Below are 93,273 nucleotides of genomic sequence, written 5' to 3'. Positions count from 1 at the left end.
CTACACCCTGGTCTGGTCACGCTGACCGGCCGCTGCCGCGACGGCTCGCCCGCCGAGCCGTCGCGGCTCTTCCCTCGGGATTATCACACCGAGCACAGTAGCGTAGCGCAGGTAGCTGCTTGGACGTTATCTTCTCGATCGGCTATTCGATCGCATAGCCGAGCGCTCTGTATCCGGTCCGCCGCTTTGCAGCCATGCGAGCCAGAACCGGCACAGCGCTATCGACGTAGTCGACAACGAGAACGTCTGTTTTCCCGTCATGTTGACGATGAAGCCGGCCAACGTACTGGGCCAATGTTCCTTTCCAGGAGATAGGCATGGTCAGGAACAGCGTATCGAGCCTGCCGTCATCGAACCCTTCCCCAATATACCGGCCTGTGGCTAGTATCAGGCGCTCCTGATCGTCAGATACACGCAAAGCCGCTTTGGCGATTTTGCGCTCGGCAGCCGACATGCCGCCACGCAGAACGACGAGATTCTTTACAAACGGTGAGAACCGATTCCGAAGGTATTCGAGGTGATCCTTCCGCTCGGTCAGAACAACCGGCGAACGCTTTGCCTCCAGCGATTTCAGGACATCATCGAAGATGAGATCGTTTCTCCGGCTGTCCTGAGCCAAAGCGGCGTAAATCGCTGGCATAGACGGCCGTTCCGCCGACGCCAGCAATGCCGGCAATTCAAATTTCGTCGAGCGATCCCGCGCGCGGTGATGAATGCCACGTTCGAAAGCCTGCTGCCTGGCATCAACTCGATGACGGACAGGGCCGCATTGCATGAAGATGATCGGATGATGCCCATCCTTGCGCGCGACAGTCGCAGAAAGACCCAGAACAAATCGTGCTTTTGATCGACGCGCCACCAGTTCGAAGCTCGCGGCAGACAGATGGTGACATTCATCAACAACGAGGTGACCGTAATCGGCTACGATATCCGAGACTTCACGGTTTCGGACAAGGCTCTGGATCAGCGCGACATCGATGACCCCTGTCGGCTTCCGCCGCCCGCCGCCGATAATTCCAATCTGTTTCAGATCAATGTTTAGGAAGGATCGCAGCCGTTCGACCCACTGATCGAGCAATTCGCGCCGGTGAACGAGGACAAGCGTATTTCGGGCGCGTCGAGCGATGAGCGCCGCAGCTACAACGGTTTTTCCAAATGCGGTCGTGGCAGCCAGCACGCCATGATCATGAGGAACGAGTGCGTCGAAGGCTTTCAACTGTGGCCGTCGCAATTCTCCCTGGAAGGACAGTTCCATAGGCAGCGGCTTGCCTATTTCACGATGATCTTCCAAAATACCGGCGGCGCGGTGGATTTTGAGGAGCTCGATTGCTTCATCGAGGCAACCCCGAGGCAGCGCCACGTGCCGCGGATGAAGCTCCGCACATGAGATGATCCGCGGCTTGCCGAAGGTCGGCAAGCGCATGGCCTGGGCACGATAAAATTCGGGATTCTGGAACGCTGCCAGGCGAATGAACTGTGCAGTCAGGGCCGGCGGAAGCCCGGCTCTGTCAATGTACACCTGATCCGCGACCACGACTTTGATACTCTCCGGTATCGCAGCTTCTATCCGGCGGGGTTCGCTACGACGGGACGGCGTCATTCGCCAGGGCTCGTCAGCATGCTCGTCCTCCACGGGCATCCGGACCCCGAGAAGCCGACCCGACCGTTCCGCCTCGCCGGCGATCCTGAACGCCGCATCAGCCGAGAGCCTGGGCAAGGATGACAGAAATGCCCACTGGTCGTCATACGGCAGTAAATTCCCGTCGACGAAGACGCTATTGCCAGTTTCCCGCGCCCTCCTTTGCAGGGGAAGAGCAATCAGATTGCCGAAGCCGCCGATCGGCATCGTATCCTGATTGGGAAACAAACGATCATAAGAGGTGAAGCCGATCTCCGGACGATTTTCCATCGTTTCCGTGATCAGGGCGGCGCCGAGTTGACGTGCGGTCTTTGCCGGAACGGGTTCGGAGAAGAATATCCAAACGTGGCCCCCGTTGCCTGATCTCGATCGTTCCAGAGCGGCAGGAATTCCCTTTGCAAGACAGGTATCAAGCATCGCCCTGGCATCTTCCGTCCAGCTTTCCTTGTCGAAATCGGCCGCCAGAAACCAGCATGTTTCATCCTGCAGCAAGGGATATACCCCAGCGACGAAGTCGCCCTCGCGCAGATTGCCGCCACCGCGAAGGTGTTTTTCGATAATGTCATCCGAAGTCGGAATGAACGCCTGATGAGGACATTCCCCGCATTTTACCTTCGGCTTGCCGCATATTCCCTTCGCCCATTCGTTGGCGCAAGCAGGAGAATATCCTGCGCGGCCCGCCTTTCTGTTTTCCCATCGAACCGGGAAAACATTGGGGCGCCCGGCGAACAGATTGCGGAACAACGCGACCTTGTCCGCCGACGGCGAATTATTGGTGATCGGCGCATCCACAAAAAGCGACGGTTCATCGGAAAGCCTGACAGACGCCAGCTTTTGTTCAAGCGCGGCAAGCGCACTTTCAAGCTCAGCCCGCTCAGCATCCAGGGCTGTCAGGCGCTGACGAATACGAGCGATTTCTTGTTCAGCTTCTTTCTCGTCTACCAAAATCGAAGTCCATGCCGGCGGCGAACGCGTCACCGGTCAGCATAGCCCAAAGAACCTTCAAGCTTAAAGTGGCGAGCACGGAACGTGGGCCGTTCCGTAGGTCAACAGGTTGGGATTATGCAGAGCAATGAGGCACAAAACACCCGGAATCCAACGCTGATTTAGCCAGAACTCCGCATAATACCTCACTCCGCATAATCGGCCTTATGCGGTGCACCGCATAACACCGAGATCGGTGCTGCCTGGCCCAAGCGCTCCGCGGAACAGCGCGACTACCTCTCGGTCAAGCTCGACGATCCGAGCTTCAACGCTCCGATCTACGCGAACCTCTTCGACGACGAAGAGGGCGGTAGCTACACCCTGATCTGGTCGCGCCCGCAGAAGGCTCGCACGACTTCCGCCGATTGATCGATAAGCTCTCAGATGCCCCGCCGCGAGGCGGGGCATCTCGCGCGCTCAAGCCGCCGCCGATCGGCCGCGCGCGAAGCACGCGCGGGGGAGGGCGTCCATCTGCAAAATAGAATTGCTACGCGGCTGCCCGCGCTGACGGATCGCGCCGCGTGTCGACGTGGGTCCGAAAGGCATGATCGCAAGCGTCACAGCGCCAGTGCAGGATGACGCGATCCGCGCAGAAGAATGCGGCACGCTCGGCCGCGAACAGGGTCTCCCCGCAGGCCGGGCAACCCCGAAACCCCATGAAGCGCGCAAATATCCGCACGCGAGAATCTGTCGTCATCGGCACCGGCTCCTCGCTGCACCGCATAAGCGCCCGGTGTGAAGACGACATGACTTCTACGGTGAAGATTCAAGGTCTCTTTGCGGCACAAGTCCGGGCGAACGATGTCGTCGCAGCCACAGCAAATCGCAGGATGTAATCTCCGCCCGCGATGTGATCTCGAGACCAGGGCTGATGCGACGTCGCCGGATCAGGACTTGCCGCGCGACGGCTTCGACGCGCGCCGTAGCAACGCGTCGGGCTCGACACCGAGCACCTCGGCCAATTTTCCCACCATGTCGATGGTCGCCGCGTAAACGCCGCGTTCGAGCGAACTGATATAGGTGCGGTCGACGTCCGCTTCATGCGCCAACGCCTCCTGCGACAGCCCCTTGGCATGCCGGGTCCGGCGCAGGTTGCGGGCGAACACCTCTCGAATCTCCATTCGAAAAGTGTTCGTCTTGTAGGGTATTTCACTACGGAGTATACTCGACAATCCGGTCCTGCTTACCTCTTGGAATCCGACGGAATTCGGAGGCAGCCGGGACGCGGACCTCTTGACTATTTGCGGTAAAAGCCGGGCGACCTGTTAATGGCCCAAAAACTGTCATCGGTCCGAAGCAAGAGTGCCGTATTTTGCGGTACGAATGTCGACAGATGACTGGCGCGAGTTTTCGCCATGACGAAAGTTACCTTTGACGACCATCCCCCCGACCTGCCCCATGTCACGCCTTACGACGAGCGGCACCTCAAGACCTACCTTCGGCTGCTTGATGCCGATGAGGAGGGGGCCGACTGGCGTGAGGTCGTGCAGGTGATTTTCGGTCTCGACGCGGAACGCGAGCCGGATCGCGCGCGTAGCGTGCATGACAGTCATCTTGCTCGCGCACGATGGATGACCAAGGCCGGATATCGTGACCTGCTCAAACCGCCATTTCAATGAGTTGAGTAGGCGACGTTTTTCAAAGCACCGCGCCTATTCCATCACCTTTCACTGAACACGGTGTTGCAACACGCGTTGCAGCGGCGGCGACTTCTGCACATTGACGATGCTTCCGGATACTCGGCGACGGGGAGGGGCATGCCTTGCTTGAGGCAGAGTAACGCTGGAGTGGTCGCATGCCGGATGATGAAAGTTGGCGGTCGCACGACGCGTCCGCCTATCTCGATCGTGTGCAACGCGCCGGTTTCGCCTGGGAGTTCCTGCGGCGCAACCCCGACTACCGCGAAGATTACGAAGACATGAGCCGTGACGCGGCAAGCGGGACCACCATCGCGTTGGAGGCGGCGCTGGCGCTGGCCCAGCGCTGGGGGTTGAGTTTTCCCGTGCGACCCGAAGCAACGCAGCGACCGGTCGCTGGTCTTGTGGGAATTCAATGCACTTCCGGCGGCGGTGATGCTGACGACGGCACCGCCCGGGACCTCATCCACAATCACGCTCGACCGAATTCCATCGGCGCCCGCCATGGAACGCGGAGACGGCCGTCACATCCTGTGGCGGCAGGCGAGCGACGAACAGCGGATTTGGATTCTTCCCGATACGAACCCGTCGGCTCCTATCGCCGCCGTTATCCCATTCGATATGCACGTGGCGCAGCGCGTCGAAGCCGTCCTTCATCTTTGGCATCGCCTGACGGATGCCGCGGTGCGCCCAGTTGCCTCGCCCCTGACCAAACAGCAGCGCCGCCGCATGACCTTGATGCTGAGGGCACTTGACGGTCATCAGCAACAGGCGACCTACCGCGATCTCGCCGCCACCTTGCTTGATCCTGATGTGCGGACCCAAAGCCGGCGCGACTGGCTGACCTCATCCTATCGTTCGCAGATCATCCGGCTGGTCAAAGACGCAGTCGGTCGGATGGAGGGCGGCTACCGCGACTTGCTGATCGGCCAATAACCGACACGTAAGCTATCCGACTTGCAACGCCGGGCGTCAGCGCCCGGCAAACGCAGCGCTGTGTTTGCGCGTCCATCGTAACGACGAGGGGGATGGACACAAACGACAGTCGCAACTTCGGCATCCTTGTCCACGCCTCAAATTCGCAATCGTGCGCCCGACGCGCCGTCGATCCCCGATGGCAGCCGAACCCACACCGGGCGCATCATGGCCGACAACTCCGCCAATTCGCAGCAACGCTATTTGCGCACCACCGAGGCGGCCCGGTTCCTCGGCCTGTCGGGTCGCACGCTGGAAAAGCACCGCACCTACGGCACCGGGCCGAGCTATCGCAAGCTCGGTGGCCGTGTCGTCTATGCCCTCGAAGACCTGCAGGCCTGGGCCGACATCGGTCTGCGCCAGTCCACGTCCGATCAAGGCAAGGGCGTTGTCCATGCGGCCAAGCCGGTGAGCGGCTTGGGTCCGCTCGTCGGCGGCCGATCCCCGGTGAGGCGATCATAGCCATGATGGCCCGCCGACGAGACCCCGCAGAAACTGCGCGTAGTGAGTCCCCGGGTTTACTAAACGGCAGGCCCGCGCCGTGCGATCCGAGGACCACGCATCTCGCAATCGACCCGCTGACGCATGTCGAATTGACCTGGCAAGCAAAACGCATCGAGCACCGCATCCGGTTCGGCCATCCCGTCGCCTCCGTGCGGCTTGATCGTCACCGCCGCCGCGTGTCGTTCGCGGCAGGTAGCATCTTCGCCGTCATGCGCTGGGCCGCCAACGACTTCGGCACTGTGCTGTCGCGCATCGACATCCTCCGTGCGGTCCAGGCGGACGAATCCTTCACCACGGTGCCGCTGGTGCAACCGGGCGGTTTGATCCTGCTGTCGATCTCCGGCTGGCCGAAGGTCGAGCGGGTGTTGCAGGCCATCGACGGTGTCGAGGCGCTCGGCATCGATCCCGCCGATGCCGCCCCCGAACATTGGCATCACATCCATAACCGCCTCAGCGTCGGCGATACGCCGCGCGCTTACACGATGACGCGCCATAAGGCATGGCTCAAACGGCGGCGAGTTGCGCCATGACCCCTCGCACTGGCTGCACCTTCGCTGCGTCACTCGCTGTCATAAGCCTGCTCGCGACCGTCGGCGCGCAACCGCGGCCACATTATATCTGGAACCTCACGCCGAGCGTTCCGCTCGGTCTTTACGCTGTACAGCCGCCAGACCGCCTGTACGTGACCATGCTGGTCGTGGTGACGCCACCGGAACCGCTGGCAACGACATTGTCGGATGGCGGCTATCTGCCGCGCGGCGTGCCGCTGCTCAAACGCATTCTCGCCCTTTCCGGGCAGACCGTCTGTCGTCTTGGCGGGCAGATCATCGTCGACGGCATCGCGGCCGCGGCTGCACGCGAGCGCGATCTGCGCGGCCGTCCGCTGCCGGTCTGGCAGGGCTGTCGCGTCATCGCCGATGACGAAGTCTTCCTCATGAATTGGGACACGGACGACAGCCTTGATGGGCGTTACTTCGGCCCGTTGCCGCGCAGCGCCGTCGTCGCGCGCGCGGTACCGATCTGGACCGACGAAGACGGCGAGGGCCACTTCGTCTGGCGCGCGCCGACGCATTGAGATCAGCACTCACCAACCCCAGCAACGGAGGCCACCATGGCACAGATCGGCACCTTCACCCGCACCGTCGATGGATACACCGGCACCATCCGGACCTTTACGTTCAAACGCGATGTCATCATCATCGTGCCGGCCATCGCGACCGACACGGAGAATGCGCCAAACTACCGCGTCCTTGCCGACGACGTGGAGATCGGAGCAGGGTGGAAGCGCACCGGAGACAAGGCTGGCGATTATCTCTCGCTGCTGATCGACGATCCATCATTCGGCCAACCGATCCGCGCCAACCTATTTCAGGTGGTGAGCGGCGGTGACACGTTCCATCTGATCTGGACCCGTCCATCGCGCCGCGCGCCGCGCGAGTGAATCCGTGGCGCTGCTCGCTACACCATTCCGGCTTGCCGTGGTCGTGACCGCCTCGCTTGCGGTCGTCATTCCCTTCACGGCCCGCTGCGAGACCGCGTCGGCGCGTGTCGCCGACGCGGTCGAACCGTGGTCGCAATTCGTCAGCGAAGCGGCCGAGCGTTTCGCGATCCCAGCAGCATGGATCCGCGCCGTGATGCGGATTGAGAGCCACGGTAATGTCAAAGCTGTTTCGGCAAAAAGCGCGGTCGGGTTGATGCAGATCATGCCCGCCACGTATGCCGAGCTGCGCGAGCGCTACGCGCTCGGCGTCGATCCTTATGATCCGCACGACAACATCGTCGCCGGTACTGCGTATCTTCGTGAAATGCACGACCGCTTCGGAGCATCGGGATTCCTTGCCGCTTATAATGTCGGCCCCGCGCGCTACGAAGACCACCTTGCGACAGGCCGTCCGTTGCCCCACGAGACCCGGAACTACGTCGCGTCGCTGGCGCCGCTGCTGTCCGACGCGCAAACTGGCGACAGCGCGATCGCAACCGGCGAGCCGAACACCTGGCGCGGGGCGTCGTTATTCGTCGCGCGGTCTCAGTGCAAATCCTCGGATACGCGGATGTCGTTCACGCCGCAGTCATCCGCCGTTGGACATGACCGCGGTGCTGTCGATCTATCGGCGCTCACGCCGCTTCCCGGCGGCTTGTTCGTTAAACAAGCGCCCGCACCCAGCAAGCCATAATTCCATCCCGTCATTTTCGAGCTTTCTCGCGCAATTGCGTGAATCAGGCTGGAGTCTCTGAGACGCCAGCAAACGAGCGGAGGACGGCAAGATTAAAGCAAACGGTGCCCTTCGGTGCCCGTTTGCAAAAAAGCGTTGTCTGCACATTGGTTAGCTCGAATTCAGAAAGGTATCCGAGATCGCAGCGATGTGCGTTTGCTACGTTTGATGTGGGATTTCAATGGTCGGGGCGGCACCGGTCGTATTTGCCATCGCAGCCAGTCGATCGTGAGGCAGTCGCAGCGATAGGCGCGGTGATCGCCGTGCCGCCGATCTCCTGTATTTGCGCGCGCCGTTACGACGGTCGTTTGAGCTGTCTTGCGTCGTGCTGCTGTGTCCGCATTCTTATCGACATGAGTGACGAGGCTTCCGACTTTCGTGTCCGCACCGGCCGCATCGGTAATCGCGGCACCCGCGCCGGCGGACGCCCGCGCTCTTTCATCGACCAGGTGCTGAAGGCATCCGCCAAGGCGAATGGCGCCGCGCTGACGCCGGCGCAATTCTCAAACCGCCGGCGCCGCGGTCCCGGCGCGGCGCGGCCCCGGAAGGGGAAGTGCTCGCGCATCGGCCGCGGGCAGGCCGCGGCCGATCGGCTGAAGCGCGCTGCCGAGGGGCGGGGGCCGGGCCAGCGTCTGCGTCGCGTGATCGTCAAGGCTCGCATCGTCAAGCTCAAGGCGGGAAGCAAACGCGCGGACGCGCATCTGCGCTATCTCCAGCGCGACGGCACCACCCGCGACGGAGCGCGCGGAACGCTGTACGGGCCGGACACTGACACGGCCGACGGACGGGATTTCCTCGAGCGCGGCCGCGAGGACCGCCACCAGTTCCGGTTCATCGTTGCCCCCGAGGATGGCGACCGCCTGCAGGATCTGCGCGGTTTCACCCGCGACGTGATGCGCCAGATGGAGGAAGACCTCGGCACGAAGCTCGACTGGGTCGCGATCGACCATTTCAACACCGGCCATCCGCACAGCCATGTGGTGATCCGCGGCAAGGACGATCTCGGCAAGGATCTGATCATCGCCCAGGACTACATCACCGACGGCCTGCGCATCCGTGCCCAGGAGCGGGTCACCCTGGAGCTCGGCCCCGAGACCGATCTGGAATTGCGCCGCAAGCTGGAGGCCGAGATGACGGCTGAACGTTTCACCCGGCTCGACCGTATCCTGGTCGAGGAGGTGCCGTCACGACGGCTCGATCTGCGGCCGGACGCTGGCCAGTTCCGCGCCGACCTCGACGAGACGCTGTTCATCGGGCGGCTGAAGAATCTGGAGCGGTACGGACTGGCGACGCTGACCGAACCAGGGGGTTGGTCGTTCTCGGAGCGACTGGAGCCGACGCTGCGCGAATTGGGTGAGCGCGGCGACATCATCAAGGCGATCAATCGCTCGCTTGCGGATAGGGGCGAGGAGCGCGCACTCGGCAGCTATGTCCTGCATGGCGCGGTCATGCCGGAGCCGGTCATCGGCCAGGTGATCGGCAAGCGGCTCGACGATGAACTCGGCGAGCGCATCGGGCTTGTCGTCGATGGTGTCGATGGCCGCGTCCATCATGTCGCGCTACCGGATGCCGCGGACAGTGAGCCTCCAGCCGTGGGAAGCATTGTCCAGATCGGCGCGACATCGGCCAGCCCGCGCGCCTCCGATCGCAACATCGCGGAGATAGCCGGCGATAGCGGCGTGTACCAGCCAAGCGAGCATCGCGCACTCGTCGAAAGCGGTGCGGTTCGCATTCCCGGTGGTGATGCCGATAGCTATGTCCGCAGTCATGTCCGGCGGATGGAGGCGCTGCGCCGCGCCGGCATCGTCGAGCGCATCGACGCTGACCATTGGCGTATTCCCGAAGACTTCGTGTCGCGCGCCGCCGATTATGATGCACGCCGTGGCGCGCAGGCATCAGTCCGCATCCTCGCAACCCTCGATCTGGAACAACAAATTGCCAGCGACGGCGCGACCTGGCTCGATCGCGAACTGGCCTCACGCCAGCGCACGCCGCTGACCGACGCGGGATTCGGCCAGCACGTCCGGCAGGCGCTGGAACGACGCAAGGACACGCTGCTCGAACAGGGGCATGCCTGGCACACGCCGGACGGCGGCATCCGCGCGCCGCACGATCTCGTCACCCGCCTAGAGCGACAGGAAATCGCTCGCGTCGGACCGCAAATGGCGGCCGCGCGTGGGCGGACCTATCAATCGACCGGGACCGGCGAGCACGTCAGCGGCACACTGATCGGTAAGGCCGATCTCGCCAGTGGTCGCTTCGCCATGATCGCGACCTCCAACGGTGACAACGGCCTCGGCTTCAGCCTCGTGCCGTGGCAGCCTGTTCTCGACCGGCGCATCGGCCAGCACATCACTGGCGTGGTGCGCGACGGCGGTGGCATCGATTGGAGCTTTGGGAGGCAGCGCGGATTGGGCCTGTGACGAACGGTCGGTCAGCCAGCCCAGCCCGGCCTACCTTACCATCATACCGTTGCTAGGGTTTCGTGGCCCCCTCCGCGATGCTAACGTCATGAAAGGAAGATGACGGAGCAGCGGGATATGACGGTAGCCTCGCGCCGAGCCTATCCATCGCACGATCGCCGGATGGACGACGTCAAGCGCGAGCTCTCACACGCGATGGAGCGGGAGTTGAGCTTCCGCGCAGCCGAGCGCGATGAACGTCGACGATGGCTGGACCTTGGCACCGCGCACGAACTTATATCGAAAGGCGCGCAGCGCTCGCCGTAACGGCAGCAACCACCGTCGCGGCGGCGCTGCTGTGGCATTGCGACCGTCCCATCAGAAATTGTTCGCCAGTTTTTGCACGCCAAATCCGCCGATCCTACGATCGGCGTTTCGCGCATCTTGCCTTGTGATGCGCCGACGGTTTCCTTGACGGCCGACCGTTCCGTCAGGAGCAAGCCGTTGCCCGCAACGAAAATCCTTTGGGGCCAGATTCTGATCGTGACACTGATCGTGCTCACGACAACCTGGAGCGCGACGCAGTGGACGGCGTGGCGTCTCGCCTATCAGCCGCAACTCGGTGCGCCGTGGGGCCAAATCGGCGGTTTGCCGCTTTACCCGCCGCCGGCTTTCTTCTGGTGGTGGTTCTCCTATGACGCCTATGCGCCTGGGATCTTTGTCGAAGGCGCGCTGATTGCCGCTTCCGGTGGCTTCATCTCGGTCGCGGTCGCCATCGCAATGTCGGTGTGGCGCGCCCGTGAAGCGAAAGAGGCGCAGACCTACGGTTCGGCGCGTTGGGCGACCATCAAGGAGATCGGCGCAGCCGGTATGTTGAGCCCCGATGGTGTCGTGCTCGGCAAGATCGATCACCAGTATCTGCGTCACGCCGGACCGGAGCACGTGCTCTGTTTCGCCCCGACGCGCAGCGGCAAGGGTGTCGGTCTCGTCGTCCCGACGCTGCTGACGTGGCCAGGCAGTTGCATCGTCCACGACATCAAGGGTGAGAACTGGCAATTGACCGCGGGCTGGCGCGCCTCATTCGGCAGGGTATTGCTGTTCGATCCCACCAATCCCGATTCCTCCGCTTACAATCCGCTGCTCGAGGTACGCCGCGGCGACAGCGAAGTCCGCGATGTGCAGAACATCGCCGACATCCTGGTCGATCCGGAAGGGGCGCTGGAGCGTCGCAACCATTGGGAAAAGACCAGCCACGCCTTGCTGGTCGGCGCCATCCTCCATGTGCTCTACGCGGAGCCGGAGAAAACGCTCGCCGGCGTCGCAAATTTCCTGTCCGATCCCAAGCGAACCATCGATGCGACGCTGCGCGCCATGATGGGGACACGGCATTGCGGCGATCATCCGCATCCAGTGGTCGCCTCCGCGGCCCGCGAGCTCTTGAACAAAAGCGAGAACGAGCGTTCGGGCGTGCTCTCGACCGCGATGTCGTTTCTCGGCCTCTACCGCGATCCCGTGGTGGCGAAGGTGACCGCGCGATGCGACTGGCGGATCGTCGATCTCGTCGATGGCGCGACGCCGGCGACACTTTATCTGGTGGTGCCGCCATCGGACATCTCGCGGACCAAGCCGCTCATCCGCCTCGTACTCAACCAGATCGGCAGGCGCCTCACCGAAGATCTCAAAGCCAAGGAGACGCGCCGCCGATTGTTGTTGATGCTCGATGAGTTTCCGGCGCTCGGTCGGCTGGACTTCTTCGAGTCGGCCTTGGCCTTCATGGCCGGCTATGGCCTCAAGAGCTTTCTGATCGCGCAGTCGCTCAATCAGATCGAGAAGGCCTATGGCCAGAACAATTCCATCCTCGACAACTGCCATGTGCGCGTCGCGTTCGCGACCAATGACGAGCGGACCGCCAAACGGGTCTCTGATGCGTTGGGCGTGGCGACTGAGTTGCGCGCCATGAAGAATTATGCCGGCCATCGGCTTTCGCCGTGGCTCGGCCACTTGATGGTGTCGCGTCAGGAAACCGCCCGCCCATTGCTCACCGCCGGCGAGGTCATGCAGTTGCCGCCTGCGGACGAACTGGTTCTTGTTTCCGGCACGCCGCCGATCCGCGCCAGGAAAGCCCGTTACTTCGAGGATCACCGTCTCAACGACCGTGTCCGGCCGCCCCCGAACACAGCGGAGATTAGAGCAGGCGTGCCAGAACAAAGCGTTGGCGATGTCTGGACGGCGTTGCCGATCCCGGCGTCTGCCTCTCAGGAGGATCGGTTGCACCAGGTCGATGATGACGGCGCCAACGGCGGCATCCGCCGCGAGCCCGAATTACCAGCGCACGAGGCCATTGTGCCGGAAGGGCCGGAGCCGGTTCCGCCTGTCGCCATTATCGACGGTCAATCGGACGAGGTCCGGATTCGGGCCGCCGCGATCCGTCACAGGATGCGCGGTGTCGCGCGGCAGGCGGCGATGGACCCCGATGACGGCATCGCATTGTGAGGAAGCGCAAATGAGATTGCGAACGAATGTCTATTTTCCGCCCGAGGTCTTGCGGCAACTGATCGACCTCGCAGACCGCCGCAAGATCTCGCGGTCGTCAATCGTTGAGGCCGCGGTCACCAGCTTCCTGTCACCGGACGCGGCCGATCGCGCTGAAGCGGCGCTTTCACGCCGTCTCGACCGCCTGTCGCGGCAGATACAGCGCCTGGAGCGTGACACGGCGATCGGAACCGAGACGCTGGGGTTGTTCATCCGCCTCTGGATGACCGCGACGCCATCGTTGCCCAAGGAGATGAATGGCGGCGCCGACGCGAAGGCGCGCGAGCGCTTCCAGACGTTCGTCGAGACACTTGCGGACCGGCTCAACAAGGGCGCGAGCTTTTTGCAAGACATCCCGGTCGATGTGGTGGGGGGCGTTAGGTCTGGCTCGGGCACCGGCGAGATCGGTGGGCAAGGGCCGGGCGAGCACCGGCTGGGACGGTCGACCCCAAATAACGTCGATAAACGCGCCGAATAAGCTCCGGAACACGGCGATGGAAAAGTTTTGCAGGTTAGGTGCCGGTCAGTTGTCTTTTTAACTGAGAGTTAGTGATTGCGGTTTCCGCAGCGCTGACGTTTGGGGGTTTTTTCGGAGGCGGCGGGCGTTCGTGCAAGATCGTAGTCGGTACAAGGATCGCGGGCCTACGTCCGCGTGTCGGGCTTTGCTTTGCCTGAAAACGGCAATTGTGATGCTGGCAGCGAGTGCTGCAGTGTCATCGCCGGCATTCGCGGCAAAGCAGACACGCGCGGATCGCTCGTCCGCAGCAAATGCGGCCGCCTCGACCGGCGCGGCGCAGCCCGCAGCCGCCCCGACTGCGCCGGGCGCTCCTGGAACGCCGCCGCAAAATCCCGCACCGGCGCAACGCTTCGACATCGATGATTTCGCGGTCCGCGGCGCCGACAAATTGCCGGAAATCGATCTCGATGAGGCGATCTATCCGTTCCTTGGACCGAATAAAAGCGCTGATGACGTCGAGAAGGCGCGGGCAGCACTTGAGAAGGCCTACCACGACAAGGGCTTTCAGACCGTCAGCGTCTCCGTGCCGCAGCAGAACGCGCAGAGCAAGGTCATCGCGCTCCAGGTAACGGAACTAAAGGTCGGCCGGCTCCGCGTAAAGAACGCGCGTTACTTCGATCTCGACAAGATCAAGGACAAGGCGACTTCGCTGAAGGAAGGCGCGGTCCCGAACTTCAACGACGTGACCAAAGACATCGTTGCGCTCAATCAATGGCCCGATCGCCGCGTCACCCCCGCGCTGCGGGCAGGCGTGACGCCCGGCACTGTCGATGTTGATCTCAACGTCGAGGATACGGCGCCGATTCATGGCAACCTCGAATACAATAACCGGCAATCGCCGAACACGACCGCGACGCGACTGAACGCGACCGTGCACTACGACAACCTGTGGCAACTCGGCCATTCGCTCAGCTTCACCTATCAGGTGGCGCCGGAGCGCCCCAGTGATGCCACGGTGTTTTCTGGTTCTTACCTGGCGCGTGTGCCGAATGTCGATTGGCTGAATGTTCTCGTCTACGCCGTGAAGTCGAGCAGCAATGTCGCCAGTGTCGGCGGCACCAACATCGTCGGTCCGGGCGAGATCTTCGGCAGCCGCGCGGTGATGACATTGCCGGCGCGAGAGAACTTCTTCCACACACTGTCGGTCGGGCTCGACTACAAACACTTCGATCAGACCGTGAGCATTGGCAGCGACGGCTTCTCCTCGCCGGTGACCTATTACCCGATCGTCGCCAGTTACGGCGCGACGCTCCAGAACGAGAAGTTCACCACTCAATTCAATGCGGCGGTCACTTACAACCTGCGCACCCCAAGCAGCGATTGGATCGAGTTTGACAATAAGCGCGCCTTTGCGTCGGCGAGCTTTACCCATCTCAACCTCGACCTCTCGCATACGCAGGAGCTCGGCCAAGGCTTCCAGCTCTACGGCAAGGTGCAGGGGCAGGTCGCCGACGGGCCATTGGTGTCGAGCGAGCAGTTCAGCATCGGCGGCCTCGATACCGTGCGCGGCTATCTTGAATCCGAAACGCTCGGCGACAACGGTATCGTCGGCAATCTCGAGCTGCGCAGCCCTGACGTCGGCTCCATGCTGCAAAAGCAGATGAAGGATGAGACCACGCAGGGCGCGCCGCGTTTCACGACCTTCAATGAGTGGCGCTTCTTTGCCTTCACGGACGCGGGCAGGGCGACCGTGCTGCATCCGCTGCCCGAACAGCAATCGCAATTCGATCTGTGGAGCTACGGCGTCGGCACGCGCTTCAAGATGTTCAATTACCTGAACGGCATGCTCGCTTATTCGGTGCCGATGATGAGTCAAACCTACACGCAGGCGCGCGACCCGCGCGTGAATTTCCGCATTTGGGGTGAGTTCTGATGACAACGGGGTTGGGTGAAATGCGCGCGCGCAAATCGGCTTTTCGGCGGGCGACCGCAAATGTTGTGACGGCAGCGCTGTTCGGGCTTGTCGGCGCACTGACGCTGTTGCCGTCGCCCGCAAAGGCCTGGTGGAACGATGATTGGTCGCTCCGCAAGAAGATCACCATCGACGCCAGCGCGTCGGGCGCCAATATCACCGATCCGATCGGCACCACGCCGGTTCTGATCCGGTTGCATGTCGGCAATTTCCGCTTTGCGTCGGCCAAGGATGACGGCAGCGACCTGCGCTTCGTCGCCGGCGACGACAAGACGCCGCTCAAGCATCACATCGAGAAATACGACTCCCTGCTCGGCGAAGCCCTGGTGTGGGTCGCGGTGCCGAATGTCCAGGCAGGCGCCAAGAGCGATATCTGGCTCTATTCCGGCAACAAGAAAGCGGTCGCGACTGGCGATGCGAAGGGGACTTATGACCCCGAAACGCTCCTAGTCTATCACTTCAATGAGCGTGGCACGCCGTCACTGGATTCCTCGGTCTGGGCCAACAACGCGCAAAGCGTCGCGCAGCCGGCGGAAGGCGCGATCATCGGCACTGGATTGCGTCTCGATGGCAACACGGCGCTGACATTGCCGGCATCGCCGTCGCTCGCATTGCCGGCCAATAGCGCCCTCACGTGGGCGGCCTGGATCAAGCCGGCAGCGTTGCAGCCCAACGCGGCGCTCTACAGCCGCCGTGATGCCGCGGCCGCCAATGGTCTGATCATCGGTCTCGACAATGGTGCGCCATTCGTCGAGGTGACCACCGCAGGCACTGTACAGCGCAGCGGCGCGGGCGCCCCGATCGCGCCGGGTAGCTGGCACCAGCTCGCAGTGGTCGCGAATAACGGCCAGATCGCGCTGTATCTCGATGGTAACCCCTACGCGTCGGTTGCTGCAGCGCTACCGGCCTTGAACACGACTGCGCTGGTGGGTGGAGACACTCCGACCGCCGTCGCGGCTCCTGCGGCGCCGCCGTCCGCTCCCCAACCCGACGCCCCCGCGGCGCCGGGTGCGGACGGCGGTGCAGCAGACGCAGCTCCGGCTGCGCCCGTTGCAGTGGCCGCCATGGCGGGCTTCGTCGGCGACATCGACGAACTGCAGATCGCCAAGATCGCGCGCCCCGCAGGCTTCATCCGGTTTGCTGCCGTCGGACAAGGACCGGATCAGGCCAAGCTGGTGTCGTTCAGCGTCGATGAGCAGACCGCGAGCTGGCTGTCGGGTTACTTCGCCGTGATCCTGAAATCGGTCACCCTTGATGGCTGGGTCGTCATCGGCATTCTGGTGATCATGGCAGCGTTGAGCTGGGTCGTGATGGTCGACCGCGTCCGGTATCTGAGCAAGCAGTCCAAAGCCAACGACTACTTCATGAAGCGCTTTCGCGAAGTCGCCACCGATCTCACTGTGCTCGACCGCGGCGAGGAAGGTGAGGCGGCTCCGCTGGGAGCAGGTTTCACCGAGGCCGATACGATGGCGATGCGCGGGTCTTCACTCTACCGCATCTACCACATCGGCGCTGGTGAGATTCGCCATCGCTTCGCAAAGAACGGCGCGCGTGCGCCAGTGCTGTCCGCCACGTCGATCGCCGCCATCCGAGCCGCTCTCGACAGCGGCGTTGTCAAGGAAATGCAGAAGCTCAATCGATTGATGGTCGTGCTGACGATCGCGATCTCCGGCGGTCCGTTTCTGGGTCTGCTCGGCACCGTCGTCGGCGTCATGATCACCTTCGCCGCTATCGCCGCCTCTGGCGACGTCAACGTCAACGCCATCGCACCGGGTATCGCGGCCGCGCTGGTCGCGACCGTTGCCGGCCTCGGCGTCGCGATCCCGGCGCTGTTTGGCTACAATTACCTGATCTCCCGCATCAAGGAGCTGACCAACGACATCCAGGTGTTCGTGGATGAGTTCGTCACCAAAATGGCGGAGTTCTATGACGCCGACCGCGACCGCCCCGATCCGGTCGGTCATCGCACGGCCGCGGAATAACGGCGATGCAAATCCAGAGCGACGCCAAACCATACGACGACATCAACATCACCCCGATGCTCGATCTCGCTTACGTCCTGCTGGTGATCTTCATCATCATGACGACGGCGACCGTGCAGGGCCAGAAGGTCAATCTACCAAAGGCTTCCGCTGCGCCGAGCCTCGCCACCCAGACCACTAAGGCGATCACCGTCGCCAATGATGGCAAGATCTTCCTCGACACCATTCCGGTGACGTTGCCGGAACTCGAGCAACGGTTGGTGCAGCAGAAGGCGCTCACGCCGGAATTTCCGGTTGTCCTGCGCGGCGACTCGCAGGCGCAATACCAAAACGTCATGGACGTCCTCGATCTACTCGGCCGCATCGGCCTGACGCAGGTCGGCCTCGCCACCAAGCCGTTGGTGAAGTGATGGACACTTCCGTCAACATCACTGCGCGGGAAGGGAACTAGCCGATGACGCTCGCGACCTTGCTCGGTTCCGTTGAATATCCATTCGTCGCGGGAAGTTTCCTGACGCGGATGCGTGCCTGGTTAGCGACGGCACCCATACTGCGCAAGGAAGCCGAAGGCGACGAGCGCATCGTCAATGTGACCGCTGCGTGCAAAGCCAAGACACAGAGTGCCGTCCTGCTTCCATTCCCCATTCGCGGGGAAGCCCTCCTGGTCAAACTTGCGGACTTGTTACGAGCGCGCGTTGCCGCCGTCGCGCCGCGGCCCAATCCGTTCTTGCTGACGATGTCTCGCGCTCCGCGTTTACGGCTCCTGATCGACCACGCCAGCTACATCGAGTTCCACGCCGATCGGGCGACGTTCCACGTCGTGCTGGAGGCGACTCCCGACACCACTATCAGGCTCGATACCACGGACTTCGATACGCTCGTTCAGTTCGTCGCCGAATACGTGAACGGCAGGTTCTCGGAGTTCAAGGACATGGAGGCCGCATCGTGAGCCTCCACCCATCAGAGCCAAACGTACCTCAAGCGTCCATCACCTCGGAATCGAACCCGCCGGCGACGCGCAATGAGCGTAACCCTTTCATTCGATATGGCGCGGCGCTCGGTGTCATCGCCATCGTCATGGGTGGCGCAGTCTATTTCCTCGTCGGCCATGACGACATGCCGCCGCCGCGGCAGGTGCGCGAACTGACGATCGTCAACATCGTGCCGCCGCCACCTCCGCCTCCGCCGCAGAAAATGCCCGAGCCGAAGATGATCGAGCAGCCCAAGATGGCCGAGCCGGAGATCAAGGAAGACAAGCCGCTCGAGAAGCCGAAAGACGAACCAGTCAAGGACGCCAAGAACCAGGAACCGCCGGGCCCATTGTCGCTCGACGCTAAAGCCGTCGGTCCCGGCGACCTGTTCAATCTCGGCAGCAAAGTCGGTGGCAATCCGTATGGCGGTGGGGGCGGGGGGAGTCGTTGGGGTTGGTACGCCTCGATGGTGCAGTCTCAGATCGAAGCTGCGTTGCGCGCCAATAATCGCACCCGCAACACCGTCATGCAATTGCAGGTTCGACTGTGGGCCGACGGCTCCGGGCGCGTGAGCCGGGTTCAACTGGTGTCATCGACAGGCGACGCCGAGCTTGACGCCATCATCCGCAACGACGTGCTCGGCAGCCTGATGCTGCGCGAGCCGCCACCCAAAGACATGCCGATGCCGATGGTCACGCGCGTCACCGCGCGACGATCAAGCTGACGCATCCGTGATGATCCGAACCAACACCAAGTGACGAGTAGAGGACTGGGGAACCAATGTTTGAAATGAAACCAGATGTATGTTGGCGCGCGATGCCACTGGCCGTGTCGCTCTGTGCGCTGCTCTGCGCTGCGCCGGCACTCGCCCAGACCGCCACGGATCCGGGCCAGGCACCGGCCAAGAAACAAGGCTCGAAAGGTCCGGCCGTTTCACCGTCGAAGCCGACGTCGCCGAACATGTCGATCAACCTCGTCAATTTGCTGGTCAAGCGCGGCACGTTGAAGGAGGAAGAGGCCCAGGCCCTGATCAAGCAGGCCGAGGACGAGTCCTACATCTCGCGGCAAGCCGCCAAGGATGCAACCGCCAAGGCCGACGAGGCGGCGAAGGCCGCTACCGCCGCGACTGCGGCCGCAAATCCTCCTGGAACCCGCCACGTCACTTACGTGCCCGAGATCGTCAAACGGCAGTTACGTGAGGAGATTAAAAACGAGGTGATGGCCAAGGCGCAGAAGGAAAATTGGGCTTCACCCGGCATGTATCCGGAATGGGCGCAGCGCATCCACTTCTACGGCGACATGCGTGCCCGCTATCAGGGCAATTTCTTTCCGAAGGGCAACGATCCGATCGGCGCCGTCAACTTCAACGGCATCAATACCGGCGCGCCTTACGACACCCTGCTGGCGACCAATCCGAACTTCGCACCCACCTATGACACGAACCAGGATCGCAACCAGTTCCGGTTGCGCGCCCGCCTCGGCATGGACGCGGATTTACTCAACGGCTTCTCCGCTGGCTTGCGTATCGCGACTGGTGAAAACAGCTCGCCGGTCTCGACCAACCAATCCTTGGGTGCGAGCGGCGGCAATTTCTCCAAATATTCGCTGTGGCTCGACCGTGGTTTCCTGAAGTGGGAATCGCGCGATCTCACGGTCTCGTTGGGCCGCTTCGACAACCCATTCTGGTCGCCAACCGACCTCGTCTGGTACAAAGAGCTTGGGTTCGATGGGTTGGCATTCCAGGCCAAGCACGAAATCGCCGAAGGCATCACGCCCTTCATCGTCGGCGGCGCGTTTCCGACTTATAATTCCGACTTCAACGCCGGAACGAACTTCGATCCGACGACCGGTGCTCCATCAAAATTCGCCAGCCATGATAAGTGGCTCTTCGGAGCCCAGGCCGGCGTGTCCGCCAAACTGCGATCTGACACCGACTTCCGGTTTGCTGTTGCGTATTACGATTTCACCAATGTGCAGGGCCAAGTGTCAGACCCCTGCGATGCTTCATCCGCGTCCAATACCTGCAATACCGACCTGACGCGGCCGTCCTTCGCGCAGAAGGGCAACACCTACATGCCGATCCGGAACATCATTCCTCTCTTCGACCCCGGCAGCGGCGCTCTGCTTCCGCAATTCCAATACTTCGGCTTGGCAAGCCAGTTCCGACCGGTCGTCGCCAGCGCGCAACTCGATCTTGGCCAGTTTCATCCGGCTCACATCGTTTTCGACGGCGAATATGTGATCAACACCGCGTTTGACAAAAACGCGCTCAATGTCAGCGCCGTCAACAACCGCGCCGGCACGCCGGACGGATCGATCGGTCCCTTCAATGGCGGCAACCAGGGCTGGCTCGGCCGTGTCACCGTTGGCGACAAGCAGATCAAACAGCTTTGGGACTGGAACGTGCACGCCGGATACAAGTATCTGGAATCGGACGCGACGATCGACGCCTTCGTCGACTCTGACTTCGGTCTCGGCGGCACCAACCTCAAAGGGTATTTCATCGGCGGCAATCTGGGTTTGAGCGAAAACGTCTGGGCCTCACTGCGCTGGATGAGCGCCACTAACATCGCCGGCTCGCCATACGCCGTCGATATCGTCCAGTTCGACGTCAACGCAAAGTTCTGATCATGAACCATCGCATCGTCCGAATGGCTTTGGTCCTCGCTGCGACGCTGCTGTCGAGTGTCGGTGCCCAGGCGCAGAGCCAGTCCGAGACCGATCGTTTGCGCGAGGCGTTACGCAGCGCTACCGCCCAGACCCGGCAATTGGAAGACCAGCGAACGGCCTTGCAGGCCAAGGTCGCAGACGCCGAGCGCGAGAAGGCATTGTCGAAAGCGCAGGTCGATGCCGCGAAGGCCGAAGTGCGCCAGATCGAGAAGCAGCAGCGCGAGGCCATCGAGGAATTCAACAAGCGCCTCGCCGAGCGGGACGACACCCTTGAGAAATGGAAGACCGCATACGAAGAGGCGGCCACCGTGGCCCGCACCAAGGATGCCGAGCGCGCGAAATTCGAGGGTGAGGCGACCGCCTACAAAGCCAGCACCAAGAGCTGTGTGGCCAAGAACACGCTGCTCGTCAAAGCCGGCCGCGAACTTCTGCAGAGATACAAGAGCGTCACCATTGGCGACGCGTTGGTCGCCCAAGAACCCGTGACCGGGCTGCGCCGCGTGGAAGTGCAGAACGAGTTGCAGACCATCAACGACAAGTTCCTCGATCAGAAGGCGACACCATGAGTAACGTGATTTTCCCGCGCAAGCGGATGGGGCTGACGTCGACCTGCATTGTGGCCATTCTTTCGCTGCCGGCTCTTGCAGCCGCCCAAACCACCCAATTGCCGCCGCGGCCGGCCCAGGCGCCCGCCAGACCCAGACCCGCGCAGCAGCAACCGCAAACGGCGATCACACCGCCGGCTTCAACGTCGGCGCCCGTCGCTCCGAAAGCGTCCGGCGAAGTCGTGGCGCGGGTCGGCGCGACGGAAATTAGCACCGATGACGTTCGTGCCTATGTCACAGCGCTCGGCGTCCGCGAGCAGGCGGCCCTTGCACAAGATCCGGCGTTGCTCAGTCAGGCCGTGCGGCTGCTGCTCGCCAACCGTCTGGTCTCTCAAGAGGTCCTGGCCAAGAAGTGGGACCAGCAGCCAGCCGTAGCAGCGCAGCTAGACCGCGTGCGGGAAAGCGCCGTGGTCGAACTCTATCTGCAATCGGTCTCGACGCCACCGGCGAACTATCCCAGTGATGACGATCTGCAGAAGGCCTACGACGCCAATCGCAGTGCATTGTTGATGCCGCGCCAGTTCCAGCTCGCGCAAATCTTCTTCGCGTCACCCAAGGACGCCGACAAGGCGACCGAAGACAAAGCTAAGAAGGCGCTTGACGAGGTCCAGCGCAAGCTGAGAGCGCCGGGCGCAGACTTCGCCGCCATCGCGACCGCGGAGAACGATTCCAAGAATGGTGGTGATCTCGGCTGGGTCGCGGAAAATCAGATCCGACCCGAGATCAAGGCTCAAGTGATGGGCCTAGCGAAAAATGCGGTCTCCGAACCGGTCCGGCTCGATGACGGCTGGCACATCCTCAAGCTGATCGACACCAAGGCATCCTACACGCGCACCTTGCCGGAAGTCCGCGACCAGTTCGTCCAGCAGATGCGGGCCGAACGTGCGGCGGCCCTGCGTCGTACCTATCTCGCCGAACTGCTCAAGCAGAACCCGTCGGCGATCAACGAGATCGCCCTGTCCAAGGTGTTCGGCGAACCAAACCAGGCGGCAAGGTGATCGTACGATGAAATCTTGCTGGCCGCTTCTCACCGACGACCAAATCCGCGCCGTGCTTGCCGCGGGCGGTTACCGCTCGGCTGCCACGTCGGTTCGTGGCATCCGGTCGTTTCCGGCGGGGTGCGCGGTGGCGCTGCAGTTCGGCGACAAGGTAACGGTGGATCAAAGCGGTCGCCCGACCCAGACCATTCAATGCAGCCTGCGGATCAATGGCGAGGACGATCACACCGACAACGTCACGCGATGGCGGATCGAGAAATGGTGTCCCCGGTCTGCGGGTTCGGACGCATTCAACCTCGCGATCGAAGCCGACCTCGTCCTCGGCAGCAATATCTCGCTTGTCGATATCGCGGCTCACGGTGGCGATGCCTACCGCCACCTGCGGATGTTGATTGCCGACGCGCGCGACACCCTGATCGAACTCGCCGTGGACCGGCAGCAGTTAGAGGTCACGGGCCCGGCTGTTCGCATAGAGGCGCGGCAACTGCGCGATCTGATCGCCGGCCGCAGTGGATTCGTCGCGCCTCACCGCGCGCACGTGTCGTCGCAGTATTTACGCGTGACGCTCGTGGCCTGTGATTGGCTTGCCGACGAGGTGCTGCCCGATCTCGCGCGCGCCGTTCGCGCGGTGATTGTGCAGGCGAACCTTCCGCGTCCATCCGATCTGCAAGGGGAAGCGGCGAGCAGACGGCGTTTCGACGACATCCGCGTGGTCGACAATGTCTCGCTCATGCCCGTCCACGAGCCAGTCCAATGACCAATACCGATCGCCTCAACCCATCTGTCACGGAGACCGAAATGTCTGACGCCATCATCAGCAAGCTCACCCTCGATCACCTGCGCGATGCCTTCCAGCAAGCCGGCTATCGCGTCGAGATGATGACCGATCCGGTCGCCAATACTCCGTATCTGCGTTCAGCAACCAGCGGGCTTGCCTTCGATATCCGGCCCGGCAACCGCATGATCGACGACGCCGCGAGCTTCGCCGACGTCGCATTTACCGCCGTACTTCGGGTGCAGGGCGAATTGCCGCTCGAAATCGTGAATCGCTGGAACGCGGAGCGACGGTTCGCCCGGTTGCAGCTCAGCGCCCCGTTCCTGGTGTTTTGCATGGACGTCTCCGTGGTGGGCGGCGTGGCGCCCGGTCATTTCCGCAGCCAGATCGAGATCTGGGACCGGCTGTTGCAGGACTTTGTCGCTTATCTGCGCGAGGAGCTGCGCAAGCTCGTTCCGGTCAACGGCGCGAACGCGCCGGCTGCTGTGAGCGAGCCACAGCCGGCGAAAATCGCTTCACCTTCCGTAGCCGAGGCTGACCAACCAGCCACCATCCAATAATCCGAACGACTGGTTTTTGACATGACATCCCGATCTTCCGCTCGCGCCGCCCGCCGTACTCGCAAAGGATTTGCCATGTCGAAGAATAGTCTGAGTCAGGGCGGCGGCGCACCGTTCACGCGGCCAGCAATGTTATCGCGTCGAGCCTTGCTTGCCGGCACAAGCGCCCTGGCGCTCGTGCTGATGGCGCCCGGAATTGCCAGCGCGAGGCCCGTTGGCAGTGGCGGCGCGGTGGTTGCGGCGCCGCAAATCGCGAGCGATGCGGCAATGGCCGCGCAGCAGGCTGCGATTGCAGCAGCAAAGCGCAGCCAATACTCGCTGTCGCGCACGACTCAGGCGATCCAGGCGATGCGCGCTGCGCAAGATGTGGCGCACGCGCTGGCGCGAAGCGCGCCGCCTTCGACATTCCAAGGAATGGGGCCGAACGGGCTAGTGCCGGTCGCAAATCCCAATAGCACGACAGACGGATTGACGGATTGGATCGGAGCCAGTCAGCCGGTTCAGACTCCAGGTACAAGCGACGTCACGATTCATCAGACCCAGAGCAGCGCCATCCTGTCGTGGAACAGCTTCAATGTTGGCTCCAACACCACACTGACATTCGACCAGCAGGGCAATGCAAGCTGGGTCGCGCTCAACCGCGTCGTCGGCAACGCCTCCCCAAGCCAGATTCTCGGCACCATCAAAGCCGACGGCACCGTCCTTATCATCAATCAGAACGGTATCATCTTCGGCGGCGGCGCGCAGATCAACACAAACTCCCTCATCGCATCGACGCTTGAGGTGGGGCGAGCCATAGACACAACCACGAATACCATACGGACGCTTGCGCAGCGCAACCAAGAGTTCCTGGCCTATGGACTGATCGGATTTGGCGATGTGAACGGAGGAGTTGGTGGAGAGTTCTCACCATCGACATCGCCCACGATAAATTCGCCGACTGGGTTGGTGACGCAGACCGGCAGTACCTTCACCTATCAAAGCTCCGGTTCGATCCTGGTGCAGAATGGCGCGCAGATCGCTGGTGGCGAAGGCGGCTACATCTTGCTCGCCGCACCGGTGATTGAGAACGCAGGTCACCTGTCAGCGATGGACGGTCAGGTGGTTCTCGCCGCCGGTGACCAACTCACCTTGGTGCGGGCGACCGGCGCCTCCGACAGCATAGCGCCGGGAATCCGTGGCTTCCTCGCTGTTCCGGGAAACTTAGTTGCATCGTCACTTAAAAGCGTAGTCAACGATGTCACAGGTCTAATTGAGAGTCCGCGCGGCTCAATTTTCTTGGGTTCTACCGATGGTGGCGCTACGGTCAATGCTGGCGGCCTATTCGCTACAACAAGCGTGTCACGCAACGGCGCGATCGAGGTGTCCGGCACCACCATCGAAATTGCGCCCAACAGCATCATCGCCATCACGCCTGACAACAATGGCGAAACCATTCCGCAGGATTCAACCTCGGTCGCAGATTTCAAACCCTCCCAGATCACAATCGCTAATCTGAGCACTCGACTTTTTCCGCAGGCGGACAGTTCGGCTCTGGTCGATATCGGAGCCAACGCGTTCGTTTATGCTCCGTCGGGTAACATCGTGATCGGTTCCAGTCCGGGCGCCACTGCTATCACGGGCACGGCTGCGACGTCGCGGGTATTCGTGGACAGCGGTGCTGTGATCGATGCGTCGGGCTTAAAGGACATCCTGATTCCGGCCTCGCGCAACCAGATCGCCATCTCGCCCGTCACCGCCAACGATCTCGCCGACGATCCGAGCCTGAAGGACAGTTTCCTGGCGGGAATTACCATTACCGTCGATCCGCGTCTCTCCGGCGTGCGCGCCGACGGCGTCGCGTGGATTGGTTCACCGCTCATCAGCGCGGCCAGCTATTACCAGCAGGTCGGTGTCTCAGCCGCCGAACTGATGACCAAAGGTGGTAATGTTACGCTGGGGGTGAGCAGTTATAGCGGCACCGGTGCTGCGACGAATGCGCCAAACGTCATCGTCAAGGCCGGCGCCACCATCGATATCTCCGGCGGCTGGGTCACCTATCAGGCCGGGACCGTCCGCACCACCCAACTAGTCGATATGTATGGCCACGTCGTCGATATCGGTCATGCCGATCCGAACGATACTTACATCGGCATTTACAATGGCTTCACCGTCAACCACGCGCGCTGGAATGTCGTTGACACTTATTCCGATCTTCTGCGTACGGGCAGCTACTACCAGCCGCAATATAATGAGGGCCGCGACGCCGGATCGCTGACTGTCAAGGGTTCGGCGGCGGCGCTCGACAGCAGCACGGTGTTCGCTCAGGCGTTCCCCGGCGAGCGTCAGCTTCTCAATGGCGAGATCGGGACTGGCACTTCGGCGGTCTATGGCGATGAACGTGCGGTACAGGCGGCGCCATCACAATTGCCGGTCGGCGGTTTCCTGTTCATTCAGGCGCAGGCGCAAACCCTCGGAGGCAACGCCAACAATCCCTACACCGGCGGCGGTGACATCATTGTTGAATCGGCCGCGGACTACCAGCCAAAGACGACCAACCTAACGTACGGTCAGACCGTGCAGACGACACCGGGCGTGGGCGACAACGTCGGCACGGTAATTGTGCCAACCCGCGATCCAGCTTCTCAGCTCAGCGCCGGTCAGCTCGGGACTATCGCGCTGTCGGATGGATTGCTGTCTAACTCCGGCTTCAGCCAGGTCTCGCTGCACACGAGTGGCGCGGTGACGGTGGCGGCCAATGCTGATGTCGAGTTGGCGCCGGGTGGTGTGTTCGATGTATTGGCGGGCCGCAGGATCACTATTGACGGCACCGTGTCCGCGCCGTCAGGGAACATCACGCTGGTTACTTTCGATAGCCGGCTTATTTCGGCGGGTGGCTCGGTATTTTCAACCGCTCAGGCGGCCGTTGGAGACTTTGACATCAACATCAACGGTATGCTCTCCACGCGAGGCCGATGGGTGAACGATTTCGGTCTTAATGACGGGAGCATCGATGGCGGCGCCTGGCTCGATGGCGGCTCCATCACGCTCTATGCCGCGCCGCGCGTCTCGACTGTTACGTCCGTCCTGTCAGGGAATACGCCGGCAACCTCGACTGATCTTTCCGGCAGCATCTTTATCAATAGCGGTTCATTGCTCGATGTTTCCGGCGGCGGACGCATCGACCAGAAAGGCAAGTTCAATCTCACGGCCCACGGCGGCAATCTCAGTCTCTACGACGAGACCAGCTATTTCGAAATCGCGGATTGGGGAGGCAGCAATGGCAATCCCGGAAGCCTGGATGGGTTCCGGGTTAATGGACTTCAACATGGGACAGATGTTGGCACACCATCCAACTATGTCCCGGTCAATCCGGATCAGATGAATGCGCGGGTCTCGATCGATCCGAATGCGATCCGGGCACAGGGCTTTGGCGGCGGCGGTACCTTCACGCTGACGACGCCCGAGTTCGCGTTCAGCGACGATGCATCGAGCAATGCGAGCGCCAAAGCGACGACCTTGCCGCTGTCGTTCTTCTCCAGCGCCGGTTTCGCCAATTACAAAATCACCTCCTACAAGACGGATATCATCGCCAATCCGTTCAATAATGGTCTTGGCGGCACCGATGCCGTTCTCGCGACGCAAACGCTCACCATCGGCAATGGCCAGAATCTCAATCTGACCCAGACTATGCTGCCGAGCGTGCTCAATGTGGATCAGACTTCAGCACTGCTTAATCTTGCCAGCGGGGGCGATCTGTTCTCGTTGCTGTCGGCCTCAGTCCCTGTCAACGCGTGGGATCGCAGGGGAGTGAACCTCACGCTGGGTGGCCTGCTCGAACTGCATGTCGCGCAAGGCGGCAAGATAACAGGCGATGCCGGTTCTTCTCTCACGATTTCCGGTCTTCTCAACGAGGGCACAATTCGCCTGCCGGGCGGCAGCATTGTCCAGCAGACCATTCTGCCAACACTCTATACTGAGGCAGGTGTTCTTGGCATCCATGCGCTCTCGGACATCTTCAGCACAAATCCCGACGGTAGTATCGATGAGAGCGCCGCGAGTCGCTACGACTCAAGTTTGACCAATGCGCAACTCGCCGGAGTTGGCTCCCCAAATGCGACGCCGCATCCGATTTATTTGCTTGGTATGCTTGATGCCGGTGAAGGTATTGAATTAGCGCCCGGAAGCCTCACGGATCTTTCCGGTGTTAGCATCCGCAATCCCTATGCGGCGGGTGCTGGCAGCATCGCCACTGGCCGGATAATTGCGGGCGGCACACTCGCTACGCTCTCGAACGCGGCGCTTACCGGGCAAAAAATATTCCAGCCAGCACTGGGATCCGTTTATCAATTATTGGCATCGTCAAGTCGCTCCTCAAACGGAGTTACCCAAAGCGATCTTGATGTCGTCCAGTCCGGGCGCAGCATGGTGCTTGATCCGGGTTCAACGCTCAATCTCTCGGGTGCCTCGGATACTTACGACCAGTTGACGACAGGATCCGCGGGGTCCCTGACCAATCAACACTACGTTTCGACGAATGTGTGGAGTGATGCCGGCACGCTTTCGGCCGGTGCCGGCGTAACGCTCACCGGCGCCAATATCCTCGCGCACGGCGGCGCGACGCAAGCCAACGGGGGCACTCTAATCGCGCTCGATCCGGTGCTGGCGCAGCACGATCCGGGGATGCCCACCGCCAACCTTATCTCCGCCGATCTTATCACGGCGGCCGGTTTTGACACGCTGGTGGCGCTCGGCAGCGTCAGCAACACCGGAGGTGATGTCACCATCACGCTCGGCCGTGGCCTCTTCCTGGAATCCCGGCCTGTGGTCAACAACGGAGTCGCTCTCAATCCCGACACGCTTGTGCCCACGCTGAGTTCAACTGGCGGCACGTTGACGATCAACGCTCCGTATGTCGCCTTCGACAGCAATTTCGATACGATCTCGGCGCCTGCTCATGGTGCAACCAATGTCAACGGCAGCGTTGTCTTCAACGCATCGGCGATTGATTTCACTGGCGCGATACTGATTGATCAGTCGGTCGCCAGCGCAACGTTCAACGCCAGCGGCGACATCCGTTTCACAGGCGTGGTCCCCTGGAAGCAGACTTACTTCCCTAACACCGCGCCGGTTGCGACGCTCAACGGAATGATCGCTGCCAACGGTGATCTGACGTTTAACGCCGCCCAGCTCTATCCGACCACCGGATCGACCTTCAGCATCACCACTACGGGCGCATCATCACCCGTGGCCTCGAACGGCGGCACGATCAAGTTCGGCCGCAGCGGTGGCGCCACACCCAACGCACCTTATTCGGCAGGTGGCAATCTGACGGTGCAGGCTGCCAATATCGTGCAGGGTGGTGTGATACGCGTGCCGCTCGGCACGCTGACGCTGGGCGGTAGCGCCGTCGACGGTGCCTTCGCGCCGGCCACGCAGAGCGTGACGCTCGCCGATGGCGGAATTACTTCGGTCTCCGCAAACGGTCTTGTGATTCCTTATGGCACCACCACCGACCAGACCGAATGGTTCTTCGCGCCGACAAACTCCGATCCGCTGACCGCGCCGCCGCAAAAGCTGCTGAGTCTCAACGGCGCCAATGTTACCATCGCCTCCAATGTTACGGTGGATCTCACCGGCGGTGGCGACGTCTATGCCTACGAGTTCGTGCCCGGCACCGGCGGATCGCGCGACGTGCTCGACCGGATGAACCCGGACCAGTTCACCAGCAACAATGGCTTCCAGTATCCCGACGGCCGGCAGGTCTATGCCATCGTGCCGGGTCTCTCGAACAAATCTGTCGCTGCCTTCGACCCGATCTACTCATCCGACTACGGCAATCTTTCCTCGGTAAGCGGAGTGGGGAGCCGGGTCTGGCTCAATGGCGGTAATGGCCTTGCCGCTGGTTGGTACACGCTATTGCCGGCGAAGTACGCGATGCTGCCAGGCGGCATGCGCGTGGCTGAGCAGATCGGCGCAAAGAACGTCGTCGCAGGGCTGAGCGGGACGCTGACGGACGGCTCGATCATTACCACGGGTACTTACGGTAATGCCACCGGCGGGACCTCACAGTCGCAGGTTCGTCTGTTCGAAGTCCAATCTCAGGCGGTCATCAACAAAGAATCTCAGATCGCGCTGACCGCCGGCAATAGCTATTTTGCCGCGCTCGCAGCCCACAACGGCACCGCCGTTCCGCAACTTCCGATCGACGCAGCCCGGCTTGTCATCAATCCCGGCGTTGGTCTGATTGTAAATGCGATTCTTTCCACGGCTGCTGCCCCCGGTGGACGCGGTGCCCAAGTCGATATTGCGGGAACCAATATCGACATCCTCGCCAGCCTGACAGGCGCGCCGGCGGATGGGGCTGTGCATTTGACCGCGGCAAGCCTCACCAATCTCAATGCCGACAGCCTGTTCGTCGGCGGCACCCGCACCGACAACACCGATGGCACGACGACGCTCAATGTCACGGCCCAAAACCTGCTGGTCGAAAACGACTCCGCAACGCCGCTCTCGGCCGGCGAAGTGCTGCTCGCCGCCACCTCGAGTCTCACGATCGCCGATGGTTCGGTGATCGCCGCCACCGGCACGCTGTCCGATAAACGCACCGGCGCTTACCAGATCGGATCGTCGACCGCCGGCTCCGGCACCGGCGCGTTGTTGCGTGTCGCCAACGGGCCGGAACGTCTCGTCAACCGCACCAACAGCACCACGGCGGCGACATTGAATGTCGGGGCCGCCACACTGTCCGGCACTGCGGTGATGTTCGATTCCAGTGGTGCCGACGCTTTGTCGTCCGGCTTAATCATTAACAACGCGAAGTTCGTTGCGGTCGGTGCGCCGCGTATCGGCTTCGGCGCCGATCCTTCGACCTACAATGGTCTTGTCGTTTCCGACGCACTCAAGAACCTTTTGAGCCAGAGCGGCGCGCAACTCACCTTGCGTTCGCAATCGAGCATCGATTTTGCCGGCGGAAACTATGACTTCGGTAACATCCGCTTCGATGCCGCAACGCTCACTGATCTCGATGGCGGCACTGTCGCTATTCATGGCGACACCGTCAGCTTCGGCAACAGCGGTGCGGCCGGAACGGCCGCCGTCGGCGTCGGCGCGTTGTCCGTCGCGGCCAACACGATTGCCTTCACGGGCGGCGCAGTGGCCGCGTCGTTTGACGACGGCGTCACGCTCTCAGCCGCCAATGGCATTTTCTCGCAAGGCGTCGGCAGCGTGCTCGATGTCGGCGCGGCGGCGCTGATGATCCATACGCCCTATATCGGCGATCGTGCCGTGACGCTTGTCGCTGGCACCAATGCCACGATTCCCGATCTCACGCTTTCGTCCACCGGCGCTGTCAATATCGACAATGCCGGGGCAGGGACGCTTGCCGCACTCACCGGTATTCCGGGCAGCGCTATTACCATCAACGGCCTGTCGGTCGCGGTCTCCGGCACCACCATCAACGCCACCGCCGGCAAGGTGCAGATCAATTCCACCGCCAGCATCACGCTGGCCGATGGCGCGACGATCGAGGCGCCGGGTTACACCAAGGTGTTCGGCGACAGCGTCGATCCGACAACCCAGAATGCTCCGGGCGGCTCGGTGACGCTGGTGGCTCAAAATGGAAACATCGCACTCGGTAATGCGACGCTCTCGGTCGGCGGCGGCGCGGGCGACGCCGGTACATTGACGCTATCCGCGCCGCAAGGCGGGGTCGATTTTGGCTCCGCGACGCTTGACGGCACCGGTGCGGCCGGGGGCAGGGGTGGCAGTTTTGCTATCGATACGCTCGGCGCGGTCGATCTTGTCACGCTCAACAATCGCGTCGGGGCGCAGGGCTTCACTGGCGGCTTCTCGGTTCATACCTCGACCGGCGATCTCTCGCTTGCCGCTGGACAGATTCTCACATCCGGCTCGGTCAACCTTACCGCGGATGGCGGGTCCGTCATCATCGCGGGCACCATCGATACGTCCGGCATCAACGGCGGTGATGTTGCTCTTTATGGCCGCGGCGCAGATGACCAAAGCGGCGTGACGCTGACCGATAGCGCGCGCATCTATGCCTATGCCAACGGTTACGCTGCGGACGACGCACGTCAGGCCAAGGGCGGCAACGTCACGCTCGGCACCGACTTCATCTCATCGACCACCAATCCGCAGACCAATTCCGACGGTTCGATTACAGGGACCAGCGGCAAGATCACTGTCGCAGCGAATGCCATCATCGATGTGTCCGCCAAGCGCCCCGGCGACCGGCTGGTGCCGCTCGTTCTCAATGGCGTCAAATACTACAACTACGTGCAGGGCGATCAGGGCGGCACCGTCACGCTGCGCGCGCCGGTCATCTCCACGGGCGGCAGCACGCCGGCCGACACCGTCAACGTCTCGGTCGCGAACGCCAGCAGCATCGTCGGCGCGCAGGAGATCGATCTCGTGGGCTTCAAACGCTGGGATCTGGCAGGGGTGGCGAACAGTAACCTCTACACCGGTGTCACCCTTAATGGCACCGCGGTCACACTCGATGTTACCGCTGGTCTGGATACGGCCAATGCCGACGGTACCCAGGCGACCGTCGCTGGCATCAATTTCCTCGGCGATAAAGGCCCCAGCGATGGCAGCGCTCCGACGCTGGTCGACTTCATCCAGAATTTCAATGTAACAGCCGACAACAGCAATCTCGGTGGCCTCGCGGCTCAGACAAACTTCCACGCCAAGCCGGGCACGGATCTGGCGAACGACGGCTCGATCACGCTCGCGTCAAACTGGAATCTGGCCGCCGGTTTCGTCAACGTGACGGCTGCGACCGCCGCCAATCTGATGGGAAGCGAGACCTTCACGGGTGCCAGTGGCAGCGTAACCATGCCCTACATCCTGCCCGGCAAGGACGCCGACGTTTTCGCCAACTACACCACCATGCTCTATCGCACCGACCACGGCAGCGTGTCTGGCGAAGCGCCGGTGATTTCGTTGCAGGCGGGCGGCGATCTCGCCATCAACGCGAGCATTAACGACGGCTTCTTCCAGTTCCGCGACCAGACCTCGCCGGACTATCTGGCGGCGTCCATCGGCAGCTCGACTAAGACTCTTATCTTCCAGGTCGGCGCCAACCCCCTCCTGGGGCCGACCTTCAATGCCTCTGCCAGCGTATCAGGTACGTCCACTTCGGGCGGAACGCTGCCGGCGACGCTTTACGTGCCATATATCGCAGGCGGAAATTCCGCCGCGCCCCCGATGGTGGGAGATCCTTTCGGCTCCGCCGATCTCATGCCGCTGTTGCCGGGTAATGCCGTTGCTTCGTCCTCGTCGTTCAATTTTGTCGCGGGCGCTGATCTGTCGCGATCCAGCACGAATGTCCTTCAGGGCGGTGTAGGCCCGTTGCTGGTCAATCCGGCTTCTAATGGGAATCTGAGTGTCGCCGGCGACTATACCTACAGCTATGGCGGCAGCTTGGTGAATGTTCGTTATGAGAACACATTCAACACGACGACGGCTGGAGTTGTAACCATCGCCAATTCGTCCACTTCAAGTACATGGGAAAGCGATGTCATCGCAAAAGCCCTGAGCGTGACTAGCGCAATGGCCAAGAATGTCTTTTATGGACCCAACGCCAATCAGGCCATTCTGATCGGCAATGATGCGACCGCCAAGAAAATCAGCAGAGAAGGCAGCTTGATCTATGTCGACTTGCTGTTGTCGTCGGGGCAGACCATAGGCGGCGTCCCGCTGACGAATGATTTGACCAGTGTTACCTTGCGAGACATCGCCAAGATTTCGGATCCCAGCGATCCGAAATATGATGCCTATCTGCACACTTTGTACATGAGCAGTGCCACCAGCCCCACGGCGTCCAACGACTTCTTCACCGTCGCAAGCACAAGCGCAAGCATTTTGCCTGATTCGTCGACGGCCGCAACCCAATTGCACATCATCGCGAGTGTGAAGACTACGGCCTATATCATACAGAAGTATGTTGATCCCTACTTCGCGGGGGCGAGCACCGGTCAGAGCGTCGCGACAGTCAGCTCGCTGGTACGTACTGGGACCGGTTCTATCGCGATGTCGGCCACGGGTAACGTCGATCTGCGTAACGGTTCGATGCCGAGATACGTTACAGCGAGTGGGCAGACGACCACGGCAGCCGATCTCGGTGGATACCAACTGGGCGGAACCGCTGTTTACACAGCCGGACACCCGGCGGTTACTGCTCCGGTTACGATATCCGATCCCGACACGGGCGCATCTATCATGGTCGATCCAACAGCTTTCCTGCAAACGGGGACTAATTTCTCCTCGCGACCGACCTATGGCTACGGCAATTTCATCACGGGAAACACCACTTTAGCCAGCGGTGCCGTTGGCGTCCTCGTCGCCGATCCTGTGTACGCCGAAGGCGGAGGCGCCATAACAGTGACGACAGGGGGTGACGTGCTTGGCCGCCGGGATGCATCCCTTGGAAATGCCATCTCTTTTCTTGGCAGCAATTTTACCTGGATAGGTTCGCCGGATGAACCATGGCGGAGCGGGAGTGTCGGCAACACCACTTCCGGGCTGCTTGATGCACAACTCTTTAAGGGCGGGATCGGTGCCCTCGGCGGTGGCGACGTCGCTATTCGTGCAGGACGAAATCTTTCCGATCTTACGGTTGTTGCGTCAAATTCGATGGTAACGGCAAATGTCACAGACGGAAACACCACCGGCCAGGCGCTGATGACCTTTGGTCGCGGCGACGTGACCATAACTGCGGGATCCGACCTCCTCGGCGGCAGCGTGGACATCGCTTCCGGTGTGGGATTCATTACGGCGGGAGGCGATTTCGCCAGCGCAGGACTCATTAAGGCATTCAACGCCTCCAACCGACAATTCAGCTCTGATAATCTTCTGCGGCTACAGATTGCGGACGCGACTGTTACTCTCGACGCAGGCGGCACCGCGACAATCGAAGGCATTTCGGCCTTCGGTCCGATACAAAGAGTGCCAAGTACTCCTGGTAGTCCGCAAGCGTTGAGCAATTTAAACGCATCTGGGTTTTATTCTGAGAATGCCGCTCTATCTGTCGTCGCGAACGGCTCCGTTCTTGTCGCCAATAAAGACGATAGTCTGCTCACTCCCTTTGCCAGCGCGGCTGGCACAGGTGGTAGTCAACAGGCCGTTTACCCGGGCACGTTCGGCGTGACCTCTATCACCGGCAATCTCTCGGTGAACACGGGTGGGACGAATGAAGGGCTCTCGGTGTTGTTGATGCCAAGCCCGAAGGGGCAGTTGCAGCTCCTCGCCGGCGGTGACATCGCGCCGTCGACGATTGCGATGCTCGACGCCGATCCCGGCCTCCTGCCTGGATTGTTTTCATCTTTCCAGTCGAGTGACACACGCGTCACGTTCGGCGTCGCACTTGCGTTTCCAAGTGTGCTGCCGAGCACGCCCGACGAAACTCGCACCCAACAACACAAGCGGATCGCAACGCACGCAAACGATCCCGTCCCTGTACGAATCAATGCGGGAAATGACATCGGGACATCGACATCCGGCCTGACCCTTTCCGTGCCGAAGCAGGCGCGCATCGGCGCGGGACGGGACATCATCAACATGATGTTTTTCGGTCAAAATCTGTCAGCAAACGATATCACGCGGGTCGTCGCTGGCCGCGATATTACGGCAACAACGCAGATTTCAGTGCCCGTCATAGGAGTTAAGAGCGGCGGGCAGGTGTTGGGCGCGCCGGAGCCTGCGCTGCAGGGCAATACCTTTGTGATAGGTGGTTCCGGCACTTTCATGATTGAGGCAGGACGCGATCTTGGTCCATTCCTGAATTCGGCGACGGTCAATTCCTTCAAGGGGGACAGTTCACCATCTGTCACGGAAACTTATGGTGGCGGCATTCTTTCCGTTGGTAATGAATGGAATTCTTCGCTGCCGGCAAAGAGTGCAGACGTCGACGTGATGTTCGGCGTCGCCAAGGGCATCAATTACGATGGCTTCCGCGATCGCTATCTCGATCCTGCCAATATCGCGGCTCTGCCGTCCTATCTGGTGATGAAGATCAGCGGTGGCGGCACGGAATCGATCTATGCACCGCAACTGATCCAGTGGATGCAGCAGCCCGCGAAAAGCTTGTTGACCGCAGCCTATGGCACCAGCGACGTGGACTACGCGCAGGCCTATGCATCTTTCAAAGCGCTGCCGGAGCTTCAGCAGCGTGCCTTCCTCAATCAGGTCTACTTCAACGAACTGAAACAGACCGCCGTTAAAGACGGCGTTTCTTACTTGCAATATTCGCGTGGATATCAGGCGGTGAATGCGCTGTTCCCGGCATCGCTTGGTTACACCGCGAACGATCTGAGTGGCGGTTCGAACGGTGCCAACCAGACGGTCGTCACCGGCAATCTCGACCTGCGGCTCGCGACGATCCAGACCGAATGGGGCGGCGACATCGACATCTTCGGCCCTGGTGGCCGGGTGATCGCCGGCTCGACCGTGCGTACCGACGCTCAAGCGGCGCGCCGTACTTATAGCGGACGCCGACTACTCAGTGGCTATCTGAGCGAGATATCGTCCATACCGCCCGCGGCGATTTCCGTGATCCCCCCGGGCTACGAGGGCGTATTGACGCTGCGTGGCGGCAACATCAACACCTTCACCGACGGCGATTTCCTGCTCAACCAGAGCCGGCTATTCACCGAGGGTGGCGGTGACATTGTCATGTGGTCGTCGAACGCCGACCTCAACGCGGGTCAGGGGCCGAAGACATCGGCGAACTTCCCTCCGGTATTGGTCAAGGTCGATCAGAACCTTTTCGTCCAGACCGATAAATCGGGTGCCACAACAGGTGCTGGCATCGCCGCGCTGCAGGCGGCGCCGGACTCGCCGCCCTCCGACGTCTTCCTGATCGCTCCGCGAGGCACGATTGATGCCGGCGCGGCGGGAATCCGGTCGTCGCATGATGTCAATCTCGCGGCGCTGCAAATCCTCAATGCAGCGAATATCCAAGCGCAGGGAAATACGAACGGTGTCCCAACGGTGCAGGCACCGAATATCGCCGGCCTCACGTCGGCATCGAATGCCACGGCCGCCACGCAGCAAACCGGTTTGCCGGGGCCGTCGAGTGGTAGTGGGCAAAGCACGGTCATCATCGTGGAGATCGTCGGTTACGGCGGCTCTCAGGGCACTGAAGGAAACGACGACGATGACCAGCGCAAGCGCGGCCAACAATAATCCGAGAGGGCGGCGCGCTGGATCATTGACGCGTCTCCTCCAGCGGATCGGTGCCGCGTGCGGCATCATCGTCGCCGGCGTCGGAGCAGATCCTTCATCTGCTCCTGCGGAAGGCGTCGATTATCGCGCGGCCAATGCGGTGCCTGCGTCCTGGCAGGATTTTGCCAAGCAGTTGCAGGCGCGGTTTCAGGAAAGGCTCGCGGCCGATGACGCCGCGGCCCGCAAGTTTCAGGACGGCATGGCCAAGCGTGAAGCCGGTGCAGACGCCGCGTCAACGACACTGGCCGTGCGCGCGTGGATTCTGCCGGACGGCAAGATCGAGCGGGTCGAGGTCGATGGACTGAGCGACGATGCGGCCATGAATTTGCGCGTTCTCCTTGCGCGCGGCAAGGTCGGCGCGCCTCCGCCGGACATGCTGCAGCCTTTGCACCTGCGCCTCCGCGTGCAGCCGAAAGATCAGCCGAACTGAGGCGAGCTATGCAAAGCAATTCAGGTTCTTCGAGGTCGGCTCGGTCGGATATTTTTTTGTCATGGGTCCTGGTGTTTGCGCTTGCGCCAGAATTGTTAATTCCGCAGTCGGGTGCTGCGCGCGCGGAATCGCCCGCGTCTTCCGTGATACGTTTCGCTGAAGCCAGCGCAGCTGATAACACCAACGCTTCACGGCCAATTGCCTCCGCAGACAAATTGCGCGCAACGGTTGGCTCGACGGATGATGGATTGCCCCCTGTTCCCACACTTGATGCGCGAGCGCGCTATCGCATCCTGATTCAGAAGGAGGCGGAACGCGGCGGACTCGCGCCAGAAATCGCCGAGGCGGTGATGGCCGTGGAGAGTGGCTACAATCCCAACGCCATCGGTGGTGTCGGTGAAATCGGATTGATGCAGATACTGCCGTCGACGGCGCGCATGCTCGGCTTCACCGGGACCAATGCCGAGCTCGCAACACCTGAGAACAACATCCACTACGGTGTCAGCTACCTCAGTCAGGCGTGGCGCCTGGCGCGCGGCGACCTTTGTACCGTCGTCATGAAATATCGTGCCGGCCACGGCGAGAGCCGCTTTTCATATCTCTCCGTCAATTACTGCCTAGCCGTGCGCAGCAAGCTCGCCGCGCGCGGCTATCCCGTCACGGGGACGGTGCCTGTCGCGACGTTCGGCGATGCCGTGGCGTCATCCTGTCGTCGCAAATGTCTCGGTACGGCGGGTCTCGGCCGCGTCAACCTTGCCGCCCTCAATACAAAGCTCAGCGCGATCGTGATGCAGGTCAGGGCCACGCGGTGAAGGTGCCTCATATAAATCGCGCAACGCGGTCGGGATTTCGGACGCGCGCCGTGATCCTCGCCATGACCGCGACGGCGGTGTCGGCCCTGATGCCGTGTCGCGCAGAGGCGCAGGTCTCGTTGCCAGAAATCACCGTCTACGGGCCCCCACCGAAGAGCGGCGCTCACACCGATCAGCCGGGTAGCGGCGGAGGGAATCCCGGAGGCGACAGCAAGGGGGAGGGCAATCACGCGTTCGACCGTCTCAATCAACAGCTCAAACGCAAGGTCGACGAAACCAATCCGTCGGTGAACAGCCCGCCGCTCGATGCGCGCTCGCCGGATACCAAGATCGGTGTCATCAATATTCCGGGCGTCCAACAGCAATACGGCAAGAACTTTGGACATTCGGTCGTGCCGTATCGGCCGCCGCCGCTCGTTTACACCTCGCCGCTGGGACCGCGGCGGTAGACGCCGCCAGGACCAGCAAGACCCTTGAAAAGATGGTCTGAAAGCGGCCAGTCGGGTAATCTTGGCGTGCATTTATCGTGTTGGCGCGCCCTCGATCCGGCCACGGGCGACGTCGTGGGGGTGCGGATAGATATCTGTTACAATTAGGCTATATCACAAGGTCTTGGCTCAAGCGGGTGCCGGTCGGCTGCGCGTCGATCAAGGGTCCGCAATGACCGTTTCGGGGCGAAACCTGCGGTCGGATACCCCGTGCGGCGTGTGTGAAAGAGTTCGACGAATGTTAACGCAGGAACGGCAGCTTGGCGCCCCGATGGCGGCTCTTCTTCCCGTCGCCCGGAGAGCGACCGGGACGCGGGCGATGGTGGCGGTTGCCGCGGTGGTCGTCGCGCTGATCTGCGTCGCCAAGGCGGCCGAACCCGAACAGCCGTCTTCAACGCAGCCGCTTGATTTCGCGATTCCCTCACAGCCGCTCGCAAATGCCTTGCACGCCTACGGACGAAAGGTAGGCATCCAGGTGCTCTACGAGAGCCGCTCGGCGATCGGCCGACAGTCGGCAGCGGTGCAGGGACAGTTCACCCCGGACGAGGCGCTCAAGCGCCTGCTGACCGGAACCGACCTCGAAGTCCGTCATGCCCGATCGGACGCGATTACGCTCGTGGCGCCCGCCGGACTGGACTTGCCCCCAGTCAATCCCTTGGCGACTGCCGATCTGTCGATCGGCGAGTTGCGCGTTCGCGCGCCGGGCAAATCCAATGATCTCGCCCGGTTTCAGGACTACAGCGAGAGCGTCCGCGCCGAAATCCAGCGCGCGCTCCTGAAGAACACGACCACGGGGTCGGGCAATTACCGCGCGGTGCTCGATCTGTGGATCGATCCCGGCCGTACCGTTCAGAAGACCGCGCTGTTGCAGTCAACGGGTGACACGACACGCGACGCCGCCATCACGTCCACCATCCAGGGCCTGACGATCAATCGGCCGACCCCCGCGGATGCACCCCAGCCGGTGCGGGCGGTGATCGTGGTGAGAACGTCCCGATGACGTTCACCGCGCGACACGACTTCTCGTCCGAGACGATTGATCCGGAAGGCAACGATCCGGACCCATCGTCGTCCACCGAGCTTTTGCGATTGGTCCTGTTCCCGGCGATCGTCGGGATGCTGTTTATCGGCGGCGTCTATTGGCTCCGGCTCCAGGTCGCGGCGGGCGGCGGCGCGCCGGAATCGACCACGCTCGTCCAGGTCCATTTGCTGCCGCGCCCCGATCCAATCCCGGTCCCGGTCGCCCCGGCCACCCTATCGTCTGCGATCAGCGTTCCAAACCCAACCAGCGGTCAGACCGAAGCGCCAGCCGCCGTGGCCAACCAGACCCTGGCCGCGCTGCCGACCGAGGCGCCAACGGTTTCCGAGCCGGCCGTGCCGAGCGCGAGCCAGCCATCGTCCGACGCGTCGTCGACTCCAGCCACGCTGGAATTCAGGAATGCCCTGTTGCGGCACATCGCCCGGTTTCAGCGATACCCCAGAGCGGCCGAACTCAAACGCTTGCAAGGCACAGTTCGCGCGGTGTTCTCCGTCAGCCGGGACGGCAAGCTTCTGGGCGCCTGGGTGAAGACCAGTTCGGGTGAGGCGGTGCTCGACCAGGCCGCGATCGAGACGCTGCGCCGCGCCCAACCGCTCCCGGTCATTCCCTCGGCCTTGCCCGATCCGATTAAGATCGAATTGGCGCTCGGCTTCGATCCGCCGTGACCGGAAAGCCACGTCTGCGCCCGGTCGAATGCGGCAGGGGAGCTATGACGGTGGGTTCGTCGTTTTGTCATAAATCCGTAGTTCGGGGCCGTTACGACCACTTGATCCTCGGAATCTAGGGGCTCGAGGTGGTACGAGTAGGGGCCCGCGAACGTGGCGGATACCAATCGGCTCAAGCTGCGCCGGCAACTTGTCGAAAATTACGATAACCTGATCAAGCACCTGACGCGGCGCTTGGGGTCGTCGGATTTCGCCTATGAAGCCCTGCACGAGACCTTCGTGAGGCTGGACGGTGTCCCCGAAACCACCGAGGTCCGCAGTCCCGCCGACTACATTTTCCGCACCGCCATCAATATCGCCAAGAACCGCCGCAAGGCGCAGACCTATCGCGTCTCTCCGTCCGAGATCGAGGCGCTGATCGATGTGACCGACGAGATGCCGGATCCGGCAAGAACCGCCGAGGCGCGCTCGGATTTTCAGGCCTTCGAACGGGCGCTGCTGCAGCTTCCCGAGCGACCGCGTCACGTCCTCCGTCTGATGTCGCTTGAGGGCAAGACCGCGCAAGAGACCGCTGAAATCCTGCAGGTCAGCGTGCGCACCGTCGCCGCAGACTATCAGCAGGCGCTGCAACATTGCGCCCATAGCCTCAACCGGCCGCTCCTTGCCCGCCTCGGAGGTCCACGTCCGCGGGTGTGATGCCATCCCGCGCCCTGGCCAGCCGGCTTTAATCATCGCCACCGACAGACACGTGATCCGGGCATGCCGATTATCGCGGCTCCCCGGGTCATATCCACGATTGCAATATTTTCTTTCATGATCGACCCTCCCCAGTTGTCTACTGAATAGGGCACGTCCGCCGCGGGGTTCGATCGGTTGTCTCAGCACACATCGGAAGCGATCTCGGCGGCCGGGTCGCGCAGGGCGTTGCAGCCCGCCGTAGGGGAATGAGCGTGAAGGGGGGCGTCAGAGATTTGAGGAGTTCACGGCCAACCGCCCCGGTGACCGCCGTTGGCGAGAATCATTTATACGGGATGAACGCCTCCCTGCCGCGGAGGGGGATTTCGGCGGCTTGCGCGGCTCATGAGCGAAAACTGTGACCCTCCCACCTGAAGCGCCCGGGCCAGATCCGCTCCTCGACGAGGCCATCGCGTGGATCGTGCATCTCAAGACGGGTGAGCCGACCCGGGATGATGTCGAAGCGCTCGAACGATGGCGGGGCCAGAGCGCCGCGCACGAGGCCGCGTTCAAGCGCGCCGCCCGTATCCAACGGGACGCGGGGATTGTCGCGGGTCGGCTGACGACGCCGGCGACCGCGCCGCGCATCGCGCAAGCCGCCGCCGGGCGCCGACGGATCAGTCGTCGTTTCGTTCTCGGCGGCGGTCTCGCCGCGGCGGCTGCCGCTGGCTATGCGGTCATCCAGCCGCCCTTGGGCCTGTGGCCATCGTTGCAGGAATTGTCGGCCGACTATCGAACCGCCAAAGGCGAGCAGCGCAAGGTCCAGGTCACGCCCGAGGTCTCGCTCGACCTCAACACCCAGACCAGCATCGCGCTGCGGTCGCAGCAGGGCCAGCCGACCATCGAGCTGATCTCCGGCGAGGTCCTCGTCGACGCGCGGCATCCGGCGTCGGGTCCGTTGGTCATGCTCGCCGCCGGCGGACAGATCGGGGCGAGCGAAGCCCAATTCAATGCCCAATGCTTCGATGCCGCGGTCTCCGTGACCTGCCTGAATGGAACGGTCGACGTTCAGCATTCCGGCCAGTCCGTCCGGATCGGCAAAGGCCAGCAGCTCTCCTACACCCGCGCCGGTATTGGGCCATCGATGAACGTCGACCCCGCCCAGGTGACCGCATGGCAGTCCGGATTGCTGATCTTTCGCGATCGTCCGTTGGCGGCCGTGGTCGAGGAGGTCAACCGCTATCGGCCGGGCAAGATCGTCATCGTCAGCGCGGAGCTCAGGCAGCGCGCCGTCAACGGCGACTTCGAGATCAAAAAGCTCGATTCTTTCGTCACGCAAGTCGAACAACTGTTCGGCGCGCATGCGACGTCCTTGCCTGGCGGGCTCGTCCTGCTGAGTTGAGCCGGGTCGATCCGCGCGCGGCGCATAGCAGACCCTTTGCAGGTTTGCTTCCCCCGAGTTGTCTTATCAGAGGGTGGCAAGTTTTGCGCGCGAGCGCTCTTCCCACAACATGAGACACAGCGCGCCGGGCGGCATCATCGCGCGGCGGACGATCCCTGCTCAGCGTTCATGGGGGTGAGCAGGAACCACGGCATCGCACTGGAAGCTGCCGCCTCGGTGAGGCGGCCGCGCACTCCTGTCTGGATCCCCGTCATGATCAGGCACGTTGAACTCCATGTCTTGATCCAGACCTTGATCGCAGCCGAGCAGGGCAGCTTTCACAAGGCCGGCACGCTGCTCGGCATTCCCGCATCGACCGTCAGCCGCCGCGTCAGGAGTCTCGAAACGCAACTCGGCGTCAAACTGTTCGAGCGCCACCGTCACGGCATTCGTCCAACCGCCGCCAGCAACGCGTTTTTCAAACCGATCCGTCGCATCCTCGACGAACTCAACACGGTGCTGATCAATGCCAAAACCATCGCGCGCGGCAAGACTGGCGCGTTGAACATCGGCCTCTACGTTTCGCCGTCCTCAGGCCATCTGCGCATGGCGATCCGCGAGTACAAGCAGGCCTTCCCAAGTGTCGACGTGCAATATGTGGAAGGCGAGCGCGGCCAGTTGATGGAGCGGCTCAACGCGGGTTCGATTGATGTCGCCATCGTCGCCGGTCATTTCCGCAGCGGCATGCATGACGTCGTGCCGCTATGGTCCGAGAAGATCCTGGTCGCGATGGCGGCAACGCATCCCCTCGCCAACAAGGCGACGTTGAAGTGGGACGATCTGCGCAACGAACATATCCTGCTCGGCCGCGATCCCGGTCCCGAGCTCAGGGACCATTTGTTGTCCAGGCTCAACGCATCCGGCGATCTGCCGGCCATTCGTCACTCCCATATCGGTCGCGATTTCGTGCTCAGCCTTCTCGATATCGAGTCCGACATCACGCTGCTCTACGAGGCCGACACCGGAGCGCAACACCCCGGCGTCATCTATCGCGAGGTGGCCGACAATGAGGGGCCCAGCCTGGTGCCTTACTTCGCGTGTTGGATCACCAGCAACGATAATCCGGCGCTTCAGCACTTCCTCGACCTGCTCCGTCAGCACAAAGGTCCGCAGCGCCAGCCGCGGCACAGACGAGCCGGTTAGTCGTGTTGTACAGGCTTCGCTCTGCGCGCTTTCAGAAATACGCGATCGGTCGCCATGAAGCGCGCCAGCATCGGGGCGACGAGCTTGACCGGATCGGTTTGCTGGCCCGTCTCGCGCGTGAGCACTTCCGCATAGACGATGAGATCGCGATGAACACTCGCCGGCAATTCCACGGTCAGTTTCGCCGGCTTCTCATCCGGTAGCGCGCCGAGTTTGAGCTTCGCCATGGTTGCCTCCTCAAACCTTGTATGGCGTCAAGACAAGATCGCGCTTGACGATCACCCGCACCGGGAAGCCCGGCCGGATGGTGAGTGTCGGCTGCACGTTAAGTTGGCGGCGCACCAGGGTTTGGCCGCTCTGGTTGATGGTGTCCTGGCTGCCGGTGCGCAGCGCGCGAACCAATGAGTTGTCGCCGCTGAGCACGAGCTCGCTGCCGATGCCGAGCAACGTCGAGATTGCCGCCGCTTGCAGAAGATTGCCCCAGTGATAGTCGACGCCATCCTCGAGGCCGGCGTACCCTTGCGTATCCGCGCCGGATTGCCGCTCCAGCACGATCGATTTGCCGTTCGGCATGATGATGCGATTCCACACCAGCAGCACACGCGACTGGCCGAACGAGATCTGGCTATCGTATTGGCCGATCAGGCGTGCGCCCTGCGGGACCAGCAGGAATTTCCCGGTTGGGCTGTCGTACACATTCTCGGTCACTTGCGCGGTGATTTCGCCGGGCAGGTCGGAGCGAATGCCGGTGATGAGCGCTGCCGGAATCACAGCGCCAGCTTGAACGATGTAGCGTGACGCGGGATTCTCCAATCGGTCAGAACTCACGGTGCGTTTGTCTGCCGGCGCATTGACGAAGGCGAGCTTGCGGTCCTGCATGTTCTGCAAAGAATCCGGATCGAGCGGCGGCTTGCCGTCGGCCGTCGCCGCATTAGCAGACGTCGCGGGAGCCGCTGCAGCGCTTGAGGGGGTCTGCCGCACATTGGTGCTGGCGAAGACGCGGCTGACGCGGGCCGCCTCGTTCTCCTGCACGATGCGCTGTTCGCCGGCATCGAGTCCCGCGCTTGACGCGCCTTGCGCGGCGAGGATCGGCCGGCCGAGATCGCCGGGAAGGGGCGGGCCGAGTTGCGGCACCGTGCGCGGCGGCGGCGGCGTGTCGCGGGGCAGTCCGGCATAGTCTTTCGGCAGCGTCTGCAGTCCGTCCGCGGTGGTCTTGTGGTCGGTGCTGTAAAGCTCCGTGCCATTGTCCTGGCGCGCCGAGCGCGATTGCAGCGCCCATATCATCGCGCCGAGCACGGCGATGCCGACGATGCCGCCGAGCCCGGCCAAAACTTTACGGGAAAGCCGGGTCACGCGCGGTCGCTCCGGCCGCAGCCGCAGTTGCGCGGCGAGCGCGTCGTCGGGATGGGGACGCGGATCGCTCACCATAGTTTCCACCCGTCGGTGCGCACGATCCGGACCTTCTGCTGATTGTCGCCGCCGAGGCGAAGCTCGGCCGCGGCAAACAGCCGGTCGACGATGTAGTAGTTCTGCCGGGCGCGGTAATTGACGAGTTCGGCGCCGCCATCGCTGCCGATCACGAACAGCGGCGGCATCTCCCCTTGCGTAATGCCGTGCGAGAACTCGATGTAGACTTTTGAGCCGTCATCGAACACTTGGCTGGGACGCCACGGCGGTGTGTCGCCTTCAATGCTGTAACGGAAGCGCAATTTGCCGAGATCGAGGCCGCTGTCGATCGGTGCGGCCGCGTCGGCCGCCACATTCTGCCGGCGCAACGCGATCAACTGGTCTTGCGGATATTGCCACGACACCGAGGCCATGTAGGTTTTCTCGGTCGAGCGCAGCTCCATCAGGTAAGTCCGCCGGTCGGTGTTGATGACGAGATTGGTGGTCAGATCCGCCCGCGTCGGTTTGGCCAAGATGTGAATGCGTTTGGTCGGACCGACGCCGCTTTCGGTATCGCCGATCACCCAGCGCACCGTATCGCCGGCGGCGACCGGGCCGGAGCCGACCAGTTGCTCGCCCTCTTGTAACGCGACATCTGTCACTTGGCCTGGCGCGGTGTAGACTTGATAGAGCGCGCCATCGACAAACGGATAAACCTGCACGGCGTTGAGATAGCCATGCCGCGTCGGTTGGACCCTTGCTGCGTCATTGGCCTTGGCGACCCGTTCCTTAGGGTCTTTCGGTTCGGGTTTCGCTGTGGTCTTCCCCGGCAGCGGCTTGAGCTGGCCGGGAAGGGGAAGGATCTTGGGGAGTTCGACCACCTGGATCGGCTTCGGCGGTTCGCTTTGCAGCACCGCCGGTTCCAGATCGTCGTATCCGATCTGCGGCGGTTTCCAGTTGTTGGCGCACCCGGCCACCGGGACGGCGCATAGTATAATGTGCAGCAGGGATCTGGATTGCATCAGCCGAGCTCCTTCGACCAGTTGAGGGCGTGAACGAAGACCCCGAGCGGATTGCGGCGCAGTTTCTCGGCATCGCGCGGGGTCTCGATGACGATGGTGAGAATGGCGGTCCAGCGTTCGGTCGCCGCGAGACTGCCGTTCTCGTAACGGCGTTCGACCCAGGCGATACGGAACGAGTCTTGCGAGGCGCGGATCACGCTGGAGACGTCGACCGCGATCTGGATCTTGCCAACTTTGGCAAAGGGATCGTTGGTGCGCGCATAATCATTGAGCGCGATCGCGCCGCGGTCGGTGACGAAGTCGTAGGCCGTCAGCCAGTTCTGCCGCACGATGATCGGATCGACCGGGATCGAGCGCACCTGCTCGATGAAGCGCGCCAGATGCCAGGCGATCTGGCCGTCGGTCGGTTTGTAGTCGGCGATCGCCGGCGCCACGGCTTGCGCCTGGCCGAGCTGGTCGACCTGCACCACCCAAGGGACGACTGTGCCGCGCATGGCGTGCCAGACCAAGCCGCCCGCGAGTCCGGCGGCCAGCGCCAGATTGCCGAACGCGATCAGCCGCCAGTTTCGCGCCTGTACCCGTGCCGAGCCGATGCGCTCGTCCCAGACTTGCGCGGCTTTCTGATACGGCGTCTCGGGCGCCGGTGTCTTGCCGTAGCGGACGCTGGGTCTGCGGAATGGATTCATGCGCGGTCATCCTGATTGAGAGGAACGGAATTCGAACCACCGCCATGATCGCCGGAGCGGACCGCGTGCGCGGCGGTTGATGCGCCGCTCTTCATGGTCTGGACGCGGTGAAGGCGTTGCGCCCAGGTGGGTGCTCCGGCGCTGGGCGAGGACGATGATGATGACGCAGACGAAGGCGACATGCCGGCCGCCGCGCCGACACCACGCGCGCCCGCACCCATCGCGCTGCCGGCGATGCTGGCGCCGGCGCGGGCTCCCATAGCGCCCGCCACGCCCAGTCCGCCAGCCGCGAGCGCGGTGCCAACCGCGGCTCCGGCGCCGAGTTGCGGTGCACCTGACACAAGGCCCGCCGCGATTGAAGGTGCGAAGATGCCGAGCCCGAACAGCGACAGCGACGCCAGCATGATCGCCAGCGCGTCCTCGATGGTCGGCTGATTGCCGGCAAAACCTTGCGTGAACTCGGAGAACAGCGAGGTGCCGATACCGACGACGACGGCGAGCACCAGGATCTTGACGCCGGAGGCGACGACGTTGCCCAGCACCTTTTCAGCCAGGAACGACGTCTTGTTGAACAGCGCGAACGGGATCAGCACGAAGCCGGCGAGCGTCGTCAGCTTGAACTCGATCAACGTGATGAAGAGCTGCACCGCCAGGATGAAGAAGGCGACGACCACGATGACCCAGGCGGTCAGCAGCACGAAGATCTGCACGAAGTTGGTGAAGAATGAGACGTAACCCATCAGCCCGCTGGCCGCCTCGAGCAACGGCTTGCCGGCGTCGACGCCGACCTGGGCGAGCTTACCCGGCCGCAGGAAGTCGGCCGACGACAGGGCGGACCCGGCAGCCTTGAGCCCCAACTGGGAGAAGCTCTCGAACACCACGCGGCATAGGCTGTTGAAGTTGCCGATGATGAAGGCGAAGAAGCCGATATAGAGCGTCTTCTTGATCAGCCGCGCGATGACGTCTTCATCCGCGGACATCGCCCAGAACAGCCCGGCGAGCGTGATGTCGATCCCGATGAGAGTCGTACTGAGGAACTGGACATCGCCGCCGACCAGGCCGAAGCCAGAATCGATGTAGCGGGTGAACACATCCAGGAAATGATCGATCACGCCGGTGTTGTTCATGGCTCACTTCCCCATCAGTGGCGGCTGGATGCGCTGGCGCGCTTCCGCCCAGGCGCCTTGGCAGTCGGCATCGTCGGCGGCAGCCTTCGGACCCAGCGCGCTGCAGCGCAGGAGGCGGGCATCGAGCGGATCGCTCGCCGGCGGCGGCGCCTCGTCGCGGGCCTCGCGCAACGGAATCGTGCAGCCGGCAGCAGTGAGCGCGATCAACGAGAGGATTGCGGTGCGAATGAGTGTGATCATGCGCGGCCTCAGTGGAACATCTGGACGGTTTGCGGCTGATAGCCCTGGCCGTTGCTCAGGAACCGGCGCACCTGCTCGCGGGCCTGGTCCTCGCCGGCGGTCTGCCGGGCCTGTTCGATCGACTGCGCCCGCCCTTGGGCGGCGACCAGCGCGGTGAGATCGGCCATCTGCCTCGCCTGCACCGCGAGCAACTGGTTGCCGGCTTGCGAGACTTGCAGCACGCCGACCGCCGACTGGCTGGCGCCGATCAAGGTGTCGGTGTGCGACTGCGTGGCGGGGAGATTGTTGACGGTGGTCGCGCCGACGCTCATCGCATGCTGGAACGCCGAGACCGAGGTCTGCCAGCGATCACGCGCGCCGTCGATCAACTGCTGATCGGACTGCGATGCACCAAAGCCCTGGTACTTCTGGAATGTCTGCTCGATCGCCTGGACGTCATAGGCGATCTTGTCCACCTGCTTGAGCAGGTTCTGGGTTTGCGTGAAGGTGCGGTCGATGTCGTTGAGCAATGACGTCGGCAGGCTGGTGAGATGCCGCGCCTGATTGAGCAGCATCTGGGTCTGGTTTTGCAGCGCCGTGAGCTGGTTATCGATCTGCTTCAACGTATTCGCCGCGGTCATCAGGTTCTGGCTGTAGTTCGACGGATCGAACACGGCGATCTGCGCCGGGCAGGGCGTGGCCGCAAAGAGGGCGGCCGAGATAGTAATGACGGCTGCAAGCGAGCGGATGCGAATCATGGCGAAGGCTCCGTGACGAGGGTGGGAAGAAGGTCGGCGGCCCAGGTCGCGTCCTTGCGGCGCAGCCAGGCGGCGGCGAACCCGTCGCGGCCGTGATCGGCGACGAGTTCGGCGATGGTGACCTGGTCGGTCTTGGAGGACGCGGCGGTGAAGGCCAGCGCGGCATCGCCGAGGCCGAGCTCGAACAGGCGATTGCCGCGGCGTGATTGGCAGTAGTAATCGCGCTTCGGCGTCGCGCGGCTGATGATCTCGATCTGGCGGTCGTTCAATCCGAAACGGCGATACACCGTCATGATTTGTGGTTCGATCGCGCGCTCGTTTGGCAAGAACAATCGTGTCGGACAGCTCTCGACGATAGCCGCGGCGATCGCGCTGCCTTCGATGTCGGCGAGCGACTGGGTGGCGAACACCACGGATGCGTTCTTCTTGCGCAGGGTCTTGAGCCATTCGCGCAATTGCTGCGCGAAGCCAATGTCATCGAGCGCCAGCCAACCCTCGTCGATGATCAGCAACGTCGGTGAACCGTCGAGCCGGCCTTCGATGCGGTGGAAGAGATAAGAGAGCGCGGCGGACGCGGCCGCGCTGCCGATCAGGCCCTCGGTCTCGAATGCCTGTACCGGCGCATCGCCCAAGCGTTCGGCCTCGGCATCAAGCAGACGGCCGAACGGACCGCCCAGACAATACGGTCGCAACGCCTGTTTCAACGCGCTCGACTGCAGCAGCACCGAAAGGCCGGTCAGCGTCCGCTCGCCAACGGGCGCGGAGGCGAGTGAGGTCAGCGCCGTCCACAGATGCTCTTTGGCATCGGGCGTGACGGTGACGCCCTCGCGGGTGAGGATCGAGGCGATCCATTCGGCCGCCCAGCCGCGCTCGGCCGCATCGTCGATCGCGGCCAGCGGCTGCAACGTGACGGAGGTCGCGCTGTCGTCGGACAAAGCGCCGCCGAGATCGTGCCAGTCGCCACCCATCGCGATCGCCGCGGCACGTATGCTGCCGCCGAAGTCGAACGCGAATATCTGGCTGTCGTCGTAGCGGCGGAATTGCAGCGCCATCAGCGCCAGCAGCACGGACTTGCCGGCGCCGGTCGGACCCACGATCAAAGTGTGGCCGACGTCACCGACATGGATAGAGAACCGGAACGGGGTCGCGCCTTCGGTCTTGGCGAAGAACAGCGGGGGTGCACCGAGGTGCTCGTCCCGTTCCGGCCCCGCCCATACCGCCGAGAGCGGGATCATATGGGCGAGATTGAGGGTTGAGACCGGCGGCTGCCGGACATTGGCGTAGACATGACCGGGCAGGGAGCCGAGCCAGGCTTCGATCGCATTCACGGTCTCGACGATGCAGGTGAAGTCGCGGCCCTGGATCACCTTCTCGACCAGCCGCAGCTTCTCGTCGGCGGTACGCGGATCGGCATCCCACACCGTGATCGTTGCGGTGACGTAAGCCTGGCCGATCATGTCGCTGCCGAGTTCCTGCAGCGCGGCGTCGGCATCGGCGGCCTTGTTCGCGGCGTCGGTATCCAGAAGCGTCGAGGTCTCGTTGGTCATCACCTCCTTCAGAATGGCCGCGACACTCTTCCGCTTGGCGAACCATTGCCGGCGGATTTTTGTGAGCAGCTTGGTAGCGTCGGTCTTGTCGAGCATGATGGCCCGCGTCGACCACCGATACGGAAACGCGAGCTGGTTCAACTCATCCAGAACGCCGGGGAAGGTCGCGGTCGGGAATCCGATAACGCTCAACGTGCGCAGATGCTGCGATCCCAAACGCGGTTCGAGACCGCCCGCCATCGGTTCATCGACCAGCAGCGCGTCGAGCTGCATCGGGATCTCGGGGACGCGCACGCGATGGCGTTTGGTCGAAATGCAGGCGTGCAGGTAGGTCAGGGTCTCGCTATCATCGAGCCAGGCCGCGTCCGGCACGAAGCCTTCGATGAGTTGCAGCACGCGCCCGGTGCGGTCGATGAAGCCGCGCAGCACCTCATGGCCGTCGACACCGCCGCGCTCGCGCCCCTCATAGAGCCAGGCTTCGGCGCGCGCGGCGTCTTCCGCCGGCGGCAGCCAGCACAGCGTCAGATAATATGCACTCTCGAAATGCGCTTCCTGCTCCTCGAACTGTGCCCGGCGTTCGGCATCGACTAAGGCCGAGACGGGGTCGGGGAAGCGGCTGTCCGGATAGCGGTTGGCGGCGTTGCGCTGTGCCTCGACGAAGATCGCCCAACCGGAGCCCAGCCGTCGCAACGCGTTGTTGAGCCGCGCCGTGGTACCGACGAGTTCTGAAGGTGTCGCGGAATCCAGATCCGGTCCGCGAAACCGCGCGGTGCGCTGGAAGCTGCCGTCCTTGTTGAGGACGACGCCGGGGGCGATCAGGGCCGCCCAGGGCAGGAAGTCGGCAAGGAGCGCAGGGCGCTTGCGATATTCGGCGAGGTTCATCATCGCGCTCACCCTCCAAAATGCGCGGGGTAGCGCAGGTGACGCCGCACCACGTCGACGAATTGCGCGTCGCGCTTCGCCGCCCAGACCGCGGCGGCATGACCGATCGCCCACAGCAGCAGTCCGGGAATCCACAGCCGCAGGCCGAGGCCGATCGCGGCGGCGAGCGTGCCGTTGGCGATGGCGACGGTGCGCGGTGCGCCGCCGAGCAAGATCGGATCGCTCAAGGACCGATGCACGGGAGCGTAAAAGCCGGGGACGGGTTCGACGATGTCGGCCATCAGATCACCGCCCCGCCGCCGAACGAGAAGAACGACAGGAAGAAACTCGACGCCGCGAACGCGATCGACAGCCCGAACACGATCTGGATCAGCCGCCGGAAGCCGCCCGAGGTGTCGCCGAAGGCGAGCGTAAGACCCGTGGTGACGATGATGATAACCGCGATGATCTTGGAGACCGGGCCCTCGACCGATTGCAGGATCTGATTGAGCGGTTGCTCCCACGGCATGTTGGAGCCGGCCGCGTGTGCGGGGAGCGTGGTCAAGGCGAACAAGATCGCAGTGACGGACAGACGGCTTGGCGGACGAGTGCGATGGGCGATCATGACCGGTCACTTTCGGGGGTGGTTTCGGGATTGCTGGACACCAGGACGTAGTCGCCGCCCGGCGCGAGTTCGCGAACCGCGGCCAACTCGGCGACGCGGCGTTGGGAGCCGCGGCCTTCGAGGACGACGATGAGGTTGATCGTCTCCGCGATCAGCGCGCGCGGCACGGTGATGACCGCTTCCTGAATCAGTTGCTCGAGCCGGCGCAACGCGCCGATGGCCGAACCGGCGTGGATGGTGCCGATACCGCCGGGATGGCCCGTGCCCCAGGCTTTCAGCAGTTCGAGTGCTTCGGCGCCGCGCACTTCGCCAACGGGGATTCGGTCTGGCCGCAACCGCAATGACGAACGCACCAGGTCGGACAGCGATGCGACGCCGTCCTTGGTGCGTAGCGCAACGAGGTTGGGCGCCGCGCATTGCAGCTCGCGGGTGTCCTCGATCAGCACCACGCGGTCGGAGGTCTTGGCGACTTCGGCCAGCAGTGCATTCACCAGCGTCGTCTTGCCGGTCGAGGTGCCGCCGGCGACCAACACGTTGCGGCGCTTTTGAACGGCGAGGCGCAGCAGATCGGCCTGCCGCGGCAGCATGATCCCGGCGGCGACGTAGTCCTCGAGTGTGAACACCGCAACCGCTGGCTTGCGGATCGCAAACGTTGGCGCGGCGACAACGGGCGGGATCAAGCCTTCGAAACGCTCGCCGGTCTCCGGCAGTTCTGCCGAGACGCGCGGCGAACCCGGATGGATTTCGGCGCCGACGTGATGCGCGACCAGGCGCACGATGCGCTCGCCATCGGCCGGCGACAGACGCTCGCCGGTATCTTCCAGTCCGCCCTTGAGCCGATCGATCCATAGCCGGCCATCGGGGTTGAGCATTACTTCGACGACGGATGAATCCTGCAGGAAGGTGGCGATGGCCGGGCCGAGCGCCGTGCGCAACATGCGTGCACCGCGTGAAGCGGTTTCATCGAAGCGTGCGGTCCCAGCCATCGCGTCCCCCAAGCCGCTCGGTCGCGAATGCACCGAACGTCGGGGACAAGTAGAAAAGGCATGAACGCCCACTCCGCAACAAGCCAATGCTGGTGGGCGAAGGATGGCGTAGACAAACTTGCGATCGGCGGAATCGACCCGTCGCCGGTTGATCGGCGCTAAGGTGAAATGCTCGCTGTGAAGGTGCTAGGCCGCGCGCGTGCCAGCCGAAGAACGGCCCGACATCAACGACACGAAACGGGGCGAGGCGGCTGGTACGAGGGAGGGGGAGGATATGGTATTCGCGGAGACGCCCCGTCCTTGTTCGTCGCATTCCCGGGCATAGGCCAGCACTGTCTCAGCATCGGGTCCAAGCAACATGCTGGCGATGCGCCGCGCCTGCGCGGCGCGGGTCTGCCAAAGCGACGGATCGGACGACTGAGTTTCGGCCATGGCGCGACTCATCAATGGCTGCGATGGGAAATGGTGGAGAGAGAAAATACGAAGTTCAATCCTTGTCATTCTTCCTATTTTGAGTCCGTCGTCCGATTCGGGCTAAACATTTGTCGACGCTAATGGTACCGGTCTGGATCGCACTGCGCCGGAGGCAGATGAATGGATCTTGCGGAGTTGCGCCGTATTTATGCGCGGCAGATGTTGGCCCTCGCGAACGCATCCACAAACGTGAATCTTGAGGATGCCTACGCCGCTGTACCCCGACAGGCATTTCTTGGCGACGGTGAGTGGCGCATCAATACGCCCTGGTCGTCTTACACGCTGATCCCGAATGATCCGGCACTCATCTATCAAGATGTCGTCGTGGCGCTGGACAGGGAACGCGGCGTCAATAATGGCAGTCCCTCGTTACACGCGCGCTGGCTGAATGTGGTCGCACCACGTAGGGGCGAAACCGTCGCGCATATTGGAGCAGGAGCCGGCTACTATTCTGCCATTCTTTCCGAACTGGTCGGGAGCAACGGTCATGTGGCTGCGATCGAATTCGACGCCGCACTCGCGGCTCGCGCCCGGACAAATCTCGCAGATCGGCCGAACGTCGAGTTCGTCGAAGGCAATGGGTTCGACTGGCCGCAAGCTCCCGCCGATGTGGTGTATGTGAACTTCGCGGCGTCGCGGCCCGCGACCGCATGGATTGAGAACCTCGCCATCGGTGGGCGGTTAATCTTCCCACTCGGGGTCCCGCGGACCGGCACCTATGTCGGCGGCTACCACGTCCTTAATGCCATTACGCTGGTGGTGACCCGCTTTGCCGACGGCTATGCCGCCGAGGCGTTAGGACGGGTCTCATTCGTCTATGCAGAGAATGCTAAACCGGCGGTTCCACAAGAGGAGATCAATGTCCTTCGCGACTGTCTCGATCGAAAGCCTCTGGATGAGATCAAAAGTCTCGTGTGGCGCAAGCCGCAAAATCCTCCCCTATGTTGGTTCGCCGGGGCCGATTGGGCGCTAACCTCTGAGACCGAAGGCCGTCAGGTAACGGCAAGTGTCGGATAACGCTCAGCTCTTCACACCCTTGCTGGTGGGATAAAATGGTCTAGCTGAGGGCAAGCATCGTCACAAATCTCAAAACACGCTTTCGCCGCGTCTCGGCAAGTTTGGCAAGACGGTCCGGTTAATAGGCGACGGAAGAGTCTTGAAATTAATCAGCTGAACCGACGGATGACTTCGAAGAGCCGATCACAGGACTGGGCAAGGTTCTTTGTCGGCGCGGTCGCGACCCCAAGCAGAAGCCCAAACTCGGCGCTATCAGGCGACACATACCAAGCCGAAAGCGGCGTCGGAGACATGCCGAACGCCGAGGCTTCGCGTGTGACGGCCAGGTCCGACGTTCCCCTCGGCAATTTCAGCAGCACGGCCAGACCGGGTGCGGCGACGCGATCGGCGCCGACGGATGCTTGAAGACAATCCAGCAGCGCCCGCCGCTTGGCGGCATAGGCGCGCTTGGTGCGCCGGAGATGGCGCATATAGTGGCCCTCGTGCATGAATTCGGCGGTTGCGAGTTGCACCGCCGGGCCAGGGGGCGGTGCGAGACACGCTGCCACCTCCGAGAACCGAGATACCAGTTCGACCGGCGCGACCAGAAAGCCAAGCCGAACAGTCGGACTGATCGTCTTGCTGAACGAACCGATATGAATGACGCGCGCATCCCGGTCGAGCGACGCCAGCGCCGGCGCAGCTCTGCCGACCAGTTGCAGCTCGCTCAAATAGTCGTCTTCGATCACCCAGACCTTGTTCGCCGCGGCCCATTCGAGCAGACGAAGACGCCGCTCAAGCGACAAAGTGGAACCGAGCGGCGCCTGCTGACCGGGGGTCACGACGACCAGCTTCGCGTCAGGACGATGGCGCAGGCCATAATCGATATCGATACCCTCGGCATCAACCGGGATCGGAGCGAGGGACAGACGTGCGAGCTCAAGTCCCTTCCTGGTGAACGGGAAGCCTGGATTCTCGACCCAGGCGGTTTGTCCGGCCAGACCAAGCACGTTGAGCGCCAAGCCGAGCCCTGCGCTGAAACCGCCGGTGACGATGACTTGCGATGGCGTGCAATTGATGCCGCGGGCGACGGCAAGATAGCCCGCGATTTCCCTCCTCAGTTCGAGCTCGCCGCGCGGATCTGGATAGAGCGGAGGAGCACTCGCCTCGGCACGGACGGCGTGCGCGCGAATGCGTGCGAACAACGTTGCCGGAAAGGTCTCGATGGCCGGCACACCCATCTGGAACAGCGCAGGTCCCTGCGTCATCTCCCGATAGGTCTCCATGAACGAGCCTGCGTCCGGCGGTTGCTCGCTGTTGACGACGGCGCGCGGACGTAGCGCGACGCGGGTGCCTGTCGCCCGCGAAGCTTCGATCAACTGGGCGGCGGCCAGCTTTTCGTATGCGGTCCGTACGGTGCCGCGCGCGACACCGAGTTGGGCCGCGAGATCCTGCCATGAGGGGAGGCGCGCGCCCGGCTCCAGCACGCCACCCTCGATGGCCGTCGTCACTCCCCTTCGGATCTGCTCCGCCAAGGGTGTCTTTGCCGTGCGGTCGAGGCTCAGGTTCAGCGGCTTGGTCATGGTCTCGTAGTACATAATTTCTTTGCGTTCTTGGTACTTTTCTCTGGCCCAGCATGGGCCATCTTCGGGTTTGCAGAAAGAGAAAGCCCATGAAGATCCGCACTCTTGTCGCCGTTGCCTGCGCCGCTCTCGCCTTCGCGGTCGCCGGGCCAGCCTCGGCGCATGACGTCCGGGCAGAAACGGTCACGCCGAAATTCAATCAGGCGATTCCGAACATCCCCGGCAAGTCACTCGTCGTTGTCGAAGTCGACTATGCAGCGGGCGCGGCATCCCCGCCGCACATGCACGCGAAATCCGCTTTCATCTACGCCTATGTGATCTCGGGTGCGATCGAGTCCAAGGTGAACGACGGCGAGACCCGTATCTACAAGGCCGGCGAGAGCTGGTCCGAACCGCCGAAAGCCACCCATTCCATCAGCCGTAATGCGAGCAAGACCACGCCCGCGAAGTTGCTCGCAGTCTTCGTCGTCGACTCCGACGAAAAGGCGCTCACCACCCCCATCAAATAAAACCGAAAGGATGAGAATGATGACCAACAGGCTCGATTACAACCAGATCGCTCCCAACGGGATCAAAGCGCTCGGCAGTGTCTATGGCTATGTCCTGCAGAGCGGCCTGCCGGGTGAACTGGTGGATCTCGTCTATCTGCGGGTCTCGCAGATCAACAACTGCGCCTATTGTCTCGACATGCACACACGCGACCTCATCAAACGAGGGGTGAAGATCGAGAAGCTCGCGCTGGTGCAAGCGTGGGAGGAGGGCGGCAGTCTCTTCAGCGAGACCGAACGCACCGCATTTGCCTGGGCCGAGAGTGTGACGCTCGTCGCGGAGACCGGCGTGCCGGACAGCGCCTTCAAGGCTGCGCGCGAGGTTTTCGACGAGAAGCAACTCGTCGACCTCACGATCGCGATCGGCCTGATGAACACCTACAATCGCATGGCCATCAGCTTCCGGAACACGCCGCAGGCCGTCCTCGAACATTAAGCCGGCGCTGCACCGATCAAGTAACGATGAGGACAAGCCATGACGTTCGAGACGATATCGGGAGTGCGCGTCCCGGACAGCAAAATCGCGCGCGAAGTGACCCAGCTCATCCGCGACACCGAGAGCGATCTGCTCTTCCATCACTCCATCCGTGTCTATTTCTGGGGAGCCTTGACGGGAAGCCGGACGGGGCTGAGCTTTGACCCGGAACTGCTCTACACCGCCGCCATGTTCCACGACATCGGCCTCAGCGCACGCTATGAAAACAGCCAGCTACGCTTTGAAGTGGACGGCGCCAATGCTGCACGTGATTTTCTTCGCGGGCACGGCATTTCCGAAAGCGATATCGAAACGGTCTGGAATGCCGTCGCGCTCCACACAACGCCCGGCATACCTCAATATATGCGCCCCGAGATCGCACTGGTGCAGGCGGGGGCCGGCATGGACGTGGCCGGCCGTGGCCATGATCAATTTACCGACGCGCAGCGCGAGGCCGTCATCGCCGCCTTTCCTCGAGAGGCTGACTTCAAACATGGAATCATCGATGCGTTCTATCAGGGCATGAAGCACCGTCCCGACAGCACCTTCGGAACCTTCAACGACGACGTCCTCGCGTTGAAGGATCCGAACTTTCGGCGGATCGATATGTGCAGCATCATCCTTGCTTCAAACTGGAACACCTGAACTGACGCAACTTTTCGGCTAGAGCCGCGGCTTCGATCCTGGGGCACATGTCCACGGCATTATGGCCGGCCATCTGATGCTTTTCTCAGCCTCGATGCGGCATGAAAACTCCACTGCTAACGCGTCACGTGGTTTGTGATATCCGGTTGTTATACACGGCGATGGCGGCCGCCGAGTCCCGCGAATCACCCGCAATAGATATATTATCGGTCCTGGTAAAGCCCTGAGCCATCTGATCATTTGGCAATGATCTATTCGACGTGTGCCATTCCGTATGATCTCGGATTCGTTGGCTTCAATGGCAGGGGAGTCATATCGCGATGATTGATGACGACCTTCGCATGCGCACTGGACGCCTGCTGGCAGGGCAACGACGTGTGGATGATCTTGATCGCCTGTTCCTTGGCCTGCGCGACAGGCATCACGGAAAGGAAAGCGTTCGCGAGATTGGGGATTTCGTGGCGCATCGGGCAGAACGCCAGAAAGGCCTTGTGACGCAGGTCGCGCGCGACGTGCTTACGAGCGTGAGCGTCTGGAGCTTGGGCTTCCGCAACAAGAAGGCGGAGAGGTCTGACATCGTGCGAGCCGCAAAAGCGAACTTCCGCCTCGCAACGGATCAGCAACTCAAGGACGGCTGCGGCCTGCGGCGACCGGTCGTCAAGCACAGGCTAGACAGCGGCCTCGCCAAATTCGAGCGCGGGGAAACAATCACCGATGAGGAAATGGCCGTCCTCCTATATCTCGGCAATCGCTTCATCTGGAAGCCCGCGTTCAACGATGGCCAACTATTTTCAGAATTCTGCGAGGTGATGCGGAAGAATGCGATCATTGATGCGGGCGACGTAAGCGCACTTGAGAACGTGCGGGCATTCATCACACTTTACGCCATCACCTGCATGCACGGATCTGTTATTCAGTTCGACGGGGACATGCGCGGCGAGTTGCTCGCGGGCTTCGCGAACCGCGATCGCCTGCTCGAAGTCAAAGTCCAGATTCGCTTTGATGACATGCCGAAACCGATCCTGGCTCCCATCTGCATGTTCCTGACGTCCCTTCAGCCTGACGCCCACTGCGAACCTGCATTGTTGTCGTTTCAGGGCGAGTGGCTGCCCGGGGTCTGGTCCAAGCCGATCGAAATCAATACCCATGGAAAACTCAACTTCATCGGCTAGTTGCAAGCTTGTAAAAGAGCCGACTCAGTTCTACGATCATAGGTCGGGTATCGAGCACCTGTGACCTGTCGCCGGGTCGAACGCTCCCTCTGCATCTACCGCTCACATCTGCATCTCACCTCAGTGGGCTGCTGCGTAATCGGCGAACAGCATGGCCCGTTAGAGGAGATGCACATGTTTGTGCTTCGTATTTCCGTAACCCCGCTTGTCGTCGAGAAGATCAAAGCGGAGCTCACTAAGAGCCTGCCGGACGTCAAATCATCCCATCGTGTGGAGGCACTGGGGCGCGGTCTCGGCTTCCACACCTACGCAGCGCTTCGGTCTGCATTGCACTCAGCTACTCCGGTTACCGTTGCGGTGACGGCGAGGATCTTTTCGGCTTACCTCAACGAGCGCGGCTTCGAAGTGGAGGGGGCTCATCTTTACCGAGCGGCGGCTCAAGCGGCCATTCAAACCATTCTCGATACAGTACCGAGGCTGCATATCCATGGCATCGGCTTCGGGCGCCCGCAGCGCAATGCCGACGGTTCGCGGCAGACATCCCAGCAGCAGTACGCGGAATTTTTGGAGCGTCGGCGGGAATGCCTCGGACAGAATGCGGCTGAGGCATTCCTTCGGTCTTTGGCATTGCTGGCCCGCGTCGAGCCGACCAAGACGATCCGATCAGGTACAGGGAGCTATCGGTTGAAGCACATTGCTGAGAATTATGTATGCACATATCCCGAAGGCGGAAAACTTGGGCCGGACTACGTACCCAATGGGATGCTGATCGCTGCGGCCTTGCACATGGGATTTAAGTACAGGACCCATGTCGATGATCTGGGTTATGATACGCAGAACGCGAGTTTCAACATGTCGAAAGTTGTTATCGATGATCTCGACGTTGAGCTTCGCCCGCGTTCCGGACTCGCGCAAGACCGCGCTCGCGCGCGAGAAATGCGCGAAGCGCGGAAGCAAGGATTCGTGATTCAGTTTTAGGGTCTGGCATCTGGGTCCGTAATCTATCCTGGCGTTCGGCAAGAAAGCCGGCGTCAGGGACATACTCGAATTGTTGTGCGCTCATCGTGCAGAGATGTTGCGGAGCCTCCGGTGGCCTCGATAGAGATTTTCATTGGCGCGCCGATTGAGCATGCTTCCGAGCGGGCCACGCTGAAGCACGCCTATGAATTTCTGTCAGCGTATAGCATTCCAGCCATCATCCTTGCGAATGTGAATCTTGGCGACCGGCAAGTCGATCTCGTCATCGCGATCAACGGAGCCGCGCTGGTCACTGAGTCAAAAGGCTTCACTTCGGCCGTGCGCGGGGGCCATAACGGTGATTGGGAAGCTCACCTTGCTTCTGGTGCTTGGAAAAAATTCTCAAACCCATATCTGCAAGCCATCGGCGAGAAGCTGGCGTTGCGCGACGCGATGCGAAGCTTCGCTGGGGCCGATGTTCCTTATCCGAATGCGGCCTTGATCTTCGTTCCGGCCGTTCCTCCGGGTTCGATGGTCCCGCAGGGTGATTTCAAGGTTTCGATTGGCGGCCTCGATGTGCTTCCGACGTCTATCACATCGATGAAGCGCGACGGGTGGTCGTTGGACCAGTGGCGCGTCTTCGTGGCCCATCATCGCTTGCTCGCAGTACCGTCAATCGACGCGGCCTTGAGCCCGCAGTTGCTCGATGCAGAGCAGTTACTCGGCGCCTACGGTGAGGCATTCATCCGAACCTACGGCGGGCCCGCGTCTGAGATGGTCTCCATGTCGTGCGTTTGCGAAACCGAAGAGCTTTCGTCGGAGGTCGTGCTTGAACGATCCATGCGGAACGACAACGTATTGCTGATGGGACCTTCAGGGTGCGGCAAGAGCTTGCTTTCCTACAGCATCGGAGTCGCCGGCTTGGGGCGTGGAGATATGCCCATCATCGTCCCGGCGAAAGATTTTGAAGGGAACTTGCGCGATGTCGTGAATCGCGAGGCGGCGTTGCTCGAGGCGAGGTCTGCGGCCGCGGTGATCTCCGCAGCGCGACGGCTGAACCGCCACCTAGTGCTTGTCGTCGATGGCTACAACGAATGTACGCCAGCGGAACGCCAACGCTTGACCCGAAGCATTGCAGCGGCGGCAAAGCGTTATGATGCGCACGTCGTCGTTTCGAGCAGAATTCCGCTTGAGCGCAGCGATCTTCTACCCGCACGCAGCTATGCGGTGCAGATACCGGACACCAAAACAAAACTGGCTATCGCGCAACAGGCTGCCGGCGACGTTTCTGCCGAACCGTTTGGGGAGTTGCTCGGCACGGTGGGAAGTGGTCTTGAAGCGAAGATGATCGGGCAGTTGGGACAGCAGCTACCGCCCGACGCCAGTAAGTATGGCTTGTTCGATGCCTATGTGCGCGAACGGCTAGGTTCTGCCGCCTCCGACGGAATTCGTGCCCTGTCCCGCATTGCGGGAGCGATGACCGAACGTATCAGTTTCGGCCTTTCGGTCCGGGAGCTAGACCGCCTGTCAGACCGCGAAGGGGTATCGGGCGCATTATTGCAGACGCTTCAAGACGCAAACATTCTGGGCAGGCGTGGTGACCGGGTGAGTTTCAGCCACGAAATGTTTCTCAACGTATTCGCGGCCGAAGCGATCATCCGGCGAGCGGGTGACGATCCCGAAAAGGTAGTGGCGGCGCTGCGGTTGCCGCAACACCTTGAGCTGAGGCCGTTCGTACTGGGAGCGATCGACGATGACAGCTTCCGGCGCCAGGTGTTGCCACATCTTTCAGACGAGCGAGTAATTCAGGCCTGCCTGGCGGGCCAATGCGGACCCGATGCGCAGCGTTGGGCAAACGAGCGCTGCGATGAGGTACTTGCGCGGGTTGGCCAGGAAATCGAGAGCGTGCGGTTTGACGTTTCCGACGAGTTCATGTGGCATGTGCAAGCAAAGCCGGAGACAGTTCAGCGGTGGTCTGTGCAGGACCGTGCCATCCTTGCAGCCATTCCGCACGAGCTGGTAGCGGGCCGCCGTCTCGATGAGTTGCTCGGTCTCATAGGGAAAATGGACGATCGGTTGGCGGAAGAGCATCGCAGATTGCTTGATCAAGCCAGGGAAAAGAAGCTTGGTCTGCGAACGGGCCTCTATGCGGTCTGCTATGCGGGCGTAGGGGTACGCGAAATTGGGCTTTCGTGCATTTGCAGCCCCATTTCGAGCGGTCACCTCTACAGCGGACCAAAGGTCGCAGCGAATGCGAACCTGCGCGGCCGGTTGCAGTCCGAAACCTTGAGCCCCGGCCAGATTGGTCTGCTAATCGAACTCGACAAGTATTCCGATCGCGACGCGCCCTCAATCGGTACGATCCTTCCCGGAATTCTCGTTCGAATTTGGCCGAGAGCCGCCCACCATCTGCGGCTCGGGCTGATGCATACGGCGATGATGAGCGCGCACACATTAGATGAAGATGAGCGTAGCTCTTTGATTGCGGCCATCGAGGCAACGTGCATGACCAATGGCGGCTATGACGCGTGGGGGATGATCGATGCGCTCAAATCCCTCGGCGCGCTCGACGACGACCAGGAAGAACATGTCGCGACCGTTAGGGCGGAGATGAACGAGGTATTGGCCGACCGGGACACTCCTGATTCATGGAGGCGTGCGGCCGGTCTGTGGAACGCGCAATTCGATCATCCCTATGATGGCGCTTATTGCGAATGCTGGAACGGCCTTTCCGGCGACGACCGCAAGGCCTTGCAGGTCATGGCCGCGAGAAGCATCGATCGCGACTCGATGTTCACCCCTTCCTTGATCGCGGAGGTCGCATCACATTTGGACCCGGCCGTCGGACCAATCATTGAGCGCTGGACGGGATTGCCGCCTAAGAGGAATGCATCCTTCCAGGACAGTATTCGCGCGTTCGAAATGGCCCACGCGGCGCTGGCGCGCCTCCGTTGCCCCTTGCCTGACCGTTCGGCCGAAGCGGTCTCGGCGGCGGACCATGCGCTGCTGGCTTGCGGCCGGATTCTCTACTGGCTGAATCGCGACGATCTTCCGGTTTCGGAACGCAAGGCGAATTGTGCAACCGCGCTCGCCGTTCTGTCGCGCCATGAAGCCGGTGTCGCGGCTGCCATCGTTGGGGAATTCTTTAGGTCGGACCTCATGTTCGCTGAAAGCGCGCGGCGGCTTCCGGGCTCGGAGCCGGTAGTGACCTCTCTTGGACAATTCTTCCCCGATGAGGTCGCATCGATCTACCGGGCGGCCCTTGAAAAGCCGACTATTCAATCCGGCTATTTCGAGTTCTTTCGTATCGAAGACGTAATCGAAAAGGCTTTGGTGAATGTGGGGCGGTTCGGCAGCGCGAGCGATATTCCACTGCTTCGCGCTTGGTCGGTCTATCCTGATCTGGGAGCCTTCGCGATACAGGCCATCAGGGAGATTGAAGAAGCACCTGGCCAGATGAAGTTGCGTGCGAAGGGCTAGAGACGGGCTTCGTTACGGCTAATCAAATAGATCCATGACATCTCATCAAGCAGGTCCATGACATAACGTGTGTTTCCGTCGCGGATTTTCGCAAGCTCTGCCAAGTTACCGATTTGCCCCACCATCGCCGCGTCCCCTTCAATCACTGTCGGCCGGAAATATCTTCCGGGAATCAGTCACCGCTCGTATTCGTCGATTTCCTTGCGCGCCGCTATGATGAAAGCTGCTTTCAATTCGGCATAGGTGGCTGTGCTTTGCGGGGCCACGGAGTGTGATTCCAAGATAATGGCGCAAATGGCCTTTGCCGCATTGACCACCGGCACCGCTGCCAGGAGTTCGATTTCTGAAAAATATCGCGTCATCGGATGAAAGCCGCCGACCTGACTGGATTTCTCATCCATGCTCTTGAGTATCAGCCTGTCCGTCTCCGCGAGGAAATCTGCATAGAGGCGCTGCCTCATTGCGACTTTCTGGCGATAGATATCGCGCTTCCAGTCAGTCTTTTTCGCCCACCAGCCGAGGGACGCTGCGAGAATCGCGACGACGGCCGTGCTTGCGAAATTTAGAAATGGTGCGATGAAGTCCATCGACGTCGGTACTCTCGATCAGGTCGCCAACCAATTTGACAGAGTCGGTTTTTTGGATAGTTGCGAGTGGCGCCCAATTGCGTAGTTTGGGCGTTAATTGTTAGTGGTCTGCCGTTCACGGCGCAGAAACGTTCGGGGCCGTTCGCGGTCACGCCGCTCTCGTTCCTAGAATGGTGTGCAATTTCTCGGGCTTCAGGTGAGTATATCGACGCAACATCTTCCAGTCCTTGTGGCCGGTTACCAGCGCGACCTGTTCAATCGTAAAGCCGGCTTCGAATAGTCGACTCGTGCCTTCATGGCGAAGGTCATGAAAATGGAGGTCTTGTATCTTCAAGTCTTTGCATTGACGGCGAAACGCCGTGCCGACCGAGCGTCCGTTGTAAGGAAAAATTCTGCCCTCGCGGATGTTTGAAAAGCGTCCTTGTTCTTCAATGATCTTGCACGCGTCGTATCCCGAGACGTCCAGCAGCGGGATGCGTTGATCGTTGCCTTTCTTCTTCCGAGGATCCTTGCGATCTCGAATGAGAAGCATCTTGCTTTCGGGATCAAAGTCACGCCACTCGACGCGCGCAATTTCGTCCTGCCGCATTGCCGTTGCGACGGCAAATCGAATGATCCGATCAACGGGGATTTGTTGCCGATCATTAGCTTCGAGACTCGCGATGATGAGATCGAGCTCCTTCTGTGTTGGACGACGGTCGCGCTCGTTGCCCTTGCCGACAAGACCAAGGCGTCCGAGAGCAATACGTGCGAGATTGATTGGTTCGATCGAAACGGTCACGCCATGCACCGCGGCGGCATGCGAGAGGATCGTTTTGATGTATCCTAAATCGATGCCGACCGTCACAGGCCCCGCGCCCTCTTGCGCGCGCTCCTTTCCGAACTTGATGAGACGCTCGCGATCGAGTTCGCCCAAACGGAGAAGCCCGAGCCTCTCGTCAAGGAATTTTAGACTCGCGTCCTTCGACCGCCCGATTTTCTTGCTGACCTCTTCAAGGTCTTGGCGGTGAAGAGCGATGAGATCGCCAAAAAGCTTGGCCTCTCGGGCTCGCGAAGTTGCGGGCTCCTGACGATCAATTCTTCGCTCGATATCCAGTGCCCATTCCTCGGCGTCCTTACGGCGGACGAACGTCTCATTGACGTATTTTCCTTTACGCCGGACCTGGGCACGCCACGAACCCGACTTTAATCTGCTAAAGGTAGCCACGCGTGTGCGCTCCGTGTGCACTGAGGCGTCGAAAAGCCGGAAAAAACGTCGTGTCATGGCGTAAAATAGAGTGCACACGACGCGACCTAACGATTTGAATGTACTCGAAAAATGCAGCTAAATCAATCACATAGATTTGCCGTGGCGCCTATGATGGATTGGACCGATCGGCATTGCCGTGTGTTCCACCGTCTGATGACGCGGCGGGCGCGGCTCTACACGGAGATGCTGACCACGGGCGCCATCTTGCATGGCGATCGCCGGCGGTTGCTGGGTTTTGATGCCAGCGAGCATCCGGTCGCGCTGCAGCTCGGTGGCTCTGATCCGCGCGATCTCGCTGCCGCGGCGAAGATCGGCGAGGATTTCGGCTACGACGAAATCAATCTCAACGTCGGCTGCCCATCGGATCGCGTAAAGGACGGCCGCTTTGGCGTCTGCCTGATGGCCGAGCCGGCGCTGGTCGCGAGCTGTGTCGAAGCCATGAAGCACGCCGTGCGCATTCCGGTCACGGTCAAGTGCCGGATCGGCATCGACGATCAGGATCCTGAAGTGGCGCTGGATGCGCTCGCGCGCGGCGTGATCGCGGCTGGTGCAGATGCGCTGGTGGTTCACGCCCGCAAGGCCTGGCTCAACGGATTGTCGCCGAAGGAAAACCGCGACATCCCGCCGCTCGATTATGACAGGGTCTACCGGCTCAAGGCTGCGCTGCCTGAGGTGCCCATCTCGATCAATGGCGGCATCAAGAGCGTTGCCGAGGCGAGGACGCATCTGGATCACGTCGATGGCGTCATGCTGGGGCGCGCCGCTTATCAGGAGCCGTGGCGCCTGCTGGGCGTTGATCCCGAACTGTTCGGCGAGGCGGCGCCGCATGCGACCATGAAGGACGTGTTCACGGCGATGATGCCTTATATCGAAAGCGAGCTTGCGCAGGGTACGCGGCTGCATTCGATCACGCGGCATTTCGTCGGCGCGTTTCACGGCGTGCCTGGCGCACGCGCCTTCCGCCGTCACCTCGCCGAGAATGGCGTCAAGCCCGGCGCCGGCGTCAATGTCCTGCGTGATGCGATGGCGCTGGTCGAGGACCGCGTCGAGGCGTCGATCGCGGCTTAACTGAAGAAGAATATCAGGGATAGCCGCGCAGCATCAGCCGGTCGGGACGCACTTCCCAACTTTCCAGTCGGTCCAGAAAGCTCATGCCGAGCAGATTGGTCTTCATCTGTCCGTGCGGCACCACCAGCGCCGGCACGGAACGCTCGACCAGCTTGCCGACGGCCAAGCGGTCCAGCGTCAGCCGCGCGGCCTTGGTGCGTCCGCCGGCGGTCTCGACATCGACGTCGTATTCCAGCAGCTCCAGCGGCAAACCGGCGGCCTTGGCGGTTTCATAGGTCAGCACCACCGATGTCGCGCCGGTATCGATCACCATCGGCGCGTTGACGCCGTTGATCTTGGCCTGCAGCGCAAATTCACCGCCCTGGCCGCGTGAGACCTGCACCGCGCGGGGAGACTGTGTCGTGTGCTTGCGCAGCATTCCCGAGACGGTTTCGCTGGCGTGCGCGATCCGCTCCGGGTCGCCATAGGCGACCACCGCGCCGGCCGTCGCCAGCAATACCAGCATGACAAGCATGATGCGGCTCACAGCGGGACCCCCGTGCAAGTGTTTGTCGATTGGGTGTTTGTCGATCGGGTGTTCGTCAGTCGGATGTTGGTCAGTCGGGTTTGGGGCTGACCGGTGCGAGCTGAGCGAGTCCGGCCTCGGCCATCCGCGTCGGTAGCTGCGCCATCAATGTCAGCCGCTCGTCGCTTTCCATCCGGTGCCAGCGCGCGATCTCCGGCAGCGTGCGGCCACAGCCAAAACAAAGGCTGGTTCTGGGATCGATCATGCAGACTGCGATACACGGCGTTTCCATACTCATGGTTGGAGTGTGAAATGATTTTGCGCGCTGGCGCAAGGTTCCGGTTGAGTTTCCCTTACAATCCGGTCCCCGCGCTCATGATGGGTTTATTGCGGGGGCGGCGCTTCTCGTCCGTCGGCGCGCTGACGGCTTCCGGTTGCAGCGGCGGCGCTTCCTCAGCCATCGGCGCCAGCGCCGACATCACGCGCTCGGGCGGGAAGGTCACGATCACTTCGGTGCCGATGCGCAGTTTGGATTTCAGCGTGAAGGTGCCGCCATGCATGTCGATCAGGCTCTTGGCGATGGGAAGGCCTAGGCCCGCGCCTTGCTCGGCGGATTTGATCGAATTGGAGCCCTGGCCGAATGATGCCAGCACGATCGGGATTTCGTCCTCGGCGATTCCCGAACCGGTGTCCTTGACGCTGAGATATTGTCCGCCGGACGCGGTCCATCCCACCTTGAGCCAGATCTCGCCGCCTTGTGGCGTGAACTTGATCGAGTTCGACAGCAGATTGAGCACGATCTGGCGTGTGGCACGCTCATCGCCCCAGATGCGCGGCATGCCCTGCTCGAATACTTCATGGATCGTGATGCCGCGGGTGGAGGCGCGCAGCTTCAGGAGATGGTGGCAATCGGCCACCACATGCACCAGCGACACGGCTTCCTCGTTAAGTTCGTAACGGCCGGCTTCGATCCGCGACAAATCGAGAATTTCGTTGATGAGATTAAGCAGGTGCACGCCCGAATTGTGGATGTCGGAAGAATATTCCTTGTACACCGCGACCGCATGACCGCCGAAAATTTCACTCTTCATCACTTCGGAGAAACCGAGGATGGCGTTGAGCGGCGTGCGCAATTCGTGGCTCATTTGCGCCAGAAACCGCGACTTCGCCACGTTGGCGGATTCCGCGCGATGACGCGCCTCGTCGGAAATCGATTTCGCCTGCTCGAGTTCGCCGATCAGCGCATCCTTTTCGGCGCGCGCCTCCAGCGTCGCCAGCGTCGTCGAATGCAGGCGGTGGGCGAGCAGCGCGAAATAGCCTTCGGCGGCCAGTGCCAGCAGCGCCAGCACGTAATTGTCGAACTTGCCGCTCAGCGCGAAGCTTGCCGCAATCCCCGAGGTGACCGGAGCGGTGGCCGCCAATGCTGCGATCGGCAGGTTGGCCGCAAGCATGCTCGAGACCGCAATCACCAGCATCACCAGGAACATCATCAGCGCATTGGAGACGACGTCATAGCTGGCGGGATGGATCACGATTGCGGCCCAGCACAGGCCGTAAAGCAGGTCGAGCAGCACAAATCGCGTGCGCCATTTGCGGGTCGGGGTCTTGGTCGGCGGCTCGGCGAGGAACCGCGCGCAATTGCGGATGATGGCGGCGTGGATGCAGAGCATGCCGCAGGTCCATGCCGCGGCAGCCACCGACTGCAGCCAGAAGCTGAACAGGAGTCCGGTGGCTACCACCAGCAGCATGACGACATACGACGCCGAGATGCGCGTTTGGGCGTATTGGCGGACGAGTTCGCGATCGAAAGCCGGGCGGGTTCCGCTGGTCGACGTTAACCGATCGCGGGCCTCGCGCACCCGCTGCGCAGCGGCGCGGCGGTTACCGACCGGCACGGCGACAGGGGGGTCAGCCGGAAGCTGCACAACTTCGGGCTTTTCAGCGGCTTTACTCATCAAACAACACAAATCCTGCCCGCGGACGGCGCGAGCTTTTGCATTGTCTATCTGTGGCGCTAAATCCTTAAGAGCTGACTTAAAGAGCTAAAAAATCACGTTAATGAGTGGTTAAATTAACCTCTCTCGCGTGGCTCGAAGGTGCTGCCTTTTGGCCCCCCGAGATGAACAGGAACCGGCGAACCGCTGCTTGTCAGCGGATCGCCTTGTTCGTTCCTGTCTCAGCGCTGCAGCCGCGCCAGCAGGCTGGAGGTGTCCCAGCGCTTGCCGCCCATCTTTTCGACTTCCGAATAGAACTGGTCCACGAGGGCTGTGACTGGCAGGTTCGCACCATTGCGGCGGGCTTCGGCCAGACAGATCGACAGGTCCTTGCGCATCCATTCGACCGCAAAGCCGAAATCATATTTGTCGTCGTTCATGGTCTTGTAGCGGTTTTCCATCTGCCAGGATTGCGCGGCGCCCTTGGAGATGGTGTCGATCACGGCGGCGACATCGAGTCCCGATTTCTTGGCGAAATGAATGCCTTCCGAAAGGCCTTGAACCAGGCCCGCGATGCAGATCTGGTTGACCATCTTGGTCAACTGGCCCGAACCGGCCTCGCCGAGCCGCTTGCACATCCGGGCATAGGCCGCGATCACGGGCTCAGCGCCGGCATAGGCGTCGGCGCTGCCGCCGCACATCACGGTCAACACGCCATTTTCCGCACCGGCCTGGCCGCCGGATACCGGCGCATCGACGAATTTGAAGCCCGCCTTGGTGGCGGCGGCATCGAGCTCGCGCGCGACTTCGGCGGAGGCGGTGGTGTGGTCGACGAAGGTCGCGCCCTTCTTCATGCCGGCGAAGGCGCCGTCGGCGCCGATGGTGATGGCGCGCAGGTCATTGTCGTTGCCGACGCAGGCCATCACAAAATCCTGACCTTCCGCGGCCGCCTTCGGGGTTGCAGCGGTTTTGCCGCCGAATTTCTCGGCCCATGCCTTCGCCTTGGCTGCCGACCGGTTGTATACCGTCACCTCGTGGCCACCTTTAGCGACCAGATGTCCTGCCATGGGGAAACCCATCACGCCGAGACCGAGAAAAGCGACTTTAGCCATGTGTACAACCCTGGTGTTTTGCCGGTGCCTGGAGCGGGCCGGACGTCTGGTGGAGGAGGGCGGGGGGCCGGTTTGGTGGTCGAACCCGGCCCTGCCGGAGATTGGAAGGCGCACCATAAACCCTGCGCCATGAAGGGCAACGCCCGCGTTTGGCGGCCGGGCGTGGTTTTATGCTAGAACGAGGCCGGGGGATTACCGATTTCAACACAACAAAGGGAGTGAGTTCGCATGAGCGTCGGCGTACTCGATCATTTCAATATCCGGACCCGCAAGCTTGCCGATACCGTCCGGTTCTATGAGGAAATTCTGGGGCTGGAGAATGGCGATCGGCCGAACTTCGCGTTCCCCGGCGCCTGGATGTACAGCGAGGGCAAGCCGGTGGTTCATCTGGTCGATATTTCACCGACGGCTGAGCAGCAAAAGCCCGATTCCGGCGTCGTCCACCATGTCGCCTTCGCCAGCCGCGATTTCGCCGGCATGAAGCAACGGCTGCAGGCCAAGGGGATGGCATTCGACACCCGCCAGGTTCCGGGCGGCGATCTCTGGCAGATCTTCGTCAATGACCCCAACGGCGTCATGATCGAACTGAATTACGAGGCCGCCAAGGAACAGGGTGCGGCCGCTCCCACCGAGCGCCGGGACGATGTCGGCAGCAGGTAGCCTTTTGGGCGATTACGCTCTATTGGGTCGCATTCGAACATCGTTTCGCTACGACCCAAAGAAGCATCCGCTTTTTCAGGCTCGTTCTAATCGCTTGAAAGTGAATCGCTTTTTCGTCATGCCCGGCCTTGTGCCGGACATCCACGTCTTACTTTAATGGAGTCAAGAAAGACGTGGATGGCCGGGACAAGCCCGGCCATGATGAGCTTGGCAGCCCAGTTTTGTTGGATTCTTTTTCGTTAGATTCTCAGGAGACCCGACGTGAGCGTCACGCAACAACAGGTTTTGGATGCATTGGCCAAGGTGGCGTCGCCGCGCGGCGTTGCCTTGACGAATGCCGGCGTACTCTCGGCCATCACCGCCAACGACGGCAAGGTGTTTTTCTCGATCAATGTCGATGCCACCGAGGCGCGGGCCTGGGAAGGCGTGCGCGCCGCCGCGGAAGAAGCCGTGCGCGCCATTCCCGGCGTCACGATGGCGATGATCGCGTTGACCGCAGAACGCAAGGCCGGTCCTGCCGCGGCAGCACCACCGCCGCCGCATAGCCACAGCCATGGCGTGCAGCCTGCCGCGGCGCATAAGCCGCCGCAAAGTCCGGCATCGCCGATGTCCAAACAGTCGGAAATCCCCGGCATCGCGGCCGTGATTGCGGTTGCTTCCGGCAAGGGCGGGGTCGGCAAGTCGACGACCGCACTCAATCTGGCGCTTGGCCTGCGCGATCTCGGTCTGCGCGTCGGCTTGCTCGACGCCGATATCTATGGGCCTTCGGTGCCGCGGCTGACCGGCATCCGCGAGAAGCCGCAGCTCAACGACGACAAGAAGATGATTCCGATCACCCGTTTCGGTCTGGCGATCATGTCGATCGGTTTTCTGGTCGAAGAGGAAACCGCGATGATCTGGCGCGGGCCGATGGTGATGTCGGCGATCACCCAGATGCTGCGAGATGTTGCGTGGGGCACGCTCGATGTGCTGGTAGTCGACATGCCGCCCGGCACCGGTGATGCGCAACTGACGCTGGCGCAGAATGTCCCGCTCAAGGGCGCCATTATCATTTCGACGCCGCAGGATCTTTCCCTGATCGATGCGCGGCGCGGGCTGGCGATGTTTCGCAAGGTCAATGTGCCCGTACTCGGCATCATCGAGAATATGAGCTATTTCCAGTGCCCGCATTGCGGCACGCAGTCCGACATCTTCGGTCATGGCGGCGCGCGGCATGAGGCCGAGCGGCTGGGGGTGCCGTTTTTGGGCGAAATTCCGTTACACATGTCGATCCGCGCCACTTCGGATTCCGGGACGCCCGTGGTCGAAAGCGAGCCCGACGGGCCGCACGCGGCAATTTACCGCGCAATCGGGGCCAAGGTCCGCGAGCAGCTTCAGGGTGCCACGGCCGCCGCCTGAGCCGGTTTTTCGGCCCTATGCGACTTTCGTTTAATCGGGGCAGTCATGTAATTGGGGAAGTCATGCCTTGGTCGCGTTTTCGTGAACCTTACTTCCGTGTTAAAGCCCCGCCAGAGCGTGTTCGGGCTGCGTGGAAATCGCCTCGCCGAGAGAGATGCGCCTGCACTATGGGAAAGACGCCCAACAAGGAGAGACCTTAAATGAAGCGCCGTGATTTTTTGAAAGTTTCAGCGGCCGGTGCCGCTGCCGTCGGGGCCGTGTCCTCGCCGGCCATTGCCCAATCCTCGCCCGAAATCAAATGGCGCATGACCTCCAGCTTCCCGAAGTCGCTGGACACGCTCTATGGCGCGTCCATCGAGTTTGCAAAGTACGTCGCCGAAATGACCGACAACAAGTTTCAGATCCAGGTGTTTTCCGCCGGTGAAATCGTTCCGGGCCTGCAGGCGCTCGACGCGACGTCCAACGGCACGATCGAGATGAGCCATACGGTGGCGTATTATTACGTCGGCAAGGATCCGACCTTCGCGATCTATGCCTCGGTGCCGTTCGGTCTCAATGCACGCCAGCAGAATTCATGGTGGTATCAGGGCGGTGGCCAGGAACTCGGCAATGAGTTCTTCAAGAAATATAATCTGATCGCTTTCCCCTGCGGCAATACCGGTACCCAGATGGGCGGCTGGTTCCGCAAGGAGATCAAGACCGTTGCCGATCTCTCCGGATTGAAGTTTCGCATCGGCGGCATTGCCGGCCAGGTGTTGCAGAAGGTCGGCGTGGTGCCGCAGCAGCTCGCCGGTGGCGACATCTATCCCGCGCTTGAAAAAGGAACGATCGACGCGGCCGAATGGGTCGGCCCGTATGACGACGAGAAGCTTGGTTTTCAGAAGGTCGCCAAATATTATTATTACCCTGGCTTCTGGGAAGGCGGTCCGACGATTCACGCTTTCTGCAATCTCGAGAAGTGGAATTCGCTGCCGAAGAACTATCAGGCCATTGTCGCCAACGCGACCGCGAACGCGAATAGCTGGATGGCGGCGCGTTACGACATGCAGAATCCATCGGCGTTGAAGCGCCTGGTCGCCGGTGGCACGCAACTGCGGCCCTTCACCAATGAAGTGCTGGAAGCCTGCCTGAAGGCGACCAATGAATTGTGGGGAGAGATCTCCGCAAAGAACGCGGACTTCAAGAAATCGATCGATGCGATGCAGGCCTATCGCTCGGATGAGTATCTGTGGTGGCAGGTCGCTGAATATACCTTCGACAGCTTCATGATCCGCTCGCGCACCCGCGGCTGATTGTCACTTAAGAGTTAGCCAAGCCCTTAATCGCAAGCCCGGCCTTACCAAAGGCCGGGCTTGTTGCATTGCGATACCCTCAGTTCGTCATGGAAATCCGAAACTGGATGCTCCATGCTGCGTGAAAAGCCTCGGCACGAAGGCTGACTTGCACAATCACACAGGGGGAATCTCAATGAAGCGTCGAGACTTTATCAAGGTCACCGGAATAGGCGTCGCGGGCGCGGCCACCATGGCGGCGCCGGCGATCGCGCAGTCGATGCCGGAGATCAAATGGCGGATGACGACGAGCTGGCCGAAATCGCTCGATACGCTGCACGGCGCCGCCGAGCAGATGGCCAAGATGGTCGGCGAAGCCACCGACAATAAATTCCAGATCCAGACTTTCGCGGCCGGTGAAATCGTGCCGGGCCTGCAGGTGCTCGACGCCGTGCAGAACGGCACCGTCGAAATGGGGCATACCGCGTCGTATTATTATTTCGGCAAGGACCCGACCTTCACCTTCGGCTCCTGCATTCCATTCGGACCTAACGCACGACTCAGCCAGGCCTGGTACATGCTGGGCGGCGGCAAGGAACTCCTGAACGAGTTCTACAAGAACTATAACGTCACTTCGCTGCTCGCGGGCAATACCACCTGCCAGATGGGCGGCTGGTTCCGCAAGGAGATCAACACGGTCGACGACCTGCAGGGCCTGAAGTTTCGCATCGGCGGTTATGCCGGGCGTATCCTGGCGAAGCTCGGCGCGGTGCCGCAGCAACTGGCTGGTGGCGATATCTATCCCGCGCTGGAAAAAGGCACCATCGATGCGGCGGAATGGGTTGGCCCGTATGACGACGAGAAGCTCGGCCTCTACAAGGTCGCGCCGCATTATTACTATCCCGGCTGGTGGGAGGGCGGTCCCATGCTGCTCGCGATGGTCAATCTCGACAAATGGAACGCGCTGCCGAAATATTATCAGAGCCTGCTGGAACAGGCCGGTCATTTCGCCAACAACTGGATGATGGCGAAATATGACGCGGTCAATCCGCTGGCGCTGAAGAAGCTGCTCGCCGGCGGCACCAAGCTGCACGCGTTCTCGCCGCCGATCATGGAAGCGAGCTACAAGGCCACCAAGGAGCTCAACGCCGAGGTCGCATCGACCAACGCCAATTTCAAGAAGCTCTATGACTCGGTGTCGGCATTTTCGAGCACCGGCTACCAATGGTTCCAGGTCGCCGAAGTCGGTTACGACAACTTCATGGCCCGTCACGCGCAGATCTGATCGCGGCGCCGGGAACTTCGTAGGATGGGTGGAGCGCAGTGATACCCATCGCGTCTCTATAAAAGCGATGGGTTTCGCAAGTGCTCAACCCATCCTACAAACCGGTGATTGAGCTATAGCGTTTTCGAGCGAAGTGGATACCGGCTTCGCGTGAAGAAAACGCGTCAAAACAGAAGAGTAGAGCCCGGTTCTGATTCAATCAGAACCGATGAGGTTCTAGGCGAATTTACAAACGAAAAACTCCCGGAGCGAAAGCTACCAGGAGTTTTGCTTTGTGGGGGGACATCGCGGCTACTTCGCCGGTGGCCCGAAGTCGAGCGGTGGCAGCTCCATCTGCGGCACGTCGATCTTGATCGTGTTGAGATCGACATTGAGCGGCTTGTCGAGCAGGCCGGTCACCGTGATCGGGAACGCGATCACGATCGCGACCATGATCGCCTGCAGTCCGACCCAGGGCAGCGCGCCCCAATAGATGTCGGAGCTCTTCACTTCCTTGGGCGCGACGCCGCGCAGATAGAACAGCGCGAAACCGAACGGCGGATGCATGAACGAGGTCTGCATGTTCACGCACAGCATGACGCCGAACCAGATCAGCGCGGCATCGGGGCCTACGACCGGCGCCAGGACTTTCTGCGCGATCGGCGCAATCATCGGTAGGATGATGAAGGCGATCTCGAAGAAGTCGAGGAAGAACGCCAGGAAGAAGATGAACAGGTTGATGAAGATCAGGAAGCCCCAGACGCCGCCGGGCAGGGAGGTCAACAGATTTTCCAGCCAGACGCCACCGGAGACGCCGAGGAACACTACTGAGAAGCAGGTCGAACCGATCAGGATGAACACCACCATCGTGGTGATGCGCATGGTGGTTTCATAGCCCTGCTTGATCAGGTCGCGCAGTTCGGGAATGCGCACCGCCTCAAGGCAGATCCAGACCACCGCCAGATAAGTGATGGCGAACGCCAGCTTGAAGACGAGACCATCGGTCGCGAAGATTCCGATGATGGTGCCGATACCGCCGGTGATCACGCCAATGATCAGCGCCTTGCGGCCGGTGGTGCTGAAATCCTTGCTGTGGATCGCCGCCAGTACGATGGCGCCGACGGCGCCCATCGCGCCGGCCTCGGTCGGCGTCGCCAGACCCATCATCATGGTGCCGAGCACGACAAAAATAAGCACCGCGGACGGGATGATGCCGAGCAGGCATTTGCGCCACAGCGGCCAGCCCGTCAGCGTCAGTTCGGTTTTCGGCACCGGCGGCAGGTAATCGGGCCTGAAAATGCCGAGCACGAAAGTGTAGCCGGCGAACAGGAATATCTGGAAGATCGAGGGACCCCACGCGCCGAGATACATGTCGCCGACGGACTTGCCGAGTTGATCGGCCAGCACGATCAGCACCAGCGACGGCGGCACCAATTGCGTGATGGTGCCGGAGGCCGCCAGCACGCCGGTGATGTAACGCATGTTGTAGCCGTAGCGGATCATCACCGGCATCGAGATCAGCGCCATCGCAATGACCTGTGCCGCCACCGTGCCGGTGATGGCGCCGAGAATGAAGCCGACCAGGATAACCGAATAGCCGAGGCCGCCGCGGATCGGGCCGAACAACTGGCCCATCGAATCCAACATGTCTTCGGCAAGCCCGCAGCGCTCCAGGATCGCGCCCATGAACGTGAAGAACGGAATCGCGAGCAGCAGCTCGTTTGAAAGCACGCTGCCGAATACCCGGCCCGGAATCGCCTGGAGAAAATTCAGATCGAAAAAGCCGAGATGAATGGCTAGGAAGCCGAAGGAAAGTCCGACCGCGGCCAGCGTGAAGGCTACGGGAAAGCCGATCAGCATGGCGACAACCAGGCCGCCGAACATCAGCGGCGGCATCGTTTGCAGCGTAATCATTGCGTCGGCCTCTCGTATTTCGCATCGATCGTCACCTGCCCCTGAAGGGCGGCGATGCGCTTGATGACCTCCGAGACGCCTTGCAGTGCGAGCATAACGAAACCTGAGGGAATCACGAATTTGATCGGCCAGCGAATGAGACCGCCGGCATTGCCCGACATCTCACCGACGGCATAGGCCTGATAGAAGAACGGCCAGGACAGATAGGCGAGCAGTAGACAGGCCGGGATCAGGAAGAACAGTGTCCCGATCATGTCGAGCCAGAGTTGTCCTCGCTCAGAGAGAAACAGATAGAGGATTTCGACCCGGACATGCTCGTTGCGCTTGAAGGTGTAGGAGGCGCCGAACATCACCAGGATCGCGAACATGTACCATTGCAGTTCTAGCCAGCCATTCGAGCTGTAACCGAAGGCATAGCGGATCATCGCATTGCCGGCGCTCACAAGGCAGGCAGCCAGCACCAGGAAATTGCAGACGTAACCGATTTTTTCATTGATCAGGTCGATGACGGTGCTGATCGCCAGAAATGGACGCATGGTGTTTTCTCCGGCGCTCGCCATCAACGGACGCGCGTTGTTTCAACGGGCGTCGCTTGGCGTCCGCACGCAGAATCACGGCTCATTTTCAGGAGCGATCGCAACGATAGTCCCCCCCAATTGCGCTCTTGCCATCTTGACCGCGCCCATCCGGCGCACGGCGGCTTATCCAGCCGAACAGGCATAAAAGCCAGCGCACCATTTCAGCGCGCCTTGGCGGCGTCAATTGGAAAATGGGCAAATTGACGTGGGATCAATTGGTTGCGGAGGTTTTGGTAAATCACAACCGCAGCGCTCGGATGCCCGATATTTAGCCGCCGGTCACGCTCATATGGCGGCTGACGCTCGGGCGGTTGTGCCGACGATCGATGATGAAGTCATGGCCCTTCGGCTTCAGGCCAATGGCGCGGTCGATGGCGGCACTGAGCAGGTCGTTGTCTGCGGAAGCGCGCAGCGGCCGGCGCAAATCGGAGGCGTCCTCGTGACCGAGGCAGGTATGCAGCGTGCCGGTGCAGGTAATCCGCACCCGGTTGCAGGACTCGCAGAAATTATGGGTCATCGGCGTGATGAAGCCGAGCTTGCCGCCGGTTTCGTCAACGCGAACGTAGCGGGCAGGGCCGCCGGTGTCGTCGTCGAGATCGGTCAACGTGTATTGCTTGGCGAGCTGCGCGCGGAGCAGGGACAGCGGTACATACTGATCGATGCGTCCCTCGCCGATATCGCCCATCGGCATTACTTCGATCAGCGTCAGCGCCATGTCCTGGCGATGCGCCCATTCCATCAGCGCGGGGATCTCGTCCTCGTTCATGTTCTTGAGCGCCACCGCGTTGATCTTCACCGCGATGCCCGCCGAGCGCGCCGCTTCGATGCCGGCCAGAACCTTGTCGAGATCGCCCCAGCGGGTGATGGCCCGGAATTTCACCGGGTCGAGCGTATCCATCGAGACGTTGATGCGGCGTACGCCGGCGTCACGCAATTCGCTGGCGTAACGTGCGAGCTGCGAGCCGTTGGTCGTCAGCGTCAGCTCATTGAGCGCGCCGGATTTGAGGTGCCGCGACAGCGAGCGCACCAGCGACATCACATTGCGCCGGACCAGCGGTTCGCCGCCGGTGAGGCGCAGTTTGCGCACACCCTTGGCGATGAAGGCCGAGCACAGCCGGTCGAGTTCCTCGAGCGTCAGCAGATCGGCCTTGGGCAGGAATGTCATGTCTTCCGACATGCAATAAAAACAGCGCAGATCGCAGCGATCGGTGACCGACACGCGCAGATAGCTGATGGTCCGGCCGAACGGGTCGGTCATCGGACGCAGCAGTGATGCGGGTGGATCGAGTAAAGTTCCGGTCATTCAACTGTGCCAGTGGACGCGCGCCCGTCATAGCAGGAAACGGCGCTGCGCCAACTCAATCTAGGCACCTTGGTATCGCTATACAATCCGCAGATTGACGGGTGCAGTGCACGCAATCAGCGGGCAGGCGCGGCTGCCGGGGGCGGGGCGTCCGAGCCATCAGCCGGTGGGGCTGCAGCGGTGCCCTTGGGCACCCTCGGTTTTTTCGGCCGCATCGGTTTGGCGCGGGGCGGCGGGCCGATCGGCTGCAGCTCCGTGACCACCGGATTGGGATCGGGCCTCGCCGTGCCGGCGCTGATGAGACTGCCAGGCTCGCGGATGATCTGGACCGGGACGGTGGCCGGCTGGAACCGGGGCATCGCGTAACTGACCGTAAAGCCGCCGGACTCGGGTACGGGGAGGGTTACCGAGCAGGGCGTTTTACAGCTCTGTCCCAGTGACGTCCGCGCATCGGCGCCCGGCGGGTTCGATTCGATCTGAACCTGCATGGTTGGCGGCGCAGACTTGAAATAGTCCATGGAAAACGAAGAACACCCAGCGAGACTGAGGCTCGCTGCGGCAATCGCGATAACACGACGCATGATCAATCCGTCACTCTCTGCGGCAAACTGCCACAATCCCCAGCGGGACCATAAGAGCGTCAGGACTGCGGCGCAACCATGTGGGCGGCCTTCACTAATTATTGGTTAATGCCTGGATTGAGTTAAATAAAATTATTAAGCAAAATCAATGATCTATATCGATTTTTGAGCGGCCATCAGGGTTTCCACAGCAGCCGGCAATTCGCGCATATGGCCGATCAGCAGATCCGGTTTGAGCTCGGCAATGGGTATCTCGGTATACCCGAATTTGACCCCGATGACGGGTACACTGGCCCGCCGGGCCACGCCGATATCCGGGCCGGCGTCGCCAACCATCACGCTTGAGGCCATCTCGCCCCCGGCGCGGGCCACTGTCTGGCGCAGGATCGCTGGATCTGGCTTTGCGATACCGAAGGTGTCGGCGCCGCAAATCGCGGCAAATCTTGCGCTCAACCCCAGCCGGTCCAGCAGCAGCTTTGACAGCCATTCCAGTTTGTTGGTGCAGACCGCAAAACGATAGCCGCGGGCCGCGAGATCATCGAGCGCGCTTTCGAGGCCCTCGAACGGGCGCGAGTCGTCGGCGATATGATCCGCATAATACGCAATGAAGTCACGGGTGAGCCGGTCGAGCTCTTCGAGCGCAACCGTGCGGCCGTCCAATTCCAGGCCGCGTTCAAGCAGCTTGCGGGCGCCGGCGCCGATCATGGTGCGCGCCGACTGCAGCGGCACCGGGGGCATGCCCTCGCGGGCGAGGATATAATTAAGCGCGTTGATCAGATCGGGCGCCGTATCCACAAGCGTGCCATCCAGATCGAATATGACGGTTCGGGCAGAGGTCATCGTGGATCGCTAGCGGTCCGCGTGCCATCATGCAAGTAGGAGACGGTTCATCACCCCCCGAAGCATTGCACGAGGCAGAACCGGACAAAGATATAAAAGTCATCAATTGTAACCGCTATACCGCTGTTACTCCCGGTCAAACGACGCTAGATATGCCCCCGCCGGACACCGCCGATCGCCCGATCGGCAACGGCCTCTGAGGCATCGTTGATCCCGTGAATATGGACGAATTGAAACGGCAGGCGGCGGCTCGTGCGCTGGAATATGTGCGGGACGGCATGAAGCTCGGGCTCGGCACCGGTTCGACCGCGAAGCATTTTGTCGAGCTGTTGGGCGAGCAGGTCAGTGCCGGGCTCAAGGTGATCGGCGTGCCCACGTCAGAGGCGACCCGCGCCGACGCGATCCGCTGCGGGATCGCTCTGACCACGCTGGATGAGATTGATCGGCTCGATTTGACCGTCGATGGCGCCGACGAAATCGACCCTGATCTGAATCTGATCAAGGGCGGTGGCGGCGCGCTGCTGCGAGAAAAGATCGTGGCTGCGGCGTCGGATCGCATGATCGTGATTGCGGACGATTCCAAATGGGTCGAGACGCTCGGTCGTTTCCCGCTGCCGATCGAGGTCATCCCGTTTGGCCTCGCGGCGACGCAACGCGCGATCGGACACGCCTTTGCCGAATGTGGCGTTTCCGGCCCGATGGTGGTCCGAAAGCGACAGGACGGCCACGTTTTCGTCACCGACGGTGGCCACTGGATTGTGGATGCCCATTTGGGCCGCATATCTCAGGCGAAGCATCTGGCGGGATTGCTGACCGCCATTCCAGGCGTCGTCGAACATGGACTATTTATCGGTCTGGCCAGCACCGCGATGCTGGCGGGCTCTCAGGGAATTCGGGTTGTAGAACGGCGGTAACGCCGCCATCGAGGAGAATAAAATGAAGAGTCTTTCGAAAATCATGTTGGCCGCGGGTCTGGCAGCGGGACTGGCGTTGTCCATCGCCCCGGCGAGCGCGCAAACGCCGGCTAAGCCGGCTTCGCCCGCTGCGATCGCGGCCGCCAAGGAAATCCTGGACATGAAGAAAGCCAGCGCGATGTATGCGCAGGCTGTGCCCAGCGTGGTCGAGCAGACCAAGACTCAATTGATGCAGAACAATCTCAACTATCAAAGGGACCTCAACGAGGTCGCGGTTATCGTCGCGCAGAGCCTGGCAGGCCGCGAGAAGGAAATCGGTGACGGCATGGCGAAGGTCTACGCCGACGCCTTCACCGAACAGGAATTGAAAGATCTCGTCACTTTCTACAAAACGCCGCTCGGCCAGAAGCTGCTCACGGCAGAGCCGGAGGCGATTCAGTCCAGCATCGCCTTCATGAGGCAATGGGGGCAGTCGTTTTCGCAGACCGTGGCCGCCCAGTTCCGTGCCGAGATGCACAAGCGCGGCAAGGACATCTGATCAGGACGTTCCGGCAGGAGATCCGAGTACGGACATCTGGCAAAGGGTATCTGAAAGGATATCTATTGGAGATATCCGATCCAGTATCTGATCGAAGCTGACTTTCGAGGCAGACATGGCTGAGTTCGACATCGATCTATTTGTCATTGGCGGCGGCTCGGGCGGCGTTCGCGCCGCCCGGATCGCGGCCGGCCATGGTGCGCGGGTCATGATCGCCGAAGAATACCGGATGGGCGGCACCTGCGTGATCCGCGGCTGCGTGCCGAAGAAGCTGCTGGTCTACGCATCGCACTTCCATCAGGACATCGAGGACGCTGCGGGATTCGGCTGGACCATCCCGTCGGCGACCTTCGACTGGCCGACCATGATCGCCAACAAGGACAGGGAGATCGCGCGACTCGAGGCGGCCTATACCACCAATGTGGAGAAATCCGGCGCGCGCGTCGTCAAGACCCGCGCGGTGTTCGAGGACGCGCATACGCTGCGGCTCGGAACCGGCGAGACGATCCGTTCGAAAACCATTTTGATTGCGACCGGCGGCGCGCCGAACCACGGGCAGGCGATCCCCGGCATCGAACATGTGATCTCGTCCAACGAGGTGTTTCACTTGCCGACGCTGCCGCGGCGCATCCTGATTCAGGGCGGTGGCTATATCGCGCTGGAATTCGCCTGCATCTTTGCCGGCTTCGGTTGCGACGTGACGCTGGTGTATCGCGGCGACAATGTGCTGCGTGGTTTCGACGAGGACGTCCGCGACCACGTGCGCAGCGAGATGGAAAAGGCCGGGATTACCATCCTGACCGGCTGCACCGTCAACAAGATCGACAAACACGGCAAGGAATTCACGTCGCATCTGTCCGGCGGCGCCAGCATCGCGTCCGACCAGGTGATGTTCGCGATCGGCCGGCATCCGAATATCGGGGGGCTCGGGCTTGAGAAGGCCGGTGTCGCGATCAATCCGAACAATGGCGGCATCCAGGTCGACAGCTTCTCGCGCACCTCGGTGCCGAATATCTACGCGGTCGGCGACGTCACCCACCGCATCAATCTGACGCCGGTCGCGATCCGCGAGGGTCACGCCTTTGCCGATACCGTGTTCGGCAAGCGCACGGTTGAGGTCGATCACGCCGATATTCCGACCGCGGTGTTCTGCCAGCCGGAAGTCGGCACGGTCGGGCTGACCGAAACCCAGGCGCGCGCGCAATTCAGCCACGTCGATATCTACAAGACTTCGTTCCGTCCGATGAAAGCGACGATCTCCGGCCGCGATACGAGAGTGCTGATGAAGTTGGTCGTCGACGGCTCAACCGATCGCGTGGTCGGTTGCCATATCGTCGGCGACTGCGCCGCCGAGACCGTCCAGGTGCTGGGCATCGCGATCAAGATGAAGGCGACCAAGGCCGACTTCGACGCGACCATGGCGCTGCATCCGACCGCGGCGGAAGAATTAGTGACCATGCGCACGCCGAGCGCGCGCTATGTGCGGGAAGCCGCCGAGTAGGGCGCACTATCGGCGGGCGGAAGTGATGGACAACGAACAACAGCCCGGCCATCCCAAGGTCCGCACCGCCAAGCGGTCTAGACGCTATTTCAGCCGCACCCGCGTGATCATGCTGCTGCTGTTGCTCGTCGCCATTCCCATTTTTCTCGCGCTTGCGAACAAGACCGTGCACGAAAACGCCGAAGCGATCCGGCAGGCATTTGGTCAGTAGTACGGGCGGGCCGCGCGCATAGGCGCCCGGCCCGCCGGCGATCTTGCCTCCAGGGGATCGAACGCCTATTCACGTGCGCTGGCTTGGCTGGCGACTTGCCGCCCCGCCCATTCCGTGATGTGAACGGTGTGGCGGCTGGCCCGGAACGAGGGCGAATTCCCGCTCCATCGAGGCGATCTACGGAACTTAGGCAATGAGCGCTGCGCAGAAACTCACCTTTTCCATCCATCCGAATCCGACGCCGGTCGCCGCCGACGTGCGCGCCGGATTGCTCAAGGACCCGGGTTTCGGCCGCGTGTTTACCGACCACATGGTGACGATCCGATGGACGAAGGACGGCGGATGGCAGGATGCGCAACTGCGCGCCCGCGCGCCGATCTCGCTCGATCCAGCCGCAGCCGTCCTGCATTACGGCCAGGAGATTTTCGAAGGGCTGAAAGCCTATCGCCGCGACGACGGCAGCATCGCGCTTTTTCGCCCCGAGCAGAACGCCCGCCGCTTCAACACGTCAGCCGCGCGGTTGGCGATGCCTGAAGTGCCGGAGGAATTGTTTCTCGGGGCGATCAACGAACTGGTCAAGGCCGACCTCGCCTGGATCCCCGGCAATGACGGCAGCCTTTATCTGCGTCCATTTCTGTTTGCGACCGAAGCCTTCCTCGGCGTGCGGCCGTCCTACGAATATCTGTTCATGGTGATCGCGAGTTCGGTCGGCTCCTATTTCAAGGGCGGCGACAAGGCCGTCACGGTCTGGCTGTCGGATCACTACACCCGAGCGGCGGCAGGCGGCACCGGTGCGGCCAAGTGCGGCGGCAATTATGCGGCGAGCCTGTTGGCACAGGCCGAAGCGATCGAGCACGGTTGCGATCAGGTCGTTTTCCTCGATGCCGCCGAACATCGCTGGGTCGAGGAGCTCGGCGGAATGAACGTGTTCTTTGTGTTCGACGACGGCTCGATCCAGACGCCGCCGCTGAGCGGCACGATCCTGCCGGGCATCACCCGGGATTCGATTCTCTCGCTGGCGCGGCGCAGCGGGCGCACGGTGCGCGAGGAACGCTATTCGATGGCGCAGTGGCGCGCCGACGCCGCCAGCGGCAAACTGCGCGAATGTTTCGCCTGCGGTACCGCCGCCGTCGTCGCGGCGATCGGCCAGATCAAGAGCGCGCAAGGCGATTTCGCGATCGGCAACGGAAACGGGGGCCCGATCACGGCGGCCCTGAAGGCCGAACTGGTCGGCATTCAGCGCGGCCAGGTTCCGGACCAGGATGGCTGGGTCCGCAAGGCGCTGTGAATGGCGTGGCAACCTGACATTGCCGGAGGTAGACGGCGATAGAGCGAACAGCTAGCCTGACGGGTGAGAAAAAGGGGCGATCTAACGCCCGCACTCAAGGGAGGCTGGAATGTCCAAGCGCCGCGATATGCGTGGTGAAGCTTTGGAAGCCGCTGCCGGAAACGGCTTGATCGACCGCCGCGCGCTGCTCGGGGGCGGTGCGATGATCGCGGGAGCGATAGGGGTGGGCCTCGGCTCATCCGCGGCTGCGGGCGCCGAACCGCTCACGGAAGAACCATGGAGTCTCGAATTCGGCGATCGCACGACACCCTATCAGGTGCCGTCGAAGTTCGAGGCCAAGGTCGTGCGCACGCTGAGCAATCCCAAGCACGAGATGCGCAATTCCCACTCGCGTACGCCGCACCATATGCTCGAGGGAACGACCACCCCCAACGGATTGCATTTCACCATCAACCATGGCGGCATCCCGAGCATCGATCCGGACAAGCATAAGCTCGTGATCCATGGCCTGGTGAAGCGGCCGCTGGAGTTCACGCTCGAAACGCTTTCGCGCTATCCCATGACGACGCGCGCGGCGTTCGTCGAATGCGGCGGCAACAGTGCTCCGATGTTTTCGCCGGAGCCGCTGCAGGAGACCGTGCAGGCCCTGCACGGGCTCGCCTCCTGCGCGGAATGGACCGGCGTCAAGCTTTCGACCTTGCTTGAGGAAACCGGAGTAGATCCGCGCGCGAAATGGCTCATCGCCGAAGGCGCGGACTCGCCGCGGGTGAGCCGCAGTGTCCCGATGAAGAAGGCGCTGGATGACGCGATGATCGTGCTCTACCAGAACGGCGAGCGCCTGATGCCCGGAAACGGTTATCCGATGCGTCTGCTGCTGCCCGGCTACGAGGGCAACATGAACGTCAAGTTCCTGCGCCGCCTCAAGCTCGTGGAGCAGCCTGCCTTCAGCATGTATGAATCCCGGACCTACGCGCCGATCCTGCCGAGCGGCAAGGCGTACCGGTTTTACTTCCTGCAGGAAGTCAAATCCTTCATCACGTTCCCGTCGCATGGTCACAGCCTGAAGGGGCCTGGCCTCTACGAGATTTCGGGCATCGCTTATTCCGGCACCGGCCGGATCGAGAAAGTCATGGTTTCCGCCGACGGCGGTCAAAGCTGGGCGCAAGCAGCCCTTCAGGGGCCGGTCTTGAGCAAGGCCTTCACCCGCTTCCGGCTGCCATGGCGGTGGGACGGTGGCCCGGCCACGCTGCTGAGCCGGGCGTGGGACGAGTCAGGCGAGGTGCAACCGACCCGGGCCGAATTCATCGTCGCGCGCGGTCAGTTGGAAAAGCCGCCGCCGGTCCTAGGATTCAACAATCAGCACTACAATTCGATCACCTGTTGGGGTGTCGGCAGCAATGGGGAGGTCAAGCATGTCTACGCTTAAGCGCGCGATCTTCACTGCCTCGCTGTGTCTTGCGATGACGGCCGGCGCCGCGTCGGGAGAGACGCCCAATTTCGGCAAGCCGATCGATGAGGCATCGATCGCTCCGTGGGATATCAGCATCCTGCCTGACGGCACGGGATTGCCGAAAGGCAGCGGCACGCCCGCGCAGGGCGCGCCGATTTTTGCGGAGAAATGCTCAGGCTGCCACGGTGAAAACGGCAAGGGCGGCGAGGCCGCGGCCTTGGTTAGCGACAAGGAGTTGATCGGCATCAATGCAGCGCAGAAAACCATCCGCAATTTCTGGCCTTATTCAACCACGGTGTTCGATTTCATTCGCCGCGCGATGCCGTTTCAAATGCCGCATACGCTTGCGGATGATGAAGTCTACGCACTTACCGCCTACATTCTCGCCGGCAATAAATTGATCGGCCCGAACGATACGATGGATGCGCAGACCTTGCCGAAGGTGAAGATGCCGTTTCGCGACAACTTCATCCTGCGGTTTCCAGATCGGATTTAACAGCGTACCCGGTGCGTGTTTCCCTGACGGAAAACGAAGCGGGTGACGCCGGAGCCTGTCAGCGATGTCAGCCTGTCTGCATCGTGTCTGGAGCTACGCCCATTTCAACCGTTCAAGGATCGCCTTGCCCATCACCCATTCCTTGTCCTCTTCGGACAGGAACGGCAATTCTTCGGTGAAATGGGTGATGCGCTGTGCATAGGTGGCCTTGTCGAAGCCGTTGGTCATGTCGGTACCCCAATAGCATCGCTTGGGGCCATAGGCTTCGAACAGCCGCTTGATGTGCGGCGTGAAATCGCGGAACGGATAGGCCTCCGACGAATAGTTCGCCGTTGCTGACAGCTTGACCGAGACGTTGGGATATTTCGCCAGCGACGCGGTCTGGCTGACGGCGTCTGGAATGCGGCCGTCCTTCAGCGTATTGCCGCCGATGCCCATGTGGTCGGCGATCAGTTGCAGGCGCGGATAGCGCTCCGCGACACCGGCGATCTGCGCGTTCTGGCCATCGGTCAGGAACATCACCGGAAGTCCCGCTTTCTCGGCCTCCGGCCAGAACCAGTCCGCGGTGCCGTCGGTCAGCCAGCTTTGCGTCGCGCCGAGAAACGTCAGCCGCACACCGAGCATGCCCGGCTGCTCCTTCCATTTCGGCAGCAGCGCCGCGGCCACTTGAGGATTCTTCAGGGGCACGCGGCCCATCACCGCGAAGCGATTTGGATAACGCCTGGAGGCCTCAAGGCCGTAATCGTTGCGGTCGCCCGGCCATGACGGCGGCACGATCACGACGCGATCGACCTTGGCCTGCTCCACCAGCGGCACCAGTTTTTCGATCGTGAACGGCTCGGGCATTTGCGGCTTCATGCCAGGAACCCATTTCCAGTCGTCGGATTCGGCTTTCCACAAATGCACCTGCGCATCGACGATTTTGCGCCTGGCCGGCTGCGCCGTTACCTTTTGCGATGCCAGCGCGACGCCAGCGGCGAGGGTGGTGGTGCCGAATTGCCGACGAGACATCATGTGGATCATCCTCCCGAATTGTTTTTCGTTGGATGGGAATGTGTTCGCGCGGCGCGATGGCTGTCAAGGAGTTTGGAAATAGCGGGCCGTCATTGCGAGCGAAGCGAAGCAAGCCATCGCGCCGCAAAGAAAGAATGGATTGCTTCGCTTCGCTCGCAATGACGAGAAAACGCTACCCCGCCTCTTCCATCCATTCCGCGGCACCCCGCCAGAGCGTGTCGCGGTGTTCGGAGCGGAAGAAGCCGAGATGGCCGATGGCGGTGGCGCCGGCGTCTTTGGGGGTGATGGTCAGGATGTCCGGCTTGGTCGAGGTAAAGCCCGAACACAATAATTCAACCGCCGGCCGCGTCGCCCAGGGATCGTCGGACAGGCACAGCGAACGCAACGCGCCTTTGTAGGCTGCGAAATTCGGCAGCGTCTTCAGGGAGGGATCGTCGAACAGATAGCGTGGACTCATGACCCAGCGGGTCCATTGCTCGAACACGCCCTTCGGTAGATCCTCGCCGATGCCGCTCCAGCCCGGCGCGTAGCCGAGCGAGCGGGTGAGCGGAATGCCGATAAAGTTCAACAACGCATAGACGCGGTAACGCTCCGGCGTCGCCATCAGCTTCCAGTATCCGGCTTGCGCTGCGATCAACAGCGCGCGCGACACCTCGGTGTTGTTGGCGAGCAGCCCGAGCGCCTGGCCACCAAAGGAATGGCCGATGTAATTGAGCGGCAGCGTCTTGTAACGTTCGCGCATCCACGCCACCGCGGCGGTGGCGTCGAGCGTAGCCCAGTCCGCCATTGTGGCGTTGAAGCCAGCCAGCGGCTTGAACTGATTGTAGCCGACCAGCGACCTCTGCCGGCTGTCACCAGTGCCGCGGTAATCATAGGTCAGCACCGCATAGCCGCGCCGCGCGAGATAGCCGGCGAACCCCTTGTAGATCTTGCGCGGTACGGCGGTGGCCGAATTGATCAGGACGGCGTGGCGCTTGGCGCCGCGGGGCAAAAACAGCGTGGCGCCCAGCGAATATCCGTCCGCAGCCGGGAAGGTGATATCGTCGATAAAAACGTCGTCCAGCCCAGCCTCAGCCACCGCGATTGCCCTGTAATTCCGCGCGCCCCCAGCAAAGGCGAATTCGGCTTTTGCTGCAAGGGCTTGTCATTAGACGCGGAAATCCAACTAGCGGTTCAAGATCAGCCTGTGTATAACCCGGCCCTTCGCTGCCCCGTATAGACACCCCATATAAGTAGCGGTTTTTGCTCAGGAGTTAAGTTCATGTCCGAGCGGTGGACACCCGATAGCTGGCGCAGCCGGCCGGTGATGCAAGTGCCCGAATATCCCGATGCGAAGGCATTGGCGGATGTCGAGGCGCAGCTTGCGACGTTTCCACCGCTGGTTTTTGCAGGTGAGGCCCGCAACCTGAAAAAAGCGCTGGGGCGCGTCGCCGCCGGCGAGGCCTTCCTGCTGCAAGGCGGCGACTGCGCCGAGAGCTTCGCCGAACATGGCGCCAACAATATCCGGGACTTCTTCCGCGTCTTCCTGCAGATGGCGGTGGTGCTGACCTATGCCGGCGCGTTGCCGGTGGTGAAGGTCGGCCGCATCGCCGGGCAGTTCGCCAAGCCGCGCTCGTCACCGACCGAGACCATCGATGGCGTCGCGCTGCCGAGCTACCGCGGCGACATCGTCAACGATATCGCGTTCACCGAGGCCTCGCGCATTCCCGATCCGCAGCGCCAGTTGATGGCGTATCGCCAGTCGGCGGCGACGCTCAATCTGTTGCGTGCGTTTGCGACCGGCGGTTTCGCTAATTTGGGAAGCGTGCATCAGTGGATGCTGGGTTTCCTGCGGGATTCCTCGCAGTCGCGCCGTTACAAGGAACTGGCGGATCGCATTTCCGACGCGCTGAATTTCATGCGCGCCTGCGGTCTCAATCTGGAAAGCCATCCGGAATTGCGCGCCACCGACTTCTACACCAGCCACGAAGCGCTGCTGCTCGGCTACGAGCAGGCCTTCACGCGGGTCGATTCCACCACCGGCGATTGGTACGCCACCTCAGGTCACATGATCTGGATCGGCGACCGCACCCGCCAGCTCGATCACGGTCATGTCGAATATTTCCGCGGCATCAAGAATCCGATCGGGCTGAAATGCGGCCCCTCGCTCAAGCCGGACGATCTGTTGCGGCTGATCGACGTGCTCAATCCGGACAATGAGCCGGGGCGGCTGACCCTGATTGGCCGTTTCGGCGCCGACAAGATCGGCGATCACCTGCCGCAGATGATCCGAACCGTGCAGCGCGAAGGCCGCGCGGTGGTGTGGTCGTGCGATCCGATGCATGGCAACACCATCACCTCGAACTCGGGCTACAAGACCCGGCCGTTCGACCGCATCCTGTCGGAGGTGAAGTCGTTCTTCAACATCCATACGGCGGAGGGCACCCATGCCGGCGGCGTCCATCTGGAAATGACCGGCCAGGACGTCACCGAATGCGTCGGCGGCGCGCGGGCGATCACCCACGAGGATCTCAGCGATCGCTATCACACGGTCTGCGACCCCCGTCTCAATGCCGAGCAGTCGATCGACATGGCTTTCCTGATCGCCGAATTGCTCAAGCAGGAACGTGGCGTGCAAGCCAGCCCATTACCGGTCGCGGCGGGGCTGTAAATTGTTGCGGTTCTGGCGGGCCACGGTCAATACGCGCAACGGCCTCGCTTTCGCGATCCGTTCGGAGCAGGCCATTCGCGAAGAACTGGTCGCGCTGGCGCTGTCCTTGCCGTTCGCGTGGCTGATCGGCGTCACCGTGATGCGGCGGTTTGAGCTGGTCGCCATGGTGGTCCTGGTGCTGGTGGTCGAACTGCTCAACACCGCAATCGAAAAGCTCGCCGACCGGCTGACCACCGACCACGATCCGCAGATCGGGCGGGTGAAGGACATGGGCTCGGCGGCGGTGGGCGGCGCGCTGGTAGTGGCCGGGCTGTTCTGGTTGTTCGCCATCGCCGAACGCATGGGCGCGATCTAAAGCCGGCAATTGCAGTTTACCCCCGCGCAAGGCACCTTCGTTCCATGACCGAAAACGCCGCTCAGTTCACGATCACTTTGGCCCAGTTGAACCCGACGGTGGGCGATGTCACCGGCAACGCCGTCAAGGCGCGGATGGCGCGCGCAAAAGCGCGATCCGATGGCGCCGATCTCGTCGTGCTGTCGGAATTGTTTATCGCGGGCTATCCGCCGGAAGATCTGGTGCTGAAACCGGCGTTCCAGTCGGCTTGTCGTGCTGCCATTGAAGACCTCGCGCGCGAAACCGCCGATGGCGGGCCGGCGATGCTGATCGGCGTTCCCTGGGTCGAGGACGGCAAGCTCTACAATGCCTGCGCCTTGCTCGATGAAGGCCGCATCGCCGCCATTCGCTTCAAGGCCAATCTGCCGAATTACGGCGTGTTCGATGAAAAGCGCGTGTTCGCGCGTGGCCCGGCCGCGGGCCCGGTGACCATTCGCGGCATCCGGGTCGGCGTTCCCATTTGCGAAGACACCTGGCTGGAAGAGTCGGAAGAATACGAGAACGTGGTCGAATGTCTCGCCGAGACCGGCGCGGAAATTCTCGTGGTGCCGAACGGCTCGCCCTATGCGCGCGACAAGAACGACATCCGCCTGTCGGTGTCGGTGGCGCGGGTCACTGAAAGCGGGTTGCCGCTGATCTATCTCAATCAGGTCGGCGGTCAGGATGAATTGGTGTTCGACGGTGCTTCTTTCGCGCTGAATGCGGACCTCTCGGTGGCGGCGCAATTGCCGGCGTTCGAGGAAAACATCACAACCCTGCGCTGGACCAAAAGTGAATCCGGCTGGCGCTGCAACGGCCCGGTCGCTGATATCATTGAGGGCGACAAGGCCGACTACGCCGCCTGCGTGCTGGGGTTGCGCGACTATGTCGGCAAGACCGGATTTCCCGGCGTGCTGATGGGCATCTCGGGCGGTATCGACTCGGCGCTGTGCGCGGCGATTGCGGTCGATGCGCTGGGGGCGGAGCGGGTGCGCGGCGTGATGCTGCCGTTTCGCTTTACCGCGCAGGTCTCGCTCGATGATGCGGCCAAGCTCGCGGCTGAGTTGGGAATCCGCTACGAGGTGCTGCCGATCGCGCAGGCGGTCAACGGCTTTGAAGCGATCCTGTCGGAGACGTTCGCTGGCCTGGCGCGGGACATCACCGAAGAAAATCTGCAGGCGCGCACGCGCGGCACGCTATTGATGGCGATTTCCAACAAGACCGGCGCGATGGTGGTCACGACCGGCAACAAGTCGGAAATGTCGGTCGGCTACGCCACGCTCTATGGCGACATGAACGGCGGCTACAATCCGATCAAGGATATCTACAAGACCGAAGTTTTTCGGCTGTCCAGCCTGCGCAACACGTGGAAGCCGGACGGCGCGCTGGGCCCGTCGGGCGAAATCATTCCGGTCAACATCATCACGCGGCCGCCGACCGCGGAGCTGCGCGAAAACCAGACCGATCAGGATTCACTGCCGCCTTACGACATCCTCGATGCGATCCTGGAGCGGCTGGTCGAGCGCGAGGAGCCGTTGGCATCGATCGTCGCCGAGGGATTCGATCGCGATGTGGTGACGCGGATAGACCGGCTGTTGAATATCGCCGAATACAAGCGGCGCCAGGCTGCCCCCGGCGTCAAGGTGACGCGCCGGAATTTCGGGCGCGACCGCCGCTATCCCATCACCAACAAGTTTCGCGATACCGGCAAACCTCTGCCGAAACCCGACGAGACGCTGGTGTCCCGCGCAAGCCGCGGCTCGGCCGAGGCGTTTGAAGGCTAGCGTTTTCTGGCGTCTGGCGCGGGAGGAATGAAAGTCGGGCCGACCGAGCGGATCGTCTTATTGTCCGGCGCGCTTCCGGTTGAGACCGGCGCGTTGTTGGCCGCAGGGGCAGGTGCGGGTGGCGCATCCGGAGTTGCGGTAGCCGCGGTCGGCGCGGCGCCTTTCTTGGCGGGAGCCGGCGGTTGCTTGGTCGGGGCACGCGACATTTTCTTCGCGCTCTCTTCGGTGACGATGATGTCGCCCTGCTGTTCGGCGGCGGCTTTATCGTCGATGCTCTTGAGCGCATCGGACCAGGTCTGCCCGGCTGCCTTGCACGCACAGGACGGGTTGAACTCCTGGCGGAAGCGAAACGCATTCGGCGACGACGAATAAGGCTGACCGTTGATAGACACGGCCTGGTTCATGTCCTCGCCGGGATTGCGGTAGCTGTAGAGGCTGGCTTCCGTGGCCGGGCACAGCGCCTTGCAGGTCTTATCGTCATCGGCGAAGCGCGCGGGCACGGTGGCAAAGGAGATCGGAAAATATCCGCCGTCGCAGCTGCGCACGCAGACGGTGCGATAGGTGCCGGATTGCGGGCCGACATCGGCGCCGGGCGTACCCGGCGCGTTGTTGCCGAACAGGTTGTTCAGAAAATTGCCCGGACCCTGGTTTTGCACCGCGTTGGCATATTGCGGCCCGCAATTATTCTGCGCGAGCGCCAGCAACACCGAGCGGCGCTGATTGTCGCGATTGGCGCCGCCACTGCCGCGCAACTGCTCGAGACTGCCCGTGATCTGATCGAGGTTCGCGCGCATCTGCTGAATCTGGTTGTTGACCGGACCGCATTGCGCCGATTGGCCGTTGAACAGCGAGAGGAAACCGGAACTGTCGCAGCCCATCCGCTTGGCCTGCGAGGTGACGCGATCGAGCTCCCCCTGCTGTTTGGTCGCGGCATCGGTATAGCGGCGGATCTGGTCGTCCCGGGCCGGGTCGCCGGTGCTGCCGCCGCGGTCGATGGTCGCCAGTTGTGTTTCGAGCCGCGGGCACATCGGATTGACTGCGCCGCCCTGTGGCGGCGGTGGAGGCGCGCCCGGACTGACTTGCGCACGGGCGTCAACGCCCAGCACGGCTGCGCCGAGTAACACTGCGCCGGCCAAAATCGATCGAAAGGTCGATCTGGATGAGAAAATCAGCACTTCAGACATGTCCGGCCATCAGGCGATTCCGCGCGGGTTTGGAAAAACCGCAGGCGCGGCCAACGGGGCCTTCCCATACCCGCTTCTCGGGGCATCGTCACGTCGTTTCCGGGGCACCAGTATGGCGGGGACGGCGTGTGATCTTGCCGCAGCCGACGCCTCAGCGTTGGCAGGTGATCGCGACGTATTCGTCGCAGCCGGCGTGGGTGCAGTTCTTGCTTCCTTGCGGAACCGAGCCGGTAATCTCGTCCGGGTCGACGCGCCGGTAGGAAGAA

The 93,273-nt window shown here is 61.9% G+C and carries 83 protein-coding genes and 2 pseudogenes (1 of these 85 running past the window's edge); 54 read left to right on the top strand and 31 right to left on the bottom strand.

The window, feature by feature from the left end; genetic code table 11:
- Positions 1 to 142 precede the first annotated feature (142 nt).
- Positions 143 to 2,584 (bottom strand): DEAD/DEAH box helicase, encoded by a 2,442-nt coding sequence (locus HB676_RS11230; protein ID WP_249780172.1) that lies wholly within the window; start codon positions 2,582 to 2,584, stop codon positions 143 to 145.
- Positions 2,585 to 2,812: 228 nt separating this feature from the next.
- On the opposite strand from HB676_RS11230, the pseudogene HB676_RS11225 reads away from it, so the two are divergent.
- Positions 2,813 to 2,992, top strand: a pseudogene (locus HB676_RS11225) (DUF736 domain-containing protein); the annotation flags it as partial.
- Positions 2,993 to 3,110: 118 nt separating this feature from the next.
- Here the strand turns inward: HB676_RS11225 and HB676_RS11220 are convergent.
- Both HB676_RS11220 and HB676_RS11215 read right to left on the bottom strand, forming a co-directional pair.
- A complete protein-coding gene (locus HB676_RS11220) occupies positions 3,111 to 3,320 on the bottom strand; it encodes a hypothetical protein (protein ID WP_213737841.1) in 210 nt (69 codons plus the stop codon).
- A gap of 190 nt (positions 3,321 to 3,510) precedes the next feature.
- On the bottom strand, positions 3,511 to 3,744 hold the full coding sequence (locus tag HB676_RS11215) for a helix-turn-helix transcriptional regulator (RefSeq protein ID WP_024922039.1): 234 nt from the start codon (positions 3,742 to 3,744) through the stop codon (positions 3,511 to 3,513).
- Positions 3,745 to 3,978: 234 nt separating this feature from the next.
- Between HB676_RS11215 and HB676_RS11210 the strand changes: the two genes are divergently transcribed.
- The 31 genes and pseudogenes from HB676_RS11210 to HB676_RS11065 all read left to right on the top strand — a co-directional run bounded on the left by HB676_RS11210 (position 3,979) and on the right by HB676_RS11065 (position 43,793).
- Positions 3,979 to 4,242 carry a DUF2285 domain-containing protein gene (locus tag HB676_RS11210; protein ID WP_213737840.1) on the top strand — a complete coding sequence of 88 codons (264 nt, stop codon included), beginning with the start codon at positions 3,979 to 3,981 and terminating at the stop codon, positions 4,240 to 4,242.
- Between the two features lie 176 nt (positions 4,243 to 4,418).
- Positions 4,419 to 4,622, top strand: a pseudogene (locus tag HB676_RS33805) (DUF6499 domain-containing protein); the annotation flags it as partial.
- A gap of 73 nt (positions 4,623 to 4,695) precedes the next feature.
- A complete protein-coding gene (locus tag HB676_RS11205; protein WP_213737839.1) occupies positions 4,696 to 5,196 on the top strand; it encodes a DUF2285 domain-containing protein in 501 nt (166 codons plus the stop codon).
- 207 nt (positions 5,197 to 5,403) lie between these two features.
- Positions 5,404 to 5,697, top strand: a complete 294-nt coding sequence (locus HB676_RS11200; RefSeq protein ID WP_213737867.1) for a helix-turn-helix domain-containing protein — start codon at positions 5,404 to 5,406, stop codon at positions 5,695 to 5,697.
- A 107-nt stretch (positions 5,698 to 5,804) separates the two neighbouring features.
- Entirely contained in the window at positions 5,805 to 6,269 is a 465-nt protein-coding gene (locus HB676_RS11195; RefSeq protein ID WP_213737866.1) for a DUF2840 domain-containing protein, read from the top strand.
- On the top strand, positions 6,266 to 6,814 hold the full coding sequence (locus HB676_RS11190; protein ID WP_213737838.1) for a S26 family signal peptidase: 549 nt from the start codon (positions 6,266 to 6,268) through the stop codon (positions 6,812 to 6,814). The genes HB676_RS11195 and HB676_RS11190 overlap by 4 nt, the downstream gene beginning before the upstream one ends.
- Positions 6,815 to 6,850: 36 nt before the next feature.
- Entirely contained in the window at positions 6,851 to 7,180 is a 330-nt protein-coding gene (locus HB676_RS11185; protein ID WP_213737837.1) for a DUF736 domain-containing protein, read from the top strand.
- A 4-nt stretch (positions 7,181 to 7,184) separates the two neighbouring features.
- Positions 7,185 to 7,913, top strand: coding sequence for a transglycosylase SLT domain-containing protein (locus HB676_RS11180; RefSeq protein ID WP_213737836.1), 729 nt, complete (start codon positions 7,185 to 7,187; stop codon positions 7,911 to 7,913).
- Between the two features lie 293 nt (positions 7,914 to 8,206).
- Positions 8,207 to 10,375 carry a relaxase/mobilization nuclease and DUF3363 domain-containing protein gene (locus tag HB676_RS11175; protein ID WP_346347313.1) on the top strand — a complete coding sequence of 723 codons (2,169 nt, stop codon included), beginning with the start codon at positions 8,207 to 8,209 and terminating at the stop codon, positions 10,373 to 10,375.
- 162 nt (positions 10,376 to 10,537) lie between these two features.
- Positions 10,538 to 10,681, top strand: a complete 144-nt coding sequence (locus HB676_RS11170; RefSeq protein WP_213737835.1) for a hypothetical protein — start codon at positions 10,538 to 10,540, stop codon at positions 10,679 to 10,681.
- A gap of 177 nt (positions 10,682 to 10,858) precedes the next feature.
- The gene (locus HB676_RS11165) at positions 10,859 to 12,847 is read left to right on the top strand and encodes a conjugal transfer protein TraG (protein ID WP_213737834.1); all 1,989 of its coding nucleotides are present in this window, start codon (positions 10,859 to 10,861) and stop codon (positions 12,845 to 12,847) included.
- Between the two features lie 10 nt (positions 12,848 to 12,857).
- The gene (locus HB676_RS11160) at positions 12,858 to 13,364 is read left to right on the top strand and encodes a CopG family transcriptional regulator (protein ID WP_249780191.1); all 507 of its coding nucleotides are present in this window, start codon (positions 12,858 to 12,860) and stop codon (positions 13,362 to 13,364) included.
- A 211-nt stretch (positions 13,365 to 13,575) separates the two neighbouring features.
- Positions 13,576 to 15,276 (top strand): ShlB/FhaC/HecB family hemolysin secretion/activation protein, encoded by a 1,701-nt coding sequence (locus HB676_RS11155; RefSeq protein WP_213737833.1) that lies wholly within the window; start codon positions 13,576 to 13,578, stop codon positions 15,274 to 15,276.
- Complete coding sequence (locus tag HB676_RS11150) at positions 15,276 to 17,297, top strand: MotA/TolQ/ExbB proton channel family protein (RefSeq protein WP_213737832.1); 2,022 nt, start codon at positions 15,276 to 15,278, stop codon at positions 17,295 to 17,297. The genes HB676_RS11155 and HB676_RS11150 overlap by 1 nt, the downstream gene beginning before the upstream one ends.
- A gap of 5 nt (positions 17,298 to 17,302) precedes the next feature.
- Positions 17,303 to 17,707, top strand: a complete 405-nt coding sequence (locus tag HB676_RS11145; RefSeq protein WP_213737831.1) for a biopolymer transporter ExbD — start codon at positions 17,303 to 17,305, stop codon at positions 17,705 to 17,707.
- 44 nt (positions 17,708 to 17,751) lie between these two features.
- Positions 17,752 to 18,246, top strand: coding sequence for a hypothetical protein (locus tag HB676_RS11140; RefSeq protein WP_218625692.1), 495 nt, complete (start codon positions 17,752 to 17,754; stop codon positions 18,244 to 18,246).
- A 128-nt stretch (positions 18,247 to 18,374) separates the two neighbouring features.
- Entirely contained in the window at positions 18,375 to 18,992 is a 618-nt protein-coding gene (locus tag HB676_RS11135) for a TonB C-terminal domain-containing protein (protein WP_213737863.1), read from the top strand.
- A 56-nt stretch (positions 18,993 to 19,048) separates the two neighbouring features.
- A complete protein-coding gene (locus tag HB676_RS11130; protein WP_213737830.1) occupies positions 19,049 to 20,896 on the top strand; it encodes a putative porin in 1,848 nt (615 codons plus the stop codon).
- Positions 20,897 to 20,898: 2 nt separating this feature from the next.
- Positions 20,899 to 21,504, top strand: coding sequence for a hypothetical protein (locus HB676_RS11125; protein ID WP_249780170.1), 606 nt, complete (start codon positions 20,899 to 20,901; stop codon positions 21,502 to 21,504).
- The gene (locus HB676_RS11120; protein ID WP_213737829.1) at positions 21,501 to 22,541 is read left to right on the top strand and encodes a peptidylprolyl isomerase; all 1,041 of its coding nucleotides are present in this window, start codon (positions 21,501 to 21,503) and stop codon (positions 22,539 to 22,541) included. The genes HB676_RS11125 and HB676_RS11120 overlap by 4 nt, the downstream gene beginning before the upstream one ends.
- A gap of 7 nt (positions 22,542 to 22,548) precedes the next feature.
- Positions 22,549 to 23,298, top strand: coding sequence for a hypothetical protein (locus HB676_RS11115; protein ID WP_213737828.1), 750 nt, complete (start codon positions 22,549 to 22,551; stop codon positions 23,296 to 23,298).
- 41 nt (positions 23,299 to 23,339) lie between these two features.
- Complete coding sequence (locus tag HB676_RS11110) at positions 23,340 to 23,876, top strand: YbjN domain-containing protein (protein ID WP_213737827.1); 537 nt, start codon at positions 23,340 to 23,342, stop codon at positions 23,874 to 23,876.
- 75 nt (positions 23,877 to 23,951) lie between these two features.
- The gene (locus tag HB676_RS11105) at positions 23,952 to 37,061 is read left to right on the top strand and encodes a filamentous haemagglutinin family protein (protein WP_213737826.1); all 13,110 of its coding nucleotides are present in this window, start codon (positions 23,952 to 23,954) and stop codon (positions 37,059 to 37,061) included.
- Complete coding sequence (locus tag HB676_RS11100; RefSeq protein WP_213737825.1) at positions 37,033 to 37,530, top strand: hypothetical protein; 498 nt, start codon at positions 37,033 to 37,035, stop codon at positions 37,528 to 37,530. Before HB676_RS11105 ends, HB676_RS11100 begins: the two co-directional genes overlap by 29 nt.
- An 8-nt stretch (positions 37,531 to 37,538) precedes the next feature.
- Positions 37,539 to 38,342, top strand: a complete 804-nt coding sequence (locus HB676_RS11095; protein ID WP_213737824.1) for a transglycosylase SLT domain-containing protein — start codon at positions 37,539 to 37,541, stop codon at positions 38,340 to 38,342.
- 62 nt (positions 38,343 to 38,404) lie between these two features.
- The gene (locus tag HB676_RS11090) at positions 38,405 to 38,791 is read left to right on the top strand and encodes a hypothetical protein (RefSeq protein WP_213737870.1); all 387 of its coding nucleotides are present in this window, start codon (positions 38,405 to 38,407) and stop codon (positions 38,789 to 38,791) included.
- A 277-nt stretch (positions 38,792 to 39,068) separates the two neighbouring features.
- Positions 39,069 to 39,830: an STN domain-containing protein gene (locus HB676_RS11085; RefSeq protein WP_249780169.1), complete on the top strand. Its 762-nt coding sequence runs from the start codon at positions 39,069 to 39,071 to the stop codon at positions 39,828 to 39,830.
- Entirely contained in the window at positions 39,827 to 40,534 is a 708-nt protein-coding gene (locus HB676_RS11080) for an energy transducer TonB (RefSeq protein WP_213737823.1), read from the top strand. The genes HB676_RS11085 and HB676_RS11080 overlap by 4 nt, the downstream gene beginning before the upstream one ends.
- Before the next feature lie 153 nt (positions 40,535 to 40,687).
- Entirely contained in the window at positions 40,688 to 41,230 is a 543-nt protein-coding gene (locus tag HB676_RS11075) for a sigma-70 family RNA polymerase sigma factor (RefSeq protein WP_213737822.1), read from the top strand.
- Between the two features lie 397 nt (positions 41,231 to 41,627).
- The gene (locus tag HB676_RS34230) at positions 41,628 to 42,611 is read left to right on the top strand and encodes a FecR domain-containing protein (RefSeq protein WP_213737821.1); all 984 of its coding nucleotides are present in this window, start codon (positions 41,628 to 41,630) and stop codon (positions 42,609 to 42,611) included.
- A gap of 252 nt (positions 42,612 to 42,863) precedes the next feature.
- On the top strand, positions 42,864 to 43,793 hold the full coding sequence (locus tag HB676_RS11065) for a LysR family transcriptional regulator (RefSeq protein ID WP_213737820.1): 930 nt from the start codon (positions 42,864 to 42,866) through the stop codon (positions 43,791 to 43,793).
- On the opposite strand, the gene HB676_RS11060 is transcribed toward HB676_RS11065, so the two are convergent.
- From HB676_RS11060 to HB676_RS11005, 12 genes are all read right to left on the bottom strand, one after another.
- A complete protein-coding gene (locus HB676_RS11060; protein ID WP_213737819.1) occupies positions 43,790 to 44,020 on the bottom strand; it encodes a DUF2274 domain-containing protein in 231 nt (76 codons plus the stop codon). The genes HB676_RS11065 and HB676_RS11060 overlap by 4 nt on opposite strands.
- A gap of 10 nt (positions 44,021 to 44,030) precedes the next feature.
- A complete protein-coding gene (locus HB676_RS11055) occupies positions 44,031 to 45,221 on the bottom strand; it encodes a TrbI/VirB10 family protein (RefSeq protein WP_213737818.1) in 1,191 nt (396 codons plus the stop codon).
- Positions 45,215 to 46,201, bottom strand: coding sequence for a P-type conjugative transfer protein TrbG (gene trbG / locus HB676_RS11050; RefSeq protein ID WP_213737817.1), 987 nt, complete (start codon positions 46,199 to 46,201; stop codon positions 45,215 to 45,217). Before trbG ends, HB676_RS11055 begins: the two co-directional genes overlap by 7 nt.
- Positions 46,201 to 46,887 (bottom strand): conjugal transfer protein TrbF, encoded by a 687-nt coding sequence (gene trbF / locus HB676_RS11045; RefSeq protein WP_213737816.1) that lies wholly within the window; start codon positions 46,885 to 46,887, stop codon positions 46,201 to 46,203. Before trbF ends, trbG begins: the two co-directional genes overlap by 1 nt.
- A complete protein-coding gene (trbL, locus tag HB676_RS11040; protein ID WP_213737815.1) occupies positions 46,884 to 48,014 on the bottom strand; it encodes a P-type conjugative transfer protein TrbL in 1,131 nt (376 codons plus the stop codon). Before trbL ends, trbF begins: the two co-directional genes overlap by 4 nt.
- A 3-nt stretch (positions 48,015 to 48,017) precedes the next feature.
- Positions 48,018 to 48,254 carry a putative entry exclusion protein TrbK-alt gene (gene trbK-alt, locus HB676_RS11035; RefSeq protein ID WP_213737814.1) on the bottom strand — a complete coding sequence of 79 codons (237 nt, stop codon included), beginning with the start codon at positions 48,252 to 48,254 and terminating at the stop codon, positions 48,018 to 48,020.
- 8 nt (positions 48,255 to 48,262) lie between these two features.
- Complete coding sequence (gene trbJ / locus HB676_RS11030; protein WP_213737813.1) at positions 48,263 to 48,991, bottom strand: P-type conjugative transfer protein TrbJ; 729 nt, start codon at positions 48,989 to 48,991, stop codon at positions 48,263 to 48,265.
- Positions 48,988 to 51,423, bottom strand: coding sequence for a conjugal transfer protein TrbE (trbE, locus tag HB676_RS11025; RefSeq protein WP_213737812.1), 2,436 nt, complete (start codon positions 51,421 to 51,423; stop codon positions 48,988 to 48,990). The genes trbJ and trbE overlap by 4 nt, the downstream gene beginning before the upstream one ends.
- A 5-nt stretch (positions 51,424 to 51,428) precedes the next feature.
- Positions 51,429 to 51,701 (bottom strand): VirB3 family type IV secretion system protein, encoded by a 273-nt coding sequence (locus tag HB676_RS11020; RefSeq protein WP_006021112.1) that lies wholly within the window; start codon positions 51,699 to 51,701, stop codon positions 51,429 to 51,431.
- On the bottom strand, positions 51,701 to 52,024 hold the full coding sequence (locus HB676_RS11015; RefSeq protein ID WP_213737811.1) for a TrbC/VirB2 family protein: 324 nt from the start codon (positions 52,022 to 52,024) through the stop codon (positions 51,701 to 51,703). The genes HB676_RS11020 and HB676_RS11015 overlap by 1 nt, the downstream gene beginning before the upstream one ends.
- Positions 52,021 to 53,010, bottom strand: coding sequence for a P-type conjugative transfer ATPase TrbB (gene trbB, locus HB676_RS11010; RefSeq protein ID WP_213737810.1), 990 nt, complete (start codon positions 53,008 to 53,010; stop codon positions 52,021 to 52,023). The genes HB676_RS11015 and trbB overlap by 4 nt, the downstream gene beginning before the upstream one ends.
- 186 nt (positions 53,011 to 53,196) lie before the next feature.
- Positions 53,197 to 53,442 (bottom strand): hypothetical protein, encoded by a 246-nt coding sequence (locus HB676_RS11005; protein ID WP_213737809.1) that lies wholly within the window; start codon positions 53,440 to 53,442, stop codon positions 53,197 to 53,199.
- 162 nt (positions 53,443 to 53,604) lie between these two features.
- Between HB676_RS11005 and HB676_RS11000 the strand changes: the two genes are divergently transcribed.
- Entirely contained in the window at positions 53,605 to 54,501 is an 897-nt protein-coding gene (locus tag HB676_RS11000) for a methyltransferase domain-containing protein (RefSeq protein ID WP_213737808.1), read from the top strand.
- Between the two features lie 149 nt (positions 54,502 to 54,650).
- On the opposite strand, the gene HB676_RS10995 is transcribed toward HB676_RS11000, so the two are convergent.
- Positions 54,651 to 56,063, bottom strand: a complete 1,413-nt coding sequence (locus HB676_RS10995) for a PLP-dependent aminotransferase family protein (protein WP_213737860.1) — start codon at positions 56,061 to 56,063, stop codon at positions 54,651 to 54,653.
- Between the two features lie 89 nt (positions 56,064 to 56,152).
- Here HB676_RS10995 and HB676_RS10990 point away from each other — a divergent pair, with 89 nt between their 5' ends.
- The 6 genes from HB676_RS10990 (at position 56,153) to HB676_RS10965 (ending at position 63,340) form a co-directional block, all read left to right on the top strand.
- Positions 56,153 to 56,572 carry a cupin domain-containing protein gene (locus tag HB676_RS10990; protein ID WP_213737807.1) on the top strand — a complete coding sequence of 140 codons (420 nt, stop codon included), beginning with the start codon at positions 56,153 to 56,155 and terminating at the stop codon, positions 56,570 to 56,572.
- Positions 56,573 to 56,591: 19 nt separating this feature from the next.
- A complete protein-coding gene (locus tag HB676_RS10985) occupies positions 56,592 to 57,047 on the top strand; it encodes a carboxymuconolactone decarboxylase family protein (protein WP_213737806.1) in 456 nt (151 codons plus the stop codon).
- Positions 57,048 to 57,086: 39 nt separating this feature from the next.
- Entirely contained in the window at positions 57,087 to 57,731 is a 645-nt protein-coding gene (locus tag HB676_RS10980; RefSeq protein WP_213737805.1) for an HD domain-containing protein, read from the top strand.
- A 320-nt stretch (positions 57,732 to 58,051) separates the two neighbouring features.
- Positions 58,052 to 58,903, top strand: coding sequence for a hypothetical protein (locus HB676_RS10975; protein ID WP_213737804.1), 852 nt, complete (start codon positions 58,052 to 58,054; stop codon positions 58,901 to 58,903).
- Positions 58,904 to 59,077: 174 nt separating this feature from the next.
- Positions 59,078 to 59,881, top strand: coding sequence for a hypothetical protein (locus HB676_RS10970; protein WP_213737803.1), 804 nt, complete (start codon positions 59,078 to 59,080; stop codon positions 59,879 to 59,881).
- A gap of 111 nt (positions 59,882 to 59,992) precedes the next feature.
- Positions 59,993 to 63,340 carry an NERD domain-containing protein gene (locus HB676_RS10965; RefSeq protein WP_213737802.1) on the top strand — a complete coding sequence of 1,116 codons (3,348 nt, stop codon included), beginning with the start codon at positions 59,993 to 59,995 and terminating at the stop codon, positions 63,338 to 63,340.
- Positions 63,341 to 63,516: 176 nt separating this feature from the next.
- On the opposite strand, the gene HB676_RS10960 is transcribed toward HB676_RS10965, so the two are convergent.
- Both HB676_RS10960 and HB676_RS10955 read right to left on the bottom strand, forming a co-directional pair.
- Entirely contained in the window at positions 63,517 to 63,927 is a 411-nt protein-coding gene (locus HB676_RS10960) for a hypothetical protein (RefSeq protein WP_213737801.1), read from the bottom strand.
- Between the two features lie 148 nt (positions 63,928 to 64,075).
- Positions 64,076 to 65,134: a tyrosine-type recombinase/integrase gene (locus tag HB676_RS10955; RefSeq protein ID WP_213737800.1), complete on the bottom strand. Its 1,059-nt coding sequence runs from the start codon at positions 65,132 to 65,134 to the stop codon at positions 64,076 to 64,078.
- A 111-nt stretch (positions 65,135 to 65,245) separates the two neighbouring features.
- Here HB676_RS10955 and dusA point away from each other — a divergent pair, with 111 nt between their 5' ends.
- The gene (gene dusA, locus HB676_RS10950) at positions 65,246 to 66,244 is read left to right on the top strand and encodes a tRNA dihydrouridine(20/20a) synthase DusA (protein WP_213737799.1); all 999 of its coding nucleotides are present in this window, start codon (positions 65,246 to 65,248) and stop codon (positions 66,242 to 66,244) included.
- A 13-nt stretch (positions 66,245 to 66,257) separates the two neighbouring features.
- Here the strand turns inward: dusA and HB676_RS10945 are convergent, their stop codons facing one another.
- The 4 genes from HB676_RS10945 to HB676_RS10930 all read right to left on the bottom strand — a co-directional run bounded on the left by HB676_RS10945 (position 66,258) and on the right by HB676_RS10930 (position 69,795).
- Positions 66,258 to 66,770, bottom strand: coding sequence for a TIGR02281 family clan AA aspartic protease (locus tag HB676_RS10945; RefSeq protein WP_213737798.1), 513 nt, complete (start codon positions 66,768 to 66,770; stop codon positions 66,258 to 66,260).
- A 70-nt stretch (positions 66,771 to 66,840) separates the two neighbouring features.
- A complete protein-coding gene (locus HB676_RS10940) occupies positions 66,841 to 67,047 on the bottom strand; it encodes a DUF1289 domain-containing protein (RefSeq protein WP_213737797.1) in 207 nt (68 codons plus the stop codon).
- A gap of 55 nt (positions 67,048 to 67,102) precedes the next feature.
- Positions 67,103 to 68,704, bottom strand: coding sequence for a HAMP domain-containing sensor histidine kinase (locus tag HB676_RS10935; protein ID WP_213737796.1), 1,602 nt, complete (start codon positions 68,702 to 68,704; stop codon positions 67,103 to 67,105).
- Positions 68,705 to 68,925: 221 nt separating this feature from the next.
- Positions 68,926 to 69,795, bottom strand: a complete 870-nt coding sequence (locus tag HB676_RS10930) for an NAD(P)-dependent oxidoreductase (RefSeq protein WP_213737795.1) — start codon at positions 69,793 to 69,795, stop codon at positions 68,926 to 68,928.
- Positions 69,796 to 70,023: 228 nt separating this feature from the next.
- On the opposite strand from HB676_RS10930, the gene HB676_RS10925 reads away from it, so the two are divergent.
- The 4 genes from HB676_RS10925 to HB676_RS10910 all read left to right on the top strand — a co-directional run bounded on the left by HB676_RS10925 (position 70,024) and on the right by HB676_RS10910 (position 74,409).
- Positions 70,024 to 70,455 carry a VOC family protein gene (locus tag HB676_RS10925; RefSeq protein WP_213737794.1) on the top strand — a complete coding sequence of 144 codons (432 nt, stop codon included), beginning with the start codon at positions 70,024 to 70,026 and terminating at the stop codon, positions 70,453 to 70,455.
- Between the two features lie 261 nt (positions 70,456 to 70,716).
- Positions 70,717 to 71,853, top strand: coding sequence for a P-loop NTPase (locus HB676_RS10920; RefSeq protein ID WP_213737793.1), 1,137 nt, complete (start codon positions 70,717 to 70,719; stop codon positions 71,851 to 71,853).
- A 200-nt stretch (positions 71,854 to 72,053) separates the two neighbouring features.
- Positions 72,054 to 73,145 carry a TRAP transporter substrate-binding protein gene (locus tag HB676_RS10915; protein WP_213737792.1) on the top strand — a complete coding sequence of 364 codons (1,092 nt, stop codon included), beginning with the start codon at positions 72,054 to 72,056 and terminating at the stop codon, positions 73,143 to 73,145.
- Between the two features lie 175 nt (positions 73,146 to 73,320).
- Positions 73,321 to 74,409 carry a TRAP transporter substrate-binding protein gene (locus HB676_RS10910; RefSeq protein WP_213737791.1) on the top strand — a complete coding sequence of 363 codons (1,089 nt, stop codon included), beginning with the start codon at positions 73,321 to 73,323 and terminating at the stop codon, positions 74,407 to 74,409.
- A 291-nt stretch (positions 74,410 to 74,700) separates the two neighbouring features.
- Here the strand turns inward: HB676_RS10910 and HB676_RS10905 are convergent, their stop codons facing one another.
- The 5 genes from HB676_RS10905 to HB676_RS10885 form a co-directional block, all read right to left on the bottom strand.
- On the bottom strand, positions 74,701 to 76,302 hold the full coding sequence (locus HB676_RS10905; RefSeq protein WP_213737790.1) for a TRAP transporter large permease subunit: 1,602 nt from the start codon (positions 76,300 to 76,302) through the stop codon (positions 74,701 to 74,703).
- Positions 76,299 to 76,838, bottom strand: coding sequence for a TRAP transporter small permease subunit (locus HB676_RS10900; RefSeq protein ID WP_213737789.1), 540 nt, complete (start codon positions 76,836 to 76,838; stop codon positions 76,299 to 76,301). Before HB676_RS10900 ends, HB676_RS10905 begins: the two co-directional genes overlap by 4 nt.
- A gap of 310 nt (positions 76,839 to 77,148) precedes the next feature.
- Positions 77,149 to 78,183, bottom strand: a complete 1,035-nt coding sequence (gene moaA / locus HB676_RS10895) for a GTP 3',8-cyclase MoaA (protein ID WP_213737788.1) — start codon at positions 78,181 to 78,183, stop codon at positions 77,149 to 77,151.
- A 116-nt stretch (positions 78,184 to 78,299) separates the two neighbouring features.
- On the bottom strand, positions 78,300 to 78,764 hold the full coding sequence (locus HB676_RS10890; RefSeq protein WP_213737787.1) for a hypothetical protein: 465 nt from the start codon (positions 78,762 to 78,764) through the stop codon (positions 78,300 to 78,302).
- Positions 78,765 to 78,917: 153 nt separating this feature from the next.
- Positions 78,918 to 79,604, bottom strand: coding sequence for an HAD-IA family hydrolase (locus tag HB676_RS10885; RefSeq protein WP_213737786.1), 687 nt, complete (start codon positions 79,602 to 79,604; stop codon positions 78,918 to 78,920).
- Between the two features lie 215 nt (positions 79,605 to 79,819).
- Here HB676_RS10885 and rpiA point away from each other — a divergent pair, with 215 nt between their 5' ends.
- From rpiA to HB676_RS10850, 7 genes are all read left to right on the top strand, one after another.
- Positions 79,820 to 80,518, top strand: coding sequence for a ribose-5-phosphate isomerase RpiA (rpiA, locus tag HB676_RS10880; RefSeq protein WP_213737785.1), 699 nt, complete (start codon positions 79,820 to 79,822; stop codon positions 80,516 to 80,518).
- A 22-nt stretch (positions 80,519 to 80,540) separates the two neighbouring features.
- Positions 80,541 to 81,056 carry a DUF2059 domain-containing protein gene (locus HB676_RS10875; RefSeq protein WP_213737784.1) on the top strand — a complete coding sequence of 172 codons (516 nt, stop codon included), beginning with the start codon at positions 80,541 to 80,543 and terminating at the stop codon, positions 81,054 to 81,056.
- Positions 81,057 to 81,171: 115 nt separating this feature from the next.
- Positions 81,172 to 82,557 carry a glutathione-disulfide reductase gene (gene gor / locus HB676_RS10870; RefSeq protein ID WP_213737783.1) on the top strand — a complete coding sequence of 462 codons (1,386 nt, stop codon included), beginning with the start codon at positions 81,172 to 81,174 and terminating at the stop codon, positions 82,555 to 82,557.
- 25 nt (positions 82,558 to 82,582) lie between these two features.
- Complete coding sequence (locus tag HB676_RS10865; RefSeq protein ID WP_213737782.1) at positions 82,583 to 82,768, top strand: hypothetical protein; 186 nt, start codon at positions 82,583 to 82,585, stop codon at positions 82,766 to 82,768.
- A 193-nt stretch (positions 82,769 to 82,961) separates the two neighbouring features.
- On the top strand, positions 82,962 to 84,056 hold the full coding sequence (locus HB676_RS10860; RefSeq protein WP_213737781.1) for a branched-chain amino acid aminotransferase: 1,095 nt from the start codon (positions 82,962 to 82,964) through the stop codon (positions 84,054 to 84,056).
- 109 nt (positions 84,057 to 84,165) lie between these two features.
- Positions 84,166 to 85,482: a sulfite dehydrogenase gene (gene soxC, locus HB676_RS10855; RefSeq protein ID WP_249780168.1), complete on the top strand. Its 1,317-nt coding sequence runs from the start codon at positions 84,166 to 84,168 to the stop codon at positions 85,480 to 85,482.
- Entirely contained in the window at positions 85,469 to 86,002 is a 534-nt protein-coding gene (locus HB676_RS10850; RefSeq protein WP_213737780.1) for a c-type cytochrome, read from the top strand. The genes soxC and HB676_RS10850 overlap by 14 nt, the downstream gene beginning before the upstream one ends.
- Positions 86,003 to 86,095: 93 nt before the next feature.
- Here the strand turns inward: HB676_RS10850 and HB676_RS10845 are convergent, their stop codons facing one another.
- The gene (locus HB676_RS10845; RefSeq protein ID WP_213737779.1) at positions 86,096 to 87,016 is read right to left on the bottom strand and encodes an amidohydrolase family protein; all 921 of its coding nucleotides are present in this window, start codon (positions 87,014 to 87,016) and stop codon (positions 86,096 to 86,098) included.
- A gap of 172 nt (positions 87,017 to 87,188) precedes the next feature.
- Entirely contained in the window at positions 87,189 to 88,094 is a 906-nt protein-coding gene (locus tag HB676_RS10840) for an alpha/beta fold hydrolase (protein WP_213737778.1), read from the bottom strand.
- A gap of 183 nt (positions 88,095 to 88,277) precedes the next feature.
- Here HB676_RS10840 and HB676_RS10835 point away from each other — a divergent pair, with 183 nt between their 5' ends.
- From HB676_RS10835 to HB676_RS10825, 3 genes are read left to right on the top strand one after another with little or no spacing between them, the layout of a single operon-like run.
- A complete protein-coding gene (locus HB676_RS10835; RefSeq protein ID WP_213737777.1) occupies positions 88,278 to 89,666 on the top strand; it encodes a 3-deoxy-7-phosphoheptulonate synthase class II in 1,389 nt (462 codons plus the stop codon).
- A gap of 1 nt (position 89,667) precedes the next feature.
- Positions 89,668 to 90,021: a diacylglycerol kinase gene (locus tag HB676_RS10830; protein ID WP_213737776.1), complete on the top strand. Its 354-nt coding sequence runs from the start codon at positions 89,668 to 89,670 to the stop codon at positions 90,019 to 90,021.
- A gap of 44 nt (positions 90,022 to 90,065) precedes the next feature.
- Positions 90,066 to 91,823, top strand: a complete 1,758-nt coding sequence (locus tag HB676_RS10825; protein ID WP_213737775.1) for an NAD+ synthase — start codon at positions 90,066 to 90,068, stop codon at positions 91,821 to 91,823.
- Here HB676_RS10825 and HB676_RS10820 read toward each other — a convergent pair.
- Together HB676_RS10820 and HB676_RS10815 are read right to left on the bottom strand one after the other, a co-directional pair.
- Positions 91,820 to 93,007, bottom strand: a complete 1,188-nt coding sequence (locus HB676_RS10820; protein ID WP_213737774.1) for a DUF2865 domain-containing protein — start codon at positions 93,005 to 93,007, stop codon at positions 91,820 to 91,822. The two genes, HB676_RS10825 and HB676_RS10820, sit on opposite strands and share 4 nt — an antisense overlap.
- Before the next feature lie 151 nt (positions 93,008 to 93,158).
- Positions 93,159 to 93,273, bottom strand: partial view of a hypothetical protein gene (locus HB676_RS10815; protein ID WP_213737773.1) — the final stretch only. Its footprint extends 191 nt past the window's final position; the window shows 115 of its 306 coding nt (coding positions 192-306); its start codon lies off the right edge, out of view; the stop codon is at positions 93,159 to 93,161.

The organism is Bradyrhizobium sp. dw_411 (assembly GCF_018449695.1).
Taxonomy (GTDB): domain Bacteria; phylum Pseudomonadota; class Alphaproteobacteria; order Rhizobiales; family Xanthobacteraceae; genus Bradyrhizobium.
Note: the sequence above shows the minus strand (reverse complement) of the source record. Positions and strands in the feature narration are given on the sequence as shown.

Coding starts and splice junctions, on each gene's coding strand:
- HB676_RS11220 (WP_213737841.1), bottom strand. CDS start 3,320: ATGACGACAGATTCTCGCGTGCGGATATTTGCGCGCTTCATGGGGTTT.
- HB676_RS11215 (WP_024922039.1), bottom strand. CDS start 3,744: ATGGAGATTCGAGAGGTGTTCGCCCGCAACCTGCGCCGGACCCGGCAT.
- HB676_RS11210 (WP_213737840.1), top strand. CDS start 3,979: ATGACGAAAGTTACCTTTGACGACCATCCCCCCGACCTGCCCCATGTC.
- HB676_RS11205 (WP_213737839.1), top strand. CDS start 4,696: ATGCTGACGACGGCACCGCCCGGGACCTCATCCACAATCACGCTCGAC.
- HB676_RS11200 (WP_213737867.1), top strand. CDS start 5,404: ATGGCCGACAACTCCGCCAATTCGCAGCAACGCTATTTGCGCACCACC.
- HB676_RS11190 (WP_213737838.1), top strand. CDS start 6,266: ATGACCCCTCGCACTGGCTGCACCTTCGCTGCGTCACTCGCTGTCATA.
- HB676_RS11185 (WP_213737837.1), top strand. CDS start 6,851: ATGGCACAGATCGGCACCTTCACCCGCACCGTCGATGGATACACCGGC.
- HB676_RS11170 (WP_213737835.1), top strand. CDS start 10,538: ATGGACGACGTCAAGCGCGAGCTCTCACACGCGATGGAGCGGGAGTTG.
- HB676_RS11160 (WP_249780191.1), top strand. CDS start 12,858: ATGAGATTGCGAACGAATGTCTATTTTCCGCCCGAGGTCTTGCGGCAA.
- HB676_RS11155 (WP_213737833.1), top strand. CDS start 13,576: ATGCTGGCAGCGAGTGCTGCAGTGTCATCGCCGGCATTCGCGGCAAAG.
- HB676_RS11150 (WP_213737832.1), top strand. CDS start 15,276: ATGACAACGGGGTTGGGTGAAATGCGCGCGCGCAAATCGGCTTTTCGG.
- HB676_RS11145 (WP_213737831.1), top strand. CDS start 17,303: ATGCAAATCCAGAGCGACGCCAAACCATACGACGACATCAACATCACC.
- HB676_RS11140 (WP_218625692.1), top strand. CDS start 17,752: ATGACGCTCGCGACCTTGCTCGGTTCCGTTGAATATCCATTCGTCGCG.
- HB676_RS11135 (WP_213737863.1), top strand. CDS start 18,375: ATGGGTGGCGCAGTCTATTTCCTCGTCGGCCATGACGACATGCCGCCG.
- HB676_RS11130 (WP_213737830.1), top strand. CDS start 19,049: ATGTTTGAAATGAAACCAGATGTATGTTGGCGCGCGATGCCACTGGCC.
- HB676_RS11125 (WP_249780170.1), top strand. CDS start 20,899: ATGAACCATCGCATCGTCCGAATGGCTTTGGTCCTCGCTGCGACGCTG.
- HB676_RS11120 (WP_213737829.1), top strand. CDS start 21,501: ATGAGTAACGTGATTTTCCCGCGCAAGCGGATGGGGCTGACGTCGACC.
- HB676_RS11115 (WP_213737828.1), top strand. CDS start 22,549: ATGAAATCTTGCTGGCCGCTTCTCACCGACGACCAAATCCGCGCCGTG.
- HB676_RS11110 (WP_213737827.1), top strand. CDS start 23,340: ATGTCTGACGCCATCATCAGCAAGCTCACCCTCGATCACCTGCGCGAT.
- HB676_RS11105 (WP_213737826.1), top strand. CDS start 23,952: ATGTCGAAGAATAGTCTGAGTCAGGGCGGCGGCGCACCGTTCACGCGG.
- HB676_RS11100 (WP_213737825.1), top strand. CDS start 37,033: ATGACCAGCGCAAGCGCGGCCAACAATAATCCGAGAGGGCGGCGCGCT.
- HB676_RS11095 (WP_213737824.1), top strand. CDS start 37,539: ATGCAAAGCAATTCAGGTTCTTCGAGGTCGGCTCGGTCGGATATTTTT.
- HB676_RS11090 (WP_213737870.1), top strand. CDS start 38,405: ATGACCGCGACGGCGGTGTCGGCCCTGATGCCGTGTCGCGCAGAGGCG.
- HB676_RS11085 (WP_249780169.1), top strand. CDS start 39,069: ATGTTAACGCAGGAACGGCAGCTTGGCGCCCCGATGGCGGCTCTTCTT.
- HB676_RS11080 (WP_213737823.1), top strand. CDS start 39,827: ATGACGTTCACCGCGCGACACGACTTCTCGTCCGAGACGATTGATCCG.
- HB676_RS11065 (WP_213737820.1), top strand. CDS start 42,864: ATGATCAGGCACGTTGAACTCCATGTCTTGATCCAGACCTTGATCGCA.
- HB676_RS11060 (WP_213737819.1), bottom strand. CDS start 44,020: ATGGCGAAGCTCAAACTCGGCGCGCTACCGGATGAGAAGCCGGCGAAA.
- HB676_RS11055 (WP_213737818.1), bottom strand. CDS start 45,221: ATGGTGAGCGATCCGCGTCCCCATCCCGACGACGCGCTCGCCGCGCAA.
- trbG (WP_213737817.1), bottom strand. CDS start 46,201: ATGCAATCCAGATCCCTGCTGCACATTATACTATGCGCCGTCCCGGTG.
- trbF (WP_213737816.1), bottom strand. CDS start 46,887: ATGAATCCATTCCGCAGACCCAGCGTCCGCTACGGCAAGACACCGGCG.
- trbL (WP_213737815.1), bottom strand. CDS start 48,014: ATGAACAACACCGGCGTGATCGATCATTTCCTGGATGTGTTCACCCGC.
- trbK-alt (WP_213737814.1), bottom strand. CDS start 48,254: ATGATCACACTCATTCGCACCGCAATCCTCTCGTTGATCGCGCTCACT.
- trbJ (WP_213737813.1), bottom strand. CDS start 48,991: ATGATTCGCATCCGCTCGCTTGCAGCCGTCATTACTATCTCGGCCGCC.
- trbE (WP_213737812.1), bottom strand. CDS start 51,423: ATGATGAACCTCGCCGAATATCGCAAGCGCCCTGCGCTCCTTGCCGAC.
- HB676_RS11020 (WP_006021112.1), bottom strand. CDS start 51,701: ATGGCCGACATCGTCGAACCCGTCCCCGGCTTTTACGCTCCCGTGCAT.
- HB676_RS11015 (WP_213737811.1), bottom strand. CDS start 52,024: ATGATCGCCCATCGCACTCGTCCGCCAAGCCGTCTGTCCGTCACTGCG.
- trbB (WP_213737810.1), bottom strand. CDS start 53,010: ATGGCTGGGACCGCACGCTTCGATGAAACCGCTTCACGCGGTGCACGC.
- HB676_RS11005 (WP_213737809.1), bottom strand. CDS start 53,442: ATGGCCGAAACTCAGTCGTCCGATCCGTCGCTTTGGCAGACCCGCGCC.
- HB676_RS11000 (WP_213737808.1), top strand. CDS start 53,605: ATGGATCTTGCGGAGTTGCGCCGTATTTATGCGCGGCAGATGTTGGCC.
- HB676_RS10995 (WP_213737860.1), bottom strand. CDS start 56,063: ATGACCAAGCCGCTGAACCTGAGCCTCGACCGCACGGCAAAGACACCC.
- HB676_RS10990 (WP_213737807.1), top strand. CDS start 56,153: ATGAAGATCCGCACTCTTGTCGCCGTTGCCTGCGCCGCTCTCGCCTTC.
- HB676_RS10985 (WP_213737806.1), top strand. CDS start 56,592: ATGACCAACAGGCTCGATTACAACCAGATCGCTCCCAACGGGATCAAA.
- HB676_RS10980 (WP_213737805.1), top strand. CDS start 57,087: ATGACGTTCGAGACGATATCGGGAGTGCGCGTCCCGGACAGCAAAATC.
- HB676_RS10975 (WP_213737804.1), top strand. CDS start 58,052: ATGATTGATGACGACCTTCGCATGCGCACTGGACGCCTGCTGGCAGGG.
- HB676_RS10970 (WP_213737803.1), top strand. CDS start 59,078: ATGTTTGTGCTTCGTATTTCCGTAACCCCGCTTGTCGTCGAGAAGATC.
- HB676_RS10960 (WP_213737801.1), bottom strand. CDS start 63,927: ATGGACTTCATCGCACCATTTCTAAATTTCGCAAGCACGGCCGTCGTC.
- dusA (WP_213737799.1), top strand. CDS start 65,246: ATGCAGCTAAATCAATCACATAGATTTGCCGTGGCGCCTATGATGGAT.
- HB676_RS10940 (WP_213737797.1), bottom strand. CDS start 67,047: ATGAGTATGGAAACGCCGTGTATCGCAGTCTGCATGATCGATCCCAGA.
- HB676_RS10935 (WP_213737796.1), bottom strand. CDS start 68,704: ATGAGTAAAGCCGCTGAAAAGCCCGAAGTTGTGCAGCTTCCGGCTGAC.
- HB676_RS10930 (WP_213737795.1), bottom strand. CDS start 69,795: ATGGCTAAAGTCGCTTTTCTCGGTCTCGGCGTGATGGGTTTCCCCATG.
- HB676_RS10925 (WP_213737794.1), top strand. CDS start 70,024: ATGAGCGTCGGCGTACTCGATCATTTCAATATCCGGACCCGCAAGCTT.
- HB676_RS10915 (WP_213737792.1), top strand. CDS start 72,054: ATGAAGCGCCGTGATTTTTTGAAAGTTTCAGCGGCCGGTGCCGCTGCC.
- HB676_RS10910 (WP_213737791.1), top strand. CDS start 73,321: ATGAAGCGTCGAGACTTTATCAAGGTCACCGGAATAGGCGTCGCGGGC.
- HB676_RS10905 (WP_213737790.1), bottom strand. CDS start 76,302: ATGATTACGCTGCAAACGATGCCGCCGCTGATGTTCGGCGGCCTGGTT.
- HB676_RS10900 (WP_213737789.1), bottom strand. CDS start 76,838: ATGCGTCCATTTCTGGCGATCAGCACCGTCATCGACCTGATCAATGAA.
- moaA (WP_213737788.1), bottom strand. CDS start 78,183: ATGACCGGAACTTTACTCGATCCACCCGCATCACTGCTGCGTCCGATG.
- HB676_RS10890 (WP_213737787.1), bottom strand. CDS start 78,764: ATGCGTCGTGTTATCGCGATTGCCGCAGCGAGCCTCAGTCTCGCTGGG.
- HB676_RS10885 (WP_213737786.1), bottom strand. CDS start 79,604: ATGACCTCTGCCCGAACCGTCATATTCGATCTGGATGGCACGCTTGTG.
- HB676_RS10875 (WP_213737784.1), top strand. CDS start 80,541: ATGAAGAGTCTTTCGAAAATCATGTTGGCCGCGGGTCTGGCAGCGGGA.
- gor (WP_213737783.1), top strand. CDS start 81,172: ATGGCTGAGTTCGACATCGATCTATTTGTCATTGGCGGCGGCTCGGGC.
- HB676_RS10865 (WP_213737782.1), top strand. CDS start 82,583: ATGGACAACGAACAACAGCCCGGCCATCCCAAGGTCCGCACCGCCAAG.
- HB676_RS10860 (WP_213737781.1), top strand. CDS start 82,962: ATGAGCGCTGCGCAGAAACTCACCTTTTCCATCCATCCGAATCCGACG.
- soxC (WP_249780168.1), top strand. CDS start 84,166: ATGTCCAAGCGCCGCGATATGCGTGGTGAAGCTTTGGAAGCCGCTGCC.
- HB676_RS10850 (WP_213737780.1), top strand. CDS start 85,469: ATGTCTACGCTTAAGCGCGCGATCTTCACTGCCTCGCTGTGTCTTGCG.
- HB676_RS10845 (WP_213737779.1), bottom strand. CDS start 87,016: ATGATGTCTCGTCGGCAATTCGGCACCACCACCCTCGCCGCTGGCGTC.
- HB676_RS10835 (WP_213737777.1), top strand. CDS start 88,278: ATGTCCGAGCGGTGGACACCCGATAGCTGGCGCAGCCGGCCGGTGATG.
- HB676_RS10825 (WP_213737775.1), top strand. CDS start 90,066: ATGACCGAAAACGCCGCTCAGTTCACGATCACTTTGGCCCAGTTGAAC.
- HB676_RS10820 (WP_213737774.1), bottom strand. CDS start 93,007: ATGTCTGAAGTGCTGATTTTCTCATCCAGATCGACCTTTCGATCGATT.